Annotated in this window: 99 protein-coding genes (1 of these 99 running past the window's edge); 53 read left to right on the top strand and 46 right to left on the bottom strand. The window is 66.0% G+C overall.

Features of this window, described 5'->3' with window-relative positions; genetic code table 11:
• Positions 1–337: the end of a LuxR family transcriptional regulator gene (locus NLR35_RS09290; RefSeq protein ID WP_257166528.1), read on the top strand. The gene continues 398 nt to the left of window position 1, outside the view; only the last 337 of its 735 coding nucleotides appear in the window; the start codon falls outside the window, past its left edge; the stop codon is at positions 335–337.
• An 82-nt stretch (positions 338–419) separates the two neighbouring features.
• Complete coding sequence (locus tag NLR35_RS09285; RefSeq protein WP_257166527.1) at positions 420–1,103, top strand: acyl-homoserine-lactone synthase; 684 nt, start codon at positions 420–422, stop codon at positions 1,101–1,103.
• Positions 1,104–1,669: 566 nt separating this feature from the next.
• Here NLR35_RS09285 and NLR35_RS09280 read toward each other — a convergent pair.
• From NLR35_RS09280 to NLR35_RS09245, 8 genes are all read right to left on the bottom strand, one after another.
• Entirely contained in the window at positions 1,670–2,317 is a 648-nt protein-coding gene (locus NLR35_RS09280; protein ID WP_257166526.1) for a nitroreductase, read from the bottom strand.
• Between the two features lie 243 nt (positions 2,318–2,560).
• Positions 2,561–3,808, bottom strand: a complete 1,248-nt coding sequence (locus NLR35_RS09275) for an acyl-CoA dehydrogenase (protein WP_257166267.1) — start codon at positions 3,806–3,808, stop codon at positions 2,561–2,563.
• Between the two features lie 118 nt (positions 3,809–3,926).
• Entirely contained in the window at positions 3,927–5,171 is a 1,245-nt protein-coding gene (locus NLR35_RS09270) for an acyl-CoA dehydrogenase (protein WP_257166266.1), read from the bottom strand.
• Between the two features lie 124 nt (positions 5,172–5,295).
• Entirely contained in the window at positions 5,296–6,423 is a 1,128-nt protein-coding gene (locus NLR35_RS09265; protein ID WP_257166265.1) for an acyl-CoA dehydrogenase family protein, read from the bottom strand.
• A gap of 137 nt (positions 6,424–6,560) precedes the next feature.
• Positions 6,561–8,429 (bottom strand): AMP-binding protein, encoded by a 1,869-nt coding sequence (locus NLR35_RS09260; RefSeq protein ID WP_257166264.1) that lies wholly within the window; start codon positions 8,427–8,429, stop codon positions 6,561–6,563.
• 41 nt (positions 8,430–8,470) lie between these two features.
• Positions 8,471–9,277: an enoyl-CoA hydratase/isomerase family protein gene (locus tag NLR35_RS09255; protein ID WP_257166263.1), complete on the bottom strand. Its 807-nt coding sequence runs from the start codon at positions 9,275–9,277 to the stop codon at positions 8,471–8,473.
• 156 nt (positions 9,278–9,433) lie between these two features.
• Positions 9,434–10,192: an SDR family NAD(P)-dependent oxidoreductase gene (locus NLR35_RS09250; protein ID WP_257166262.1), complete on the bottom strand. Its 759-nt coding sequence runs from the start codon at positions 10,190–10,192 to the stop codon at positions 9,434–9,436.
• 86 nt (positions 10,193–10,278) lie between these two features.
• Positions 10,279–10,938 (bottom strand): TetR family transcriptional regulator, encoded by a 660-nt coding sequence (locus NLR35_RS09245; protein ID WP_257166261.1) that lies wholly within the window; start codon positions 10,936–10,938, stop codon positions 10,279–10,281.
• A 138-nt stretch (positions 10,939–11,076) separates the two neighbouring features.
• Here NLR35_RS09245 and NLR35_RS09240 point away from each other — a divergent pair, with 138 nt between their 5' ends.
• The 4 genes from NLR35_RS09240 (at position 11,077) to NLR35_RS09225 (ending at position 15,752) form a co-directional block, all read left to right on the top strand.
• Positions 11,077–12,249 (top strand): acetyl-CoA C-acetyltransferase, encoded by a 1,173-nt coding sequence (locus tag NLR35_RS09240; RefSeq protein WP_257166260.1) that lies wholly within the window; start codon positions 11,077–11,079, stop codon positions 12,247–12,249.
• A gap of 171 nt (positions 12,250–12,420) precedes the next feature.
• The gene (locus NLR35_RS09235; protein WP_257166259.1) at positions 12,421–13,956 is read left to right on the top strand and encodes an acyl-CoA synthetase; all 1,536 of its coding nucleotides are present in this window, start codon (positions 12,421–12,423) and stop codon (positions 13,954–13,956) included.
• Positions 13,957–14,199: 243 nt separating this feature from the next.
• A complete protein-coding gene (locus NLR35_RS09230) occupies positions 14,200–15,270 on the top strand; it encodes an alpha/beta fold hydrolase (RefSeq protein ID WP_257166525.1) in 1,071 nt (356 codons plus the stop codon).
• A 98-nt stretch (positions 15,271–15,368) separates the two neighbouring features.
• Positions 15,369–15,752 carry a hypothetical protein gene (locus NLR35_RS09225; protein ID WP_257166258.1) on the top strand — a complete coding sequence of 128 codons (384 nt, stop codon included), beginning with the start codon at positions 15,369–15,371 and terminating at the stop codon, positions 15,750–15,752.
• Positions 15,753–16,024: 272 nt separating this feature from the next.
• Here NLR35_RS09225 and NLR35_RS09220 read toward each other — a convergent pair whose 3' ends face one another.
• The gene (locus tag NLR35_RS09220) at positions 16,025–16,747 is read right to left on the bottom strand and encodes a hypothetical protein (RefSeq protein ID WP_257166257.1); all 723 of its coding nucleotides are present in this window, start codon (positions 16,745–16,747) and stop codon (positions 16,025–16,027) included.
• A gap of 201 nt (positions 16,748–16,948) precedes the next feature.
• Here NLR35_RS09220 and mbfA point away from each other — a divergent pair, with 201 nt between their 5' ends.
• The 3 genes from mbfA (at position 16,949) to NLR35_RS09205 (ending at position 20,086) form a co-directional block, all read left to right on the top strand.
• Positions 16,949–17,920 (top strand): iron exporter MbfA, encoded by a 972-nt coding sequence (gene mbfA / locus NLR35_RS09215; RefSeq protein WP_006611314.1) that lies wholly within the window; start codon positions 16,949–16,951, stop codon positions 17,918–17,920.
• Positions 17,921–17,993: 73 nt separating this feature from the next.
• Positions 17,994–18,524 carry a cytochrome b gene (locus tag NLR35_RS09210; RefSeq protein ID WP_257166256.1) on the top strand — a complete coding sequence of 177 codons (531 nt, stop codon included), beginning with the start codon at positions 17,994–17,996 and terminating at the stop codon, positions 18,522–18,524.
• A gap of 86 nt (positions 18,525–18,610) precedes the next feature.
• Positions 18,611–20,086, top strand: coding sequence for an amidase (locus NLR35_RS09205; RefSeq protein ID WP_257166255.1), 1,476 nt, complete (start codon positions 18,611–18,613; stop codon positions 20,084–20,086).
• A 312-nt stretch (positions 20,087–20,398) separates the two neighbouring features.
• Here the strand turns inward: NLR35_RS09205 and NLR35_RS09200 are convergent, their stop codons facing one another.
• Positions 20,399–21,487 carry a Zn-dependent alcohol dehydrogenase gene (locus NLR35_RS09200; protein ID WP_257166254.1) on the bottom strand — a complete coding sequence of 363 codons (1,089 nt, stop codon included), beginning with the start codon at positions 21,485–21,487 and terminating at the stop codon, positions 20,399–20,401.
• A gap of 285 nt (positions 21,488–21,772) precedes the next feature.
• Positions 21,773–23,557, bottom strand: a complete 1,785-nt coding sequence (locus NLR35_RS09195) for an acyl-CoA dehydrogenase family protein (RefSeq protein WP_257166253.1) — start codon at positions 23,555–23,557, stop codon at positions 21,773–21,775.
• Positions 23,558–23,662: 105 nt separating this feature from the next.
• Here NLR35_RS09195 and NLR35_RS09190 point away from each other — a divergent pair, with 105 nt between their 5' ends.
• Complete coding sequence (locus NLR35_RS09190) at positions 23,663–24,682, top strand: glutathione S-transferase family protein (RefSeq protein ID WP_257166252.1); 1,020 nt, start codon at positions 23,663–23,665, stop codon at positions 24,680–24,682.
• A gap of 89 nt (positions 24,683–24,771) precedes the next feature.
• On the top strand, positions 24,772–25,473 hold the full coding sequence (locus NLR35_RS09185; RefSeq protein WP_257166251.1) for an SDR family NAD(P)-dependent oxidoreductase: 702 nt from the start codon (positions 24,772–24,774) through the stop codon (positions 25,471–25,473).
• Positions 25,474–25,755: 282 nt separating this feature from the next.
• On the opposite strand, the gene NLR35_RS09180 is transcribed toward NLR35_RS09185, so the two are convergent.
• Positions 25,756–26,337, bottom strand: coding sequence for a GNAT family N-acetyltransferase (locus tag NLR35_RS09180; protein WP_257166250.1), 582 nt, complete (start codon positions 26,335–26,337; stop codon positions 25,756–25,758).
• Between the two features lie 79 nt (positions 26,338–26,416).
• A complete protein-coding gene (locus tag NLR35_RS09175; RefSeq protein WP_257166249.1) occupies positions 26,417–26,620 on the bottom strand; it encodes a DUF1127 domain-containing protein in 204 nt (67 codons plus the stop codon).
• A 113-nt stretch (positions 26,621–26,733) separates the two neighbouring features.
• Here NLR35_RS09175 and NLR35_RS09170 point away from each other — a divergent pair, with 113 nt between their 5' ends.
• The 3 genes from NLR35_RS09170 to NLR35_RS09160 all read left to right on the top strand — a co-directional run bounded on the left by NLR35_RS09170 (position 26,734) and on the right by NLR35_RS09160 (position 29,655).
• Positions 26,734–27,648 (top strand): transcriptional regulator GcvA, encoded by a 915-nt coding sequence (locus NLR35_RS09170; protein ID WP_257166248.1) that lies wholly within the window; start codon positions 26,734–26,736, stop codon positions 27,646–27,648.
• A gap of 126 nt (positions 27,649–27,774) precedes the next feature.
• On the top strand, positions 27,775–29,088 hold the full coding sequence (locus tag NLR35_RS09165; RefSeq protein WP_257166247.1) for an MFS transporter: 1,314 nt from the start codon (positions 27,775–27,777) through the stop codon (positions 29,086–29,088).
• A gap of 84 nt (positions 29,089–29,172) precedes the next feature.
• Positions 29,173–29,655 (top strand): CinA family protein, encoded by a 483-nt coding sequence (locus tag NLR35_RS09160; RefSeq protein WP_257166246.1) that lies wholly within the window; start codon positions 29,173–29,175, stop codon positions 29,653–29,655.
• A 399-nt stretch (positions 29,656–30,054) separates the two neighbouring features.
• Here NLR35_RS09160 and NLR35_RS09155 read toward each other — a convergent pair whose 3' ends face one another.
• The 10 genes from NLR35_RS09155 to NLR35_RS09110 form a co-directional block, all read right to left on the bottom strand.
• The gene (locus NLR35_RS09155) at positions 30,055–31,395 is read right to left on the bottom strand and encodes an HlyD family type I secretion periplasmic adaptor subunit (protein ID WP_257166245.1); all 1,341 of its coding nucleotides are present in this window, start codon (positions 31,393–31,395) and stop codon (positions 30,055–30,057) included.
• On the bottom strand, positions 31,392–33,134 hold the full coding sequence (locus tag NLR35_RS09150) for a type I secretion system permease/ATPase (protein ID WP_257166244.1): 1,743 nt from the start codon (positions 33,132–33,134) through the stop codon (positions 31,392–31,394). Before NLR35_RS09150 ends, NLR35_RS09155 begins: the two co-directional genes overlap by 4 nt.
• A 192-nt stretch (positions 33,135–33,326) precedes the next feature.
• Positions 33,327–33,596: a GlsB/YeaQ/YmgE family stress response membrane protein gene (locus NLR35_RS09145; RefSeq protein WP_257166243.1), complete on the bottom strand. Its 270-nt coding sequence runs from the start codon at positions 33,594–33,596 to the stop codon at positions 33,327–33,329.
• Between the two features lie 124 nt (positions 33,597–33,720).
• Entirely contained in the window at positions 33,721–34,704 is a 984-nt protein-coding gene (locus tag NLR35_RS09140; protein ID WP_257166242.1) for an ABC transporter ATP-binding protein, read from the bottom strand.
• 307 nt (positions 34,705–35,011) lie between these two features.
• Positions 35,012–36,424, bottom strand: coding sequence for an amidase (locus NLR35_RS09135; protein ID WP_257166241.1), 1,413 nt, complete (start codon positions 36,422–36,424; stop codon positions 35,012–35,014).
• Entirely contained in the window at positions 36,421–36,618 is a 198-nt protein-coding gene (locus tag NLR35_RS09130; protein WP_257166240.1) for a hypothetical protein, read from the bottom strand. The genes NLR35_RS09135 and NLR35_RS09130 overlap by 4 nt, the downstream gene beginning before the upstream one ends.
• Positions 36,619–36,643: 25 nt before the next feature.
• Positions 36,644–37,693: an ABC transporter ATP-binding protein gene (locus tag NLR35_RS09125; protein ID WP_257166239.1), complete on the bottom strand. Its 1,050-nt coding sequence runs from the start codon at positions 37,691–37,693 to the stop codon at positions 36,644–36,646.
• Positions 37,694–37,919: 226 nt separating this feature from the next.
• On the bottom strand, positions 37,920–38,822 hold the full coding sequence (locus tag NLR35_RS09120) for an ABC transporter permease (RefSeq protein WP_257166238.1): 903 nt from the start codon (positions 38,820–38,822) through the stop codon (positions 37,920–37,922).
• A 2-nt stretch (positions 38,823–38,824) separates the two neighbouring features.
• A complete protein-coding gene (locus tag NLR35_RS09115; RefSeq protein WP_257166237.1) occupies positions 38,825–39,778 on the bottom strand; it encodes an ABC transporter permease in 954 nt (317 codons plus the stop codon).
• Between the two features lie 207 nt (positions 39,779–39,985).
• Entirely contained in the window at positions 39,986–41,602 is a 1,617-nt protein-coding gene (locus NLR35_RS09110; protein ID WP_257166236.1) for an ABC transporter substrate-binding protein, read from the bottom strand.
• Here NLR35_RS09110 and NLR35_RS09105 point away from each other — a divergent pair.
• Both NLR35_RS09105 and NLR35_RS09100 read left to right on the top strand, forming a co-directional pair.
• Entirely contained in the window at positions 41,583–41,825 is a 243-nt protein-coding gene (locus NLR35_RS09105) for a hypothetical protein (protein WP_257166235.1), read from the top strand. The genes NLR35_RS09110 and NLR35_RS09105 overlap by 20 nt on opposite strands.
• A 26-nt stretch (positions 41,826–41,851) precedes the next feature.
• A complete protein-coding gene (locus NLR35_RS09100) occupies positions 41,852–43,447 on the top strand; it encodes an ABC transporter substrate-binding protein (RefSeq protein WP_257166234.1) in 1,596 nt (531 codons plus the stop codon).
• An 82-nt stretch (positions 43,448–43,529) separates the two neighbouring features.
• On the opposite strand, the gene NLR35_RS09095 is transcribed toward NLR35_RS09100, so the two are convergent.
• The gene (locus NLR35_RS09095; protein WP_257166233.1) at positions 43,530–44,432 is read right to left on the bottom strand and encodes a hypothetical protein; all 903 of its coding nucleotides are present in this window, start codon (positions 44,430–44,432) and stop codon (positions 43,530–43,532) included.
• A gap of 236 nt (positions 44,433–44,668) precedes the next feature.
• Between NLR35_RS09095 and NLR35_RS09090 the strand changes: the two genes are divergently transcribed.
• Positions 44,669–45,025, top strand: coding sequence for a hypothetical protein (locus tag NLR35_RS09090; RefSeq protein ID WP_257166232.1), 357 nt, complete (start codon positions 44,669–44,671; stop codon positions 45,023–45,025).
• 60 nt (positions 45,026–45,085) lie between these two features.
• Here NLR35_RS09090 and NLR35_RS09085 read toward each other — a convergent pair whose 3' ends face one another.
• Positions 45,086–47,317: a CHASE2 domain-containing protein gene (locus tag NLR35_RS09085; protein ID WP_257166231.1), complete on the bottom strand. Its 2,232-nt coding sequence runs from the start codon at positions 47,315–47,317 to the stop codon at positions 45,086–45,088.
• Between the two features lie 107 nt (positions 47,318–47,424).
• A complete protein-coding gene (locus tag NLR35_RS09080; RefSeq protein WP_257166230.1) occupies positions 47,425–53,703 on the bottom strand; it encodes a VCBS domain-containing protein in 6,279 nt (2,092 codons plus the stop codon).
• A gap of 605 nt (positions 53,704–54,308) precedes the next feature.
• Between NLR35_RS09080 and NLR35_RS09075 the strand changes: the two genes are divergently transcribed.
• Positions 54,309–55,073, top strand: coding sequence for a transglutaminase-like cysteine peptidase (locus NLR35_RS09075; RefSeq protein ID WP_257166229.1), 765 nt, complete (start codon positions 54,309–54,311; stop codon positions 55,071–55,073).
• 21 nt (positions 55,074–55,094) lie between these two features.
• Here the strand turns inward: NLR35_RS09075 and NLR35_RS09070 are convergent, their stop codons facing one another.
• On the bottom strand, positions 55,095–56,570 hold the full coding sequence (locus NLR35_RS09070) for an amidase (protein WP_257166228.1): 1,476 nt from the start codon (positions 56,568–56,570) through the stop codon (positions 55,095–55,097).
• 273 nt (positions 56,571–56,843) lie between these two features.
• Between NLR35_RS09070 and NLR35_RS09065 the strand changes: the two genes are divergently transcribed.
• From NLR35_RS09065 to NLR35_RS09045, 5 genes are all read left to right on the top strand, one after another.
• Positions 56,844–57,428, top strand: a complete 585-nt coding sequence (locus NLR35_RS09065) for a LysE family translocator (protein WP_257166227.1) — start codon at positions 56,844–56,846, stop codon at positions 57,426–57,428.
• 153 nt (positions 57,429–57,581) lie between these two features.
• Positions 57,582–57,869: a hypothetical protein gene (locus NLR35_RS09060; RefSeq protein WP_257166226.1), complete on the top strand. Its 288-nt coding sequence runs from the start codon at positions 57,582–57,584 to the stop codon at positions 57,867–57,869.
• 59 nt (positions 57,870–57,928) lie between these two features.
• On the top strand, positions 57,929–59,197 hold the full coding sequence (gene ihpA, locus NLR35_RS09055) for a divalent metal ion exporter subunit IhpA (RefSeq protein WP_257166225.1): 1,269 nt from the start codon (positions 57,929–57,931) through the stop codon (positions 59,195–59,197).
• Positions 59,194–60,198, top strand: coding sequence for a divalent metal ion exporter adaptor subunit IhpB (ihpB, locus tag NLR35_RS09050; protein ID WP_257166224.1), 1,005 nt, complete (start codon positions 59,194–59,196; stop codon positions 60,196–60,198). Before ihpA ends, ihpB begins: the two co-directional genes overlap by 4 nt.
• Positions 60,191–63,358 (top strand): efflux RND transporter permease subunit, encoded by a 3,168-nt coding sequence (locus tag NLR35_RS09045; protein ID WP_257166223.1) that lies wholly within the window; start codon positions 60,191–60,193, stop codon positions 63,356–63,358. The genes ihpB and NLR35_RS09045 overlap by 8 nt, the downstream gene beginning before the upstream one ends.
• 6 nt (positions 63,359–63,364) lie before the next feature.
• Here NLR35_RS09045 and NLR35_RS09040 read toward each other — a convergent pair whose 3' ends face one another.
• Entirely contained in the window at positions 63,365–63,997 is a 633-nt protein-coding gene (locus NLR35_RS09040) for a winged helix DNA-binding protein (protein WP_257166222.1), read from the bottom strand.
• A gap of 155 nt (positions 63,998–64,152) precedes the next feature.
• Here NLR35_RS09040 and NLR35_RS09035 point away from each other — a divergent pair, with 155 nt between their 5' ends.
• From NLR35_RS09035 to NLR35_RS09000, 8 genes are all read left to right on the top strand, one after another.
• The gene (locus NLR35_RS09035) at positions 64,153–65,397 is read left to right on the top strand and encodes a dienelactone hydrolase family protein (protein WP_257166221.1); all 1,245 of its coding nucleotides are present in this window, start codon (positions 64,153–64,155) and stop codon (positions 65,395–65,397) included.
• Positions 65,398–65,468: 71 nt separating this feature from the next.
• The gene (locus NLR35_RS09030; RefSeq protein WP_257166220.1) at positions 65,469–67,010 is read left to right on the top strand and encodes an ABC transporter substrate-binding protein; all 1,542 of its coding nucleotides are present in this window, start codon (positions 65,469–65,471) and stop codon (positions 67,008–67,010) included.
• 15 nt (positions 67,011–67,025) lie between these two features.
• The gene (locus NLR35_RS09025; RefSeq protein WP_257166219.1) at positions 67,026–68,033 is read left to right on the top strand and encodes an ABC transporter permease; all 1,008 of its coding nucleotides are present in this window, start codon (positions 67,026–67,028) and stop codon (positions 68,031–68,033) included.
• A 5-nt stretch (positions 68,034–68,038) separates the two neighbouring features.
• Entirely contained in the window at positions 68,039–68,929 is an 891-nt protein-coding gene (locus tag NLR35_RS09020; protein ID WP_257166218.1) for an ABC transporter permease, read from the top strand.
• Entirely contained in the window at positions 68,926–69,801 is an 876-nt protein-coding gene (locus NLR35_RS09015; RefSeq protein WP_257166217.1) for an ABC transporter ATP-binding protein, read from the top strand. Before NLR35_RS09020 ends, NLR35_RS09015 begins: the two co-directional genes overlap by 4 nt.
• Positions 69,798–70,658 (top strand): ATP-binding cassette domain-containing protein, encoded by an 861-nt coding sequence (locus NLR35_RS09010; protein ID WP_257166216.1) that lies wholly within the window; start codon positions 69,798–69,800, stop codon positions 70,656–70,658. Before NLR35_RS09015 ends, NLR35_RS09010 begins: the two co-directional genes overlap by 4 nt.
• Entirely contained in the window at positions 70,655–71,371 is a 717-nt protein-coding gene (locus tag NLR35_RS09005; protein WP_257166215.1) for an SDR family oxidoreductase, read from the top strand. The genes NLR35_RS09010 and NLR35_RS09005 overlap by 4 nt, the downstream gene beginning before the upstream one ends.
• A gap of 246 nt (positions 71,372–71,617) precedes the next feature.
• Positions 71,618–72,217, top strand: coding sequence for a VOC family protein (locus NLR35_RS09000; protein WP_257166214.1), 600 nt, complete (start codon positions 71,618–71,620; stop codon positions 72,215–72,217).
• 254 nt (positions 72,218–72,471) lie between these two features.
• Here the strand turns inward: NLR35_RS09000 and NLR35_RS08995 are convergent, their stop codons facing one another.
• Together NLR35_RS08995 and NLR35_RS08990 are read right to left on the bottom strand one after the other, a co-directional pair.
• The gene (locus tag NLR35_RS08995; RefSeq protein WP_257166213.1) at positions 72,472–73,065 is read right to left on the bottom strand and encodes a hypothetical protein; all 594 of its coding nucleotides are present in this window, start codon (positions 73,063–73,065) and stop codon (positions 72,472–72,474) included.
• 487 nt (positions 73,066–73,552) lie between these two features.
• A complete protein-coding gene (locus NLR35_RS08990) occupies positions 73,553–73,711 on the bottom strand; it encodes a hypothetical protein (RefSeq protein WP_257166212.1) in 159 nt (52 codons plus the stop codon).
• A 699-nt stretch (positions 73,712–74,410) separates the two neighbouring features.
• Here NLR35_RS08990 and NLR35_RS08985 point away from each other — a divergent pair.
• Both NLR35_RS08985 and NLR35_RS08980 read left to right on the top strand, forming a co-directional pair.
• Positions 74,411–75,667: an aminopeptidase gene (locus NLR35_RS08985; protein WP_257166211.1), complete on the top strand. Its 1,257-nt coding sequence runs from the start codon at positions 74,411–74,413 to the stop codon at positions 75,665–75,667.
• A gap of 209 nt (positions 75,668–75,876) precedes the next feature.
• Positions 75,877–78,663 carry a methyl-accepting chemotaxis protein gene (locus tag NLR35_RS08980; RefSeq protein WP_257166210.1) on the top strand — a complete coding sequence of 929 codons (2,787 nt, stop codon included), beginning with the start codon at positions 75,877–75,879 and terminating at the stop codon, positions 78,661–78,663.
• A 109-nt stretch (positions 78,664–78,772) separates the two neighbouring features.
• On the opposite strand, the gene NLR35_RS08975 is transcribed toward NLR35_RS08980, so the two are convergent.
• A complete protein-coding gene (locus tag NLR35_RS08975) occupies positions 78,773–79,237 on the bottom strand; it encodes a DUF4399 domain-containing protein (protein WP_257166209.1) in 465 nt (154 codons plus the stop codon).
• A 327-nt stretch (positions 79,238–79,564) separates the two neighbouring features.
• On the opposite strand from NLR35_RS08975, the gene NLR35_RS08970 reads away from it, so the two are divergent.
• Positions 79,565–80,017: a cupin domain-containing protein gene (locus NLR35_RS08970; RefSeq protein ID WP_257166208.1), complete on the top strand. Its 453-nt coding sequence runs from the start codon at positions 79,565–79,567 to the stop codon at positions 80,015–80,017.
• 2 nt (positions 80,018–80,019) lie between these two features.
• Here NLR35_RS08970 and NLR35_RS08965 read toward each other — a convergent pair whose 3' ends face one another.
• Complete coding sequence (locus NLR35_RS08965; protein ID WP_257166207.1) at positions 80,020–80,838, bottom strand: MBL fold metallo-hydrolase; 819 nt, start codon at positions 80,836–80,838, stop codon at positions 80,020–80,022.
• 104 nt (positions 80,839–80,942) lie between these two features.
• On the opposite strand from NLR35_RS08965, the gene NLR35_RS08960 reads away from it, so the two are divergent.
• Positions 80,943–81,866 (top strand): alpha/beta fold hydrolase, encoded by a 924-nt coding sequence (locus tag NLR35_RS08960; RefSeq protein WP_257166206.1) that lies wholly within the window; start codon positions 80,943–80,945, stop codon positions 81,864–81,866.
• A 5-nt stretch (positions 81,867–81,871) separates the two neighbouring features.
• Here NLR35_RS08960 and NLR35_RS08955 read toward each other — a convergent pair whose 3' ends face one another.
• Both NLR35_RS08955 and NLR35_RS08950 read right to left on the bottom strand, forming a co-directional pair.
• Entirely contained in the window at positions 81,872–83,398 is a 1,527-nt protein-coding gene (locus tag NLR35_RS08955) for a permease (RefSeq protein WP_257166205.1), read from the bottom strand.
• Positions 83,395–84,144 (bottom strand): ABC transporter ATP-binding protein, encoded by a 750-nt coding sequence (locus tag NLR35_RS08950; RefSeq protein ID WP_257166204.1) that lies wholly within the window; start codon positions 84,142–84,144, stop codon positions 83,395–83,397. The genes NLR35_RS08955 and NLR35_RS08950 overlap by 4 nt, the downstream gene beginning before the upstream one ends.
• 223 nt (positions 84,145–84,367) lie before the next feature.
• Between NLR35_RS08950 and NLR35_RS08945 the strand changes: the two genes are divergently transcribed.
• The 8 genes from NLR35_RS08945 to NLR35_RS08910 all read left to right on the top strand — a co-directional run bounded on the left by NLR35_RS08945 (position 84,368) and on the right by NLR35_RS08910 (position 90,745).
• Positions 84,368–85,135 carry an SDR family NAD(P)-dependent oxidoreductase gene (locus NLR35_RS08945; protein WP_257166203.1) on the top strand — a complete coding sequence of 256 codons (768 nt, stop codon included), beginning with the start codon at positions 84,368–84,370 and terminating at the stop codon, positions 85,133–85,135.
• Between the two features lie 6 nt (positions 85,136–85,141).
• Positions 85,142–85,321 (top strand): DUF2256 domain-containing protein, encoded by a 180-nt coding sequence (locus NLR35_RS08940; RefSeq protein WP_257166202.1) that lies wholly within the window; start codon positions 85,142–85,144, stop codon positions 85,319–85,321.
• 12 nt (positions 85,322–85,333) lie between these two features.
• Complete coding sequence (locus NLR35_RS08935; protein ID WP_257166201.1) at positions 85,334–85,795, top strand: DUF3429 domain-containing protein; 462 nt, start codon at positions 85,334–85,336, stop codon at positions 85,793–85,795.
• 59 nt (positions 85,796–85,854) lie between these two features.
• A complete protein-coding gene (locus NLR35_RS08930) occupies positions 85,855–86,604 on the top strand; it encodes an aspartate/glutamate racemase family protein (protein ID WP_257166200.1) in 750 nt (249 codons plus the stop codon).
• A 287-nt stretch (positions 86,605–86,891) separates the two neighbouring features.
• A complete protein-coding gene (locus NLR35_RS08925) occupies positions 86,892–87,977 on the top strand; it encodes an ABC transporter ATP-binding protein (protein ID WP_257166199.1) in 1,086 nt (361 codons plus the stop codon).
• Positions 87,978–88,000: 23 nt separating this feature from the next.
• A complete protein-coding gene (locus NLR35_RS08920) occupies positions 88,001–89,047 on the top strand; it encodes an ABC transporter substrate-binding protein (RefSeq protein ID WP_257166198.1) in 1,047 nt (348 codons plus the stop codon).
• Positions 89,048–89,051: 4 nt separating this feature from the next.
• Positions 89,052–89,933, top strand: a complete 882-nt coding sequence (locus NLR35_RS08915) for an ABC transporter permease (RefSeq protein ID WP_257166197.1) — start codon at positions 89,052–89,054, stop codon at positions 89,931–89,933.
• Complete coding sequence (locus tag NLR35_RS08910; RefSeq protein WP_257166196.1) at positions 89,930–90,745, top strand: ABC transporter permease; 816 nt, start codon at positions 89,930–89,932, stop codon at positions 90,743–90,745. Before NLR35_RS08915 ends, NLR35_RS08910 begins: the two co-directional genes overlap by 4 nt.
• Positions 90,746–90,962: 217 nt before the next feature.
• Here NLR35_RS08910 and uraH (NLR35_RS08905) read toward each other — a convergent pair whose 3' ends face one another.
• Positions 90,963–91,304 carry a hydroxyisourate hydrolase gene (uraH, locus tag NLR35_RS08905; protein WP_172183678.1) on the bottom strand — a complete coding sequence of 114 codons (342 nt, stop codon included), beginning with the start codon at positions 91,302–91,304 and terminating at the stop codon, positions 90,963–90,965.
• A gap of 29 nt (positions 91,305–91,333) precedes the next feature.
• Between uraH (NLR35_RS08905) and NLR35_RS08900 the strand changes: the two genes are divergently transcribed.
• Together NLR35_RS08900 and NLR35_RS08895 are read left to right on the top strand one after the other, a co-directional pair.
• The gene (locus tag NLR35_RS08900; protein WP_257166195.1) at positions 91,334–92,527 is read left to right on the top strand and encodes an MFS transporter; all 1,194 of its coding nucleotides are present in this window, start codon (positions 91,334–91,336) and stop codon (positions 92,525–92,527) included.
• Positions 92,514–93,869, top strand: a complete 1,356-nt coding sequence (locus tag NLR35_RS08895) for an amidase (protein ID WP_257166194.1) — start codon at positions 92,514–92,516, stop codon at positions 93,867–93,869. Before NLR35_RS08900 ends, NLR35_RS08895 begins: the two co-directional genes overlap by 14 nt.
• Positions 93,870–94,138: 269 nt before the next feature.
• Here NLR35_RS08895 and puuE read toward each other — a convergent pair whose 3' ends face one another.
• The 3 genes from puuE to NLR35_RS08880 all read right to left on the bottom strand — a co-directional run bounded on the left by puuE (position 94,139) and on the right by NLR35_RS08880 (position 96,910).
• On the bottom strand, positions 94,139–95,563 hold the full coding sequence (gene puuE, locus NLR35_RS08890) for an allantoinase PuuE (RefSeq protein WP_257166193.1): 1,425 nt from the start codon (positions 95,561–95,563) through the stop codon (positions 94,139–94,141).
• Positions 95,564–95,568: 5 nt separating this feature from the next.
• Entirely contained in the window at positions 95,569–95,925 is a 357-nt protein-coding gene (gene uraH / locus NLR35_RS08885) for a hydroxyisourate hydrolase (protein WP_257166192.1), read from the bottom strand.
• Positions 95,926–96,016: 91 nt separating this feature from the next.
• Positions 96,017–96,910, bottom strand: a complete 894-nt coding sequence (locus tag NLR35_RS08880; RefSeq protein ID WP_257166191.1) for a LysR family transcriptional regulator — start codon at positions 96,908–96,910, stop codon at positions 96,017–96,019.
• 138 nt (positions 96,911–97,048) lie between these two features.
• On the opposite strand from NLR35_RS08880, the gene NLR35_RS08875 reads away from it, so the two are divergent.
• The 3 genes from NLR35_RS08875 (at position 97,049) to NLR35_RS08865 (ending at position 99,928) form a co-directional block, all read left to right on the top strand.
• The gene (locus tag NLR35_RS08875; RefSeq protein ID WP_257166190.1) at positions 97,049–97,987 is read left to right on the top strand and encodes a ring-cleaving dioxygenase; all 939 of its coding nucleotides are present in this window, start codon (positions 97,049–97,051) and stop codon (positions 97,985–97,987) included.
• The gene (locus NLR35_RS08870; RefSeq protein WP_257166189.1) at positions 97,984–98,616 is read left to right on the top strand and encodes an alpha/beta hydrolase; all 633 of its coding nucleotides are present in this window, start codon (positions 97,984–97,986) and stop codon (positions 98,614–98,616) included. Before NLR35_RS08875 ends, NLR35_RS08870 begins: the two co-directional genes overlap by 4 nt.
• 109 nt (positions 98,617–98,725) lie before the next feature.
• A complete protein-coding gene (locus NLR35_RS08865) occupies positions 98,726–99,928 on the top strand; it encodes an amidohydrolase family protein (protein ID WP_257166188.1) in 1,203 nt (400 codons plus the stop codon).
• Between the two features lie 7 nt (positions 99,929–99,935).
• Here the strand turns inward: NLR35_RS08865 and NLR35_RS08860 are convergent, their stop codons facing one another.
• From NLR35_RS08860 to NLR35_RS08845, 4 genes are all read right to left on the bottom strand, one after another.
• Positions 99,936–101,168 (bottom strand): carboxylate-amine ligase, encoded by a 1,233-nt coding sequence (locus NLR35_RS08860; protein ID WP_257166187.1) that lies wholly within the window; start codon positions 101,166–101,168, stop codon positions 99,936–99,938.
• Between the two features lie 19 nt (positions 101,169–101,187).
• Complete coding sequence (locus tag NLR35_RS08855; RefSeq protein ID WP_257166186.1) at positions 101,188–102,957, bottom strand: N-acetylglutaminylglutamine amidotransferase; 1,770 nt, start codon at positions 102,955–102,957, stop codon at positions 101,188–101,190.
• A 25-nt stretch (positions 102,958–102,982) separates the two neighbouring features.
• Positions 102,983–103,810 carry a class II glutamine amidotransferase gene (locus NLR35_RS08850; RefSeq protein ID WP_257166185.1) on the bottom strand — a complete coding sequence of 276 codons (828 nt, stop codon included), beginning with the start codon at positions 103,808–103,810 and terminating at the stop codon, positions 102,983–102,985.
• A 239-nt stretch (positions 103,811–104,049) separates the two neighbouring features.
• Positions 104,050–104,934 (bottom strand): LysR family transcriptional regulator, encoded by an 885-nt coding sequence (locus NLR35_RS08845; RefSeq protein WP_257166184.1) that lies wholly within the window; start codon positions 104,932–104,934, stop codon positions 104,050–104,052.
• A 97-nt stretch (positions 104,935–105,031) separates the two neighbouring features.
• On the opposite strand from NLR35_RS08845, the gene NLR35_RS08840 reads away from it, so the two are divergent.
• Both NLR35_RS08840 and NLR35_RS08835 read left to right on the top strand, forming a co-directional pair.
• Positions 105,032–105,463: a CidA/LrgA family protein gene (locus NLR35_RS08840; RefSeq protein WP_374940801.1), complete on the top strand. Its 432-nt coding sequence runs from the start codon at positions 105,032–105,034 to the stop codon at positions 105,461–105,463.
• Positions 105,438–106,148, top strand: coding sequence for an LrgB family protein (locus NLR35_RS08835; protein ID WP_257166182.1), 711 nt, complete (start codon positions 105,438–105,440; stop codon positions 106,146–106,148). The genes NLR35_RS08840 and NLR35_RS08835 overlap by 26 nt, the downstream gene beginning before the upstream one ends.
• Before the next feature lie 5 nt (positions 106,149–106,153).
• On the opposite strand, the gene NLR35_RS08830 is transcribed toward NLR35_RS08835, so the two are convergent.
• The gene (locus NLR35_RS08830; RefSeq protein ID WP_257166181.1) at positions 106,154–106,984 is read right to left on the bottom strand and encodes a type 1 glutamine amidotransferase; all 831 of its coding nucleotides are present in this window, start codon (positions 106,982–106,984) and stop codon (positions 106,154–106,156) included.
• A 36-nt stretch (positions 106,985–107,020) separates the two neighbouring features.
• On the bottom strand, positions 107,021–107,851 hold the full coding sequence (locus NLR35_RS08825) for a hypothetical protein (protein WP_257166180.1): 831 nt from the start codon (positions 107,849–107,851) through the stop codon (positions 107,021–107,023).
• 426 nt (positions 107,852–108,277) lie between these two features.
• Between NLR35_RS08825 and NLR35_RS08820 the strand changes: the two genes are divergently transcribed.
• Positions 108,278–108,472, top strand: a complete 195-nt coding sequence (locus tag NLR35_RS08820) for a hypothetical protein (protein ID WP_257166179.1) — start codon at positions 108,278–108,280, stop codon at positions 108,470–108,472.
• Positions 108,473–108,529: 57 nt separating this feature from the next.
• Here the strand turns inward: NLR35_RS08820 and NLR35_RS08815 are convergent, their stop codons facing one another.
• Both NLR35_RS08815 and NLR35_RS08810 read right to left on the bottom strand, forming a co-directional pair.
• Positions 108,530–110,509 (bottom strand): SPFH domain-containing protein, encoded by a 1,980-nt coding sequence (locus tag NLR35_RS08815; RefSeq protein ID WP_257166178.1) that lies wholly within the window; start codon positions 110,507–110,509, stop codon positions 108,530–108,532.
• Positions 110,510–110,687: 178 nt separating this feature from the next.
• Complete coding sequence (locus tag NLR35_RS08810) at positions 110,688–111,377, bottom strand: HAD family phosphatase (RefSeq protein ID WP_257166177.1); 690 nt, start codon at positions 111,375–111,377, stop codon at positions 110,688–110,690.
• A gap of 107 nt (positions 111,378–111,484) precedes the next feature.
• Here NLR35_RS08810 and NLR35_RS08805 point away from each other — a divergent pair, with 107 nt between their 5' ends.
• Positions 111,485–112,195 carry a hypothetical protein gene (locus tag NLR35_RS08805; RefSeq protein WP_257166176.1) on the top strand — a complete coding sequence of 237 codons (711 nt, stop codon included), beginning with the start codon at positions 111,485–111,487 and terminating at the stop codon, positions 112,193–112,195.
• 129 nt (positions 112,196–112,324) lie between these two features.
• On the top strand, positions 112,325–114,364 hold the full coding sequence (locus tag NLR35_RS08800) for a YgiQ family radical SAM protein (protein ID WP_257166175.1): 2,040 nt from the start codon (positions 112,325–112,327) through the stop codon (positions 114,362–114,364).
• Positions 114,365–115,343 lie beyond the last annotated feature (979 nt).

Raw genomic sequence — 115,343 nt, 5'->3', positions numbered from 1 at the left:
CGATGCGGTCGGCGCGGTCAGCCTGGCCGGCGAAGAGCCCAATCTCGCACCCGATGCCCGCGGAGCGCTGCATCTCATCAGCATCTTCACACATTCGAGGCTGCGCGCCTTGGCGCGCGCGGCGGCCAGCGGCCAGGGCCGACGCCTGTCGCGGATGGAGGCCGAGGTGCTGTGCTGGGCGGCACGCGGCAAGACGGCCTGGGAGACGGCGCGCATCCTCGGCGTGTCCGAACGAAACGTGCGTTGGCACCTCGAAGAGGCCCAGCGCAAGCTCGCGACCAAGAACAAGACCGCGACGGTTGCGACCGCTCTTGTCAACGGCGAGATCTCGATCTGATCTGGCTTTTTTGCCACTGGATCAATTCGAGCACATCAGCAATCTGCAAACCCCAAGTTGCTTCAGACGACCGGGGGTTTCGATGCCTGAGATTCATGTCGTTCGAAAAGATAATCGCGCGCTCTACGAGAAATATTTCGATCCTTATTACCGGCTGCGTCACGATATTTACGTCAAGCAGCGCAAGTGGATGGACCTTGACCGCCCGGACGGGCGCGAGATCGATCAGTTCGATACCGAGGATGCGGTCTACCTGTTCTGTATCGATAACGGCCAATTGATCGGCGCGATGCGCGCGGTGCCCACGCTGCTGCCGACGCTGATGAGCGACATCTTTCCCTACCTCAATCTGCGCGGGCCGATTCAGCGGCCGGACGTCTACGAGCTGTCACGCATCTTCGTGATCCCCGAGCGCCGCGGCGAGCATGCGGGTCCGCGCGTCGACCTGCTGCTGCTGACCGCCATCATGGAGTACGGCATCTCGATCGGACTGACCGGCTTCTCGATCGTGCTCGAAACCTGGTGGCTGCCGCGCTTCGAAAAATGCGGCTGGAAGGCCCGGCCGCTGGGAGTCCCGCATATGATGGACGGGATGGCGGTGATGGCGGTCCTGGTCGATTGCGACGAGACGACGTGGAAGTCGCTTTGCACGCAGATCGGCCTGACGCGCCCGACGTTGACCTGGCAGGGACTCGAAGAGGTTAGCCGCCAGGCCCTGCCGGATATCTTTCTTCATCTTCCACCAGCCGTTCAGCCAGCGCAATGAGCTGCTCCCGGTGCCGCGTCAGCCTCAGCTTGTGGAACGCCTTCAAGAGGCGGTGACCAAGGAGCGTCGCCTCGTCCACCTCGAGGGCGTAGAGGTTGGACGGCGTGTTCATGGAATCCATCGCTGACACTTCGGGTTTTGAGCCGTGACTGAACCTTCAATCGAGAAGATCATCGAGCGCCTGCAATTTTGCATCGTAGACGCTCGGGCAATGCAACTCAAAATGTTAGAGAGGATTTTGTCAATATCATTGCTCGAAGCCCACGAGCTCAGGGAAAAGTGCGCGCCCAAGTCGCCCAGCGGCAACCACTAGCGGCGGGGATGACGACCGTCCCGTCACGGCCACCCCTGCATCGGCGGGCTTCACCCCGGCAGCAGATCCAAGGCCTTGATTCTGGAGCAGCTTTGATATCGAGGTCGCAATGACGCGCGCCGCCACCGCTTCCGGCGGCGCCTGATCCCACGTCACGCCCGCGTCACAGGCTGATCGTCCGCGGCAATGTCGATCAACGATCTCGGACTCACAGTTCCGTTATCCGAATGTCGATCGCCGGCGGCGTCCCAACCTACTCGTCCACGAAGCGGACGGTGTCGGCGATGGAGGCGCGAGTGGTGCGATAGGAATTGGCCTTGTGGCCGAGATCGGCATAGCCGAACGAGATGCCGCAGACGACCTTGCGGTCGTCGCCGAGGCCGAAATGCTGCCGCACCACGTCGGCATGAAAGGCCAGCGCGGCCTGCGGCACGGTGGCGACACCCAGCGCCTGCGCCGCCAGCATGAAGCTCGTGACATAGCCGCCGCAGTCGATGGCGCCGTAGGTGCCGAGCGCCTCGTCGCTGTGGATGATCGCCACATGCGGCGCGCCGAACAGATTGTAGTTCTCCAGCGCCTGCCGGGCGTAGCCGACCTTGTCGCCGCGTTCGATCTCAAGCGCGTTGTAGAGCTGGAAGCCGCTCTCGCGGCGCCGGTCGAGATAGACGCCTTTGTATTCGCGCGGAAACGGGAAGTCGCCGGACGCCGGCTTGCCGCCGGAGGCAGCTGCATACATGACCTTGCGGAAGGCCTCCGTCGCCGCTCCGGACGTGATCTCGACGCGCCATGGCTGGCTGTTGCACCAGGACGCGGTCTTTTGCGCTGATGTCAGGATACGCTCGATGGTCGCGCGCGGCACGGGCTCGGCCTTGAAGCTGCGGCAGGAGAAGCGCGCGGCCATGAGGTCTTCGAGGACGGTGATGGCGTCTTGTTCTGGCTTCGGCGCTGCTGATGACATCACAACCTCTGTAGAGTTCGACTGAAGGCACGAGCCTTACGCTCGCCCTCCACACCCCGTCATTCCGGGGCGGTCGCGACGGCGACCGAACCCGGAATCTCGAGCTTGTAAAAAGGAGACGCAAGCCAACATCGGGGTTCCGGTTCAAGGCCTGCCGGCCTTGCCCCGGAACGACCGCACGTGTGGCTAGCTCCGTCCCTTGGTCGGGACCTTGTTGAACGGCACGTCCTTGTCGACGCGGATATCGCCGGGCAGGCCGAGCACGCGCTCGGCGATGATGTTGCGCAGGATCTCGTCGGTGCCGCCGGCGATGCGCATCGAGGGCGAGGTCAGCAGCATCTGCTGGAATTGCCCCTGCGTCACCGTCTCGTCGGCGCCGGTGAGTACGCCTGCGGCGCCCTCGAGGTCCATGGCGTAGGTCGCAATGTCCTGCAGCATAACGCCGGCGACCAGCTTGCCGATCGAGTTCTCAGGCCCCGGACGGTCGCCTTTCGACAGCGCCGAGATCGCGCGGTAGCTCGTATATTTCAACCCGCTGGCCTTGACCGCCCACGACGCCAGCTTCGAGCGCGTCGCGCGATCGTCGATCGCAAGTCCGTCGTCTGTCATCAGGTTGGCGCAGAACTCGAACATCTCCGGAAAGCCGGTGGCGAGCCGCGCGCCGATCGACATGCGCTCGTTCATCAAGGTCGTCAGCGAAACGTTCCAGCCGTCGCCGACCGCGCCGAGCCGCTGCGAGTCCGGGATCACGACATCGGTGAAATAGACCTCGTTGAACTCCTGCATGCCGTTGGCCTGCTTGATCGGGCGGATCTCGACGCCCGGGCTCTTCATGTCCAGGAAGAACATCGTGAGCCCCTTGTGCTTGGGCACATTGGGATCGGTGCGCGTGATCAGCAGACCGTAGTCGGAGTAGTGCGCGCCTGAGGTCCAGATCTTCTGGCCGTTGATGACCCAGTCGTCGCCGCGCTTCTCGGCACGGGTGCGCAGGCCCGCGACATCCGAGCCGCCGGCCGGCTCGGAGAACAGCTGGCACCAGATCTCCTCGCCGGAGGCGAGCTTCGGCAGATAGCGCCGCTTATGCTCCTCGCTGCCATAGGCCATGACGGTCGGGCCGCACATGCCCTCGCCGATCTGGAACGGCTGCGTCAGCTTGCCGTAGACGCCCTCCTCCTGCTGCCAGATCACGCGCTCGATCGGCGTCGCGCCGCGGCCGCCATAGTCCTTCGGCCAATGCAGGCAGGCCCAGCCGCCGTCCGCTTTCTTTTTCTGCCAGGCCTTGCCGACCTCGACGATATCGGCGTGCTTCAGCCGGATGCGCCCGAGCGAGGAACTCGCCAGCTCCTCCTCCAGCTCCTTCGGCGCATTGGCCGCGACCCAGGCGCGCGCGGTCTCGCGAAAGGCGGCTTCCTGCGGGGTATCGTCGAAGTTCATGCCCTAGCCCTCACTTGATCTACGTAGGGCGGGTTAGCCGAAGGCGTAACCCGCCGCTTGATTGATGTCGCGCGATCGACGGCGGGTTACGCTGCGCTAACCCGCCCTACGACAGCAACTAAGCGCGTCCCTTGGTCGGCACCTGGTTGAACGGCAGGTCCTTGTCGACTCTGATATCGCCCGGCAACCCGAGCACGCGCTCGGCGATGATGTTGCGCATGATCTCGTCGGTGCCCCCTTCGACGCGGGTGCCGGGCGCGCGCAGCAGCATCGCCTGGAAGCGTCCGGCAAACTCCGCCTCGGGGCCGCTCAGCACGCCCGCGGCGCCCTGCAGATCGAGCGCGTAGCTTGCAACGTCCTGCACCATCGATCCGGCGACCAGCTTGCCGATCGAGTTCTCCGGTCCCGGACGCTCGCCCTTGGACAGCGCCGAGATGGCGCGCATGCTGGTGTATTTCAGCCCACTCGCCTTCACCGCCCAGTTCGCCAGCTTCGAGCGTACGTTGCGGTCCTCGATCGCGGGACGGTCGTCGAGCATGATATTTGAGCAGAAGTCGAACAGTTCGGGGAAGCCCGTCGCGACGCCGGCGCCGATCGACATGCGCTCGTTCATCAGTGTGGTGAGCGCAACGTTCCAGCCGTCATTCACTGCGCCGAGCCGCTGCGAGTCCGGAATGACAACATCGGTGAAATAGACCTCGTTGAAGTCCGAGTGACCGCTCGCCTGCTTGATCGGACGGACCTCGACACCGGGGCTCTTCATATCCAGGAAGAACATGGTAAGGCCCTTGTGCTTGGGCACGGTCGGATCGGTGCGCGTCAGCAGGATGCCGTAGTCGGAGTAGTGCGCGCCCGACGTCCAGATCTTCTGGCCGTTGATCACCCACGCGTCGCCGCGCTTCTCGGCGCGGGTACGCAGGCCCGCGACATCCGAGCCGCCGGCCGGCTCGGAGAACAGCTGGCACCACACCTTCTCGCCCGAGGCCAGCGGCGGAAGGTACTGCCGCTTGTGCTCCTCGGAGGCGTAGGCCATCACCGTCGGGCCGCACATGCCGTGGCCGATGATGAACATCGCGGAGAGCTTGCCGAACGGCCCCTCCTCCTGCTGCCAGATCACACGCTCGATCGGCGAGGCGCCGCGGCCGCCATACTCCTTCGGCCAGTGCAGGCAGGCCCAGCCGGCATCCGCCTTCTTCTTCTGCCAGGCCTTGGCGACCTCCAGAATATTGGCGTTCTTCAGCGCGGTGCGGCCGAGCGAGGACGCGCGCAGCTCATCCTCATACTGCTTCGGCGCATTGGCGGCGATCCACGCACGCGCCTCGGCGCGGAACGCGGCCTCCTGCGGGGTGTCATCAAAGTTCATGGGTCAAGCCTCTCATCTCGTAGGGTGGGCAAAGGCGCGACGCGCCGTGCCCACCAATCCAAACCGCGACACTTGCGGTGGGCACGCTCCGCTTTGCCCACCCTACGGACCGTCATCCTGAACCTCACGCCGCGTTGCGCTTGCGCATGCGGTCGATCAGCTGGTCTTCCCAATAGGACAGGCTGCCGAGGCCGAGCGCGAGCGCGTTGGCGCGGCGATAGTACATGTGGCAGTCGAACTCCCAGGTGAAGCCCATGCCGCCATGGACCTGGATGTTGTTCTTGCCGCAGTGCTGAAAGGCCTGCGTCGCGCTGATGCGCGCCGAGGCCGCGGCCTCCGGCAATTCCGGCGCATTGGTCGAGAGCGCCCAGGCGCCGTAGTACGCATTCGAGCGCGCCAGCGTCGCCGACACGTACATGTCGGCCAGCATGTGCTTGACCGCCTGGAACGAGCCGATCGGACGGCCGAAGGCGATGCGGTCGAGCGCGTAGTCGCGGCCCATCTCCAGCGCGCGGTCGGAGCCGCCGACCTGCTCGAAGGCAGTCAGCACGGCGGCGCGGTCGAGCACCTGGGTGATGATGCTCCAGCCTTCACCCGGAGCGCCGAGCGGCTCGGCCTTGCAATTCGCAAAGGTGAGCTCGGCCTGGCCGCGGGTCGGATCGAGATTGGTCAGCGCCTTGGCCTCGACGCCGCCGGACTTCGCGTCGACCAGGAACAGCGAGATGTCGCTGTCGCGGCCGGTCGAGGCGGTGCGGGCGGCGACGATGATGAGATCGGCGATGGCGCCATCGGCCACCGGCTTCTTGGTGCCGTTGAGCACGCCGTTAGTTGCTTCGAGTTTGATCGCTTTCGGCGACGGATTGCCCGTGCCCTCGAACAGCGCGAGCGTGCCGATCGCCTCGCCGCTGGCGATCTTCGGCAGCCAGGCCTGCTTCTGCGCATCGCTGCCGGCCAGCATCAGCGCTTCCGCGGCGAGATAGACCGTCGACGAGAACGGCACCGGCGCCAGCGCGCGGCCGACCTCCTCGGCGATCACGCAGAGCTCGAGATGGCCGGCGCCGGCGCCGCCATACTCCTCGGGGATGGCGACGCCGAGGAAGCCCATTTCGGCAAAGCCCTTCCACAACGCGCGGTCATACGGCTCCTTGCCGTCGAGCACGACGCGCACCGCCTTGGGCGGGCACTTCTCGGCGAGGAATTTTCGCGCCTGGTCCCGCAGCTGTTTCTGGTCGTCGGAGAAATCGAAGTTCATGGGGTGTCACTCGCTTCCTGGCGTCATTCCGGGGCGATGTGCAGCATCGAACCCGGAATCTCGATGTGATTAACCTCTGGAGTCCGGGTTCACTCGCTTCGCGAGTGCCCCGGAATGACGGAATCAAAAAACTCTCATCACAACACGATCACGTCGTTGTCTGGTGCAACCGCATAGAGCCGCTCGACCAGCGCGGCGCGGCGCTCGAGGCCGGCGCGCTGGTTGATGTAGCCCTTGTCGGTCAGCTCGTGGCCGTCGATCGACGGCGGCTCGGCCATCAGCATCGCGCGGCCGATGCGCCGGCTGCTGGCGCCTTCGCACTCCCTGTTGTGCGCCTGAAGACCGCGGCGAACGCAGTCGATGACGGCGGGATGCTTCACCACGTCGTCGAAGGTCGCCTCGGGATTGCCGACCAGCTGCCGGCAGGCGTGCAGGTTAGGCCACGCCAGCAGGCCGACATACTCACGATCCTGCCCGGCCACCAGCGCATCATGGATCGCCGGCGTCGCCGCGGCGATGGCATCGGTGCGTAGCGAGCCGACATGCACGAAGGTGCCGGTGGTCAGCTTGAAATCCTCGACGACGCGGCCGGCGAAGATGATGCCCCGCGCAGGGTCGTTTGCGTCGACGAACACGCCGGCGTCGCCGATGCAGTAGAAGCCCTCGTCGTCGAACGCCTTCTTCGTCAGTTCGGGCTGACCAAGATAGCCGGGCATCACGTTCACGCCGCGCAGGCGCAGCTCGTATTTGTCGCCGGTCGGCACCATCTTCAGCTCGACGCCCGGGAATGGCAGGCCGATCAGGCCGACACGCTCGGTGTTCCAATAGGTGCCGGTCGAGGTCGGCGCGGTCTCGGTCGAGCCCCAGCCGGTGTAGAACACGATGCGCTCGCCGGTCGTCTTCACCGCCAGCGCCTGCATGCGCTCGTAGAGATCATCCGGCAGCCGCGCGCCGCCATAGGCCATGATGCCCAAATCCTTGAAGAACGAACGGCAGAGCGCGTCGTCCTTCTCCATCGCCGCCGCGAGCGCGGCATAGCCCGCGGGAACGTTGGCGTAATAGGTCGGCGACACCTCGCGCAGGTTCTTGATCGTCTCGTCGAACATGCCGGGCATCGGCCGGCCGTCGTCGATGTACAGCGTGCCGCCCTCGATCAGGAGCGGATTGAACAGCGCGTTGCCGCCCATGGTGTGATTCCACGGCATCCAGTCCAGCACCGTGGAGATCGGCGCCTCCGGCCCGCGCGGGCGGGTCTGCATCATCATCGCCGCATTGGCGCACATCATGCGCTGGGTGTTGATGACCGCCTTGGGCATGCCGGTCGAGCCGGAGGTGAACAAGAGCTTGCCGACAGTGTCCGGCGTGATCTGCGCGATCGAGGCGTCGACCTCCGCTGTCACCGGCGTCGCGGCGAGATCGGCGAAGCTCACGCTCGGGATGCCCTCGCACGGACGGGCGACATGGATCACCGTGATGCCGTCGAGGTCGATCGCCTTCAGCGCCTTCTCGAAGGTCGGGCCGTCCTGCACCATGACGACGCCGGGCTTCACCAGCCCGAACAGATATTTGAGCTTGAGATGATCGTGGCTCATCAGCGAATAGGCCGGCGACACCGGCGCCGCCGGCAGCCGCGCCTGCATGGCGGCCATCGTCAGCAGCGCATGCTCGATGGAGTTGCCGGAGAGGATCGCGACCGGGCGGCCGTCGAGCTTCAGATTGAGCAGCCCTTGCGTCAGCCCATCGGCGGTGCGCTTGGCCTCCGCATACGACAGCTTGCGCCATTGCCGCTCGGGACCGGCGCGCTGGGCGAGCCAGGTCCGCGCCGGCGCTTCCTTGGCCCAGCGCGCCAGCGGCGCGGCGAGATGCGGCTCGTAGGCCTGCAGCGGAATGCGCGACTTGATGATGACAGTCCCGTCGCCACGCTTGGTGACATCGATGTCGCGCGCCAGCCAGTTGACCTTGCGGAATGCCGGCTTCTCCAAAATCTTCGCTGCCGTCCCGTCCATTTTGCGTCTCCCGAAATATCGTCCTTTACGGATCTTGATATCTAGCGGTTGGTATAGACCGGCTTACGCTTCTCGAGGAAGGCCGCAATGCCTTCCTTGAAATCGTCCGAGCGGCTGCACAGCACCTGGTTGCGATCTTCCATCGCGATCACGGCTTCGATCGACGACGCATCGACGCTCACGTTGAGACATTCCTTCGACAGTCGAAGTCCGACCGGCGAGGCCGTCATCATCGCGTCGACGAACGGCGCGGCCGCGTTGTCGAGCATATCGTCCTCGACGATCTCCGACACCAGGCCGACCATGAGCGCGCGCTCGGCGCCGATGAAGCGGCCGGTGAGGATCAGCTCCGATGCGACGGAGACGCCGACGAGGCGCGGCAGGAAGTAGCTGGTGCCGATGTCGCAGCCCCCCAGGCCAAGCTTGATGAAGGCACAGTTCATCCGCGCCGAGCGGCTGGCGATGCGGATATCGGCCGCGAGCGCCAGCGCGAAGCCGCCGCCGGCGGCTGCGCCCTGCACCAGTGCGATGATCGGCTGCGGACAGCGCCGCATCAGCATCACGATGTCGGCGATGCGACGCTGCGAATCCAGGGACTCGGTCACGCTCGGCGGCTCATTGGCGCCGCCGCGCCGCTGCATCGCGGCCTTCAGATCGAGCCCTGCGCAGAAATTCTTGCCGGCGCCCCTGAGCACGACGACCCGCGTGGTGCGGTTGCGCTGCAGGCTTTCGAAATAGGTGTTGAGCGCGTCGATCAAGGCCGGGTCGAGCGCATTCAGGCTCTCCGGACGATTGAGCGTCACCCGGTCGACACCATTGTCGTGTTCGATCAGCAGCGGTTGGGACATGGCGCGCGCTCCAGCCTCAGTGTCATCCCGGCGAACGCCGGGATCCATAGCCACCGGCCTGATTGGTTAGAGCGCGGCGTCTGCCAGAGTGCCTCTCACAGACGCCGCGGAGTATGGGTCCCGGCTCAGGGCCGGGACGACAGCGGAGAATGCCGCCTAGCGCGGGGCCATGCGGATGGCGCCGTCGAGGCGGATGGTCTCGCCGTTCAGCATCGGATTCTCGACGATGTGGACGGCGAGGTTGCCGTACTCGGAGGCGTCGCCGAGCCGGGCCGGATGCGGCACCTGGGCGCCCAGGCTCTTGCGCGCTTCTTCGTTCAGTCCCATCAGCAGCGGCGTCAGGAACAGGCCGGGCGCGATGGTGTTGACGCGGATCTTCTGGCTGGCGAGATCGCGCGCGGCTGGCAGGGTCAGGCCGACGACACCACCCTTCGAGGCCGAATAGGCGATCTGGCCGATCTGGCCTTCATAGGCCGCGACGCTGGCGGTGTTGATCGCGACGCCGCGCTCCTCGCCAACAGGCTCGGCGGTGACGAGGCGCTCGGCAAACAGCCGCAGCACGTTGAAGGTGCCGATCAGGTTGACGTTGATGATGCGCGCGAACTTCGCCAGCGGATAGACGCCGTCCTTGCCGACGATGCGCTGCGAGCCGCCGATGCCGGCGCAGTTCACCAGCACGCGGGCGATGCCGTGCGCGGCCTCGGCCTTGGCGATGCCGGCCTTGACCTGATCCTCATTGGTGACGTCGGCATGGAGAGCGACGCCGTTGAGCTCGGCGGCGACCTTCTCGGCATTCTCCAGGCTCTGATCGAGCACGGCGATCTTGGCGCCCTTGGCCGCCATCGCGCGCGCTGTGGCGGCGCCGAGACCCGAGCCACCGCCGGTGATGAGAACGGCAACGTTGTTGAGTTGCATGGTGCGTTTCCTCCGTTTGTTGTTGTTGGCGAATGGCGAATAGGGAGTAGCGAATGGCGAAGAACGGGTGCCCACCTCGCTATTCCCTATGCGCCATTCGCCCGTTTCAATATCCCGCCGCAGATCAGCGCCTCCATATGGGCGATGTACTGGCGGCAAACTTCATCGGTGACAGGGCCGACGCCGATCGCACGCGACATCGCATGGCGGCCGAAGAACAGGTGATCGCAGGCGCCGATCAGGCTGGTGTAGAACAGCACGGGATCGACGACCCGAAACTCGCCCTTGGCAATGCCCTCTTCGATCAGCCGCCGATGGAATTCCAGCAGCGGCGCGACGAAGAACTTCGACACCTCGTCGGCGGCCTCGGCGGTGCTCTCGTGCAGGAGATAATGGATCAGCCGGTTCATGTAGGGAAACCGGTGATAGGCGCGGATGATGCCGCTGATGTGCAGCTTCAGCTTGGCCGTCGGCGGCAGCGGCTGCGCCAGCAGATATTCGAGGTTGGCAACCTCGGTCGCCGCGTCGCGCGCGAGCAGCGCCAGCAGCAGGCCATCCTTGTTGCCGAAATGATATTTCACCAGCGCGGCATTCGAGCCGGACTTCTGGGCGATGTCGCTGAGCGAGATCTCGATCGAGGACCTCGCGATCATCAGCTCGCTGGCGGCATCGAGGAGCTTTTCCGCGGTGGCATTCCGCCCCACGGCAAGCTTCTCCGGCGCGCTGTTCTGCAGCTGAGGTCCCAAAGCGTTTCCCATCGGTTGTTGGGGCCAGATAAGCCGAAGCCGAAGTCGATCTCAAGAGTTAATTGATCGATTGACTAAAGCTCAATCGCGCATTTAAATCCCCCTCAATCAACGAACCAAGTCTAGGGAGGAAACCTCATGGCGGAAGCCTATATCGTCGCGGCTGCGCGCACGGCCGGCGGCCGCAAGGGCGGCCGTCTGGCCGGCTGGCATCCGGCGGATCTGGCGGCGAAGGTGCTGGATGCGCTGGTCGAGCGCTCCGGCGCCGCGCCTGATCAGGTCGAGGACGTGATCATGGGCTGCGTCATGCAGACCGGCGAACAGTCCACCAACATCGCGCGAAACGCAGTGCTGGCCTCGAAGCTGCCGGAGAGCGTCCCGGGCACCTCGATCGATCGCCAGTGCGGTTCGTCGCAGCAGGCGCTGCATTTCGCCGCGCAGGCGGTGATGTCCGGTGCGATGGACGTTGTGATCGCCGCGGGCGTGGAGTCGATGACCCGCGTGCCGATGGGTCTCTCCTCCACTTTGCCGGCCAAGAACGGCTTCGGGCACTACAAGAGCCCGAACATGGAGAGCCGCTATCCGAACATCCAGTTCAGCCAGTTCACCGGCGCGGAGATGATGGCGGAGAAGTACGGGCTCTCGAAGGATGAGCTCGACGAATACGCCTATCACAGCCATCAGCGCGCGATCGCCGCGACGCAAGCAGGCCACTTCAAGGACGAGATCATCCCGCTCGAGATCACCCGCGCGGACGGCTCGACCGACGTCCACCATATCGACGAGGGCATCCGCTTCGACGTCAGCCTCGACGGCATCAAGGGCGTCAAGCTGATCGCCGAGAACGGCAAGCTGACGGCGGCTTCCGCCAGCCAGATCTGCGACGGCGCCTCGGGCGTGATGGTCGTGAACGAGCGCGGCCTGAAGTCGCTCGGCGTCAAGCCACTGGCACGCGTGCACCACATGACCATGATGGGCGGCGATCCCGTGATCATGCTGGAAGCGCCGCTGCCGGCGACGCAGCGCGCGCTGCAGAAGTCCGGCATGTCGATCGACGACATCGATCTTTACGAGGTCAACGAGGCCTTCGCCTCGGTACCGACCGCGTGGCTGAAGAGCACCGGCGCCGACCCGAGCAGGCTCAACGTCAATGGCGGCGCGATCGCGCTCGGCCACCCGCTCGGCGGCTCCGGCACCAAGCTGATGACCACGCTGCTGCACGCGCTGAACGCCCGCAACAAGCGCTATGGCCTGCAGACCATGTGCGAAGGCGGCGGCATGGCCAACGTGACGATCCTCGAGAGACTCTAGATCTCGCGCCACCAATGGTGTCGTCCCCGCGAACGCGGGGACCCATAACCACCGAATTAAATGTTGGGCGAGCTGGAGCCACAGCTCGCTCCCACCACAGCCTCCTGTGGTTATGGGTCCCGGCTCAAGGCCGGGACGACACCTCTTTCCCTGATCAGCGGTGAGCCCCTCATGACCCACCCCTCCATTCACGCCCGGAGCCATCCCGATAAGATCGCCTACCAGATGGCGGGGACCGGCAAGGCCATCACCTATCGCGAGCTCGACGAGCTCTCCAACCAGGGCGCCCACCTGTTCCGTGCGCTGGGCCTGAAGGCCGGCGATCACGTTGCCTTCCTGATGGAGAACCGGCTCGCCTTCATGGAGATCGCCTGGGCCGCGCAGCGCTCCGGCCTCTACTATACCGCGATCAGCCGCTATCTGACGAAGGACGAGATCGCCTACATCATCAGGGATTGCGGCGCCAAGGTCTTCATCACCTCGCCGAAATGCGCCGAGCAGGTGCGCGATCTCGTGACCGCCGACGGCCCGCTGTTCTTCATGGTCGACGAGCCCGAGCCCGGCTTCCGCTGCTGGGACAAGGAGGCCGGCGCGCAGCCGACAACGCCGATCGCCGACCAGGTCGCGGGCTACGACATGCTGTATTCATCGGGCACGACCGGACGTCCCAAGGGCATCAAGAAGGATTTCGAAGGCAATCCGATCGACCAGCCCAACCAGTTCCTGCGCGTGCTCTGCGCCGACATGTGCGGCATGAACGCCGAGAGCATCTACCTGTCGCCGGCGCCGCTCTATCATGCAGCGCCATTGCGCTTCAACATGATGGCGATCACGCTCGGCGGCACCTCGATCATCATGGAGCATTTCGACGCCGAGGAGTTCCTGAAGCTCGTCGAAAAATACAAGATCACGCAGTCGCAGCTGGTGCCGACGATGTTCGTGCGCATGCTCAAGCTGCCGGAGGACGTCCGCAAGCAGTACGACGTCTCGACCTTGAAGGGCGCGATCCATGCCGCGGCGCCCTGCCCGGTCGATGTCAAGGCCAGGATGATCGAGTGGTGGGGTCCGATCCTGATCGAGTACTACGCCGGGTCGGAAGGCAACGGCGTCACCGTCTGCACCTCGAAGCAGTGGCTGGAGCATCGCGGCAGCGTCGGCCGCGCCGTGGTCGGCAAGATCAAGATCCTCGGCGAGGATGATCAGGAGATGCCGACCGGCGAGATCGGCACGGTCTATTTCGCCGACGCGCCGGTGTTCTCCTATCACAACGATCCGGAGAAGACGAAGCGCGCCTACAACGACAAGGGCTGGTCGACGCTCGGCGATGTCGGCTATCTCGACGCTGACGGCTTCCTCTACCTCACCGACCGCAAGTCCTACATGATCATCTCCGGCGGCGTGAACATCTACCCGCAGGAGACCGAGGACGTGCTCATCACCCATCCTGACGTCGCCGACGTCGCCGTGTTCGGCGTGCCGAACGAGGAGATGGGCGAGGAGGTCAAGGCCGTCGTTCAGCCGCACGACATGGCGCGCGCCGGGAAGGCACTCGAGGAGCAGCTGATGCTGTTCTGCCGCCAGCATTTGTCGCCGATCAAATGCCCGCGCTCGATCGACTTCGAGCCCGAGCTGCCGCGCACGCCGACGGGGAAGCTGGTCAAGCGTCATTTGCGCGAGCGCTACTGGCCGAAGAAGGGCGCAGCGTAGCACTAACCAAGCTGTCGTCCCGGCCTTGAGCCGGGACCCATAGCCGCCGTCCCGAGTTTTGCGAAGGCTGGAGCTACCAGCAAGCCTTAACACAGCGTCCTGTGGTTATGGGTCCCGGCGTTCGCCGGGACGACACTGATGAGGGCCGCGATGACCTCCTCCTCCCCACTTCCAGCACTTCCCCCTCTCCCCCTTCCGCCCTCGATCCGCTCCCGCCACGTCGACGGTATCAACGGCCTGCGGATGCACGTGCTCGAAGCCGGCTTCGAAACGCCCGACCGGCCGTGCGTGCTGCTGCTGCACGGCTTTCCCGAGCTCGCCTATAGCTGGCGCAAGGTGATGCCGGCGCTGGCGGCGGCCGGCTATCACGTGCTGGCGCCTGACCAGCGCGGCTATGGCCGGACCACCGGCTGGAGCGCCGACTATGATGGCGACCTCGCGCCGTTCCGCTTCACCAATCTGGTGCGCGACGCGCTCGGTGTCGTCTACGCCTTCGGCCATCGCCATGTCGCTGCTGTCATCGGCCACGATTTCGGCAGCCCGGTCGCGGCGTGGTGCGCGCTGATCCGCCCCGATGTCTTTCGATCCGTGGTGATGATGAGCGCGCCGTTCCCGGGTCCACCGGCGGCACCGTTCGGCATCGCGGATCAACCGCTCGTTCCGACCGATGATCCCGTGCATCGCGAGCTCGCGGCGCTGCCGCGGCCGCGCAAGCACTATCAGCCCTACTACTCCACGCGCGAGGCCAACGCCGACATGCATCGCGCATCGCAGGGCCTGCGTGACTTCCTGCGCGCCTACTATCACCACAAGAGCGCCGACTGGCCGGGCAACCAGCCATATCCGTTTCAAGCATGGACCGCAGACGAACTGGCCAAGCTGCCGACCTACTACGTGATGGATCTCGACAAGACCATGGCCGAGACCGTCGCCGAGGAGATGCCTGGCGCCGCGGCGATCGCGGCCAATCGCTGGCTGCCCGACAGCGAGCTCGCGGTCTACGCCGCCGAATATGAACGAACCGGCTTCCAAGGCGGCCTGCAATGGTATCGCTGCGGCACGTCAGGTCTGTTCGACGCGGAATTGCAGACCTGGTCGGATCGCACCATCGACGTTCCGTCTGCATTCATCTCCGGCCTGCAAGACTGGGGCATCTACCAACGGCCCGGTGTGCTTGAAGCGATGCAGTCCCGAGTGTGCACCAACATGATCCTGTGCGAGCTGATCGATCGTGCCGGGCATTGGGTGCAGCAGGAGCAACATGACCATGTCAACGAGCTCCTGTTCACGTTCCTGAATAAATCGACAGCCTGATTTCGGACGCCGTTGCGACCTAATCAGGCGAATCGAGGAACGAATATTCGGGGTGCGACGTTTTGGCATCCGGGCGATGCCCATCAGGAGAAAGCTTTATGGATAAGAAGATCGCAGGCTTGCTTGGCGCGGTCGCCGCTGTCGGCGCGCTCGGCTCGGGGCAGGCGTCAGCGGCTCCGGCGCCGACCGACGTGCTGAAGGCCAATTCCTACGCCGACCTGCTCGAGCCGATCCCGAATGCAGCCGCAGTGCTGCAGGCCCTCGACGAGCAGGCGCCTCAGGCGGCCGAGCCGAAGGTGCAGCTGGCGCAGTGGTACCATCACCACCATCATCATCACCACCATCACCATGGCTACTGGCGCGGCTATGGCTATGGCCCCGGCTATGGGTACGGCTACGGCCCGCGGGTGTATGTGGTGCCGCGCCGGTACTATCACCACCACCATCATCACCATCACCACTGGTATTACGATCGCTATTGATCGTCATGAGGTGACAGTTCGAGGGGCGCCGGCCGCGAGGTCGGTGCCCTTTTTTCTATGCGGCTAGGGCGGCAGCTCATCATTATGGGGACACGGGGCTGTCGCGACGAGCGGGCCTGTCAGTTTGCTTCTCCGTCATGGCCGGGCTCGTCCCGGCCATCCACGTCTTTCAGCACGCTAGGGACTACGTGGATGGCCGGGACAAGCCCGGCCATGACGACGGAGAGAACGTTGAGTGAAAGTCCGACATCAAATTCGATGCCTGAGCTTGCTCAGGATTTGCGCGCTTTCTCCTTCGCGGCGCGATGCAGATGGCGGTAGGTGCCGTCGAACACCGTGTCGGTGCTCGACACCCATTCGGTCTCCTTGGCGAGCACGGGACGGCTGGCATGGATGCGGCGGGACTGCAACTCGCGCTCGGCGGCCTCGTCGGGACTCATCGGCTCGACCGTGAAGTTCGCCTCCTCGGGGATGACGATCACCTGCGCGAACGGCTCGCCGGAGCGGAAGATGTGCGTGCGGCCCTCCGCCGGCGCCTTGAACACGGTGAAGAACAGCATCGGCCAGAAGCCGCGCACCAGGGCCGGCACGGCGATCGGGCAGGTATCGGTACGGTCGGTGTAGAAGCGCGGATGCGGCTCGGTGCGAATCGCAAAGCCCGGGGGCACCTTGAGATCGAGCAGGATCTGATAGGTGTAGAATGCATCGCCGAAATTGCGGAACGGCGGCCATTGCAGGCTCGGGCTCGGCGGCTCGCCCCAATCGCCCGACAATTCCAGCTTGCCGTCGCGCGTCGTGACCTGCAGCTCGAAATCATACGGATAGAACAGCTCGATGCCGTATTGCGCGCCCTCGGAGAACGGCACGCAGTGCCAGACCTGCTCGTGCGAGCCATTCGCGCGCGGCTGCCGCTCGCCTGCCCAGCCCGGAATGTCCATCCTGGTCCGGCGCGGCGCCAGTCCGGGATCATTCAGCCTGTATTTGACGCTGGTCATTGGAACTCCTTAGGTAGCCAAGCGGAAACGCGAACGGTGAATTTGCTCAGGGGTTCCCTGACTGGGGCCTGAATGCGACCTCACGAAATGTTTCGCGGCCACGGCGCGGCGGTAGTTTGACCGCGCTGCGGCAAATCCATATAGACTTTAGAAACGTTCTAAACAGTCGAATGTTGAGAACGTCAAATCCGGGGACTTGGAATGAAGAATTTCGCCGACCTCACCGAGCGCGAGATCCTGGCGATCGCGATCTCGGCCGAAGAGGAAGACGGCCGCATCTACATGAGCTTCGCGGAAGACCTGGCGGAGCGGTATCCGGATTCGGCGAAACTGTTCGAGCAGATGGCCGAGGAGGAGAAGGGCCATCGCCACATGCTGCTCGAGCTCTATGAGGAGCGCTTCGGCAAGAACCTGCCGCCGATCCGGCGCGAGAACGTCAAGGGCTTCATGCAGCGCCGCCCGATCTGGCTGACCAAGAACCTGTCGCTCGATGCCATCCGCAAGGAGGTCGGCACGATGGAGTTCGAGGCCGAGCGCTTCTATGCCAAGGCCGCCGAGCAGGCCAAGGACGTCGGCGTGCGCCGTCTGCTCGGCGATCTCGCGCTCGCTGAGAAGGGCCACGAGCAGGTCGCGGCCAAGCTGACCGACGAAATCCTCAGCCCTGACGTGCGTCATAAGGAAGACGAGACGCGGCGGCGCGTGTTCGTGCTGCAATATGTCCAGCCCGGACTCGCCGGCCTGATGGACGGCTCAGTGTCGACGCTCGCGCCATTGTTTGCCGCGGCCTTCGCCACGCATCAGAACTTCCAGACTTTCCTGGTCGGCCTCGCCGCTTCGATCGGCGCCGGCATCAGCATGGGCTTTGCCGAGGCGCTGTCCGACGATGGCTCGCTGACCGGCCGCGGCTCGCCCTGGCTGCGCGGCGCCGTCTGCGGCGCGATGACGACGCTCGGCGGCCTCGGCCATACGATGCCTTATCTCGTCCCGGACTCCTGGACCAACGCGTTCTGGATCGCGACCGCGATCGCCGGCCTCGTCGTGTTCTTCGAGCTGTGGGCGATCGCCTATATCCGCGCGCGCTACATGGACACGCCGTTCATGCAGGCGGTGTTCCAGATCGTGCTCGGCGGCATCATCGTGCTCGGCGTGGGGATCTTGATAGGCGCGGCCTAGCATCGGTCGCGGCGGGCGGAACTTCCTGCCGGACACCTGATTGCGCCAGACCGAACACAATGGAAGGCTCGTCATGACACCACGCCTGCACTACGGCACGCCCGCGAAGATCCTGCACTGGCTGGTGGTGGCGCTGCTCGCCATCCAATATCCGATCGGCTGGCTGATGCCCGACCTGCACGCCAACACGCCGCCGGGCACGCCGATGATCCTGCACATCTCGTTCGGCCTCACCATCCTGGCCCTGATCGTCGTGCGCTTCGTCTGGCGTCTCACCCACCCCGTGGCGCCGGAGAGCTCGCTGCCGCCGTGGCAGCGGCTGAGCTCGGAGGCGGTGCACTGGGCGCTCTATGTGATGGTGCTGGCGACCACCATCACCGGCTGGCTGTTCGCGTCGTTCCGCGGCTGGAGCGTGTCCTACTTCTACCTGTTTCAGCTGCCGATGCTGGCGGCGCGCAACCCGGCCGGCAATCGCGCCATCGACGGCCTGCACCAGGCATCCGAGTGGCTGCTGCTGATCCTGATCGTGGTTCATGTCGGCGCGGCGCTGGCGCACATCTTCGTCTATCGCGACCGCGTCATGCAGCGCATGCTGCCGGGCTGATTGCGCGCGCCCAGCGCAATTTCGGTCAAGCCGCGGCCTTCGGCATCAGCTACTGTCTGGCTTCCTCAAGCACGGGAGCAGGACCCTTGGCCTCATCGCAATGGACGTTCGCAACCGCCAGCGAAACGGCGAAAGCCCTCGCGCATCGCGAGGTCTCGTCGGTCGAGCTGACACAGCTCGCCATCGACCGCATTCAGCGCCACGACGACAAGATCAACGCCATCTGCGTGCGCGATTTCGACCGCGCGCTGGACGCCGCACGTAGCGCGGACGCGGCGCTTGCGCGCGGCGAGCGCCGGCCGCTGCTCGGCCTGCCGCTGACGGTGAAGGAATCCTTCAACGTCGGCGGGCTGCCGACGACCTGGGGCTTTCCGCAACAGAAGAACTTCATCGCAGCCGAAGACGCGCTCACCGTCACGCGGGTGAAGGACGCCGGCGGCATCGTGCTCGGCAAGACCAACGTGCCGATCGCGCTCGGCGACTGGCAGAGCACCAACGACATCTACGGCACCACCAACAACCCTTACGATCTCGCACGGACGCCGGGCGGCTCCTCCGGCGGCTCGGCGGCGGCGCTGGCGGCCGGCTACGGCGCGCTGTCGCTCGGCTCCGACATCGGCGGCTCGCTGCGCGTGCCGGCCTTTCATTGCGGCGTCACCGCGCACAAGCCGACCTATGGCCTGGTGCCCACGCGCGGCCACACGCCGCCGCCGTTCCCGCCGCTGCCGAACGAGGCGGACCTCGCCGTCGTTGGCCCAATGGCGCGCTCGGCGGCTGATCTATCGTTGTTGCTCGAGGTGATGGCGGGACCCGACCCGCTCGAAGCGGGCAAGGCGTATCGGCTGGAGCTGCCGACGGCGCGGCACACGCGCCTGCAGGATTTCCGCGTGCTGGTGGTGGCGAGCGATCCGCTGCTGCCGACCGACAGCGCCGTGCGCGGCGCCATCGAGCGGCTCGCGGGTGATCTGGCGAAGGTCGGCGTGCGCGTTGCGGGCGAGAGCCCGCTCCTGCCGGACTTCGCCGCCTCCAGCCGACTCTATATGCGCATGCTCCATGCGTTCCTCGGCGCCACCATGCCGCCGGAGGCCTATGCCCGCGTCAGAGAGAAGGCCGCGGGCCTTCCAGTTGGCGCCGCGAGCCTTGCTGCGGAAACGCTGCGCGGCCTCGCCTTCAGCCATCGCGACTGGGTGCATGCCAGCGGCGCCCGCGCCGGGCTGCGCGCGCAATGGCGCCTTCTGTTCGAGAGCTTCGATGCCGTGATCTGTCCGATCATGCCAACGCCCGCTTTTCCGCACGATCATTCCGACGACATGGGAGCGCGCCGCATCACCATCGACGGTGTCGACCACGACTATGGCGATCAGCTCGCCTGGCCCGGGATCGCCACGTTGCCCGGCCTGCCCGCGACGCAGATCCCGCTCGGGCTCGCCGAAGGCTTGCCCGTCGGGGCGCAGATCGTCGGCCCCTTCCTCGAAGACCGCACGGCGCTCAAGCTCGCCGAACTGATCGAGCGCGAATTCGGCGGCTTCACGCCGCCACCGATGTTTTCGGGTCAATCGTAAGAGGCACAAGCGCCTCCTGGTCCACCGCCGTCGTCCCGGCCTTGAGCCGGGACCCATAGCGCGGAATCTATCAAGGTGGCGCAACTGTCAGTCATCGTCCCATGACCGCCGGTGGCTATGGGTCCCGGCTCAAGGCCGGGACGACGACCGTGTGTGCGGAGCGCCATATTGCCCCACATCGTCATGGCCGGGCTTGACCCGGCCATCCATCGACGTGAGAGGATGGATGCCCGGGTCAAGCCCGGGCATGACGAGCAACTGATAAGAAGGCGCGCCTGGCATCACCACCCGCACTCCATGCGGTGCCTCACCTCACGCATCGAACATGATCACGCTACGCAGCGTCTTCCCCGCCTTCATGTTGGCGAAGCCCTCGTTGATCTCCGACAGCTTCAGCTTGGCGGAGATCCAGTCCTCCAGATGCAGCTTGCCGCGCAGATAGAACTCGACGAGGCGGGGCATGTCGACGCGGAAGTGGTTGGAGCCCATCGACGAGCCCTGGATGCGGCGCTCGCGCAGGAAGTCGAAGCCGTGCAGCTCGATCTTCTGGCCGAACGGGATCATGCCGACGATGGTCGCGGTGCCGCCGGGCGCCAGCATCGCGAACGCCTGCTCGGCGGTCTCCTTGCGGCCCAGCACCTCGAAAGCATGATGCACGCCGCCCTTGGTCAGCTCGCGCACCTGCGCGACGGCGTCGCCGTCCAAGGGATTGATGATGTCGGTAGCGCCGAGCTTGGTCGCAAGCTGCAGCTTGGCCGGGTTGGTGTCGATCGCGATGATGCGCCCCGCGCCCGCGATCTCGGCGCCATTGATCGCGGCCATGCCGACGCCGCCGCAGCCGATCACGGCGACAGTCTCACCGGCCGTCACGCGCGCCGTGTTCACCACCGCGCCATAGCCGGTGATGACGCCGCAGCCGATCAACGCGGCGAACTCGAGCGGCATGTCCTGGCGGATCTTCACGATCGCGTTCTCGTGCACCAGCATCTGCTCGGCGAATGACGAGAGATTGAGGAACTGATGCAGCTTCTCACTCCGCCCCCATGACAGCCGGTTGGAGGCGCCAGGCGGCATTTTCACCGTGGTGTCGGTGCACAGCACCGGCCGGCCCGTGGTGCAGTTGTCGCAGGTGCCGCAGAACACCGAGAGACAGGTGACGACGTGATCGCCCGGCTTCACATAGCTGACGTCTGAGCCGACCTGCTCGACGATGCCAGCGGACTCATGGCCGAGCACCGCCGGCAGTGGATGCGGATAGAGTCCCTCAATGAAGTGCAGGTCGGAATGGCAGAGACCGGCGACGCTCGTGCGGATCAGCACCTCGCGCGGCCCCGGCTTGGGCACGCTGATCTCCTCGATCACCAGCGGCTTGTTGACCTCCATCAGCACGGCGGCTTTCATTGGCGTTCTCTCCCTGTTTTGTTATGATTTGGTTTAGCAACTTACCACGTCGTCTTCCGGAGCTGGTGACTGCGCCCTCTCCCCTTGTGGGAGAGGGCTACGCAGCTGCCAGCAACAAACTCACCCGGGTGAGGGGTTCGTGCCACGAATTCAGCTCCGCGCCCGTAGCGACCCCTCACCCGGTTTTCATGCTGCGCATGGAAACCACCCTCTCCCACAAGGGGAGAGGGTGCATCGAGCTTGCGGCGCCAGCTTCAGACTACAACGCATTTTCTCACCGGAAGACTACGCCGCCGACATCAGTTCGCCAACCTCATCCATGTTCGCGTCGCGCTCACCCAGCAGCAGCGTTGCGATCGCGTCGTCCGTCTTGTTTTCCGCCAGCCGGAACGGATCGGCCGGTGTCAGCCGATGATCCACCACCAGCTTCGCCAGCAATAAGCGTCGCGCATCGCCGCGCATCGCATGGATGCGCGCGCTCTCCCAGGTGAGCGAGACGGCACTGGCGGTGTGATACAGCAGGCTGGTCGCCCGGCGAGACTCCGCTTCATTGTCGGCGCGCCCCGCGACCTCACGCGCAAAACCGGTCGCGCGATCGACCAGGCGATGCAGCTGATCGCGCCAGGCCTGCGGCACATCAGCGCTGTCGTCGAGACGCGCATGCAGGTCGGCTGACAGCGCGGACTCCGCGCCGTGACGGCCGACGGCGCGCTTGAGCGCATCGAGCGCGACGATGTTGCCGGTGCCTTCCCAGATCGAGCCGAGATGCGCATCGCGCAGCAGCCTGGAGGTGGCGAACTCCTCGACATAGCCGATGCCGCCGCGCATCTCCAACGCATCGCCGCAGACCTTGCGCGCGTCGCGCGTGGCGCGGAATTTCAAGACAGGGGTCAGGATACGCAGCAGCGCAGCCGCGTCCTGGCTGCCGCCCTCGGCACGGTCCAGGGCATCGGCGGTGAGGAAACTCATCGACAGCGCCTGCTCGGTCGGCAGCAGGATCTTCAGCAGCTGACGGCGTCCCAAGGGCAGGTCGACGATGCGCTGCCCGAACACGACGCGATTGCGCGCGACCGTGATCGCGTCGTGCCAGGCGCGCCGCATCAGCGCCGTCGACTTGACACCGTTCGAGAGCCGCGAGGAGTTCACCATCTCGGCCATCTGCACGAAGCCGCGATCGAGCCGGCCGACGGCATAGGCGATCGCGCCTTCCAGCTTGATCTCGCCCGAGGCCATCGAGCGGGTGCCGAGCTTATCCTTCAGGCGCACGATCCGATAATGGTTCTGCGTGCCGTCTTCGAGGAAGCGCGGCATCAGGAACAGGCCGACGCCGCGCGTGCCGGGCTCGGCGCCTTCGGGCCGCGCCAGCAGCATCACCACCTTGGCATCGGCATTGGAGCAGAACCATTTCTCCCCGTGCAGCCGCCAGTGATTGCCCTCGGGCACGGCGACCGTCGTGAGCGTGCCGACGTCGGAGCCGCCCTCCTTCTCGGTCATGAACTGACCGCCCTGGGTCAGCTTGCGCATGTCGGTCTGCGTCAGGCCGTCGAGATACTTCGCCTTCAGCGCGTCGCTGCCGAAGCTCGAAAGCAGCTTGGCGCAGCCGTCGGTGACGTTGATCGGGCAGCCCAGCCCGAACTCCGCCTGGTTGAACAGGAAGGTGAAGGCGTGCTTGGCCGTGACGGGATATCTGGTCGGCCAGCCGAGAATGCCCTTGCGGATCGACATCGCATGGATACCGAACTCGCCGAAGGCCGCGCGCTCCAGCTCACGATAGGCGGGGTGATATTCGATCCACTGCACGTCGCGGCCGAAGCGGTCGCGCTGGTGCAGCACCGGGCCATGGCGGTCCGCGAGCCGGGCGCACTCGTCGAGATAGGAGCCGGCCAGTTCGCCGAGCCGGTCGAGATGCGGCACCAGGTGGCGGAACAGCGTGTCGGGCAGATGGATGCGCAGGAGGTCGGCGAGCGCCGGATCTGCGCGATAGAAGTTGAGCCCGGTGGTATCGGGCGCCAGCAAATCCGGCCGCTTCCCGCCCGTCATGACGTCGTCGCGTTTCAGGAACTGGTGCATGAGCGTTAAGCCCTCGTTCGTTTCAACAAGTCTCTGATGGACTCTTCAGGTTGCATCTGATCGGGTACACGACGTCGCACGTCCGCAGGTTCTGGGAGCCGCGCAATGACCAATCAGCCGACGGAGGTTTATCGCATCTTCGGGGCGGAGATGTCGCCCTATTCGGTCAAGGTGCGATCGTATCTGCGTTACAAGGGCATTCCGCATCAGTGGATATTGCGCAGCGCGGAAACCGAGGGCGAGTTCACCCGGCACGCCAAGCTGCCGATCATTCCGCTGGTGGTCGCGCCCGACGAGGTGCCGATGCAGGATTCGACGCCGATCATCGATGCGCTCGAGCTCGATTTTCCGGAGCCGTCGGTTCATCCCGGCGACGTGCTGATGAGCTTCATCTCCGCTCTGATCGAGGAGTTCGGCGATGAGTGGGGCAACAAATGGATGTTCCATTATCGCTGGGCCGGCGAGCTCGATCAGCGCGCCTCGGCCGGGCGCATCGCCCGCATGGTCGCGCCGAAGGCCACCGATGCCGATGTCGCCAGGCTGTCGGAGAAGATTCGCGCGCGCATGGTCGATCGCCTCTCCTATGTCGGTTCGAACGAGGCCAACGCACCGCAGATCGAGCAGGGATTTGTCGAGATGCTCGATCTGCTGGAGCGGCACCTCGCGCTCAGGCCGTATCTGTTCGGCGGCCGTCCGGCCTATGGCGATTTCGGCCTGTGGGGTCAGCTCTACGAGTTGTGGACCGATCCGACCGCCGGCGCGCTGATCGAGGGCCGCGCCCCGCATGTGCTGGCCTGGATCCAGCGCATGATGTGGCCACGCGCGGAAGGCGAGTTCGAGCTGTGGCCGGAACTGTCGCTCACATTGATGCCGATCCTGACGCGCCAGGTCGGCGCGCTGTTCATGCCGTGGTCGCTCGCCAATGAGCAGGCGATCAAGGACAACCGCGACGCTTTCAGCGTCCAGCTCGGCGACATCGTGTGGACCCAGAAGCCGCAGAAATATCATGCGCGGTCGCTGGCGATGCTGCGCTCGAAATACGCCTTCCTGCACGACCGCAGCCGGCTCGACATCGTGCTGGAAGAGATCGGCTGCCTCGCCGGCCTGCAGCCGCGCCCGGCCTGATCTCAGGCAGAATTGTGGGGATGGATGGTGGGAAGTTGGCCTTGGCTGCACTAGCTTGAGCGGAGCGGACGCATGTCGAGGACACCCAGATGGATATCCCTGCCTACAAGATCGCCCTGATCGTCGGCGCCGGCGAAGGGCTTTCCGCCTCGCTCGCGCGGCTGTTCGCGCGCGAGAAGATCCGCGTGGCGCTCGCCGCGCGCAAGACCGAGAAGCTCGGTGCGCTTTGCAGCGAGACCGGCGCGCGGGCCTATCCCTGCGACGCCACCAATCCGGAGGAGGTCGAGCGGCTGTTCGGCCTCGTCACGCGCGAGATCGGAGAGCCCGATCTCGTGGTCTACAATGCCAGCGCACGCGCGCGCGGGCCGCTCACCGATCTCGTGCCGGCCGACGTGCAGAATTCCATTGCCGTCAGCGCCTTCGGTGGCTTCCTGGTGGCCCAGCAGGCGGCTCAGCGCATGCTGCCCAACAAGCATGGCGCGATCCTGTTCACCGGCGCCTCGGCGAGCGTGAAGGGCTATGCGCAGTCGTCCGCGTTCGCGATGGGCAAGTTCGCGCTGCGCGGCCTCGCCCAGAGCATGGCGCGGGAGCTGTCGCCGCAGGGCATCCACGTCGCTCATTTCGTCATCGACGGCGGCATCAAGAGCGCCGAACGGCAGGAGCCGGCGGAGCGGCCGGATTCGATGCTCGATCCGGATGCGATCGCGGCGAGCTATTGGAGCGTGCTGCAGCAGCCGCGCAGCGCCTGGAGCTGGGAGATGGAGCTGCGGCCCTGGGTGGAGACGTTTTGAGTACGCTTGAACATCGGACAACAAAGCAGACTGCGCGTGAATGCGCCCTCTCCCCTTGTGGGAGAGGGCGAGTTTGGCCTCTCCACGTACGCGGTTGGGTGAGGGGTCTCTCTCTGCGAACAACACTCGTGGAGAGAGACCCCTCACCCAGCCGAGTATGTTGAGCTTTCCTACATGCCCTCTCCCACAAGGGGAGAGGGCGCAGTCATTGGCACCGCGATCGGTTCCCATCCGTCACGCGGCTCTTGTGAGTTCACGGCAACGCCAATTAGATGATGATGGTCATTTCACCAAGCCAAAGTCGGCCCGCCGCACGTCGTCAGCCCTCACGCCCTTCTCGAAACGCACCAACGTCCAATCATCCGCATGCGGCCGGATCGTGAAGCCGGCCTTCCTGGCCAGCGCGATCATCACGTCGTTGGTGCGCAGCGCGTCGCCTGACAGCCTGGCTCCACCGAGGGCGGCTGCGCGACGCTCCAGATCCGCGATCAGCGCCGGGCCGATGCCGTGGCCATGCCAGCGGTCATGCACCGACAGACCGAACTCCACGCGGCCGGTATCGCGCTCGAATGCGTAGCGTGCCTCGGCTACGATGCTTTTGGCACCGTCCTGCTCCATCGTTGCGAGAAGGCTGTAGCGGTCGTTACGGCCGAGCGCGACGAAATCGTCCAGCACAGCCTTCGGCAGTTCGCTGAGAGCGCCCAGGAAGCGTCTATGGCGCGAGCGCTGGCTCAAAGATCGGACATAAGCCTGCAGCGCCTCGGCGTCCTTCGATGTCGCAAAATGCAAGCTGACGAGCTCGCCACGCCTGGTGTGGATGACGTCGGGCACCGCAAGTCGGTCGGCAACAGCAGGCGTCGGCATGGCGGGCGTCCTCGAGACGAGATCTGCCGGCGCCCTCTTTTGCGGAGCGGCGCCGGCGCGGCAGGGATGAGTGAGGGGCTCACCCCCGCCAGAACGGCTTGTCGATCTCGGCGGCGATGTCGCTGCGGGACAGGCCGAGGTCGTGCAGATCGCGTTCCGACCATTGCGCCAGCTCATGCCGGGTGCGGTAGCGGAAGCGCCAGGCGGCGAGCAGCGCGGTCAGGTCGGACCAGAAGCCAGGTGCATGATGTTTCGTCATTGACGAGGAGACGTAAAGGGACATGGAAGCCTCCTGGAAAGCAGTGAGGCTGCACTATCGAAGGCTTGCTCTTCATCGACAAACGACATTTACTACCGTTTCGGATGAAATAAGCTCATGACAAGGGAGACCCCTGGATGACCCGGCTGCCGTCGCTGAATGGATTGCGGGCGTTCGAGGCCGCCGCGCGGCATCTCAGCTTCACCCGCGCGGCCTCCGAGCTGAACGTGACGCAGACCGCAATCAGCCATCAGATCAAGCGCTTGGAGGACGAGCTCGGCCTCCGCCTGTTCGTCCGGCAGAACCGCAGCCTCGCGCTGACGCCGCAGGCCCGCGACTACCTGCCGCTGGTCCGCGCCGCGTTCGACGACCTCCGGCTGGCGACGGAACGGCTGGTGCGCAAGGACAACGCCAAGGTGCTGACGGTCTCCACGATCGCCTCGCTGGCCGCCAAATGGCTGCTGCCGCGGCTGACCGCGTTCCAGGAGGCGCATCCCGCCATCGACGTCCGCATCACCACTTCGACCGCGCTGGTCGACTTCCGCAAGGACGATGTCGACGCCGCGATCCGCTACGGGCGCGGCCACTGGCCGGGCGTGCGGGCGGAGTGGCTGATGGCCGACGAACTGTTTCCGGTGTGCAGCCCGGCGCTGCTGCAGGGCGCCAAGCCGCTACGCTGCCCGGAGGATCTCGCGCATCACACGCTGCTGCAGGCGAGCGGCGGCTATGACGAGGATTGGCGGCTGTGGCTGACGGCGGCGGGGTTGCCTGTGGAGATGTCCCGACAGAGCCGGCTGAGCTTCGACCTGTCGTTGATGACCGTCCAGGCCGCGATCGACGGGCTCGGCGTCGCCATCGGCCGCACGGCCTATGTCCAGGACGACATCGCCAAGGGCCGGCTGGTGGTGCCGTTCAAGATGGCCCTGCCGAGCGACGCCGGCTTTTATCTGGTGACGCCGGAGGGACGTACCGATCCGCCGAAGCTCAAGGCGTTTCGCCAGTGGCTCAAGACCGCAGTGCAGCATAAGACCACGGCGGCCCAACCGGCCTAGCGTTAAGGAATCGCTAGTAAATCTATTGGCCTGGGCGATCCGGCGTGGCAGATTGCCGCACGTTTTCAACTCGGCCGGCGCAGAATTTCTTCCGCACGAGCCACTCGACGGTAGGAGTTTCTTCGCGTGTCATCGACCTCAGCCGCCCAGCCCGCCACCATCCAATCGCGCATCGGCGCGATCCTGCGCGCCACCAGCGGCAATTTCCTCGAGCAGTTCGATTTCTTCCTGTTCGGGTTCTACGCGGCCGCGATCGGCAAGGCTTTCTTCCCCTCGACCGACGAGACCGCTTCGCTGCTCAACACCTTCGGCGTGTTCTGGCTGGGCGCCCTGATGCGTCCCGTCGGCGCGATCGTGCTCGGCGCCTATATCGATAAGATCGGCCGCCGCCAGGGTCTGATCGTGACGCTCGCCATCATGGCCGCCGGCACCGTCGTGATCGCCTTCTGCCCGACCTACGAGACTATCGGCGTCGCCGCGCCGATCATCGTGCTGCTCGGCCGCCTGCTGCAGGGCTTCTCGGCCGGCGTCGAGCTCGGCGGAGTTTCGGTCTATTTGTCGGAGATCGCAACGCCCGGCAATCGCGGCTTCTACACCTCGTTCCAATCGTCGAGCCAGCAGGTCGCGATCTTCGTCGCCTCGATCCTGGGCTTTCTCCTGAGCGAGACCATGCCGGCGGCCACCGTGACCGCGTGGGGCTGGCGCATTCCGTTCTTCGTCGGCTGCCTGATCATTCCGCTGATCTTCTTCCTGCGCCGCACGCTGGAGGAGACGCCGGCCTTCCTCGCCATGAAGAAGCACCCGACCACCAGCGAAGTGTTCGCCTCGGCGCTCGCCAACTGGCGCATCGTGCTGCTCGGCATGATGATCGCGATCCTCACCACGACGACGTTCTACTTCGTCACCGTGTACACGCCGACCTTCGGCAAGACCGTGCTGAAGCTGTCGACGGCGGATGCGCTGCTGGTGACGCTGCTGGTCGCGGTCACCAACTTCATCTGGAACCCGGTCGGCGGCGCGCTCTCCGACAAGATCGGCCGCAAGCCGGTGCTGATCGGGATCGCGACGCTGTCGCTGCTGACCGCCTATCCCGCGCTGAGCTGGCTGGTGTCGGCGCCGACCTTCGGCAAGATGCTGGCGGTGGAGATGATGTTCTCTTTCTATTTCGGCATGTACAGCGGCACCATGCTCGGCGCCCTGGTCGAGATCGTGCCGGCGCATGTCCGCACCACCTGCTTCTCGCTGGCCTTCGCGCTCGCCGCGGCGCTGTTCGGCACCTTCACGCCGTTCGCGGCGACTTGGCTGATCGAGAAGACCGGCGACAAGGCCTCCCCCGGCTTCTGGCTGATGTTCGCCGCCGTGCTCGGCATCATCGCCGCGCTGACCGTCTATCGCGGCGGCCGGCAGGCCGTTGCGGCGCGCGAGCCGGCCGCGGCCTAAGCGGGTTGTCTGTTCACGCGACGGGCGGCATCATTCGATGCCGCCCGTTTTTTATTGCCGGCCGGAATGGAAGCGAGGATTGCCATGGATGAACTGATCGCCGTCGCCGGCAAGGTTGCCGAGCGGCTCATCGCGCGCAAGCAGACCATCGCGGTCGCGGAATCCTCGGCCGGCGGACTGATCGCGGCGGCGCTGCTCGCGGTGCCCGGCGCATCGGCCTATTTCCTCGGCGGCGCCGTGGTCTACACCCGCGACGCACGGCGCGTGCTGATGGACATTCCCGACGAGGCGATGAAGGGCATCCGCTCGGCCTCGGAGCCGTATGCCGAACTACTGGCGCGGCAGATCAAGTCGCGTTTTGCCACCGATTGGGGATTGTCGGAGACCGGCGCTGCCGGCCCCACCGGCAACCGCTATGGCGACGCCGCGGGGCATGCGTGTTTTGCGGTAGCTGGTCCGGCGTCCGCCGTAGTCACACTGGAAAGCGGCAGCAGCGACCGGGCAGCCAACATGCAGTTGTTCGCGAAAAGCGCGCTGGAGCTGTTGCTCAAGACACTCGCCGCATAACCCGGTGTCGTCCCGGACAAGCCTGGCGACGCGTAGCGGCGGCAGGCGCTGACCCGGGACCCATACCGCGTGATCTATCTTGGGGCAGTCTGGATGTTGAAACTGTCGCGCAAACCAACGACCGCCTGTGGCTATGGATCCCCGCGTGCGCGGGGATGACAGCGGAGTGTGCCGCCCCCGTCTCCGCTCCATCTACGGTGTCGTCCCGGACGAGCCCGCTGACGCGAAGCGGCAGCGGGCGCCGATCCGGGATCCATACCGCGTGATCTGTCTTGAGGCAGGCTGCGCGTTGAGCCTTTCGCGCAAGCCAACACCCGCCTGTGGTTATGGGTCCCTGCGTTCGCAGGGACGACAGCGGAGTTTGTAGCGCCACAAGTGCCCCACGAGCAGCCGCAGCCCTCACTTCTCCCTAAAGGCGCGCATCAGCTGGTCGTGCAGCGGCTTCATCAGGTAGGAGATCACGGTACGGTCGCCGGTCTGGACGAAGGCTTCGGCCGGCATGCCCGGGATCAGCTTGACGTCGCCCAAGCGCGCGATCTCCTCCGGCGACATCGAGACGCGGATGGTGTAGTAGCTCTGTCCCGTGCGCTGGTCGGTGGTGACGTCAGGCGAGACGCGGCTGACGACGCCGTTCAATTCCGGCGTGGTGCGCTGGTTGAAGGCGGACAGCCGCAGCAGCGTCTTCTGGCCCACCTGCAGCTTGTCGATGTCCTGCGGATTGACCTTGGCCTCGACCTGCAGGTCATCGCTCTGCGGCACGATCAGCATGATGGTGTCGCCCGCAGTGATGACGCCGCCGACGGTGTGCACCGAGGACTGCAGCACCATGCCGTCCTGCGGCGCGCGGATGTCGACGCGGCGCAGCTGGTCCTCCGCGGTGACCTTGCGCTCGACGAACTCGCCGATCTTGTCGGTGGTCTCGCGCAGATCCTTGGACACCTCGCTGACCATGTCCTTGTCGACTTGGATGATCTGCAGCTCGGTCTCGCTGATCTTGCCCTTGGCCTGGGCGCGCGCGGCGATGAATTGCGCGCGCTCGCCATTGAGGCGGGCGGCGTCGCGCTCCAGTGTGGTCAGGCGCGACAGCTGCACCAGGTGCTGCTCGTAGAGCTGGCGTACGCCGTCGAGCTCCTTCTGCACCAGCGCGATCTCCTGGTCCTTGGCGGCGACCTGTGCCGAGAGGCCCTCGATCTCCTCACCCAGCTGGGCCACGCGCTCGCGCAGCTGCGCCTTCTGGCCGATGCGGCCATTGACGCGGACCTCGAACAGCTTGGTCTCGCTCGCCGTCAGGCTCTTGACGTCGGGATCACTCATCCGCTCCAACAACTGCTGCGGAAACAGGATCTTGGCCCAGCCGCGCTGCTCCGCCTCGAGCCGGGCCGCGCGCGCCTGCAGCGCATCGAGGTTCTTGGTGACGATGGCAAGCGACGCCTTGGTCACGGTGTCGTCGAGCCTCACGACGATGTCGCCGGACTTGACGACGTCGCCGTCGCGCGCGCGCAGCTCGCCGACCACGCCGCCGGTCGGATGCTGCACCTTCTTGACGTTGGATTCGACCACGATCTGGCCGGGCGCGATCAGCGCGCCGGAAATCTGCTGCGTCGCGGCCCAGCCGCCCATCCCGCCGGCCACGGCGATGACGACACCCATGCCGACCAGGAGATGGCGGCGGATCGATTCGCGCACGCTCTCCGGCTTGCGCAAACCAGGAACGGGACCGGTGATGACCTGGCTGCTCATGGCTTCGTCACTCCGGCCTCCGAGACGATCTTGATCGGCGCCGGCGGGCGCGGCTGCAGCACCTGCGCCAGCACCGTCTCCTTCGGACCGAACGCCTGCGCGCGCCCGTCCTTCATCACCAGCACCTGATCCACCGCCTCGATGCCGATCGGCCGGTGCGCGACGACGACGACGATCGCACCACGCGCCCGCGCCGAGCGCACCGCGCGCGACAGTGCCTCGTCGCCTTCGGTGTCGAGGTTGGAGTTGGGCTCGTCGAGCACGATCAGGAACGGGTCGCCATAGAGTGCGCGCGCCAGCGCCACGCGCTGCGCCTGCCCCGCCGACAGCGCCGCGCCCTGCTCGCCGATCTGCGTGTCGTAGCCGTCCCGCATCTTGATGATGATGTCGTGCACGCCGGCTTCCTTCGCGGCGGCGATGATGCCGTCTGCCGTGGCGTTCGGATCGAAGCGGCAGATGTTCTGGGCCACGGTGCCGGCGAACAGCTCGACGTCCTGCGGCAGATAGCCGATGTGCCGGCCGAGCTCGTCGGACGACCACTGGTCGAGCGCCGCGCCGTCGAGCCGGACATGACCGCGCACCGGACGCCAGACGCCGACCAGAGCGCGCACCAAGGAGGACTTCCCCGACGCGCTCGGACCGATGATGCCCAATCCGTTTCCGGCCGACAGTGCGAACGTCACGTCCTGGACGATCGCCTTGTTGTCGCCGGGCGCGACGATCGAGATGCCCTCGACCGAGAGCTTGCCGACCGGCGGCTGCAGCTGGGTCGGCGCCGTTCGCGGCGGCATGGTTTCGAGCAGCTGGTTGAGCCGGCGCCAGCTCTGGCGCGCGGCCACAAAACTCTTCCAATGCGCGATCGCGAGATCGACCGGCGCCAAAGCCCGCGCGCTCAGGATCGAGCCGGCGATGATGATGCCGGCCGTGGCCTCCTGATGAATCACCAGATACGCACCGACCGCGAGCACGGCCGATTGCAGCATCATCCGCAGCACCTTTGCGATCGCCCCAAGACCGCCGGCAACGTCGCTGGCGCGCTGGTTGCCGGCGAGATACTTCTCATTGGTCTCGCTCCAGCGCGACAGCATGCGCCCGCTCATGCCCATCGCGACCAGCACCTCGGCATTGCGGCGGCTGGCGGTTGCGAGATCGTTACGGCGTGCGGCGAGGCCCATGGCTTCCTTCGCCGGCGTGCGGGTCAGGAATTCGGTGATCAAGGTCAGGGTCACCAGAATGATCGCGCCCACCAGCGCTGTCGCGCCGAGCAGAACGTGAAAGGCGAAGCAGATCGCCAGATACAGCGGCAGCCATGGCAGGTCGAAGAACGCGCCGGGCCCCTGGCTGCCGAGAAAGCTCCTGATGTTGTCGAGATCGCGCAGCGGTTGCAGGCCCTCGTTGCGGCCGCCGACCGACAGCGGCAGCCGCACCACGGTGTCGAACACCCGCGCATTCAGGCTCTCGTCGAGCGCGGTGCCAATGCGGCCGAGGATGCGGCTGCGGATCATGTCCAGCGCGCCCTGGGCGATGTAGAGGCCGCCCGCGATGATGATGAGGCCGATCAGGGTCGGCACCGAGCGGCTCGGCAGCACGCGGTCATAGACCTCGAGCATGAAGATCGAGCCGGTCAGGTACAGCAGGTTGATGATGCAGCTCATCACCCCGACGCCGATGAAGGCGCTGCGGCAACCGCGCAAGGCATCGCTGAGCTCGGATTGCCTCACGTGAGGTGCGGCCGCCATCACCACCATCTCTTCAATTCATCGAATGAGCTGCACGGCCGCCGATCAAAACCACAAACTGGCGGCGAACAAGGCAAAATATACTGATTCCTGCGGCAAGCGTCCAACGACACCCGTCTTAGCGTGAATCAGCCGTTGTGCTTGGTGTGTCTGACGCGGCTGCGAAAACGTTCAGCCGCGGTATCGGCAGCGCTAGAGCCGTCCGCCCGTCCGGACCAGCCGGGCCACGAGCAGCAGGATGATCGCGCCGAGCGCGGAATAGACGATTTCGGACACCAGCCCAGTTCCGAGCCGGATGCCCAGCCGCGGAAAGATCAGGCTGGCGACGAGGGCGCCGAGCACGCCGATCACGATATCCCCGATCAGGCCGAAGCCGGTGCCGCGCACGATCTTGCCGGCCAGCCAGCCCGCGATCAGGCCGACAAACAGGATGACCAGAATACCTTCGTTCGATACGTGCATGGCGTGTCCTCAACGTGGCGCCGGACGAGCGGTCCGGCGCCACGGCACCTTAGCGAGGCGACTGCGACGCTTCGACACGCGATGCTCGGCTCCGGCGCGGCGGCGGCGGGTTTCGCGCGAACCGTTACGTCGCCGCCACACTCACGGGCGGCTCGGCAAGCACGCAACGCGCCAGCCGCTGCGGCCCAAGATGAACGGCCGGCGGCAACGCCTCCGAGCAGCGCGTCTGGGCGAGGCTGCAGCGCGGCGCGAACGAGCAGCTGTGCGGCGCCTGATCGAGTGACGGCGGCGTGCCCGGGATCGTCTGCAATCGCTCGCCGCGCTTGGCGCCATGAATGGTCGAAGCCAGCAGGCCGCGCGCATAGGGATGCACGGGCTGGCGGACGATGTCGCGCAAGGAGCCCTGCTCCACGATCTCTCCGGCATACATCACGGCGACACGGTCGCAGATCTCGATGGCCACACCAATGTCGTGGGTGACGAAGATGACTGACATGCCGAACTCGCGCTGCAGCTCGCGCAGCAGCAAGAGGATCTGGATCTGCACGGTGGCATCGAGCGCGGTGGTTGGCTCGTCGGCGAGCAGCACCTTCGGACGGCAGGCGAGAGCGAGCGCGATCATCGCGCGCTGGCGCATGCCGCCGGACATCTCGTGCGGATAGGACTCCAGCCGCCGCTTGGCCGAGGGAATGCGGACGACGTCGAGCATCTCCAGCGCCCGCGCGGTGCCTTCCGCGTAGCTCTTGCCCTCGTGGCGCATCACCGTCTCGGCGATCTGCCGGCCGATCGTATAGACCGGATCGAGCGCAAGCCCCGGCTCCTGGAAGATCATCGACACCGTGCGGCCGCGGAACTGCGACAGCTCCTCGTCGCTCATCGCGAGCACGTCGCGCCCCATCACCTTGACGTGACCTGAAATCTGCGTCCGCTTCTTCGGCAGCAGCCGCATCAGCGCCCGCATGGTGACGCTCTTGCCCGAGCCGGACTCGCCGAGCAGCCCGAGCACCTCGCCATCGGCGAGCGACAGGCTGACATCGTTCACCGCATGCACCGTGCGCTCGCCGGTGAAGCGGATGGTGAGATTGTCGATCTCGACGAGGTTGGTCATACGAATTTGGTCCTCACAAACTCGGTGTCGTCCCGGGCAAGCACGTCGGCGCATCGCGCCGTCGTGCGCCGACCCGGGACCCATAATCCCGGGAGGCGTTTGCGGCACGATCGCCACTCCGAGTCATCGCAACACAAAGGCCGGTGGCTATGGGTCCCGGCTCGGCGCCTGCCATCGCTACGCGACGTCAGGCTTGGCGGGGACGACACCGAATGTGAGGAGACAGCTCCGATCAGGGCGTCTCCAGGCCATGCTCTCGCATCACCTTGATCGCTATGAGGCGGGAGCCGCTCGCCAACACTCCACTTCATGGCAGCGTCGGCACCCTCGCGTGGAAGTCGGTCGCGCGCTGGAATGCGGCTCCGATCGTAAGAATCGTGGCCTCGTCGAAGGAGCGGCCGATCAGCTGCATGCCCACGGGGAGCCCGGTCGCCGTGAAGCCCGTGGGGATCGCGAGCGACGGCAGGCCGAGATAGTTCACCGGGCGCGTGAAGCGGGTGATGCGCTGGATCACGGCCTCGGCGCCGGGCGCGCCGCCGACATCGCTGTCGGCGATCGACGGCGTCACCAGCGGCGATACCGGCGCGATCACGGCGTCCACACCGGACGTCGCCGCGACATGCGCGGCCAGCGCCGCACCGCGCCAGCGCAGCGCTTCGAGATAGGCGACGCCGGAGACGGCGAGCGCGTTCTGCAATCGCATCAGGACCTGCGGGCCGTAGTCCTGTGGCCGTTCGATCATCCAGCGCTTGTGGAAGGCGGCGGCTTCGACCGCGAGCACGAGCTGACAGGCTGCGGTGAGCTGGCGCTGGTCGGGCAGCTCAACCTGCACGACGTCGGCGCCCTCGGTCTTCAGCACGGCGATCGCCGCATCGAGACAGCCCGCCACCTCGGGATCGAGGTCATCAACATAGAACGCCTTGGGCACGCCGATCCTGAGGCCCTTGATCGAGGCCTGGGCGGCCGCGACATAGTCCTGCACCGGAGCATGGCTGGCGGTGGGATCCTCGGGATCGGGGCCGGCCATCAGGCCGAGCAGCAGCCCGCAATCCTCGGCGGTTTGCGCCAATGGCCCGACCGTGTCGAGCGACTGCGACAGCGGCATCGCGCCGGCGCGGCTGACGCGGCCCCAGGTGACCTTCAGGCCGGTGACGCCGCAGAAATTCGCGGGCATGCGGATCGAGCCGCCGGTGTCGGAGCCGAGCGCCGCAAAGGTCAGGCGCGCGCCGACCGCCGAGCCCGAGCCGGACGACGAGCCGCCGGTGACGTAGCCGAGCTTCCACGGATTGTGCACGGCGCCGTAATGCGCGTTGTGCCCGGTCGGGCCATAGGCAAACTCGGCCATCTGCAAGGTGCCGAGCCGGATCGAGCCGGCATCCTTCAGCCGCTGCAGCGCGGTCGAGGTCGTCGTCGCGACGAAGTCGCGGCGGATCAGCGAGCCGCAGGTCGAGATATGGCCGGCCTCGTAGTACATGTCCTTGTGCGCCAGCGGCACGCCGTGCAGCGCGCCCTTGGGGCCGTCCTTGGCCAATGTTGCGTCCGCCTCCGCGGCCGCCTTCAGCGCCGGCTCGGACTCGATCGCCATGAAGGCGTTCAGCTTCGGCTGCCACTGCGCGATGCGGTGCAGGCAGGAGCGCGTCACCTCGACGGAGGAGAGCTTCTTCTCGGCGATCGCCTTGGCGACCTCCGAAAGCGTCATCAGAGCGGGTTCGGTGCTCATCGGCCCACCTTCAGCGTCTGCGCCAGGACGTAGCTCGCCGGCTCGAGGTCGAATGGCAGCGTGCCCGCGACGGCGGCGAAATTGTCGAACGCCGGTCCGATCGAATCGGCGATGCGGGTCGCCACCTCCTTGTCGACCGGCAGGCCGGAGGCCTCCGCAATGGCGTGGACTTGCTGGGGCGTGGGTCTGGTCATCTGCGCTTCTCGCTGCTGGTGTCCGTCAGGCCGCCGGTGCACGGCTGTGTCCCGAGCCTGGGATCGCCATGTGGCAGGCGGCCTGATGGCCCATTGTATCCAGCTCCGTCAACTTTGGCGCGACATTCGAACAGGGCGCCTCGGCGAACGGACAGCGGGTGTGGAAACGGCAGCCCGCCGGCGGATCGATCGGATTGGGCGGATCGCCGGACAGCGGCGGCGTCTCGGTGCGCCGGTCCGGATCGGACGACGGCATCGCCGCGAGCAGCGCGCGCGTATAGGGATGCGCCGGCTTGGCCCAGACCTGCTCGACCGGGCCGAGCTCAACGACCTCGCCGAGATACATCACCAGCACGCGATCGGAGATGTAGTTGATGACGTTGAGGTCGTGGCTGATGAACAGATAGGTCAGCCCGAACTCGCGCTTGAGGTCCATCAGCAGGTTCAGCACCTGCGCCTCGACCGATTTGTCGAGCGCGGAGACGGCTTCGTCGAGAATGACCAGCCGGGGCGACAGCGCCAGCGCGCGGGCGATGTTGACGCGCTGACGCTGGCCGCCGGAGATCTCGTGCGGATAGCGGTTGGCGAAGGTCTCGGGCCGCAGTCCGACCTTGCCGAGCAGCTCGCGCGCCAGCGCCCGAGCCGCGTTGTCCGCCATGCCGTGCACCTTCGGCCCGAACGCGATCGATTCCTCGATCGTCAGCCGCGGGTTGAGCGAGGCATAGGAGTCCTGGAACACCATCTGCATGCCGCGGCGCAGCTCGCGCAACGACATCTCATGGCCGACCTGCCGACCGTCGAAGATGATCTCGCCGGCATCGCGGTCCATCAGATGCATCAAGAGCCGCGCCGTCGTCGACTTGCCGCAGCCGGACTCGCCGACGATGCCGACGGTCTCGCCCTTGCCGATATTGAACGAGACGTCATCCACCGCGCGCACGGTCTTGCGCGCGCCGAACAGCCCGCCGCGCACGGGGAAATGCTTGGTGAGACCATCGACACGCAACAGCGGCTGCGCCTTGCCGCCGAGGTCTTCGATGGGGGCGAGGCCAGTGACGGATGTTGCTTCAGTCATAGCGATAGACTCGAGTAGGAGCGGCAGATGCCGCTACCCTCCCTCTCCCCGTTCTTACGGGGAGAGGGCCGGGGTGAGGGGCTGCCGCACGGGAAGTGTTCGCCGAGAGACTTGTACCCCCTCACCCGGATTGCATCTGGCGATGCAATCCGACCTCTCCCCGCAGGCGGGGCGAGGTGCACTGCCGACGACGATCGAGCTTCATTGAAAATCGCCATGGCAACCATCAGCTCCGTATATCCATCGCGCTGCGCAAGCCATCGCTGAGCAGGTTGAAGCAGATCGACACCGCAAAGATCATCACGCCCGGGAGCGCCGCCACCCACGGATTGACGTAGATCGCGGTACGCAGGGTGTTCAGCATCAGGCCCCATTCCGGCTCCGGCGGCTTGGTGCCGAGGCCGAGGAAGGAGAGACCGGCCGCCAGGATCATCGACACGGAGATGAGACCCGTCGCATAGACGAAGATCGGCCCGAGCACATTGCCGAGCATGTGCGCGCGCATGATGGTAAAGGCATTCGCGCCCGACGCCCGTGCCGCTTCGACGAAATCGCGGTTACGCACGCCGGTGGTGACGCTCTCGGCCACGCGGGTGATCTGCGGCACGAACACGATGGTCAGCGACACGATCGAGTTGGTGATCCCCGCTCCGAGCGCACCTGAGATCGCGATCGCCAGCAGCACCGAGGGGAAAGCGTAGAACACGTCGATGGTGCGCATGATCATGGTGTTGACCCAGCCGCCGACATAGCCGGCGACGAGGCCGAGCATGGTGCCGATGCCGAAGGCGAGGATGACCGGCGAAATTCCGATCAGCAGCGACAATCGCCCGCCATAGATCAGCCGCGCCAGCATGTCGCGGCCGAGCTCGTCGGTGCCGAGCGGATAGTTCGGCGTGCCGATGTGGCGGAGGCGGCGGATCATCGAGCCCTGGTAGGGATCGGCAAGATGCAGATAGGGCGCCAGCAAGGCAGACAGGACAATCAGCAGCAGGACGGCGACGCAGACCATGCTGACCTTGTCTCTGACGATTCGGCGGCCGACGGTGGCCCAATAGCCGCGCGCGTTGGTGGCTGGCGCCGCCTGGAGGGATTGCTCGTTGATCGCGCTCGGGGACGTCATGCTCATCGCTAGCCCCGCTTGATGCGCGGATCGATCGCGGCCTGCGCGATGTCGACCACGAGGTTGAGGATGACGAAGAACATCGCCAGCACCAGGATCGTGCCCTGCAGCAGCGGCAGGTCGCGCTGGAAGATCGCCGAGTTCAAGAGCAGGCCCGAGCCGGGCCATGAGAACACCGTCTCGATCAGGATGGAGCCGCCGAGCATATAGCCGAGCTGCAGGCCCATCACGGCGAGCGCAGTCGGCGCGGCGTTCTTCAGGACGTGGCGGAACACCTGCGTCTCGCGCAGCCCCTTCGCGCGCAGCGCTTCGACGAAGTCCTGGCTCAGGATATCGCCGGTCAGCGCGCGCACGGTGCGGGTGATGATGCCCATCGGAATGACGGATGTCGTGATCGCCGGCAGGATCAGGAAACGCAGATGCGCCCAGTCCCACGCCCACGCGCCGGAGCCGGACGGGCCTGCGCCGACGGCCGGCAGCCAGTTCAGCTCGACCGAGAAGATGATGACCAAGACCATGCCGAGCCAGTAATGCGGCAGCGACACGCCGGCGATCGCGATGGAGGTCGCGACCTTGTCGATCCAGGTGTCGCGGAAATAGCCGGCGACGAGACCGAAGAACAGGCCGAGCGAGAAGCCGATGATGGCGGCTGCGATCGCCAGCGTCACGGTGTTGGAGACGGCGCGCAGCACCTCGGCCAGCACGGGGCGGCCGGTAGCGATCGAATTGCCGAGATCGCCATTGACCGCGCGCCACAGCCATAGCCCGAACTGCACCGGCAGCGGTTTGTCGAAGCCATAGGCCACGCGCAGCTGCTGCGCGAGCTCCTGCGACGCATCGGCCGGAAGCACGGCGACGAGCGGGTCACCCGGCGTGATGTGAACCAGCATGAAGCAGACGAGCGCGACGCCGATGATGATCGGGATCGCGTAGACCATCCGCCTGGCAGCATAAGAAAGCACGAGTCACCTTCGGTTGACTCTCCATTCTTTGCAGAGAGTCGCGAGAAACTAGCGGCATCAAGAACACGCCCCTCCCCCTTGCGGGAGGGGTCGGGGGTGGGGGTCCCCAAAAAGATTGCCGCCGGGGCTACCCCCCACCCCGCCCCTCCCTCGCAAGGGGGGAGGGAGCGCAGCGGAGCAAACGGGGAGCTAACGTTTCACCAACAACTATTCCACCGAGATCGGCGAGAAGTCGATGAACCAGCTCTTGGGCTGCACCACGCCCTTGACCTTCGGGCTCATCGCGCGCGGGCCGACGTCGTGGGCAACGTAGAGGAACGCGGCGTCGTCGACGGATGCCGCGTGCAGCTCGGCCAGCGCCTTGTCGCGCTCGGCCGGATCGAAGGTCTGCCGCGCCTTCTTGACCAGTTCATCGAACTTCGGGTTGTTGATGAAGCCCCAATTGTTGGAGACCGGGGGCGCCATCGACGACTGCAGGAAGCGCACCAGCGCGAAGAACGGGTCCATCGCCGCGTAGGTGACGTTGGTGGCGTTGGCGCCGTTCGCGGACGGGTCCTTGGCGCCGCGGCGCCAATTGGTGAACAGCGTGTTCCACTCGATCACATCGAGCTTGACGTCGAAATAGCACTCGGCCAGCGCCTGCTGCAGGTACTCGTTCATCGGCAGCGGCTGCATCTGCCCCGAGCCGGAGGCCGAGGTCTGCGTCTTCACCTCGAGCTTCTTGTTCGGGCCGTAGCCGGCCTCCTGCATCAGCTTCTGCGCGGCGGCCTTGTCGTACTTGATTTCGAACGTCACGTTGCCGCGCCAGGGATGGCCCTTCTCGAAAGTGCCGGTCGCCGGCACCATCAGCCCTGCGAGCAGACCATCCTTCAGCCCTTCGCGATCGATGCAGAGATTGGCGGCCTTGCGCACCCGGATATCATTCCAGGGCGACCCCTCGATGCGCGAGAACTGCCAAGGCCAGACATGCGGCTGCTCATTGGCATAGAGCTTGAAGCCGCGCTGCTTGATCTCCGGCAGCGCGTCCGGCGCCGGCGCCTCGACCCAGTCGACCTGCCCGGACAACAGCGCCGCGGTGCGCGCGTTCGCTTCCGGCATCGGCAGCAGGATCATCTTGTCGGACTTCGGCACGCGCGCCTTGTCCCAATAGGCTTCGTTCTTGACGAGCTCCAGCCGCTCGCGCGGCGTGAACTTCGCCATCTTCCACGGGCCGGTGCCCGAGGCGTCCTTGGCGAAGGCAGCCCACGCGGCTTGCGACTTCGCCTTGTCGTCGGCGCCGGTGGCGGCCTCATAGAGCTTCTGCCACTGGGTGGGGCTCGCCATGAACAGATTGGTGAGGTTGATCGGCAGGAAGCTGTCCGGCTCCTTGGTCGTCAGCTCGACGGTGAGGTCGTCGATCTTGCGCGCCGAGGCCAGCGTCGGCATGCGCGAGGCGGTCACGCCGACCTGGCTCGGATCGAACTGCGGCGCGTCCTGCTTCAGCACCTTCTCGACGTTCCACACCACGGCGTCGGCGTTGAACGGCGAGCCATCGTGAAACGTGACGCCGGGACGCAGCTTGAACGTCCACTTGGTTTTGTCGGCATCGTCGACCTTCCACTCGGTGGCGAGGCCGGGATTGACGACGCTGGGCTTGTCGGCCGACGACAGATCCCAGCCGGTCAGCGCGTCATACATGGTGAGACCGGTGAAGCGGTTGCCCTCGAAGCCCTGGTCGGGCTGGCCGAGCGTGCGCGGAATGTCCGCCGCGGTCATGCCGATGCGCAGCACGCTCTCCGCGCCGGCCGTCGCCGGCAGCATGAGGATGGCAGCGCTCGTCATCATCGCGGTCGCAACGGCCGCGTGCTTCGTCATTGAGGTGGCAATACGCAAAAGCACGATGGAGATCTCCGATCAGCTGGCTAAATTCTGTGCAGCATTATGCAACGCCTATGCCAGTGGAGCTCCGGAGCAAGCGCCTGCGACGCGTGGTCACAACCGTTTGTGCTCAAATGATCTTCGTCAGCGGCTTGGCACCCGGATTGCAGGTTTGGCGCATCGAATTTGACCCGGTTTCCACGGAGCTTCATCTTCATGCGTATTCGACTCTCATTGCTCGCAACGGCGATCGCCCTCAGTCTCTCCGCTGTTGGAGCGCGTGCCGAAACGGTTCTGCGCTACGGCATCTCGATGGCGGACATTCCGCTGACGACGGGCCAGCCCGATCGCGGCGCCGGCGCCTATCAGTTTACCGGCTACACGATCTATGATCCGCTGGTGGCCTGGGACATGAGCGTCGCCGACAAGCCCGGCAAGCTGATCCCGGGCCTGGCCACCGAGTGGAAGGTCGACGAGTCCGACAAGACCAAGTGGCGCTTTTCGCTGCGCAAGGGCGTCAAGTTCCATGACGGCAGCGACTTCAATGCCGACGCGGTGATCTGGAATCTGGACAAGGTGCTCAACGATAAGGCACCGCAGTTCGACAAGCGGCAGAGCGCGCAGGTCAAGACACGGCTGCCGTCGGTGGCGAGCTACGCCAAGATCGACGACTCCACGGTGGAGATCACCACCAAGACCGTCGACTCGTTCTTCCCCTATCAGATGCTGTGGTTCCTGATTTCGAGCCCCGCCCAGTACGAGAAGCTCGGCAAGGATTGGGACAAGTTCGCCAGCCAGCCCTCGGGCACCGGTCCGTTCAAGCTGACCAAGCTGGTCCCGCGCGAACTCGCGGAGCTATCAAAGAATTCCGAATATTGGAACAAGGACCGGCTGCCGAAGACCGACAAGCTGGTGCTGGTGCCGATGCCGGAAGCGCTGACGCGCACCAACGCGCTGCTCGCCGGCCAGGTCGACCTGATCGAGACGCCGGCGCCGGACGCGGTGCCGCAGCTCAAGGCCGCCGGCATGAAGCTCGTCGACAACGTCACGCCGCACGTCTGGAACTATCATCTCAGCGTGCTGCCGGGCTCGCCCTGGACCGACATCCGCCTGCGCAAGGCGCTGAACCTCGCGATCAACCGCGACGAGGTCGTAGGCCTGATGAACGGCCTCGCCAAGCCGGCCAAGGGCCAGGTCGATCCGTCGAGCCCGTGGTTCGGCAAGCCGACGTTCGAACTGAAATATGACCTTGCCGCCGCCAAGAAGCTGGTCGAGGAAGCCGGCTACTCCAAGGCCAAGCCGCTGAAGACGACCTTCATCATCGCGCAGGGCGGCACCGGCCAGATGCTGTCGCTGCCGATGAACGAATATCTGCAGCAGAGCTTCAAGGAGATCGGCATCGACATCGACTTCAAGGTCGTCGAGCTCGAGACGCTGTACACGCATTGGCGCAAGGGCGCGGCCGACGAGATGAACGCCGGAATCACCGCCAACAACATCGCCTATGTCACGTCGGATCCGCTCTACGCGATCGTCCGCTTCTTCGCCTCCGACCAGATCGCGCCTGTCGGCGTCAACTGGGGCGGCTACAAGAACCCGAAGGTGGACGCGCTGATCGCCGAGGCCAAGCAGACCTTCGATCCGGCCAAGCAGGACGAGCTGATCGCGCAGGCCCATGCGCAGGTCGTCGATGATGCCGTGCTGGTCTGGGTCGTGCACGACACCAACCCGCACGCGCTGTCGCCGAAGGTGAAGACGTTCGTCCAGGCCCAGCACTGGTTCCAGGACCTGACGACGATCGGCGCGCAGTAGCGGTTCGGCGCCAGTTGCCGTCACACTCGCAAAGAAGCCCGGCCGCCTGCCGGGCTTCTTCTTCAGCACAACAACCGATATTTCATTTGCCGACGACGAACGCGCTCGAGTCAAATTTGTAGGATGCTTGGAGAAAGCCGCCGTACCGCTCGTAGCTGAATGTCGTGGGCGATCCCGGGACTCCCGGGAATTGCGTGGTCCCGGATGTCGTCCGAGCGTACCAATAGCGCCCCCCGAGGCCGACGCTGAAGTTTCTCGTCACGTCGTAAGACACGATACCTTCGAGCTGATAGCCCCAGCCGTTTCCGGACTGCGGAAGCGGATTGATGTCGGGCCGCAGCCAATGATTATCGAACCCGCTCAGCCGGACGTAGGGCAGGACGGCGCCATCGAGGGTGACGTTCCAGTTTTGCCCCAGATGGAAGACGCCGTTCAACCCCACACGAAGCGAGTCCCAGTTCTCGGTCTTGCTGAGCACCAGCACGCCTCCGGCAACCGGAGCGAGACCACAGATAAACGGGTTGGTCGCGATCTGATTACATCCGTACGCGTTGACGGTCTCATAGAAATGGTTGTAGCCGATGAAGCCGCCGACCTTGAACGCAGGCCCTCTCCAGAAATTGTAGCCGGCGTCGATGGTGCCGTACCACAGCCTGCCGCTGTTCAAGTCGCTGACCGTGTTGGAGTACGGAATGACCGCCGGCGGATAGTCTTCGTCGTTGAGCGTGCCGCTGAAGATGTTTCCGCCGCCAGCAAAGCCTTTGGCGAAGAAGCCGACATTGTGATCGACCCTGGCGAAGCCTTCGCCGGCATGGCTGTTGAGATTCTTGTAGGTCAGCTGGGAATTGATCTGGCCTGCAACGAAAGGATCCCCCAGCGTGTAACGGGTACGGCCCGAACTGTAGAAATAGCGAGCGCCGACCTCGAACTCCCACAGCGAAACCGGCGCCGGCGGCGCCTTGACGGGAAGGTCCGCGGCGGACACCCCGCTGGCCCCAAGCACACACACGGCCGCCGCGATGAGGCTGCCCCTGCGTGGCCGAGTGTAACGATATGGCGGAGCGAAACGCTTGACTGGCCCCCATGCCGGCCGCTGCTTCGTCGGAGCAGCCGCACTTGCATCCTCAGAAGACTGCATCGATGCCCCCATCTGCAGCATCTTACCACCTTAAGTGGATTAGCATCGTATTGCACCTCCATAGCGAGTACAATCCGACGCACATGCTCCCAACTCTTTCCTATCCCGCTGTTGCAGCCTCGCAACAAATGCCAACCGCTCGACATCTGCTGGATCGCGCCGTCGCCGTGCCGATCCTGCAGCGCCGGACGCGCTTTGGTTCGGTCAAACTCGTTGTCGTCACGCTCGCGCTTGCCGGCAACATCGCGGTGGCGGACGCGCAGACATCCTCCACCAAGCCTGGCAACGTCGCGGCGCGATCGCCGCCGGCGCAGGATGGAGGCAAGCCGCCGCGTATCAGACGGAGCCTTCCGCCGCCGCGTCCCGCCCGCCACACTCCCGACACGGAAAAACGCAGCACGCGTTGCCCGCCTTATTCGGCCTACGTGATCTGCAATTGATGACCATCATCGCCGCGCGATGGCCCGTCAGAACGGCCGGGTCCGTTCTTCGGCGGATTGCTACTTCGTCAGCAGCGCGTAGGCGCCGTTCCAGTCGTCCGGCGGCGGGTTCTGCTGATAGACGCGGATGCGCGCCTCGTAGAGATCGTACAGCTTCGCCAGATCGTGCGCTTCGTCCTTCTTCCGGCCGCGCGCGATGGCCGCCAGCGCCTCGTCCCAGTCGCGACCGCGATAGGCGGCCAGCATCTCGATGGTGAGGTTGCGCAGCATCTGGAAGCGCTCGGAATGCATCACGTCCTCGCGGCCGGTGATGGCATAGATCACCTCCGGCTCGGTCTTGCCCTTGACCATGATGAAGTCGAGTTCGAGGATGGCGAGCCTGTCCTTGACCGCCATCGCGGTCGCCGAGCCGACGATGATGGGAAAGCCGTATTCCTTGGTCTGGCCTTCGAGGCGCGAGGCGAGATTGACGCTGTCGCCGAGCACCGAATAGTTCTTCTTCAGCTCAGAGCCCATGTTGCCGACGACGCCGATGCCGGTATTGAGGCCGATGCCGACGTTGAGCCGAATATAGACATGCCCGCCATGGGCGGCCTCCTGCTCACGCTCGCGATTGACCTCGTCGATCCTGTCCAGCATGTCGAGCGCAGCCGTGCAGGCATTGAGATGGTGCTCCCGATCGTCGAGCGGCGCGTTCCAGAACGCCATGATGGCGTCGCCCATGTACTTATCGACATAGCCCTTGCGCGCGATGATCGCGTCCGTCAACGGTGTCAGGAAGCGGTTCATCAACGCCGTCAAGCCTTGCGGATCGTGCTTGTAGCTTTCCGAGATCGAGGTGAAGCCGCGGACGTCCGAGAACATGATGGTCATCTCGCGCTCCTCGCCGCCGAGCACGAGCTTCTCCGGCGATTGCGCGAGCTGCTCCACCAGCACCGGCGACATGTATTGCGCGAACCAGCCGCGGATTTCCCTGCGCTGCTGCTGCTCGCGGATGAAGCTGGCGAAGATCAGCGTCAGATAGATCGCCGTCGTCGACAGCATCGGATAGGTGAAGTCGATCAGGATCCGGTGCTGCTTGTAAAAATACCAGGAGACGCCCAGCAGCGCGCTCGCGAACACGGCTCCGACGAGCACTAGCGTGACGGCGCCGAGCCGTGGCGCGAACACGATGACGAGCAGGCCGAGCAGCACGGCGCCGAAGAATTCAACGGTGATGCCCCAATAGGGCCTGGTGAGGATCGAGCTCGTGAGCACCGACTCCAGTACCTGGGCATGCACCTCGACGCCCGGCATGGCTGCGTAGACCGGGGTGGTCTTGATGTCGCTCAGGCCGATCGCGGATGGTCCGATCAGGATCAGTTTTCTTGCGATCTTCTCCGGCGGCACACGCCCCTCGAGCACGTCGATCGCGGAGACATAGATCGACGGATCGTGATTGGCGTAATGCACCCAGATCTTGGCGTTGCCATCGGTCGGGATCTGAAGCGGGCCGAAGCCGATGCTGGTAATGCCACCTGTATCGGCCTTGACACGAACAGTATCCGCGCCGGCCAGGACCCGCAGCGTCTCGAAGCTTAGCGCCAGCATCTTGACGTCCTGCGCCCGCATCACCATGGGCACCCGACGGACGATGCCGTCGCGCTCCGGCTCGATGGTGAAGAGGCCGCGTCCCGCCGCGGCACGCTCGATCACCGGCACGTTGCGTAACAGCCCCGGGAACGGCTCCATGAACGGGACCGGATCTCCCACTTCCGCAAAGCCGGTCTCCGGCAGCGTCTTGTCGGGTTCGGCCCGGACGTCGCGGCTCGCCGTCTCACCGAGAACGACGCGCGACCGCCGCACGGCATCGGCCAGGACCTCATCGTTGGACGGCAGCGCCTTCAGCTTGTCCCGCGTCGCCTCGTCGAGATTGGGAAACGTCTCGGCCGCAATCGCCGGATTGAGCCGGTCGGGCTCGGCGAATACGACGTCGAATGCGATGACGAGCGCGCCGAGCTGCGTGAGCCTGTCGACGATCTCAGCTATGCGCGTCCGCGGCCACGGCCACTGCCCGAGCTTGGGATCGGCAACGCTCTTCTCGTCGATGTCCACGATCGTAACCGGGCGAATGGTCTTGACCCGCGGACTCAGTGCCTGGAAGTTGTCAAACGTTCGCAGGCGCAGTTCCTGCACCAGGGCGGGATCGGCGACGCGTAGCGCCGCAAAGGCCATCATCAGCAGCAGGCAGATCGCGCGCGCATAGCCGAACTTGCGCGCGAACCATCGTGGGACTGCTCTCAACCGCTTCATGCAGCATCCGATATCACGCCGAGGCCGGCGATCCGAGGCATCTGATCATCCCGAAGGGCAAAATGCCTGACAACGCCGCCGTCCGCACCTTCCGCGGACAGCGCGGCTCAGACGAGGTGGAAGCCGTCGTGATGCGCCCTGAACTGGTCGAGCGTCACGCCCTTGAGCGTGAGTGTATCATGCGCCGCATCGGTGATGACAGTGTCGTGGCCACTATTGGCGGACTGCGCCGAAGCAACCAGCGCGTCCATGTTGGCAAACAGCGCATGATCGATCTCGACGATATCCTTGCTGAGATCGAGATCGCCGATCGTGGCGCTGCCGAAATGCGGGTTGAAGACGAAGGTGTCGTTGCCGTCCTTGCCGAAGATCGTGACGCCGCCGCCGACATTGACGAAGTTGTCGTCCTGCGCGGTCCCGTTGATCGTCGACGCGCCGTTGCCGGCCAGCGTGACCGTGAGCGGCTTGCTCGCGGTTCCGCCGTGGCCGTCGCTGACCGCGGCCTGATAGGTGACGGTCAGCGTGTCACCGGGGTTGAGGAAATCCAGGTTCACGGCGCCGGGATGATAGGTCCAGTGCAGGACGTGCGGGCCACCGTCGGATGTCGCGCTATCGAAGGTGATGGCGTGGGCATCGGCCAGCGCCTGGACGTTGGCATTGGCCGGAAGGCTCGGAGCGCCATTGTATTTGATGACGCCATTGTCGGTCACGGCCGCCGTCAGCGTGTCGCCGACATCCTTGTCGAGCACGGTCAGGGTGCCCGTCATCTTGCTCGCGAGCTTGACCGGCTGATCGGCGATGGTGCCGGCCGAGATGTTGTCGATCTCGAACGCATTCTGGCTGCTGGCGAGCACGACCTTGTTGAACGGCGACAGGCCGAGGAACTCGACATAGCCGTTCGAGTTCAGCGATGCCTGGCCGCCATTGGCCAGCAGCGGCGCGACGTCGCTGCCCGTGTAGGACGCGACCAGCTTGTTCCCGTTGTAGAAGGAGATGCTGTTGTAGCTGTCGACCGAGCCCCAATACAGTCCAAAACTGTTCTTGGCGCTGTCGAAGGTGATGGTCTCCTGCGCGTGGTTGCCGATGCTGAGATAATTGGTCTTGTCGGCACCGTCGGCCATGTAGGGCGCAGCAGACACCGGCGAGGAGCCGTGCACGATCCCCGCATTGCCGCTGGCCGTGAAGGTCGCGTGCAGCGCCTCGCTGTAGAAGCTGCCGTGACCGCGCCCGTTGTCGGAGATGTTGCCCGCCGACACGTGATCGAACGTCTCGGTCGGCATCCCCTCGGCATTGGTGCTTGCGGTGCTCGCCAGCACTCTGGCCTGCTCGGCCAGGACGACGGTCTGGACCGTCGGGTTGGTTTCAGCGGTGATGACGGGCGCATCCTCTGCGCCATTGACCGTGATGGTGACGGGCACCTCGACCACGCCGCCGTGACCGTCATCGATCGACACCGTGTAGGTCAACGTCACGTGCTGATCGGCGCCGAGATAGTCGAACACCTTGTCCTGGGCGGAGAAGGTCCAGACCTGCGATCCCGTGCCGGTGCCGGACTCGGTGAGCGCACCGAGCGACAGCCAGCCCTTGAGCACGGACGGATCCGTCGGCAGCCCGCTATCATTGCCCGAGGCCACGACACCGGTCACCTTCAGCACATGCGCATCGGTAATGTCGGCATCCGCGAAGGTGATCGTGCCGCTCGCGGTGTCGAGCAGATCCGAACCGGACAGGGCCGTACGCTCGGCGAGCTCGGCCGACTGCACCTTGCCCGTCAAAACCGGCTGGTCGTTGCTGCCGGTGATGGTGACGACGACGGTCGAGGCCGTGGTGCCACCCTGGTGATCATCGAGCACGACCGTGCTGGTCACCGTCACGGTCTGGCCGGCGCCGAGGAAATCGAGCTTGCCGTCGGCAATGGCATAGGTCCAGTCGATCTTGCCATTGTTGGCGTTGCCGCTCTGGCTCAGCTGCAGCGCCTGTTCGAGCGCGGCAATCTGGTCTTGCGTCAGATGAGCGGACAAATCGGTCTGCGGATCGGCCGCGGTCCAGGTCACGCTCTGCGCGCCGATCGACGCTGAGGGCCGGTCGGTCAGGTCGACGTCGGTGAACTGAATGCTGCCGGTGACGCTGTGCGGATCGGATGATCCGGTCTTCGCCGCGGTCTCGGTGATCGCGCCGACCTGGTTGGGCTCGGCAATCACCGGCGCCGCGTCATCCGCCATCAGCGTGATCAGCGTCCCGCCATGGCCGTCATCGCTTCCCGCGAAATGCGCATCGCTGTAGTTGCCGATGAGCGTCAGAGCGATGCTGTGACCCTGGCCATCGACGACCGTGAGCACGCCCGTTTCAGCATCGTAGGACGCTGTCGTCGTCGGCGTCCATTTGATCGTCTGCAGGTCGATCTTGTCGGAGACGCCGAGGCCGGCGATCTTGGCGGAGAAGCTCGTGTCGTCGATGACGAGCTCGCTGCTGCCCTTGCTGCTGAGATCGACGATCTGATCGAGGTGGCCATCGACCGTCAGGGTCGCGCCGTCATCGACCTTGATCGTCCCCGAACCTGTCACGTCACCGGTGATCTCGAACGTACCGGCCGTGATCTCGATCGTGCCGTAGTTGAAGATCGTCCCGCTGAGGCCGCTCAGGCCGCTCGCCGTGATCGTGCCGTAGACATAAAGCGTGCCGTCGCCGCTCACCTTGGTGCCGGCGAGATCGACGATCGCGCCGAGATCGACGGTGAAGACACCGAGATTCTCGACATCCACGCCGGACAAGGTCACGTCGTGGCCGGCGATCTCCAGCGTGCCGGCGATCCGCACCTCCAACGTGCCACCGGTGATCGTCGTGCCTCCATCCAGCACCAGCGTCGCCGGCACCGGGACCTCACCATCCTCGTCGATGATGATCTGACCGTCCGTGTTGTCGATCGTGACGTTGTCGAAGGTGGTCGCCGCCGCGGTCTCGACATGCACGATGCCGTGGTTGACGAGATCGCCGCCGCTGATCGTGCTGTCCTCGATCAACAGCAGCGCGTCGTGATCGACCTTGACGGTGCCGGAGTTGTCGACGGTCACGCTCACCAGGGTCGCGCCCGCCTGTGACGCAACCTCGAGGGTCGATTCATTGCCGATTGTGACGTGGACATCGTTCAGCGCCGCGCCGCCTTCGACGGTCAGGGTGGCCGTGCCTTCCGCAAACGGACCAACCTCGCCGATCAGCAGAGTGCCGCCCGAGACGGCGCTGCCGCCGATCGTGCTGTCACCGTCGACCGAGATCTGCCCTTCGCTGCTGATGGCGCCGCCGGCGATGCTGGTCCCGCTCAGCGACAGCGCACCGCCGACTGCGATGGCAATGGCGGCCGCGTTCGCGTTGATTATGGTCTCGTCGTCGAACGCATTGCCGCTGCCGGACACGGCGACGGTGCCGAAATTGTCGAGCGTGCCGCTGATCAGCGCGGCGTGGCCTGTGAGCGCCACGGTACCGCCGGCCACGTTGGTCAGCGTGCCGCCGGTGATATCGGCGCGCGCCAGCGTCAGCGTCGCGGACTGTTCGACCGTGACGATGCCGTCCTCATTGTCGATGCTGGTATAGCCGTCCAGCTTGAGCTGGCCGTTGACGTCGATCCCGCCGGCATTCGTGACGGTCTCGTCGGTCAGCACATTGCCGCTGCCCGACACCTCGATCATGCCGAAATTGATCAGCTCACCATGGCTGATCGCTGCCCCGCCCTGTAGCACGAGCAGGCCAGGAGCTGGCTGGAACGTATCACCGCCTTCGCCCGACGTGCCGTACATCTGAATGACGAGCGCGCCCTGGATCAGGATGGCGCCGCCGTCGATGCTGCCGCCGTCGAGGGTCAAGGTCGCGCCCGGGTCGACCTGGATCAAGCCGGAGCCGTCCTCATCGGCATTCGCGACATCGCCCTGCACGGTCAACGTGCCGCCGGACAGCTCGATCGTCCCGGTGTTGACGATACCGGCCGCAGCCCCGAACACGCCGCCGCCGGCGAGCACCGCCGTGCCCGAATTGTGCAGCTCGCTGTGGTCAAGGATCTGAGCCGAGCCGGTCACAGTGATCGTGGCGCCGGAGAAATTGGAGATGCGCGAGTCGGCCTTGGCGGTCAGCGCGCCGCTGATCGTCAGCGTGCCGTGATTGTCGAGCTCGGGGACGGCTCCGCCGCCAAAATCGTTCAGCGTGACCGATTTGGCGAAGGCGGCCGTATCGATGGTGACCGGGAAGGCCGGCGTCAGGCCATGCAGCTGATCGGTGATGATGATGACGTCGTCGGTCGCGGCCGGAGCCAGACCGGTCGCCCAATTCGCGCCGTCGCTCCACAAATGAACCTGCGCGCCGCTGCTGTCGCCCGGCTGGGTCGTCGCGATCCAGACCACGGCGGGATCATCCGTCCCGGTGATCGTGACCGTGATCGTCTGCGTCGACGTCGCGCCCTGGGAGTCCGTCACGGTCACCGTGTAGGTGAGCGTCACCTTCTGGCCTGCGGGAATGAAATCCGCGACATAGACCGGCAGGTTGGCAAAACTCCAATTGATCTTGCCGGTGCCGCTGCCGGTGCTGTCGGCGGCCAGCTGTGCCGTCAGCGCCTGCTGGAACAGCGCCAGCGGCGCCGGCGGGATGCTGCCGCCGCCCTCCAGAACCGCGCTGCTCAGCTTCGCCGAGACGGTATGCGTGTCGGTGAGATCGACATCCCCGAACGTCAGCGTGCCCGAGGTCGGATCGTCCGACGTCAGCGGCCCGCCGGGCACGCTGGTGCCGCCCTCGAACGCGATGCTCTGGACGACTGCCGTGATCACGGGCTTGTCGTTGGTGCCCGTCACCGTGATCGTGATCGGCACCACGGTGAATTCGTTGGACGGCGCGAAATTGTTGTCGACCCGCACGAGGTAGGTCAGCGTCAGCGTCTCGCCCGCCCCGAGAAAGTCGAAATAGTTGTCGGGAACGCTGTAGGTCAGCGTGGCCGTCCCGTAATTCTTGTTGTTCGGATCGGCCGCGACCGTGATCTTCACCGCGGTCGCCATGACGTCCTGCAATTGCAGGGCGTTCAACGAGCCCGTGACATCCGTCTGCTGCGCGCTCTTGTAGGTATAGGACTTGAAGCTCACCGACACCGTCGGCCGATCGATGCCGTTGACGTCGACGAAATTGACGCGACTGAGCACGGTGTCGAGATCGGTGCCGTTCCCGGTCTGACCGGCGCGCTCGATCAAGCCGAAGGCTGACGTCAGCCGGCCGTCGGCGTCGAGGATCCTGACCTCCGGCGCACCGGGAATGTGCGTCAGCGGATCCCCGGTCTGGCTCGTCCCGGTCGTCGGGCCGCTCGCGTCGACCACGCGGACGATCGGCGTTGCGCTGGTGCCGTTGGGCAGGGTCAGCGGCGCCAGCGGCTGCGGCACCCCGATGTCGGTGAAATGGGTCGTCGATTTCGGATTGGTGTTGTCGGTGAATTTGAGCGTGAAGACGTCGTTGATGAGCTTCTGGATGTCCGGCGTCAGCGGCACCGCGCTCTGGTTCACCACGCCGTTGCTGATCTGGATCTGCTGGCCGGCCTGGTTGACCACCGCGATCGGCTGCAGCGTCGTCTTGTCGAACAGCACGTAGGAGCCGGTGCGGCCGTCGGGCTCGACCAGCACCTGGAATTTCGCATCGGGCAGACCGCCCTGCCCGGGCACCGCGAAATCGATCTCGACCAGCACGGCCGTGCCGCGAATGCCCATGGTCGCCACGGGCGTGTCGACCTTCATGTCGCCATGCTTGGCGGTCTCGCCGGCCACGAACGAGATCGTGCCGGCGACGAGGCTGATCAGCGAGGAGTTGTTCGACCCGTTGGGGTCGTACACCATCTCGTTCAGCACCATCCGCGCATTCGAGGACAGGCCGAACACGGTGCCATCGATGAAGGTGATGCCGAGTGTCGAATTCGAGCCGGATTGGACGACGTCGCCCTTTTCGACATTGTCGCCGTTGTGAAGCAGGATCGAGACGCCGTTGCGGATGACGGTCGCGGTGCCCTGCAGCTTGGTGACGTGACCGATCACCTTGTTGACGCTGGCGGCGCCGCCGGCCTGACTGACCTGGACCGCACCGGAGAGCGCGTTGACGATGTCACCGGTCAGGTGCGCGCCGTCGGGCGAGGCCAGGGCCGCCCGCTTCTCGCCCCTGAAATAATCCGGCAGCACGAGCTCGCGGCCGTCCGACGACAGCACGAGGTCGAGGCCCGACCGCTTGAAATCGGCATTGAACAGGAAATGCGCGTCGGGAACGACGATCGCATCCGCCGGCGCATGGGCGGGGGGCGCATCCAGCTTCAAATGGGCCGGTGCGGACGTGCCGTTGAAGAAAAGCGCGGCGTCAGATTTGCCAGCGTAATTCACGGGGCCACCGACTATGGTTAATTATTACATAACAATTGGTGTTGAACCCGTGCATATCACTGGCAAGTGTCTGGCGGAACCATCTTCAGCTTGTGCCTTCAGGGCCCGGAAACCGCTGCTCCCACCGGTTTGCTTCGATCTCGTCAAGTTCCGGCCGTCTTCATGGCAAGGAAGATGTAAGTAAAAATAAGTATTCATCGACAATGATTGACCTTTTTCCAGAAGATCGGCGTATTCGCCCGACAACAATTACATAGCCTGATCATCCCATCCGCACCCGCATACTCCTGCGGAGAAATTTCGAGCGGCGGATGGCGACCGGATCGGCAGAAATCTACAAATTGCATCAATTGATGCCGGGGCTGCGGACGACGCACCGCCACAACCTGAACGGGATTTCACGTCCTGGCTCGCGACCTCAACTCAGCTTTCGCTAAGATTTGTCTCATCAGGGCAACACAACGTTCAGCCTGACTGCCGCGATTTCTCAGGCGGGACCGCCGCTTTAAGCAGCGGCAAAGCTCCCGCTCTCATGCTGGCCCCAACAAGCACCGGATCCACCTGCACGGCAGCGCGCAGGGCGAGCTCCGGGCACGGGGCGTCTAATGAACATTTTCGCGCTGATCCGCGCATCGTTTGCGGCTGCCGCCGTCGGCGCCGTGCTGATCGGCCATCCGGTGAAGGCCGCGCCGGCCGCGCTGCCCGTGGGGCTCGGGGCCGTCATGGGCGATGCGGAGCCGTTCGGCCTGCTACGAGCCGAGCTCGGAGCCGGCCCGCTGCTGGCCAAGTGGCGGACGCTGGCGGCCAAGCTCGACGACGAGCGCGTGCAACTCGCACTCTGCGACGGCGACCGCGAGCATTGCGTCTCGCCGGCCGCGCTGCGCCTTCTCGCCATTGTCGATCAGGCGCGCGCCAAGGCGGGCCGCGCCCGGCTCGGCGAGATCAATCGCGCGATCAATCTGGCCGTCCGGCCGATGAGCGACCCCGCCCAATATGGCGAGATCGACGTCTGGGCCTCTCCGCTCGCCACCTTCGCCAGCCTCGCGGGCGATTGCGAAGACTATGCGATCGCCAAATTCGCTGCGCTCCGTCTGGCCGGGATAGCGCCGCAGGATTTGCGTATCGTCATCCTGCGCGACACCGCGCGCGACGAGGATCATGCCGTCGCCGCAGCGCGGCTCGACGGACGCTGGCTGCTGCTCGACAACCAGCGGATGGCGATGATCTGGGATAGCGATGCGCGACAGATACAGCCGCGCTTCGTCATCGACGAGAGCGGCATGTCGATCCTGCAAGCCGCGCACACGATGGCGGCGATGAGCAGCGCGGCTGATGCGCAAGCACCGGCCTCGGTGCCCGCGACCAACTAACCGCCGCGCGGCCGCATAGCGTCAGCCCTTGGTGACGTGCACCGCCGGCGTCGCGCCACCGTTCCATTGGCCATCGATGGCGCGCTCGATCTGCGCAGCCAATTGCAGCAGCAGGCCGTCATTGGCCTGCTTGCCGATCGCCTGGATGCCGAGCGGCAAGCCGTGCTCGTTGGTCGCGAGCGGCAGCGAGACCGCCGGGATGCCGCAGAGATTGGCGAGCGGCGTGAACGCGAAGTTGCGCCAGAGATTGCCGAACCAGTCGAGCACGTCGGGATTGTCGCTGATCGTCAGATATTCCGTGGTGCCGATCTTCGGCGTCGGCAGTGCGGTGATCGGGGTCAGGATGATGTCCCACTCCTCGAAGAACGCGCCGAAGGCGCGCGAGGTGGTGTTGAACACCGCCTGCATCGCCGCGCGCTCGGCGAAGCTGGTGCCGCGGCCGGCCTCCCAGATGCGGATGTTGATCGGCTCGATCAGATCGGCCGGCGGGCGGTCGAGCTTGCGCTGCGCCAGCAGGTTGTTGATGACGATGGCGAAGTTCGAGATGTAGCAGGTGGTCTGCGCCGCGAAGGCCTGGCGGTAATCCACATCCGGCAGCGCGTAGCCGATTTGATGGCCGAGGCCCTCGAGGAATTTGCCGACACGCTCCAGCTCGGCCGCAATGTGCGGCGTTGCGCGATAGTCGCCCCACTGATGCGACAGCGCGATCCTGAGCCTGCCGGGATCGCGCTTGATCAGCTCGACATACGGCTCCGGCGTGGTCCAGTACGGCATGAACTCGCCCGGCGCGCCGCCGCGGCAATGATCGACGAAGGCCGCGGTATCACGCACGCTGCGCGACTGGCAGCCCTGGATCGACACGAGGCCGGAAAGATCCGAAAGATGCGGCGCGATCGAGAACACGCCCCGCGAGACCTTCAAGCCGATATTGCCGTTGACCCCTGCGGGAATGCGGATCGAGCCGCCGCCATCGGTCGCATGCGCGATCGGCACGACGCCGGCGGCGACCATCGCGGCGCTTCCGGCGGACGAGCCGCAGGTCGTGTAGTCGGTATTCCACGGATTACGGGTGACATAGACGGCCGGGTTCTCCGCCGAGCTGCAGACGCCGAACTCCGGCGTCGTGGTGCGCCCCATCAAATTGAGGCCGGCCTCGCGCATCTTGCCGGTGAGATGCGTATCCGCGGCAGGACGGTTGCCGCGCATATAGAGCGAGCCCTGCTCCTGCAGGCGCCCGGCCATGGTCGGCCCGAGATCCTTCATCAGGAACGGCAGGCCGGCGAACGGACCATCGGCATTGGCGCCGGCCTTGATCGGATCTTCGACCGCGTCGGCGAACACTTCCACAACGCCTGATAGTTTCGGATCGACCTTGGCGATGCCTTCGGCCGCCTGCCGCGCCAGCTCTGCCGCGGTCAGCTCACCGCTCCGAACGCGCGCTGCGAGCGCCATGCCGTCATGCCGGGCCCATTCGTCCCAGCTCATCGCCAAAGTCATCTGATGTCCGATCTGTCGCGCCGATCATCGACCGATGCGATGAGTCTGCGCCTGCATTGTCCTGCGGCGGGACCTTAGTTTGCGAAGGCCGCCTGTCAATCAAGCCCGCTGCATGCCGCCAATACGACGTGCTCATGCGCCACGGCTTACCGCTGCGCGAACGCTCCGTTCCGGAAATCGGGACTCATGCGCGCCCCCTTCCGTGCGGGAATCGCGAGACACGCGCTTGACCCGCATCAAGGCAAGCGTGCGGTGCACGTGCTCGATACGGGCATGGACATCCCGACCTTCCTCGCCGCGACCATCGCCCTGCTCGCCACGCCCGGACCGACCAACACGCTGCTCGCCACGGCCGGCGCGAGCCGCGGCGTGCGTGCCTCCGTGCTTCTGTTGCTCGCCGAACTTGCCGGCTACCTGCTCGCGATCCTGACGTTGCGCATCGTGCTCGGCCCGGTGCTCGCTGCCGTGCCGTTCGTCGGGCACGCCTTGCGTGTCGCGGTCGTGCTCTATCTGCTGCATCTCGCCGTCGCGCTGTGGCGCCATGGCGGAGGGCGCGCGGGCGATGCCGTGCCGGTGACGCTGCGCCGGGTGTTCGTCACCACGCTCTTGAATCCCAAGGCCATCATCTTCGCCTTCACCCTGCTGCCGGCGGAGGGCGATGCCGCGCGCCTGCTGCCGTTCATCGCCACGCTCGGGCTGTCGATCGCGACCATCGGCGGATGCTGGATCGCGCTCGGCGCCACCTTGCGCCGCGGCCTCGGCGGCGTCGTGCCGGCCAGGCTCGGCTATCGCTGCAGCGCTGCGGCGCTGGCGCTGCTCGCCGGCGTCATCCTCGCGCCGGCGCTGGCCGCGCTGTAGACGGTTCCGCTTGTTACATTGTTGCTGATCGACAACGCCCGACGCCGCGTGCTATCCGCTGGCCGAACAGGGGGCGCGGTGCGCATCATCGGTCGACGATACCAGACGAGCTGTTCCGGCCTGCTGCGCCGGATCGCTGCGTTGTGTTTGGTCGTGACCTACCTGCTCGCCGGCGCGCTGCACGGCGCCTGTGATCTCGACGTCGCGCATCCCCAGGCCGGCAAGCCGGAGATCGCATCGCTGCTCGACAAGGCCGGCCATTCCGATCAGCGCGGCATCGCCGATCATCATTGCCACGGCTGCTTCTCGATCGCCGTGCCGCAGCTGCAGCTTGCAGCGCTCCCGACGGACATCGTCGCCGCAACGGACTGGCCCATTCCCGAGCTCCGCTCCGGCATTCTCTCCGACTCCGAGTCGCCGCCGCCCAAACACCTGATCTGACGCCACGCACCGGACGGCGACCGCCGTCCATCCTTGCTCGTCACGACAGGTTCATCGTCATGCCATTCCCCGGGATGGCTGCGCGCGCTGCATGCGCCGCAGCCCTGCTCGCGCTGTCCGTTCACGCCACGGCCGCACAGACCCTGACCCTACGCGAGGCGCTGTCGCGCGCGCTCGCCGCCAATCCGCGCCTGTCCGCCGCCGATCGCGACATCGGCATCGCCTCCGGCCAACGCCTGCAGGCCGGTGCGCTGCTCAATCCGGAGCTGTCCTACGAGCAGGACAATTCATTCGGCTCCGGCCAATATCGCGGCACGCGCTCGGCCGAAACGACCTTGCAGATCAGCCAGGCGTTCGAGTGGTTCGGCAAGCGCGATGCGCGCATCGCCGCGGGACAGGCCGGCCTGCGCGCGGCCGAGATCCAGCGGCAGGCCGTACGGCTGGAAGTGCTGTCGGAGACGGCGATCGCCTTCGTCACGGTGCTCGCGACGCAACGCCGCATCCAGATCCTGGACGACCAGGTCGCGGCGCTCGACCGCCTGACGCCGCTGCTGCGGCGGCGCGTCGAGGCCGGCGCCTCGTCGCCGGCGGAAACCGGCCGCGCCGAGGTCGCCTCGGCGCTGGTGCGCGCCGATCGCGAGCGCGTCAAGGCGACCCTGGCCAGCGCGCGGCGCGAGCTCGCGGTGCTCACCGGCGACAGCTCGGCAAAACTCCCAACCGCGGCCGGGCGCTTCGACACAACCAGCCAGCCGCCATCGTTCCAAACCGTCATCGCCGCCATCGACGCCAATCCGCAGCTGGTGCGCTGGACCGCCGTCTACGCCCAGCGCAATGCCGAGCTGCTGCTCGCACGGCTGAAGCCCTATCCCGATGTTCGCGTCAGTGCCGGCTGGCGCCACTTCAACGACACGCAGGACGATGCCGTCCGGCTCAGCGTCTCCGTGCCCATCCCGGTGTTCGACCAGAACCAGGGCAATATTCTTTCGGCGCAGGAGAGCGTCGCCAAGACCGAAGCCGAGCGCAAGGCCAACCGCAACGCGCTGCTGGTGATCGCCGGCCGCGCCTACGACTCGCTACAAGGCTCGCTGCGCGAATTGTCCGTGCTGCGCGAGATCGCGATCCCCAAGGCGCAGGAGGCCGCGGACGAGATCGCGCAGGGCTACAGCGCCGGCCGCTTCTCGCTGCTCGAAGTGTTGGACGCGCAGGCGAGCGTCGCGCAGGCGCGGCTGCGCGAGCAGGAAGCGCTGCAGAACATCCACGTCGCCGTGGCGACCATCGAAGGCCTGGTCGGCCGTCCCTTCACTCTGGCCCGGGAGACCGCGCGATGAGAGCGTCCACTGTCATTGTCATTGCGATCCTCGCGGCCGCGGCCGGTGCGGGCGCATCGCGCTTCCTGGCGGAGGCGGCGCCGCACACCGAAGCAGCCGCCGGTCATGCCGAAAAGAATAAAGCCGAGAAGGATCATGCCGAGAAGGCGCCCAAGGATCACGTCGAGCAGGACGAACACGGCGCCGACCGCATCCGCATCAGCGACGTCAAGCTTGCCGCGGCCGGCGTGACGCTCGCCGAAGCCGGGCCCGCGACATTGTCGGATACGCTCGCATTCAACGGCGTGCTGCGCGCCAACCAGGAAGCGCTGGTGCAGGTGACGCCGCGCTTTCCCGGCATCGTGCGCGCCATCAAGAAGCGCATCGGCGACACCGTCGCCAAGGACGAGTTGCTTGCGTCGATCGAAAGCAACCAGAGCCTGACCGCCTATGATCTGAAGGCGCCGATCGGCGGCACCATCATCGACCGCCAGATCTCGCTCGGCGAATACGCCTCCGAGCAGAAGCCGGCCTTCGTGGTCGCCGATCTCTCGACCATCTGGGTCGACCTCTCGATCTACCGCCAGGATCTCCGCCGCGTCCGGCTCGACGACGAGGTGCTGATCGATCCCGATGACGGACGCGGTCCGATCAAAGGGAGTATCTCCTACATCGCCCCCATCGGTGCGAGCGAAACCCAGACGGCGCTGGCGCGCGTCGTGCTGCCGAATTCCGATGGTCGCCTCCGCCCCGGCCTGTTCGTCACCGCGCGCCTCGTGCTCGCCAAGCGCAGCGTCGCCGTCGCGGTCCGCGCCAGCGCCATCCAGACGTTGGAGAACAAGACCGTCGTGTTCGTCCGCGAGGAGGGCGACAAGATCGAGGCACGCCCGGTTGCAACAGGGGAGTCCGATCCGACCTATGTCGAGATCCGCGACGGTCTTGCGCCCGGCGAGCACTACGTCGCCGACAACAGCTTTGTCGTGAAGGCGGAGATGGGCAAGGGGGAGGCCGAGCATGATTGACGCGATCCTCGCCTTTGCCGTGCGGCAGCGCTGGCTGGTGCTGCTGGCCGCGCTGGCCACAGCGGCGTTCGGCGCCTGGAATTTCACGAGGCTGCCGATCGACGCCGTGCCCGACATCACCAACGTGCAGGTGCAGATCAACACCAAGGCGCCCGGCTACTCGCCGCTCGAGACCGAGCAGCGCATCACCTTTCCGGTCGAGACCGCAATGGGCGGCCTGCCCCGCCTCGACACTACCCGCTCGCTGTCGCGCTACGGTCTGAGCCAGGTCACCGTCGTATTCCAGGACGGCACCGACATCTACTTCGCGCGCCAGCAGGTCAACGAGCGCATCCAAGAGATCAAGGATCAGCTGCCGCCCGGAGTCGAGGTCGCGATGGGCCCGCTGTCGACGGGCCTGGGCGAGATTTTCATGTATGCCGTCGAAGCCAAGGCCGGCGCCAAGACGCCGGAAGGCAACGACTACTCACCGACCGATCTGCGCACCGTCCAGGACTGGATCATCCGGCCGCAGCTGCGCGGCGTGCCCGGAGTGATCGAGGTCAACACCATCGGCGGCTTCGAGCGCCAGTTCCACGTGCTGCCGGATCCCGGCCGCCTGATGGCCTACAAGATCAGCTTCCGCGACGTCATCGCCGCGCTCGCCTCCAACAACGCCAATGTCGGCGCCGGCTATATCGAGCGCAATGGCGAGCAATATCTGGTGCGCGCGCCGGGCCAGGTCGGCAGCGCCGCCGAGCTGAAGGACATCGTGATCGGCGCCCGCGGCGGCACGCCGGTGCGCATCGGCGACGTCGCCGAGGTCATGGAAGGACGCGACCTGCGCACCGGCGCCGCGACGCTCAACGGCGAGGAGACGATCCTGGGCACTGCGATGCTGCTGATCGGCGAGAACAGCCGCAGCGTGGCGCGGCGTGTCGCGGCCCGGCTCGACGAGATCGCGAAGTCGCTCCCCGAGGGCGTCATCACGCGCACGCTCTACGACCGCACGCACCTGGTCGAGGCGACGATCCGCACCGTCGAGAAGAACCTGCTCGAAGGCGCCGCACTCGTCGTCGTCGTGCTGTTCCTGCTGCTCGGCAATATCAGAGCCGCACTGGTCACCGCCTGCATCATCCCGCTGTCGATGGCGATGACCATCACCGGCATGGTCGAGAGCCGGGTCAGCGCCAATCTGATGAGCCTCGGCGCGATCGATTTCGGCATCATCATCGACGGCGCCGTCATCATCGTCGAGAACTGCCTCCGCCTGCTCGCTCAGGCGCAGCACCGCAAGGGCGGCCTGCTGACGCTCTCCGAGCGCCTGGAGACCATCGTCGCCGGCGCGCGCGAGGTGATCGGGCCGAGCCTGTTCGGCACGCTGATCATCGCCGTGGTGTATCTCCCGGTGCTGACCCTGACCGGCGTCGAGGGCAAGATGTTCACGCCGATGGCGCTGACGGTGCTGATGGCGCTCGGCGCCGCCGTGCTGTTCTCCATCACCTTCGTGCCCGCGGCGGTCGCGATCTTCGTCACCGGCAAGGTCTCCGAGCAGGAGAACATCGTGATGCGCGGGGCCCGGCGGATCTACGCGCCGCTGCTGCGTGCCGCCATCTCCTATCGCATGACGGTTGCCGCCGTGGCGGTCGTGATCGTCGCCGTGAGCGGCGTCGCGGCGACCCGCATGGGCGGCGAATTCATTCCGAGCCTCGACGAGGGCGATGTCGCGCTGGCTTCGCTGCGCATTCCCGGTACCAGCCTGACGCTGTCCGTCGACCTGCAGAAGGCGCTTGAGGCCCGGCTGCGGCAGATTCCTGAAGTGAAGGATGTCTTCACCCGCATCGGCACCGCCGAGGTCGCGACCGATCCGATGGCGCCCTCGCAGGGCGACGGCTACATCATGTTGAAACCGCGCGGCGAGTGGCCCGATCCGGCCAAGCCGAAAGCCGAACTCGTCGCCGAGATCGAGCAGGCCGCCGACGAGATCCCCGGCAGCAACTACGAGATCTCGCAACCCATTCAGCTGCGCTTCAACGAGCTGATCTCAGGCGTGCGCAGCGATGTCGGCGTCAAGATCTTCGGCGACGATCTCGACATCCTGCAGGGCGCCGCGCGCCAGGTGGAAGCCGCGATCCGCGGCGTCAATGGCGCCACCGACGTCAAGACCGAGCAGGTCGCGGGCCTGCCGATCCTCACCGTCAAGATCGACCGCCAGGCGCTGTCGCGCTACGGACTCAGCGTCGCCGAGGTGCAGAGCGTGGTCGAGATCGCGATCGGCGGCAAGGCGAGCGGAAAGCTGTTCGACGGCGACCGCCGCTTCGACATCGTCGTCCGCCTGCCCGAGCGCCTGCGCGGCAATCTCGATGCCATCCGCGCCATTCCGATCCCGCTGCCGGCCGGCGAAGACGCGGGTACGACGCCGCTGCGGACCGCCTTCAACGCCGCAAGCCAGCCGCGCTATGTGCCGCTGTCCTCGGTCGCCGCCGTCACTTCGGCGCCGGGACCGAACCAAGTCAGCCGCGAGAACGGCAAGCGACGCATCGTCGTCACGGCCAATGTCCGCGCCCGCGACCTCGGCTCGTTCGTCGCCGAGGCGCAAGCCGCTGTCGCTGAGAAGGTGAAGCTGCCGCCGGGCTACTGGATCGGCTGGGGCGGCCAGTTCGAACAGTTGCTCTCCGCTACCAAGCGCCTCACCATCGTCGTGCCGATCGCGCTGGCGCTGGTGTTCCTGCTGCTGTTCATGAGCATGGGCTCGCTCGCCGATGCCGCGCTGGTGTTCTCCGGCGTGCCGCTGGCGCTGACCGGCGGCATCGCCGCGCTGCTGTTGCGCGGCCTGCCCTTGTCGATCTCCGCCGGCGTCGGCTTCATCGCGCTGTCGGGCGTCGCCGTCCTCAACGGCCTCGTCATCATCGCCTTCATCGAACGGCTGCGCCACGAGGGCCGTAGCATCCTCGTCGCGGTCGAGGAAGGCGCGCTGGCGCGGCTGCGGCCGGTGTTGATGACGGCGCTGGTCGCCTCGCTCGGCTTCGTGCCGATGGCGCTCGCCACCGGCGCCGGCGCCGAGGTGCAGCGCCCGCTTGCCACCGTCGTGATCGGCGGCATCATCTCGTCGACGGTGCTGACCTTGCTGGTGCTGCCGGCGCTCTACGTCCTGTTCAGGCGGGAGACCCGCCCCGCCTGAACTGTCTCACGACTGGTGCCGCTTGGTGATCGCGACCCGCGTCGCCTGGCTGTAGAGGCCCGACATCTGGTCGAGCTGCGCGGTGGTCGCGGCGCAGCTGTCGATCCAACCGGGCATTGATTCGAACATCGACGGCAGCGTCGCCGCACGCAAGGCGGCATAGTCCTCGGTGACTTCGCGGCCCCGCGCCGTGGCACGGTAACGTGTCTCCTTGCGCGAACTACGCCCCTCCGTCTCGATCAGCCCGGCGCGTACCAGCTTGCGCGTGGCATATTGCAGATTGGGCACGTCGACGCGGTTGAGCAGTTGGCCGACCTCGGCGAGCCGCTTCGGCTCGTCGCCCATGCGCACGACGTTGAGGACGGCGACATCGTCGCCGGTCAGCGGCACCTCGCAGACGGCCGCGAGACACGACGCCTTCCAGCGATAATAGGATTGCGCCAGCCGCTCCAGCGCGAACTCGAAGTCGGACAGCCGCCGCTCGGCGTCGCTACGCGCGAGATGCCAGGAGCCTTTGGTGTCGTGACTGTCGCTTCGATCGGCAGCTTTGTCGCCGCGCGAGCCGGCCCTGCCGACCGTCGATTTTGCCTTCAGCGTCACGGTCTTGCGCTTAGCTGCGGCGCTCGTCGCCCTTTTCAAAGTTCCGTCTCCCGATGCCGCTCCGCACAACGCTTGTGCAGCGCATGCTCAATCTCTGCTGTTTACATCCGATATTTTTACATTAAAAATTCAATGAAGAAAACACATCAGGTGCGGCGTCACTGTCGACGCTGGCAGGACCGGGGAGCATGACGATGGCTGGCAAGAGCGCTGGACAGTGGATCGACATCGCCGCCGCCGATGGCGGCACGTTCAAGGGCTATCTGGCGGTGCCCGCGTCAGGCTCCGGTCCCGGCATCGTGCTCCTGCAGGAGATCTTCGGCGTCAACGCCTCGATGCGCGACGTCGCCGACTACTATGCCGAGGAAGGCTATGTGGTGCTGGCGCCGGACCTCTTCTGGCGCTTCGAGCCGGGCATCGAGCTCGGCTATGACGAGGCCGATTTCGGCAAGGCCTTCGGCTACTACCAGCGCTTCGACGTCAATCTCGCGATCAAGGATACGGCCGATGCGCTGAAGGTGCTGCGCGCGCGCCCCGAGTGCAAGGGCAAGGTCGGCGCGCTCGGCTTCTGCCTCGGCGGCAAGCTCGCTTATCTCACCGCGGCCCGCACTGACGTCGATTGCGCCGTCTCCTATTACGGCGTCGGCATCGAGGCCGATATCGCCGAGGCCAAGAACATCAAGGGTCCGATCGTCTTCCACTTTGCCGAGCTCGACAAATTCGCGCCGGCCGAGGCGCGCGAGGCCGTCAAGGCCGGTTTTGCCGGCCGCGACGATGCCGAATTCTATCTCTATCCCGGCTGCGACCACGCCTTCGCCGCGCCGGAGCGCGCCAGCTTCGACAAGCCGGCGACCCTGATGGCGCATTCGCGCTCGATCGCGCTGTTCCGCAAGGTGCTGGGCCCACACTACGATCTGTCGTCGCTGTGGGATAAGCACACCGAGCTCGAATTCGCCACCCGCTCGGCCGAGGCGACGATGGGCACGATGGTCGCCGAGCCCTATGTCAACCACATCCCGACCATGACCGGCGGCGTCGGCTACAAGGACCTGCTGCGCTTCTACGCCAACCACTTCATCCCGAAGACCCCTCAGGATACCAAGCTGGTGCCGATCTCGCGCACCATCGGCGCCGACCGCGTCGTCGACGAGATGCTGTTCTGCTTCACCCACGACATCGAGATCGACTGGATGCTGCCCGGCATCCCGCCAACCGGCAAATATGTCGAGATCCCCCTGGTCGCGATCGTGCGCTTCCGCGGCGACAAGCTCTACAACGAGCACATCTACTGGGACCAGGCCTCGGTGCTGGTGCAGATCGGCCTGCTCGATCCGGCCAAGCTGCCGGTCGCGGGTATCGAGACCGCCAAGAAGCTGGTCGATGAGTCCTTGCCATCGAACACGCTGATGAAGCGCTGGGCCGAGAGCGCGCCACGCTGATCAATTCGCCTCGGCGGCGTCGGCAGGACGCCGCTTCCCTCCCTCATTCCGCCTTCCGGAGTTGCATCACCATGCGTGACCATCAGATCTCTCGTCGTACGATGTTGCAGCTCGCGGGCGCGGCTGCTCTGCCACTGGCCGCCGGCCTGCCGCTTTCATCAGCGCGTGCCGCCGCCGGCACCTTGACGATCGCCTACAACGTCAACCTGCCGTCATTCGATCCGACCGTCGGCGTCTCCGCGGTCAATCCGACGATCCAGTCGATCTACCAGGCGATCTTCGATCCCTTCATCGGCCAGGCCGCCGATCTCTCCTTCACGCCCGGCCTGCTGACCAAGTGGGGCTGGAACGAGGACCGCACCAAGGTCACGATGGAGCTGCGCTCGGACGCCACCTGGCACGACGGCTCCAAGGTGACGCCGGAGGACGTGGTGTGGTCGCTGACCCGCGCCGCCGATCCGAAGGGCGGCAATCCGATCCAGTTCGTGTGGGCGAAGATCAACAACTACAAGATCGACGGCCAGACCATCACCGCCGATGTCGTCGAGTTCGAGCCGGCGCTGTTCAAGTGGATGGCGTTCCTCACCGGCTACGTGCTGCCGAAAGCCTACTACGAGAAGGTCGGCGCCGAAGGCTTCGAGAAGGCGCCGATCGGCTCGGGCCCGTACAAGGTCGATGCGTTCGAGCGCAACGCGTTCCTGCGGCTGAAGGCGCATCCGGGCTATTGGGGGCCGAAGCCGGCGTTCGAGACCGTGGTCTTCAAGTTCGTCACCGATCCGACCAGCCGCGTCGCCGAGATCGAGTCCGGCGGCTCCGACATCACCTTCGAGATTCCCTATGAGGAGTTCGACCGCCTCAAGGCCAAGCCGAACCTCGCCGGTCTGACGCAGCCGATCTCCGACATCGGCATGATCTTCCTCACCGACATCGATCCGATGCTCGACCGCAATGTGCGGCTCGCCGCCAACCACGCCATCGACAAGAAGGCGATCGTGGAGAAGCTCTTGCGCGGCTATGGCGTGCCGATCGACACGCTGGAAGCGCCAGGCTACGCCGCGTTCGATCCCTCGATCAAGACAGCCTATGATCCGGAGCTCGCCAAGAGCCTGCTCGCGAAGAGCGGCTACTCGACGCCCAAGCCGGTGAAGTTCACGATCCAGACCACGCGCGGCTTCAAGCCGAAGGACTACGAGATGGTGCAGGCCATCGCCGGCATGTGGCGCAAGGTCGGTATCGAGGCCAATATCGAGGTCTACGAGATCGCGCAGCATTTCGAGCTGCGCGCCCGCCACGCGCTCGCGCCGGCCGCGTTCTACAATTGGGGCAACGCGATCGGCGACCCCACGACCTCCACCGGCTTTGCGATGTTCGGCCCGTCGCCGCATTCGGCCTGGAAGGGCAAGGACCTGATCGAGCGCATCGGGCCGCTGTGGGGCGAGAAGGACGAGGCCAAGCGCATCGCCGGCTGGAAGGCGGTCGACAAATACATCGCCGAAGAAGGCGAGGTCATTCCGCTGCTGCAATACGTCCAGCCGATCGTGCACAAGAAGGGCCTCAAGGTGGTGCCCCAGGCCAACGGCATGATCCTGCCGCAGCTCGTGACTCAGGGCTGAGACGGAGCGACGGCGATGCGCTGGAGCGCCATTCTCAAGCGCCTCGCTCTGATCCCGCCGACCTTGCTCGGCGTCGGCGCCATCGTCTTCGTGCTGCTGCGCGTCGTTCCCGGCGATCCCATCGCGATGATGATCCCGCCCGGCGCCTCGCCGGCCGACATCACGCGGCTGCGCGCGCTGTACGGCCTCGACCAGCCGCTGCTCTCGCAGTTCATCACCTGGCTCGGCCAGGTCGCCTCAGGCGATTTCGGCCGCTCGATCAGCCTGCGCCAGCAGGTGTTCGAGCTGGTCGGCGCGCGGCTGCCGGCGACGCTTGAGCTCGCAGCTCTCGCCGTCGCCATGGCTCTGCTGATGGGCATCACTGTCGCGCTGGTCGGCAGCCTGCTGCGCGGCACCCGCGCGGAGTGGCTGCTCGACACTGCCAACGGCTTCTTTCTCGCGATTCCCGATTTCCTCTGGGCCCTGATCCTGCTGCTCGGCTTCGGCGTGCTGCTGCCGCTGCTGCCGATCTCCGGCCGGCTCGATCCGCAGCTTGCCGTGGCCTTCCGCACCCACTTCTATCTGATCGAGAGCCTGCTCACCCTGCGCCTCGACGTCGCCGCCGATCTCTTGCGCCATATGTTGCTGCCGTCGCTGGCGCTCGCGCTGCCCTTCGCCGCGCTGGTCGCGCGTCTGCTCAAGGCGCAGCTCGCCGAGGCCGAGGACCAGGACTACGCGCAGATCGCCCGCACCCGCGGCTTTTCGCGCACCACCATCCTGCAGCGCGAGGTGTTCCCCAACGCGCTGATCCCGACGGTCGCGCTCTCGGGCGTGCAGGTCACCCTGCTGCTCGGCGGCACGGTGCTGGTCGAGCGCATCTTCTCCTACGAGGGCATCGGCAACATGGCGATCGATGCCGTCATCAACCGCGACTTCCCGCTGATCCAGGGGCTGATCCTGACCTTCGCCGTCCTGTTCATCGCTCTCAATCTCGCCGTCGACCTGCTGGTGGCGCTGCTCGATCCGAGGCTGCGCCATGGATAATTGCAATGGCTGATCTCGTTCTCTCAGGGCCCATCACGGCAACGCCATCGCGTTGGCGCAGCGCGCTCGCGCGCGGCGGCGCGCGGCTGTGGATCGGGGGCGGCCTCGTCGCGCTGCTGCTGCTCATCGCCCTGTTCGCCCCGGTCATCGCACCGCATGATCCGGCCGAGCAGGACCTGATGTCGGCGCAGCTGCCGCCGGCCTTCATACGCGGCGGCGAAGCCGCGTTTCCGCTGGGCACCGACAGCCTCGGCCGCTGCGTGCTGTCGCGCCTGATATATTCCGCGCGCACCGCGGTCTCCGTCGCGCTGATAGCTTCGCTGCTCGCGGCGGTCATCGGCATCGCACTCGGCCTGATCGCCGGCGCCTTCGGCGGCTGGATCGATCAGTCGGTGTCGCGGCTGATCGACGTCTGGATGGCGTTCCCGCCGGTGCTGCTGTCGATCGTGCTCGCCGCCGTCATCGGCGCCGGCCTCACCTCGGTCATTGCCGCGATCGTGGTCGTCGACTGGACCCGCTTCGCCCGCATCACCAGAGCCGAAACGCAGGCGCAGCTCGCGCGCGACTACGCCGCCGCGGCCCGCGTGCTCGGCCTCACCCGCGCGCAGGCGCTGCGGCTGGAGATCCTGCCCAACCTCGTGCCGCTGATCGTGACCTTGCTCGCGGTCGAGATGGGCATCGCGATCCTGGTCGAGGTGATCCTGTCCTTCGTCGGCATCTCCGTCACCGGCGACACCGCGAGCTGGGGCGGCATGATCACCGAGGGACGGCAGATCGTCTACCAGGCGCCGTGGATCATGGCGCTGCCGATCGCCGCCGTCATCATCAGCGTCATCGGCTTCAATCTGTTCGGCGACGGCCTGCGCGCAGCGCTCGATCCGGTCCAGCGCCGATGAGTACCGTGCTCGACATCGACAATCTCCACGTCGCGATCGGCACCGCCAACGTGCTGCGCGGCGTCTCCTTGCGCGTCGAGGCCGGCGAGGTGCGCGGCCTGGTCGGCGAATCCGGCGCCGGCAAATCGATGGTCGGCCGCACCATCTTCGGCCTGCTGCCGGCGAAGGCCGCCATCACGGCCGGCCGCGTCAGCTTCGAAGGCCGCGACCTCCTGGCGATGCCGGACAAGCAGCGCCGCGAGCTGCTGGGACGGCGCATCGCGCTGATTCCGCAGGATCCGATGACGTCGCTCAACCCGGTCCGGCGTATCGGCGCGCAGATATGCGCGGTGTTGCAGCTGCATCTGAAGCTGTCGAACCGCGCCGCACGCGATCGCGCCGCCGAGCTGCTGAGCGAGGTCGCGATCCGCGATCCCGCCGGCGTCCTCGCACTCTATCCGCACGAGCTCTCCGGCGGCATGCGCCAGCGCGTGCTGATCGCGATGGCCTTCGCCTGCGATCCGTCGCTGGTGATCGCCGACGAGCCGACCACCGCGCTCGACGTCACCGTGCAGCGCCAGGTGCTGCAGCTGGTCGAGCGGATGCGGCAGCGCCACGGCGCCGCGATCCTGTTCGTCACCCATGATCTCGGCGTCGTCGCAAAGATCTGCCGCAGCATGACCGTGCTGCATGCCGGCCGCGTGCTCGAGGACGGCTTGACGTTGGACGTGCTGGTGAAGCCGCATCATGCCTACACGCGCGCGCTGCTGGCCGCGACGCCGCGCGCCGATCGTCCGGCGGACAGCCTGAGGCCGGTGCCGCCGGCGCTGATCGAGAGCCTGTGGGCCGAGGCGCACCGGCTAGATCAGCTCGCAGCGAGGAGGCCGGCATGAGCGAGATGCTGCTGCGCACCGGCCAGCTCGGCTTCGCCTATCCGGCGCGGTCGACTTCGTTGTTCGGCAAGCCCGTGATGCGCGACGTCATCAAGTCGGTCGATCTCACAGTGCCGCGCGGCGCGGTGCTCGGCCTCGTCGGCGAATCCGGTTCGGGCAAGACCACACTCGGCCGGCTGCTGGTGCGGCTGTTGGAGCCGACGTCGGGCGGCATCCAGTTCGACGGCATCGAGATCAGCCATCTGTCGGAAGCCGCGCTGCGCCCCTTACGCGCGCGCATCCAGATGATCTTTCAGGATCCGCAATCGTCGCTCAATCCGCGCCTGCCGCTCGCGGTTACCTTGACGCGCCAGCTCGAGGTCTACGGTCAGCTGAAAGGGCGGCGCGATCGCCGCGACCGCGCCGCCGCGTTGCTCGACCTCGTCGGCCTGCCGACATCGTTCGTCGACCGCTACCCGCATGAGCTGTCCGGCGGCCAGCGCCAGCGCGCCGGCATCGCGCGTGCGCTCGCGCTGCAGCCGGATTTCATCGTGGCCGACGAGATCGTCTCCGGCCTCGATGTCTCGACCCAGGCGCACATCCTGATGCTGCTGAAGGATCTCAGGGCGAAGCTCGGCCTGACCGTGGTCTTCATCAGCCACGACCTTTCGGTGATCCGCGTGCTCTGCGACGAGGTCGCGATCCTCCGGAGTGGCGAGGTGGTCGAGCACGGCCCGGTCGGCCGCATTTTCTCCCACCCGCAGCACGCCTATACGCGGCAGTTATTGGCCGCCATTCCGCTCCCCGATGTCGAGCCGGGCTGGCTCGACGACACCCCGTCCCGTCAGCAACCCCAGCAGCAGGGATCAGCCGCATGAGCGCACCGATCAAGGACTCCGTCGTCGTCATCACCGGCGCCACCGGCGCCATCGCCACCGCGCTGATCGCCGAGCTGCTCGCCCGCGGCGCGGCCAAGATCTACGCCGCCGCGCGCGACATCTCGGGGCTCACGGCCACCGACAAGGTCGTGCCGCTGAAGCTCGACGTCACCAGCGATGCCGACGCGGCGTCCGCCGCCGCGCAGGCCTCCGACGCGACGCTGCTGATCAACAATGCCGGTATCAACCACAACACCGCGTTCATGCTCGCACCCGATCTCGCCATCGCCACCGAGGAGATCGAGATCAACTACCTCGCGCCGCTGCGGCTGACGCGCGCCTTCGCAGCCGTCCTGATCAAGAACCAGGGCGCCGTGCTCAACATCCTGACCATCCTGGCGCGGGTGAACCTGCCGCTGATGGGCTCCTATTGCGCCTCCAAGGCCGCCGCGCTGAGCCTGACGCAAGGCCTGCGCGGTGAGCTCGCGCCGAAGGGCGTCCGCGTCGCCGGCGCGCTGCCCGGCGCGGTTGACACCCGCATGACCGCGGGGCTCCCGATTCCGAAGATGACTCCCGCCGAGGCCGCAAAGGAGATCCTCGACGGCTATGAGGCCGGCGAGGAGGACATCTATGTCGGCGACATGGCCCGCGGCCTCGCCGCGGGTCTGGCGCAGGATCACAAGGCGGTGGAGAAGCAACTGGGGTCGGGGTGACGCGTGTGGCGGAAAGCTCGCGCGCGGCCGTCCTTCGAGACGCCCGCCTGCGGCGGGCTCCTCAGGACGAGGTCGGAGCGAGCGGCCGCATCCAAAACAGTCTCTCGCGGACGCTGCGCGCGGTCGATATGCAGCTCCGAGCTCAAAGCTCGCCCCTCATGGTGAGGAGCGCCGCCTCGCGGCGCGTCTCGAACCGTGAGGCCCCAAATGGTTCTCGATGTCTGTTTGATGAGTGGGAGTCTCTCAATGACGATTGCCAAACTTGCCTGCACGACCCTGGCCGCCCTCGCTCTGTCCACCCCCCTCGCCTCAGCCGACTCCATTCCCGGCCTGCGCGGCCACGACCACACCGGCATCACCGTGCCGGACGTCAAGGCGGCCATCACCTTCTTCACCGATGTGATCGGCTGCAAGCAGGCGATGTCGTTCGGGCCGTTCTCGGACGACAAGGGCACGTTCATGCAGGATGTGGTCAACGTGCATCCGCGCGCCGTCATCCACGAGATCAGCATGGTCCGCTGCGGCTATGGCTCGAACATCGAGCTGTTCCAGTACGACGCGCCCGACCAGGCCAAAACGCAGCCGAAGAACAGCGATTTCGGCGGCCACCACATCGCGCTCTATGTCGACGACATCGACAAGGCCGCCGCCTATCTGAAATCCAAGGGCGTCCGCACCATGCAGGGCCCGATCCCGATCACTGAAGGCCCGGCCGGCGGCCAGTCGATCCTGTACTTCCTGACGCCATGGGACCTCCAGATGGAGCTGATCAGCTACCCCAAGGGCATGGCCTACGAGAAGAACGCCACGACCTTGCTGTGGTCGACGACAGAACCACAAAAGTAGAAACTGCGAGCATTCGCGCCAAGTCCACGCTGCCTCTGCTCCCTCTCCCCGTTCTTACGGGGAGAGGGTTGGGGTGAGGGGCAGCGCGCGGGAAGTGCTCGCGGTGAGACCTGTACCCCCTCACCCGGATTGCATCTGACGATGCAATCCGACCTCTCCCCGCAGGCGGGGAGAGGTGAGGACGAAGCAAGCCACGACCGCACCGTCCGAACACGGCAGCTGCGAACTCCATCAGCTCAGATCAGACCCAAACCTTAGTTGAACGCCATCGGCGCCGCGCTCGCCATCCAGCCGTCCGAGCGGGTGTTGCGTGCGACCCGCTGATAACGCGAAGCACGGGCCTCGCGCGTGGCACCAGAAGCCGCGCCGAACATGGTCGAGCCGCCGCGCGGATTCACGATGGTGTAGCCGGCGATCGAGCGCGGATGCTCGCGGGTGACGTGGCCGCCGGAGTTGCCGTCATGCACGAGCCAGACATTGCCGGCGACCTGCTGCTGCAGGATCATGACGTGGCCGGAGCGCACCGCGGCCATGCCCGGGGCCGGCATGGCGCGCGGAAAGCGGCGCCAATTGGACGCGAGGTTCAGCTCGGGAATGATCCGGCCAAACGTGTAGAGCGATGCTTCGCAGCCGCAGAAGGCGTGCGGACATCCCGACGGGCGACCGGCCACGACACGGGCTTCGCCGGAAATCGAGGCCATCGCGTTCATCGAGCTGTGGTGGTGACGATAGGAATAATGATGAGATGAGTGATGACGATAGGAGGAGTGATGATGATGCCGAGGACGCGCCTCAGCCTGAACGGACAGAGCGAGCAATGCGGCGACGACAACAATAACGCGGTACATTCGGAGGACTCCTGTACACTGTGAAATCCCCCTGCCGCGCGCCAATCACCCGGCAAACGTGTCCTCAACGTGACCGAATCGCCTGTGAGCCATGCATTTCCGGGATGCGCCTGCCCGCTGCGGCGGTTCCGAATTAACGTATTTGCTTGACTCAATGTCGAAGGGGCGTTCGGCGTTTCGGCTCTATCGGCCGGTCATCACAGAGGAAAATACGGCCGCGTTCGCGAACAACTGTCATGCCGGTCAGATCAAGCGCCAAACTCCGCTGTCGTCCCTGCGAACAGGGACCCATAACCACCGGCTTCCATGGGACGATGGCTAGCAGTCATGGCTCACTGAGAGATTCCGCGGTATGGGTCCCTGCGTTCGCAGGGACGACAGCTGAGAGCGGCGATGCAGCGCTGGCTCGAAGACCTGCTTATTGAAGTCGTGGGCTCATTCGAGACATGTCGGAGATCAACGAGGAAAATCTCGCCCGTCGGGCGACTCACAGCACGTCACGCGTGATGCGAATGGCGGGTTCGGACACTAGCAGCTCGTCAAACACCGCGCGCGCAGAACCTGATTTCGTGAACCCGCTCAAGCTGGTTTGGCCTGTCCAGTCCTCGCGCCGAAAATATTCCGCTTCGCCATTTCGGAATTTCATGATCTCATCCCGTCATCCCGCCTCATCGACGAGGGGCGCTGCGCGGTCGTCACGAAGCGTGGAGTGCGGGATGTGGTGGGCGGGCCGGTTTGCAGCGTGAGCGATTGCGCCGACGAACAACACCGGCCCGTACGGTCAAGTCGCGTGGTCCTGGCCTCCCGAAGCTGAGGTCAAGTCTGCGGTGATGCGTGGAAGCGCATCCTGCGGATGACGGTGGCCAACAAGCCCGGCGCACCGGGGAGATCGCGAAGCAGCCGTTAAAGCCATCGCGCAGGGAGGGCCGGGTCGTTCCGGCTGGACCTGTGGTACCTGCCGCCTGCATTTTTTTCGCAGGCGGGCCACGGGCCTCAGTCGAGGCCCGGCCTTCCCTGCACCCTCGGTTTTTGACGGAGGGTGAGATCGATGCATCACTCGGCCGCATGGGCGTCGCGAGGACGAATGTCCATGCCGCAAATTCCGCTGTCATCCCGGACAAGCCGTGACGCGCGACGCGCGTCGCGGCGCCGATCCGGGATCCATACTCCGCAGCAGTCGTATGAGGCACCCTGGAGCACACATCTCGCGCCTCGATTCCCGCCGGTGGCTATGGGTCCCGGCGTTCGCGGACGACAGCGGGGAATGCGGCGCCGTCTTCGCCATTGACCGCCCCATCCATTGGCCTATCTCTGACATATCCCAAAGCAACGGAACTGGATCCCCATGACAGCACATGTCAGTCGCTTCGATACCGCCATCGATCCCGTGAAGCTCGACCGCCTTGCCGAGGTGGCGGTGAAGGTCGGGCTGCAATTGCGGCCGGGTCAGGATCTGCTGCTGACCGCGCCGTCGGTGGCGCTGCCGCTGGTGCGCAAGGTCGCGGAGCACGCCTACAAGGCGGGCGCGGGGATCGTGACCTCGTTCTTCTCCGACGAGGAGCTGACCTTGGCGCGCTATCGCTATGGTCACGACGACAGCTTCGATCGCGCCGCCGACTGGCTCTATCAAGGCATGGCCAAGGCGTTCTCGGAAAACACGGCGCGACTGGCCATCGTCGGTGACAATCCGATGCTGCTGTCCGGCCAGGACCCGGCCAAGGTCGCGCGGGCCAGCAAGGCCAACTCCAAGGCCTATCAGCCGGCGCTGGAGAAGATCACCAATTTCGAGACCAACTGGAACATCATCGCCTATCCGAGCCCGGCCTGGGCCAGGTTGGTCTTTCCCGACGTCCCCGAGGAAGTTGCGGTCGGCAAGCTTGCCGACGCGATCTTCGCGGCCTCGCGCGTCGACCGCGAGGATGCGGTGTCCGCCTGGGAGCGTCACAACGCGGTGCTGCGCGAGCGCACCGAGTGGCTCAACGACCAGCGCTTCAGCGCGCTGCACTACACGGGTCCCGGCATGGACCTCACGATCGGTCTTGCCGACGGCCACGAGTGGGAAGGCGGCGCCTCGACGGCGAAGAACGGCATCACCTGCAACGCCAACATCCCGACCGAAGAGGTGTTCACGACGCCGCACTGCCGTCGCGTCTCCGGCTACGTCAAGAGCTCGAAGCCGCTGTCCTATCAGGGCACGCTGATCAACAACATCCAGGTGAAGTTCGAAGAAGGCCGCATCGTCGAGGCCAAGGCCTCGAAGGGCGAGGAGGTGTTGAACAAGGTGCTGGATACCGACGAGGGCGCGCGCCGGCTCGGCGAGGTGGCTCTGGTGCCGCACTCCTCGCCGATCTCCAAGAGCGGCTTGCTGTTCTACAACACGCTGTTCGACGAGAACGCCGCCTCGCATATCGCGCTCGGCCAGTGCTACTCGAAATGCTTCGTCAACGGCACCTCGCTGTCGCCGCAACAGATCGCCGCTCAAGGCGGTAACCAGAGCCTGATCCATATCGACTGGATGATCGGTGCTGCGGAGACCGACATCGATGGCGTTCATGCCGATGGCCGTCGCGTGCCGGTGTTCCGCAAGGGCGAGTGGGCCTGATCTGATTCCTGGGTCGGCGGCCCGTCGCCCGGCGGCGCCGCCGACTGCGCGAAGGCGTACGTCATGCTGTTTGTTGTTGCACGGAGGCCCCGTATTTCTACTGCACTCACTGGTTGAATAATTTCAAACTACGTACTTTAATTAGTTCGTCCTTAAGCACGCTCGTTAAAAACTGACCCTGTTGCTCAATTGATTCACAGGGAACAAGAATGGATGCCTCGCTTGCCGCCTCGGCGCAGAGTCGGATTCGTTTTGGGCTCAAGAGCCAAATTCTTTGTCTTGGAGTCGCCGGCGTCGCGGTCATCGGCTGCCTTTATCTGGCGGGACTCTCGATCGAGCGACGCAGCCAGCAGATGGCCGATCGGGTGGCAACCTTGGCCGGCTTGAGCGGCGGCATCTGGGAGAGGCTGCTGCAGGCCCGCGGGACCGCGACGGAATTCCTGCAAAAGCCGTCAGACGCCAAGGTCGCGACGCATGAGCAGATCGTCACGTCGATCCGGTCGCAGCTGGACCGGGCCGACGCCATTCTCGCGGCCGCCCCCGATGACGAGACCGCGCGCCAGGCGGCCTCGTCGCGCGAGGCCATCACCGGCTATGCGACACGCTTCGCCAACGTGGTCGCCGCGCAGAAGACCATCGGCTTCGACGAGAATGACGGGCTGCAAGGCAAGCTGCGCAGCGCCGTCCGCTCGATCGAAACTCAATTGACGAAGTACGACCAGCCGCGGCTCGCGGTGCTGATGCTGATGATGCGCCGGCATGAGAAGGACTTCATGCTGCGCGGCGATCCGAAATACGGCGACGATTTGCGCAAGCGCGTCGACGAATTCGGCGCGGAGCTCGCAAAGTCCGACCTGCCGGACGCCATCAAGGCCGAGATCGTCAAGCTGATGGATGTCTATCGCGCGAGCTTTCTCGCCTTCATGGCCGGACAGACCAGGCTGCTCGGCGAAGCGGCGGAGCTGACCCGGCACTACGAGAGCATCAGTCCGACGCTGCAGGGAATCCGGTCCGCGGCCGACCAGCGGCTCGGTCTCGTCAAGGCCGAGCTCGCCAGCGTCAGGGACATGGTCTTCTGGTCGATCTGCATCACCGTGCTGATCACGGCGGCGGCGGCCTTCCTGTTCGGACGCTGGCTCGCCTCGCCGCTGCTGCAGATGGCCCGCGCCATGGAGCGGCTGGCGCAGAATGATCTGGACGTTGACCTGGAGCCGGTGAAACGTCGCGATGAAGTCGGCCAGATCTCGCGGGCGCTCGGCGTGTTCCACGGCAAGCTGCTGGAGAACCGCCGGCTGACGGAGGAGCAGGCCAAGGCAAAGGAAGCGGCCGAACGCGAGCGCCGCAAGATGTTCGCCGAGATGTGGGAGCTGCTCGAGACCGATCTCGACATCGCCGTTGCCGAAGTCATGGCCATCAGCAGCGACGCCTCGACGCGGAGCGCGCAGGCGGTGGCGGAAGCAAAGACCATTGCGAGCGAGGCGGGCATGGTGGCGCAGGCCTCTGCCGGCGCGAGCAGCAACGTCACGACCGTGTCGAGCTCGGCGGAGGAGCTGTCGGCGACGGGACGGGAAATCGCGCAGCGGGCGGCCGAGACGGCGGAGCTCGCCAGCCGGGCTGCACGCGAAGCACAGCAGGCCGGGTCGACCGTGGCGGAGCTCAGCGATGCGGCCGAGCAGATCTCCTCGGTCGTCAGCACCATCGCCGAGGTGGCCGCGCAGACGAACCTGCTGGCGCTCAACGCCACCATCGAGGCGGCACGGGCCGGAGAAGCCGGCGCCGGATTTGCGATCGTGGCGCACGAGGTCAAGGCACTGGCGCGCAAGACCTCGGAGGCGGCCGACGACATCGCCCAGCGCATCGATCGCATCTCGACCGCCACCTCGGATTCGACCGCGGTCATCAGCAAGATCGGCGCGGCGATCGGCAGCATCGACGGCGCCAGCGCCGCCATGGCCGCCGCCGCCGAACAGCAGGAGGCCACCTTGCGCGAGGTCGCGCGCAGCCTCACCGAGGCGTCGGCGGGCGTCGCCTCCGTCGCCGAAAACGTCACCCGCATCTCCGGACGCTCCGCCGCGATCGAGCAGCAGACCCAGAGCGTGTCCGAACTCGTCAACGGCACCAATGGCCGGGTCTCGGAGCTGCGCGCCAACCTGATGGTGTCGCTGCGCTCATCGAGCGTCGGAGATCGCAGATCGTCCACTCAACGCCGGCCGACGAGTGTCCGCGGGCGCCTGCATGGCAGGGGCGGCCAGATCGACGGCACCGTGCTGGATCTGTCGGAAGGTGGCCTGCGATTCCGCGCCGCCATGGATGTGGCCGGGTTGTCCGAGCAACAGCAGGTGAAGCTGGAATCGCCCTCCTTCGGCGTCCTTGATGGCGACATCGTCGCGATCGGCAATCGCGACGTCCATATCAGCTTCGGCGAGCAGGCGGTGTCCCAGCGCGATGCCGTGGCGAGATTCCTCGCGACCATCGATCGCGCCGACCAGGCCCAGGTCGACGTCGCCCTGGCGGTGGCGGGCAAGATCACGGCAGCGATCGAGCAGTCGATCGCATCGGGCGAAACCACGGTCGCCACATGGTTCGACTTCAACTATCAGCGCATGGCAGGCACGGACCCCGAGCAGTTCGAGGCGCCGTTTACAGCGGTCTGCGACCGGCTGCTGCCGCCGATCCAGGAGGCCGTGCTGGCTGATCCGAATGTCGTGTTCTGCGTGGCGATCGACCGGAACGCCTATATTCCGACCCACAACCGCAAGGTCTCACAGCCGCAGCGGTCGGGTGATCGGTTGTGGAATATCGCCAACTGCCGCAACCGGCGCTTCTACAAGGATCGCGCCGGCATGGCCGCTTCGCGAACGCTTCACGGCCATCAGGCGCAACGCTACGAGCGCGACATGGGCGGCGGCGTCACCGTGCCGCTGAAGGAGATCGACGTGCCGATCAGGATCGAGGGCCGTCACTGGGGCGGGCTGCGGCTGGCATTCAAGGTGTAGATGGACGGGAAGCCGAACGATCGACACAGGAGGCAAGGCGCAGCCCGCGATGTCGCGGGCCGCGCAGATCGCGTGCCGGGGCGGCTTCGATGCCAAGGCGACTTCGATGCTAGGGCGACTTGGCCTGCGTCGCAGGCTCGACCGTGATGCTGATCCGCTCCGACATCACCGGCTTGTTGTGCGGGATGTGGCTCCAGTCGCCGAGCACGAGCTGCAGGGTGTGCTTGCCGGGAGAGAGATTGACCGAGGCTTCGGTCTGGCCCTTGCCGAAATGGACGTGCTCGGCATCGACTGGGATCGCCTCATTGAGCGCATCGCCTTCGAGCGCGGGCGCGTCGATCAGGAGGTGATGATGGCCGGTGTTCGGAGCCTCGGTGCCGGACGGCGCGACGCCCATCCCCGAGAGACCGAACCGGATGAGGACGGGCGAGGAGACCTTGTCGCCGTCCTTGAGGTTGATGAAGTAGGCCTTGGCGTTGTCCGGGGCGGGCGTCTCGCCGGCCATGACATATGTGGTCGTGGCAAGGCTGGCGGCGGACAGCGTGAGGGCGATGGCGAGGCTCAGTCGGCGCATCCTGGGAAATCCTTATCTCTGCGGCGGCGGAAAATCTTTAATGGTGACGGCACGTTGCAGGATGGGCCAAGCGTCCCGCGGGAGGCATGGCCGCATCTTGCAGTGCGGCTAAACAGTAGATCATCAGGTTTGGCGAGGCCGCGAACAAATTGCGGCGTTCGCGTGATGTTTATAGCGCTGGCGTGGTTGTGATGCGACGGCAGGTCGCGGCGATCGGTTCAAATCTTAACGACCGCGGAAAGCGGCCATTAGGTGCAACCGGCTATGGTTGCAGGCCCATGACGGCTCGCGTCCGGTCATTTCAGTCCCAGATATTTGAGGTTCATGATGTCGCCCTCCTTGATCGAAACCGCCAATCTCGCCGTCGACCTGTCGCCGGCGCCGATCGAGCCGTCCTGGATCATCGAGGGCAATCCGACCGCGACCTCCTGCACCGTCGCCCGCAGCAGCGACGGCCTGGGCTCGACCATCGTCTGGCACTGCACCGAGGGCAAGTTCAACTGGTACTACGATTTCGACGAGACCATCCTGATCCTCGAAGGCGCAATCGTGCTGGAGAGCGATGGGCTGCCGGCGAAGCGCTATGGGCCGGGCGACGTGATCTTCTTCCGCGACGGCGCGCATGCGAAGTGGCACGTCGAGGGTCACGTCAAGAAGCTCGCCTTCTGCCTGAAGACCCAGCCTTATCTGCTCGGACTCGCGGTGCGCGTGATCAACAAGCTCAAGCGCATGTTCCTGACGCCGGAAGGCCGCCGCGGTGCCAGCCTGGCCGGTGCGTAGAGCTACACGCCGTCGAGGATGATCACGGTCGGACTCGACGGCAGCAGCTCGCGCGACATCTTCAGGCTGCGCTCGGTGCGGCGGTCGATCTCGAACTGCTGCCCGACCTTGCGCATGAACTCGTCGAGCGGCGTCGCGAAGCGGTGCATCGGCAGCACCACCGAGGCGCGCAGCCGCTTGGTGATCTCGGAGATCCCGTCGAGCGACATCGTGTAGGTGCCGTCGATCGGCACCATCACCACGTCGAGCCGGCCGATCGCGGCGAAATGCGTTTCGTCGAGCTTGACGTGCAGATGGCCGAGATGGCCGATGCACAGGCCCGCGACCTCGAAGATGAAGATCGAATTGCCGTCCCGGATCATGTCGCCGCCGAGCGAGTCGCTGAAGTAGCGGCGGATGTCGGTGGTGATGTTGCGGATCAGCACGTCGCCGACGCGCTCGAAGATCTGCGCCGGCTTGCCGTCGTCGCCCCAGCCGCGCAAGACATGCGGAATGCGCGGATCGGGCGCCAGCGTGTAGTGCGTCGAATGCGCGCGGTTCATGGTGATGACATCGGGCAGCCGACCAACCTGATAGGCGCCGCTATAGTCGGTCGCGATGCGGATGCCCATCGGCGTATCGATGAAGTACGTCGAATGGCCGGCATAGGTGATCGTCACCTCGTTGCCGGCGGCCGCTGTCCGCCGCAGGCTGACCGGCGTGGCGCGCGGCGTCTCGCCGGCCATGGCCAGGCACTCGCTGGTGCGCGGTCCCGACTGCGCCGATACAGGCGATGCGAACGAGACCAGGACGGCAAGCAGCGGGAGCAGCGAACGCAGCATGGCGGTTCCTCTTCAACAGCGCGTGTGAGTGTAGCGAGGAATTGCGATCAGAACTATCCTCATCGCAGCGCCCATGGGACAGGGCTGGTAAGCGGGAGGATGGCATGAGTGAGCGGGACGGATCGCCGCAGGCGAAGGAGATGCAACCGATCAAGGCGATCGATGCCGGAGTCCTGAGCATCGCCTATGTCGAGAGCGGGCCCTCGGATGGCCCGGTCGTCATCCTGCTGCACGGCTATCCCTACGACATCCACTCCTATGTCGACGTCACGCCGCGCCTCGCGGCCCAGGGCTGTCGCGTCATCGTGCCTTATCTGCGCGGCTACGGGCCGACCCGCTTCCGCGACGCATCGACGCCGCGCTCCGGCCAGCAGGCGGCCATCGGCGCCGACCTGATCGCGCTGATGGATGCGCTGGCGATTCCGCGCGCGGTGTTCGCCGGCTATGATTGGGGCGGCCGCGGCGCCGGCATCGGTGCGGCGCTGTGGCCCGAGCGTTGCGTGGGCCTCGTCTCGGTCAACGGCTATCCGATCCAGGATATTGCAAAGTCGCTCGAGCCGGCGCCGGTGCCGCGCGAATTCGCGTTCTGGTACCAATGGTACTTTCAGACCGAGCGCGGCCGCGCCGGCCTCGCGGCCCATCGCGCCGAGATCGCCCGCCTGCTGTGGCGGCGATGGTCGCCGCACTGGGCGTTCGACGATGCGACCTTCGCGCGCGCGGCCGCGGCGTTCGACAATCCGGACCACGTCGATGTCGTGATCAACAGCTATCGCCACCGCTACGGACTGGCCGAGGGCGACCCCCGCTATGACGAGCTCGAACGGCGACTGGCGGCGCTGCCCGTCATCACCGTGCCGACCATCACGCTCGATGGCGACAGCGATGGCGTGATCCCGGCGACCGACGGGCGTGCGCATGCCGCGAAGTTCAGCAACCGGATCGCCCATCGCGTGATCCGCGCCGGTCACAACCTGCCGCAGGAGGAGCCCGAGGCGTTCGCCGCCGCCGTGATGGAGGTGCTACGCTGACGCGATCAGGACCTTGCGGGGCTGAGCTTCCAGGCGGCAAACAGCAGGCCCGCGGTCATCAGGCCGCAGATCACGGCGGCCTCCGGCAACGCGATCGCGAGCGCCGCGGTTGCCGCCCAGCCGATCGAGGAGAAGGCTTCGGCGAAGGTTGCGAGCCGCGACGAGGTCTGGCGGCGCCGGAACTGGCTGCGCCGCGCCTGGATGCGGAACCAGAGCTGGATCGCCGTCGAGGAGATCGTCGCGATCAGCACGGCCGCCGTCGTCGCCAGGGCCTGCCACGGCGCGACCCAGGCAAGCGCGAGCACCAACGGCGCGAAGATCACCGCGATGGTGATCAGCACGACCTCGATCTTGGCGCGCACGATGCGCGCCGCCGGCAGCGGCGCGGTGGCGACCAGCTCGGGCGCGTCCTCGCCGGAGATCGTGAGCCAAGCCAGGCCACCGGCAAGCTGGCCCGCCGCCATCACGATCACCGGCGTGATCAGGATGACGGCTTGCGACGTATCGGAATAGCTGCGCCACAGCAGCAGCGCCGGCGGCACCAGGTAGAGCAGCTGCATCAGCGTCTGCGAGATCAGCCAGGGATCGCGCCGCAGCAGCATGAACTCCTTCCGCCGCAACGCCTGCTGTCGCGAGCCGCCGCGGAAGCTGCGGATCTGCGCGCCGGCGCGGCTGGAGACGCCTTGCGCGGCGGCGCTGATCGCGGTGTCGGCGAAGCGCGGCGAGAACACCATCATGACGATTCCGAGCAACAGCAACCCTGCCGCGAGCAGAATCAGCAGCGCCTGGGGGTCGCCGAGCGCGGCGCGGGCCGGCAGCCAGACGAGGCTGTCCGGATCGGGCGCGATGGCGGCTGCGGCATCGGAGGTGAGCACCGCGAAGCGCGACAGCGTGCCGTAGGAAACGATCGCCGCGATCTGCAGCATGATGACGAAGCCGGCGCCGATCACGGCGGCCAGGATCTGCGCGACCAGCCGCGTGCGCGCCGGACCGATCAGGCGGAACAAGACGATCGTGATCGCGATGGCGGTCGCGGCAGCCGAAAGGCCGACGGCCGCGACCACGACAAAGGCGGCGAGCCAACGCGCCCCGCCCTCGATCAGCAGCACGTCGACGAAGGGCGTCGCCAGCAGCAGCGCCATGCTGGTCACGGACAGCGCGATGGCGGCGATGCGGACCGAGAAGATCTCGGCGAGCCGCACCGGCGACGACATGATCAGGTCGAGATCGGCGCGGGCATAGAACACGCGCGTGACCGACTCGATCGCCTGCGACAGCATCAAGGCCCAGGACAGCATGATGGTCGCGGTGATCACGATCAGCGCGGTCTTATCGAGTGGCGGCTGCAGGTCGGCATAGCGGCCGACCACGGCCCAGGCCGGCAGATGCATGATGGCGCCGAACAGCGCGAGGCCGATGATCGCCGCACGGGTGCGGCGGCGCCGGCCGGCGGTGATCATGCTGAGCCACTCCCGCCAGGCGAGCCTGAGCTCGTGCCGGGCGAACCAGGCCAGCGTGGCTGCCCGTGTCATGCCGCGGACTCGACGTCGACGAGCGCGATGAACAGCTCCTCGAGGCTGGTATCGGTGCGACCGTTCTGTTGGCGCAGCTCGGCCAGCGTGCCCTCGGCGACGATGCGGCCGGCGGCGATGACACCGATCCGGTCGGCCATGCGCTCGGCCACTTCGAGGATATGCGTCGTCATGATCACGGTGCCGCCGCGGCGGACGCGCTCGGCCAGGAGACCCTTGACGTGACGCGCCGAGACCGCATCGAGGCCGGTGAGCGGCTCGTCGAGGATGATCAGCTGCGGGTCGTGCACCAGCGCGCCGGCCAGCGCCACCTTCTGCCGCATGCCCTTGGAGAACCCTTCGCAGCGCTCGTGCAGATGCGGCTCGAGCCCGAGCGAGACCAGAAGCTCGCGCGCCGTGTGGCCCGAGCTCGCGGGATCGACGCCCCAGAGCCCGGAGACGAATTCGAGATATTCGAGCGGCGTGAGCTTGTCGTAGATCATCGGCTCGTCCGACACCCACGCCATGACCTGCTTCGCTGCGATCGGATCATCAAGCGCGTCGATGCCGAAGATCGCGATGTCGCCGGCATCGGGCTTCAGCAGGCCGGCGACCATGCGCAAGGTCGTGGTCTTGCCGGCCCCGTTGGGGCCGACCAGCGCATAGAATTCACCGGCGCGCACGACGAGGTCGAGCCCGTCGACGGCCGGCCGTTCGAAACATTTGGTTAACCCTCGCACAGCAAGGGCGGAGCTCTCTGGTGTCATGGCCGCTCATTCGGTTCGCATCGACAACTTGGACGCAACTCGTTGCGGCGCGGTGAACGCCCACCCTATCGTGATCGCGACGCGCCATTCCCGACCAGCCGGTTCCGAGCGTCAGAACCGGATCGCCTCCGTCCACTCTAGCGCAATGATCCGAGTGCGGAACGACTTCGTTAACACTGCGAGCAGCCCTCCCCGCGGCTGCACGGCGCCAATGAGGATCGACGTGACGGACCAGCTGATCGCGAACCAGACGCGTGACGCCGCTTCGGACGCGCTGCCCGGGCTCACCGTCCGTCTGGATTCCTTTCCGCGCGGCGGAGTCGCCGCGGTATTCGGCGCCAGCGGCGGCATCGGCAGCGCTCTCAGCGTCGCGCTGACTGACAGCGGCCGGTTCGATACCGTCCTCGGCTTCAGCCGCGGCATGGCGCCTGCGTTCGATCTCACCGATGAAGACAGCCTTGCGCGAGCCGCCGAGCAGATTGCGGAAGCAGGCGAGGTCCGGCTCGTCATCATCGCCACCGGGATGCTGCACGAGGGCGAGGCGCTGCCGGAGAAGAGCTGGCGCGAGCTCGATGCCGAGCGTCTTGCCCGCGCCTTCGCCATCAACGCGACCGGACCAGTCTTGCTGATGAAGCATCTGCTGCCACGTCTGCCGCGCACGGGGAAGGCGATGCTCGCGGCGCTGTCGGCGCGGGTCGGCTCGATCGGCGATAACCGGCTCGGCGGCTGGTACGGCTACCGCGCCTCGAAAGCAGCTTTGAACCAGCTCGTGCATTGCGCAGCCATCGAGCTGGCCCGCCGCTCGCCTGACGCGATCTGCATCGCGCTGCATCCGGGCACGGTGGCGACGAAACTGTCGGCGCCGTTCGCCTCGGCCAGCGGCGTCGCTCCGGTCGAAGCCGCGCGTCACCTGCTCGCTGTCGTCGATCGGCTCGAGGCCAAGAACTCCGGCGGCTTCTACGACTGGGGCGGCACACCGGTGCCGTGGTGAAGCGCCATGCCGAAGATGCGCCGCAAGTCCGACCTGCCGACCAAGATCTGCGCCGCCTGCGGCCGGCCATTCGCATGGCGTCGCAAATGGGCCCGCGACTGGGACGAGGTGAAGTTCTGCTCCGATCGCTGCCGCGGGGAGCGGGGGCGGGCAGCCGCCGCTCCTTCGACGCGGCGCAGAAACTAGGGGAGATCACGCATGCTCACCGGCATTCCCACCTCCATGCGGATCCTCGGCCTGAGCGGACTGATCCCGTTCATCGGTCTGGCGGCTTTGGTGATCGCCGGGCGAGAGCCCGCGCGGCTGATGGCGCTACAGGCTCAGATCGCCTACGGCGCCGTCATCCTGAGCTTCCTTGGCGCCGTGCATTGGGGGCTCGCGGTGCAGACGCCGGCGCTCGCGGATTGGTGGCGCATGGCCTGGGGCGTCACGCCGGCGCTGCTCGGCTGGGCGGCCCTCCTGCTGCCGGCCGCGCCGGCGCTGGTGCTGCTGACAGCGGCGCTCCTGGCGGCACTCATCGTCGATGAGCTCTGCTTCAGCGGTGACGACCGGCGATCCTGGTTTCTGAAACTGCGGCGATTGCTGAGCGTCGGCGCGACGGCCGCGATGCTCGCCACTTTCATCGCCGTCGTCATCGGCGGAATTCCTAGCGCGGCTTGAGACGCTGTAGACAGAGCCGCGCCGCCTCGGGCAAGCTTGAGTCTCCTTCGCGAGGCGCCATGAACATCCTGCTGCTCAATCCCAACATCCGCTCCGACATCACCGACCTCATGCTGCAGGTCGGCCGAGACGCCGCCGCGCCCGGCACGACGCTGATCCCCTGCACAGCGCCGCGCGGCGTGCCCTATATCGCCACGCGCGCTGAAGCGCAGATCGGCGGCGCGGTCGCGCTGGAAATGCTGGCGGAGCGCAATGGCACGTTCGATGCCGCGATCATCGCCGCGTTCGGCGATCCCGGCCTGTTCGCCGCGCGGGAGCTGTTCGACGTGCCGGTGATCGGGCTCGCGGAAGCCGCGATGCTGACGGCCTGCATGGCCGGCCGCCGCTTTGCCATCGTCACCTTCGCGCAGGCTCTCGGGCCCTGGTACGAGGAGTGCGTGCGCATGCACGGGCTGATGGAGCGCTGCGCCGGCATCCGCATGCTCGACGGCAGCTTCAAGCAGATCTCCGACGTGCAGCACGAGAAGGAGGAGCTGCTGGTCGAGCTGGCGCTGCGCGCCGTCGAGGAGAACGAGGCCGACGTGCTGATCTTCGCCGGCGCGCCACTATCGGGATTGGCGGCGCGTGTCGCGCATCGCATTCCCGTTCCGGTGGTCGATCAGGTGATCGCGGCGGTGAAGCAGGCCGAGGCGCTGCACGCGCTGAAGATGCGCAAGGCCACGGCGGGCACGTTCCGCAGGCCAGCGGCGAAGCCGACAACGGGATTGGCGGAAGCGCTCGCGGCACGGCTGGAGCATCGGGACGCGTAGTTAAGCGGCACGGCTGAAGGGCTTGTTCGGTCCTTGCCTCTCCCCGCATGCGGGTGAGGGGGACTCTCCGCACGGTCGGTGGGTGTGGCTGCCCCTCACCCCAACCCTCTCCCCGTGAAGAACGGGGAGAGGGAGCGCGCTGCCTTCCGCGCACCTCCGTGCTTTCTCACTAAGAGTGAAACGCATACTGACGTACCGCTCACCCGCTCACTTGTACACAAACGGCCACCACTGCCTGAAAAGGCGGCACGCTTCTTGCTTTTTCAACTCAGTTGAGCAGGAAGCCCATGGCCAGCGTATCGGAAGCCAAGTCGCTCGTTCTCGATCGGATCACGCACCGCTTCTCCAGCGGCACGATGGCCGTGTCCGACATCAATCTCGATGTGAAGGGCGGCGAGATCATCGCCCTGCTCGGTCCGTCCGGCTGCGGCAAGACCACGCTGCTGCGCATCATCGCCGGCTTCATCGGCCAGAGCGAGGGACGCGTCATCATCGGCAATGACGTCGTCGATGCGCTGCCGCCCAACCGCCGCGCGGTCGGCATCGTATTCCAGAACTACGCATTGTTTCCGCATCTCTCGATCTCCGAGAATGTCGGCTACGGCTTGGCCGCGCGTGGCGTCGACAAGGCGACGCGCAGCAAGGAGGCGCAGCGGCTGCTCGACATGGTGCAGCTCGGAAAATTCGGCGAGCGCCTGCCGCGGCAATTGTCCGGCGGCCAGCAGCAGCGCGTGGCGCTGGCGCGCGCGCTCGCGATCAGGCCGTCGATCCTGCTGCTCGACGAGCCGTTCGCCGCACTCGACAAGAATCTGCGGCTGGACATGCAGATCGAGGTCAAGCGGCTGCAGCGCATGGCCGGGACCACCACCCTGATCGTGACTCACGACCAGGAAGAGGCGCTGTCGATGGCCGATCGTGTCGCGGTGCTCAGCCACGGCCACCTCGAGCAGTTCGGGACGCCCAGCGAGATCTACGACCAACCGCAGACGCTGTTCGTGAACACCTTCGTCGGTACGGCGAACAGGCTGAAGGGTACGGTGCTGGCGACCGATGCCGGCAGCGTGAAGGTCGGCCTGGAGGCCGGCGGCGAGATCATCGCGCGGGCGCCTCATCCGGTCCGTGCCTCAGACAAGGTCACCGTCTGCCTGCGTCCCGAGCATCTCGCCTTCGTCGCTGACAAGTCCGGCTTTGCCGGCGAGATCGGCATGGCGCTGCCGCTCGGCGCCACGGTCGTCCACGAGATCAAGGCCAAGGACGGCTCCAGCATCAAGATCTCGCAGGCGCGCACCGGCGGCACGCCGCTGCGCGAGGCCGGCACGCCAGTGCGCGTCGCGCCGCTTGCGCCCGGACTCGCCACTGTCTTCCCGGAATGACAACCACCACATCGGAGTGAAACATGATGCTTGATCGCCGCCGGCTCCTGACCAGCGCCCTGACGCTGGGAGCCATGCACGCCTTCCCCGGCTTGAGCCTCGCGCAGGCGCGGCCGCTGGTGTTCGCGACCTTCACCGGCAGCTGGGAAGAAGCGCACAAGGCGGTGCTGGTGCCGGCGTTCCGCAAGGCGAACGGCGATGCGCCCATCGTGCTCGATCCGATGCTGTCGGTCGACCAGATCGCCAAGGTCAACGCCGCCAAGGCCAATCCGCCGATCGACGTCATGCTGCACGATCCCGGTCCGGCGCTGGTCGCGATCGGCCAGGATCTGGTCGAGCCCTACCCGGTCGACAAGAGCACCTATTTCAAGGACCTGATTCCCGAGGCGCAGGACGCGATGGGTCCGGCGCCGTTCTTCCAGGTCGTCGGCCTGACCTATAATCCGGAGACGGTGAAGACACCGCCGACGTCGTGGGCGGATCTTTGGAAGCCCGAGTTCAAGGGCAAGGTCGGCATCACCAACCTCAACTCCACGCTCGGCACCGGCTGGCTGGTCGAAATCGCGCGCATGCGCGGCGGCTCGGAAGCCAATGTCGACGAGGGCTTCAAGGCACTCGAGGAACTGAAGCCGAACCTCGCGGCCGTCGCCGCCAATCCCGGCGCGCTGGCCACCCTATTCCAGCAAGGCCAGATCGACATCTCGCCCGGCAATTTCAACGCCATCCAGATTCTCAAGGCGCGCGGCGTACCGGTCGAGTTCGTGGCGCCGAAGGAAGGCGCGATCGCCTTCAAGACCACGATCCACATCGTCAAGAACTCGCCGAACAGGGAACTCGCCTTCAAGCTGATCGAGGCGGCGCTGTCGCCCGAGGTGCAGACCACCTTGATGAACTCGCCCTATCTGATCGTGCCGACCAACACCAAGGTCGCGATGTCCGGCGAGATCGCCAAGGTGCTGGCCAAGGACACCGCGGAGCTGAAGAAGAAGTTCGTGTTCCAGGACTGGAAGAAGATCAACGAGCAGCGCGCGTCGTGGATCGAGAAGTTCAACCGCGACATCAAGATCTGACGCGATGAAGAGCGCCGCGACAGCACGTATGACAGCACCTGGAGACGTGACCAGCTTCAGCCTGGGGCTTGCGCTGCCCCTGGGCCTGGTGTTCGCGATCTTCTTCGTGCTGCCGCTGGCGCAGTTGCTCTATCTCTCGCTCCATAACGACACCGCGGCGACGGTGTGGGGGCTCGGTCAGTACATCAAGTTCCTGACCGACCCCTTCAGCCTCGCCGTGCTCGGCTCGACCCTGCTGCTTGGCGCCGAGGTGACGCTCGCCTGTCTCGTGCTCGGCTATCCCATCGCCTGGCTGTATCAGCGGTCAGGCAGCCGGCTGCAGACCCTGATCATCATGATCGTATTGCTGCCGCTGCTCACCAGCGTCGTGGTCCGTACCTTCGCTTGGATCGTGATCCTGGGACGGCAGGGCATCATCAACTCCGTATTGCAATCCATGGGGCTGATCGGCACGCCGTTGCGCATGATCTACACGCAAGGCGGTTTGATCGCCGCACTGGCGCAGGTGCAGATGCCGCTGATGGTGCTGCCCCTGATCACAGCGATCGGCCGCATCGATCCCAATCTCTCCGACGCCTCGGCCTCACTCGGCGCCGGCAGCTGGCGTACCTTTTTCAAGGTGATGCTGCCGCTGTCGATGCCCGGCATCATCGCCGGCTGCACGCTGACTTACGCCGCGGCGATCACCGCCTTCATCACGCAGTCGCTGGTCGGCGGCGGGCAGATGCTGTTCATGCCGATGTATCTGTATCAGCAGGCCTCGACGTTGCAGAACTGGCCGTTCGCAGCCGCAATCTCGATCATCTTCCTGTTCGCGGTGCTCGCGATCGTCGCGCTGTTCTCTATGCTCGGCCGACGCGCGCGCGGCTATGGAGACGCGCGATGAGCGGGCGGCAGCGCAACTGGGAGGCGCTGAGTTTCCAGATCGTGATGACGGTCATTGCCATCCTGGCGCTGATCCTGATCGTGTCGCCGTCTCTGGTGGTGGTGATCGTCTCGTTCACATCAGGCTTCTCGCTGAAATTTCCGCCGCCCGGCTATTCGACGCGCTGGTACGTCGAATTATGGAACGCCTGGCAGCTGCAATTCGCCGCGCGCAACAGCGTCGTCGTCGCGTTGTGGTCGACCGGGCTGTCGATCGTGCTCGGCGTTGCCGCGGCGCTGGCGATCTCGCGTTCGAAGGCGCTCACGGCGAAGCTGCTGGACTCCCTGTTCATGTCGCCGCTGGTGCTGCCCGCGCTCGCCTTCGGGCTTGCAGCGCTGATGTTCTTCTCGCTGATCGGCCTGCCGGTGTCATTGCTCACGCTGGTGATCGGCCACACCATCGTCTGCGTGCCCTATGTCGTGCGCAATACCGTGGCCGCGCTGGCACAACTCGAGCCAACCTTGCTGGAAAGCTCGGCCATCCTCGGCGCCTCCAGGCTCTACACATTCCGCCGCATCGTGCTGCCGCTGATCCGGCCCGGCATCATCTCCGGTGCGTTCATCGCGTTCATGTCGTCGTTCGACAACGTGCCGGTGTCGCTGTTCCTGCGCGATGCCGCCACCGACATGCTGCCGATCCGGATGTGGCAGGACCTCGAAGGCAAGCTCGACGTCACCATCGCCGCGCTGTCCAGCGTGCTGATCATCGCGACGATTGCGCTGATGGCGATCATGGAGCGCACCACCGGTCTGTCGAAGCGGCTGACGGGTTGATCAAGGTTGCCGCAGCGGGGCCTCATGGTTCGAGACGCGCCGCGAGCGGCGCTCCTCACCATGAGGGGTTGGCGCCCAAAGGGGGTCCTGCACACGGACCATCAACACGCCGAGAGGCGTGTTCATGGAGGGGGTGGATATCCCGCCAAGAAATCAGCCCTCGTCCTGAGGAGCCCGCCGCAGGCGGGCGTCTCGAAGGACGGCCACGGGTGACTCACTAAGCGCCGCGGAAAATCGAATAGCCCCACGGGGTGAATTTCAGCGGCAGGTGAAAATGCTCCTCGACCTTGTCGATGGCGAAGCGAAACGGCACTGTGGTCAGGAATTTCGTTTGTGCGTTTGCCCCGAAGAACTCACCGATATGGAACAGCACCTCATACTCGCCGGCGGTGACGCCATCGCCCTTGACGACCGGCGCCTGCAAGGTGCCGTCGGCGCCGAGCTGTCCCTCGGCGAGCAGGGTGCGGTCAGGCGCCACGCGCCAGATCGCGACGCGCAAGCCCAGCGCCGGGCGCCCGTTCGCCACATCGACCGCATGAACCGAGATACCTCCGGCCATCGATTGCTCCGCTCCCAGGTTGCCGCGGCATGATAGACGCGAAACCTCCCGCGGCGCCAGCGCCGCCGCTGTGGCCTGCGCTGGCGGCAATGACGGCGCTGCAGGCGCTCGTGTCGCTGGCGCTGTTCGCGCCGGGCACGGTGGCGCCGCGCGCCGGGCTCAGTATCGAGGAATTGTCGCTGTTCTCGACCGCGGCGTTTGCGATCAGTCTGGTGTCCTCGTTCTGGGGCGGCACCCTGGTGCAAAAGATCGGCTCGCTGCGCGTCGCGGCGCTGTGCGCGGTGGTCGTCTGCACCGGCATGTCGCTGGCGACGCTCGGCAACGGCTGGGCGTTGCTCGGCGCGGGGCTCGTGCTCGGGCTGGCGGCGGGACCGGAAACACCGGCGAGCGCGGCCCTGCTCGGACGTCTCGTGCCGCCGGAGCAGCGCGCGATGGTGTTCTCGATCCGGCAGACCGGCAGCCAGATCGGCGCTGTCGTGGGATCGCTGCTGCTGCCGCCGCTCGCGGTCGGGCTTGCGCCAAGCTCCGCCTATGCCGCGGTGATCGTCTGCGCCATCATCGGCTTCATCAGCTTCGAGCGACTGCGCCCGGCCTACGCCGTCAAGCTAGCGCCCATGCCGTATCTCGGCCTGCGGCAGCGGCTGCAGCTCGTGAGCTCCGACCGCCGCATGGCCGCGCTCGCGATCGCGTCAATCCCGTTCAGCGGCATGCAGGTCATCCTCAACACTTGCTACATCAGCTTCGGCACATCGGAGCTCGCGCTGAGCCATGTCGAAGCGGGCTGGCTGCTGGCTTCGGCGCAAGGCGCGGGCCTGATCGGGCGGCTCGGCTGGGGCGCGGTGGCGACGCGGCTGCGCTCAGCGCGCACGGTGCTGGTGATGGCGGGCGCGGGCATGGCGGTCTGCGCGCTGCTGCTCGGGCTTTGGGGACAATCGCTGAGCGGATCGATCCTGGTTCTGCTCACTTTTATGTTCGGACTGACGGCCAGCGGCTGGAACGGCGTGTTCATCGCCGAGATCGCGAATCTCGCCAAGCCCGGGCGCGTCGCGGAGGCCACCGGCGCGGTGCTCACCACGTCGTTCCTCGGCCTCGTCGCGGCGCCGCTGCTGGTTGCCGTGCTGACGCCGCGCATCGGCCTCGGCGGCAGCTTCGTCATTCTTGGCTTGATGGCGGCCGCAGGCGCGGCCGTGCTGCTGATGGAGCGATCCGATGCGCGCGACTGAGATCGCAAACGCCGTGATGGCGCGACACACCACGGCAAGGGAGATGGCCGAGCAGGTGCTGACACGCATCGCCAAGGCCCGCGACTTGAACGCCGTGGTGACGATCGATCCGGAGCGAACGCGTGCGGACGCGGATGACGTGGACCGCCGCGTTGTGTCCGGAGAGACATTGCCGCTCGCCGGCGTGCCGATCGTGGTCAAGGACAACATCTGGGTCGCGGGCTGGCGCATTACGCAAGGCTCGCGGCTATTCGCTGACTTCGTTGCTTCCGAGGATGCAATCGCGATCGCGCGGCTGCGCCGTGCCGGCGCTGTCATCGTCGGCATCGGCGCGACCTCGGAGTTCGCCTGCAAGGGCGTGACGACATCGCTGCTGTACGGACCGACCCACCACCCGCTTGATCCACGGCTCACGCCGGGCGGCTCCTCGGGCGGACCGGCGTCCGCGGTCGCGGCCGGCCTCGTGCCGCTTGCGATCGGCACCGATGCCGGTGGCTCGAGCCGGCGGCCACCGGCGCATGTCGGCGTGGTCGGCTTCAAGCCGTCCCATGGCGCGATCCCTTATGGACCGGGCTTCGCCGAGCCGTTCTGGCGCATCTCGGTGATCGCGCCGATTGCTGCCGATGCCGCCGATGCGAGGCTCGCGTTCGAGGCGATGGCTGGCGCGGATCCGCGCGACCCGGACTCATTTGATTTGCCATCGGCTGCCGTGGGAGCGCCGTTGCGGCTGGCGTTCTCGCCGCGGCTCGGGCTCGACGTCGCCGTGGATGACGATGTGAGCGCCGGCTTGCAGCGGGCGGTCGATCGGCTCCGCGCCAGGGGGTTCGCCATCACCGACAAGGACCCTGCCTGGCCAGTCGGGCTTGCCGAGGACGCGGTGATGCCGCTGCAACATGCCGGCCTCGCCGCGCTCCATGGCGAGGCCTTTCGGAGTGATCCGACGCAGTTCGATCCTGATATCGCCAAGCAGATCGAGCGCGGCCTCGCTCTCAGCGGCGCCGATGTCGGCCGCGCGCTGGAGGCGAGCACACAGATCGCCCGCGCTTTCGCGGCGTTCTTCACGGAATTTGACGTGCTGTTGGCGCCGACGGTGCCGTGTGTCGCCTGGCCGTTCACGCAGCTCGGCCCGTCCAAGATCGGCGGCAAGCCTGCGAGCCCGCGCGCGCATGCGGTGTTCACGCCGCTCGCCAACCACGCGGGCGTGCCGGCAATCTCGATTCCTTGCGGCTTGAATTCGCAGGGACTGCCGTTCGGTCTGCAACTGATCGCAGCGCGGGGACACGATCGCCTGCTGCTCGATGTGGCTGCAAACGCAGAGCGCGTGTTGGCTGGCTGGCTTTGAGCAATCTGTCGCGCCTCGCGCGAGGCCTACCTCGCCCCGCCAGGGCGAAGCGAAGCTTCGCTAGGGCGGGGAGAGGTCGGATTGCATCGTCAAATGCAATCCGGGTGAGGGGGGTCTCCGCGAGTCTGGTGCTCGTGGCTGCCCCTCACCCCAACCCTCTCAGCGCGAGCGAAGCTCGTCGCGCCCCCGTGAAGAACGGGGAGAGGGAGCGCGCTATCCGTGACGAATGAGCCTGGGTCCAACTCACAGGTGGTGACGTCACCCTCCGCTCAGCCCTGCTCGAATTTCTTCGCCAGTCTGGCCCGCGTGATATGGCCGATCTGGTCGACCGCGTTGGCGATCTCGGCATCCATGTCGTTGCCGATGCGGCGCTCCATTTCGGCGATGACCGAAGCGCGGTCGGCATGGAGCGCGAGGGCGACGATCAGCGGCATGCCGAACTTGTCGCGGTAGCGGCGGTTGATGTCGGCGACGCGCTCGAACTCGGCGCGAGAGAGCGAGGTGAAGCCGAGGCGGCCCTGCTCACCGATCGAGTCGCTGGTCATCTCGCCCGCCAGCGCCTCGCGGCCGGCGAGCTCCGGATGGGCGCGGATCAGCTTCAGCTTCTCGTCGCGGCTCATCGCCCGGACGACGTTCATGAGCGTCGTATGCAACGCATCTGCGGAGTCATCGAATGCGGACAGCCCCGCGCGATAGGCGCGGTCGGCGACCTCAGGAGAGTGCTCGAAGATGTCGCCATAGCGCTCGACGAACAGCACGCGCGACATCTGCGACGGACGCCAACGGCCTGCCGGCGGATGCGTCCGGATCCAGTGCCGGGCGATGTCGAGCCGGGTCGCGACCCAGACTTTCTCGTGGCCCATGATGTAGTCGAGAAAGCGCGCCAGCGCCGCAGCCCGGCCCGGACGGCCGACGAGGCGGCAATGCAGCCCGACTGACATCATCTTCGGGCTCTCGGCGCCTTCGGCATAGAGCGTGTCGAAACTATCCTTCAGATAGGCGAAGAACTGGTCGCCGGCATTGAACCCCTGCGGCGTGGCGAAGCGCATGTCGTTGGCGTCGAGCGTGTACGGTACGATCAGCTGCGGGCCGTGCGGTCCCTGGATCCAGTAGGGCAATTCGTCGGCATAGGAGTCAGCGCTGTAGACGAAGCCCTGCTCCTGCAGCACGATGTCGAGCGTATGCTCCGACGTGCGGCCCTGGTAGAAGCCGAGCGGACGCTCGCCGGTCAGCTCGGTGTGCAGGCGGATCGCCTGCTCGATGTGATCGCGCTCGTCTGCTTCCGAGAAGTCGCGGTAGTCGATCCATTTCAGGCCGTGCGAGGCGATCTCCCAGCCGGCCTCTTTCATCGCCGCCACCGCGTCCGGGTTGCGCGCCATGGCGGTGGCGATCGCGAACACCGTCACCGGCAGCTTGCGCGCGGTGAACATCCGCCAAAGACGCCAGAAACCGGCGCGCGAGCCGAACTCGTAGATCGACTCCATGTTCATGTGGCGCTGGCCCGGCCAGGCCGCCGCACCGACGATCTCGGACAAAAACGCCTCCGAGGCGGCGTCGCCGTGCAGAATGTTGTTCTCGCCGCCCTCTTCGTAATTGATCACGAATTGTACGGCGACCCGGGCATCGCCCGGCCAGCGCGGATGCGGCGGCGTGCGGCCGTAGCCGACCATGTCGCGCGGATAATCGGCAGTCATTCGTCTCAGCTCCCGCGATAGGTCTGGTAGCTCCAGGGCGTCGCGAGCAGCGGCACGTGATAGTGCGCGTCGGCATCGGCGACCGCGAAGCGGAGCGGGATCAGGTCGAGGAACAACGGATCGCCGGAGGCGAGGCCATGGGTCTTGAAATAGGCGCCCATGTGGAACGTCAGCATGTAGGTGCCGACCGCGAACTCCTCACCCGCCAGCACCGGCGCATCGGTGCGCCCGTCGGCGTTGGTCCGGACCTGCTTGATGCGCCGCCAGGCGCCGCCCGGCCCGAGGACATCGAGGTCGACAGTGACATCGGCGGCCGGCTTGCCCCTCACCGTGTCCAGGATATGCGTGCTCAGACGGCCCATCCGTGCTCCCTTGCTGCTGCCGTCCCAACCCTAGCAGCGCCCGGTTAAAGCTTCGAGGCGTTTTGCCGGTCACCGCCAGCTCAATGCGTGGTCACGGCTCCCTCCGCCCGAAACGCTCCACCAGGAAATCGATGAACAGCCGCACCTTCACCGAGAGGTGCCGCGTTGGGGGATAAATCGCGTAGAGCGCGAGCGGGGGCGCGGTGTAGTCGGCGAGGATCGCGGTCAGCGCGCCGCTGGCCAGCGCATCCGCCGCGATGAAATGCGGGATCAGTGCGATGCCCTGCCCTTTCACCGCGACGTCGCGCAACACCTCGGCATTGTTGACGCACAGGCTCCAGGCCGGCTGGATCCAGTGATCGCCGTCGCGGCCGGTGAGCTTCCACTGATTGCCGGTCAGCAGGAAGCCATAGGTCAGCGAGGTATGCCGGCGCAGGTCCTCCGGGCTCTCGGGCATGCCGTGCCGGGCGAGATAGGCGGGCGCGGCGCAGATGACGCGCTCCACCGGCATGATCCGCCGCGCCACCAGGCTGGATGATTCCAGCTCGGCGATCCGGAGCGTCACATCGAAGCCGTCCTGGACGGGATCGAGCAGATCATCGCTCAGCACGATCTGCAGCTGGAGCTCGGGATAGCGGACCATGAAATCGGCCACGACCGGCCCGAGCCGCATCGTGCCGAACGACATCGGCGCGTTGACGCGCAATAGCCCGCGCGGCGCGGCCTGCGATTGGCTGACAGCTTGATCCGCGGCATCGAGGTCCGCGAGAATCGCGACGGCGCGTTCGAAATAGCGCTGCCCCGTCTCGGTCGGGCTGGCGTGGCGGGTGGTGCGGACGATCAGCTGCACGCCGAGGCTTTGCTCGAGCTCGCCGATATATTTCGAGATCGCCGAGCGCGACAGCCGCAACTGCCGGCCGGCCTCGGCGAAGCTGCCGCTTTCGATCACCTTCACGAACGCCCGGAGGCTGCTGAGCTTGTCCATGGTCCCTGGGCCGCCATTGTCGCCAAATTATAGACAGAGACGTCACAAGAGCACGGATTGTCTCCAAATCAAAGCCGACCAATATTGCGCCCAGACATTCAACGGCCCATTCGAGGGCCTGGCAGACAGGAGACCCACATGGCTGGACTTCACCACGTCACCGCGATCGCCGGCGACCCGATCCGCAATTACGGCTTCTACACCCGCGATCTCGGCCTGCGTTTCGTCAAGAAGACGGTCAATTTCGACGATCCCGGCACCTACCATTTTTACTATGGCGACGAGACCGGTCGTCCCGGCACCATCCTGACCTTCTTTCCCTGGGCCGGCGTGCGGCAGGGCCGCCGCGGCGTCGGCGAAACGCACCAGACCGCCTTCCGGGTGCCGCAGCGCTCCCTTAGCTACTGGACCCAGCGCCTCACCGAGAAGGGCATCGCCTATGAGGCACTGGAGAAGCGCTTCGGCGAGTCGGTGCTCCCGTTCACCGATCCCGACGGCATGGCGCTGGCGCTGGTCGGTGTCCCCGGCGCGGAGAACGAGCCTGGCTATAGCAATGGCGACATCCCGGCCGAGCACGCCATCCGCGGTTTTCATGGGGTCACGCTGCTGCTCGACTCCGCCGAGAAGACCGCCGCCGTGCTGACAGACGTGTTCGGCTTCGCGGAAGCTGGTCGAGAAGGCTCGGTGATCCGCTTCAAGGCGCCGGGCGATGCGGAAGGCAGCGTGGTCGACATCTACGAGGCCAGGGGCTTTTTGCGAGGAGCACAGGGGGCCGGCTCCGTACATCACATCGCCTTCCGCGCGGCCGATGATGCCGAGCAGGGCGTGATGGCGCAAAAGCTCGTCGATCGCCACGGCCTGCATCCGACCGAGCAGAAGGACCGCAACTACTTCCGCTCGATCTACTTCCGCGAGCCCGGCGGCGTGCTGTTCGAGATCGCGACCGACATCCCGGGCTTCGCGGTCGACGAACCCGTCGCCGAACTCGGACGAAACCTGAAGCTGCCCGCCTTCCTCGAGACGCACCGCAAGCAGATCGAGGGCGTGCTGCCCAACCTCGAGGAGGCCGCATCATGACCGGCACATTGTCCTTCACCCATCGCTTCCAACCTGGAAGCGCGACGGGAGCAGCCCCGCTGCTGCTCCTGCACGGCACCGGCGGCGACGAGAACGATCTCCTGCCGCTCGGCGCCACGCTGTCGCCCGGCGCGGCGCTGCTGTCGCCGCGCGGGCAGGTTCTCGAACACGGCATGCCGCGGTTCTTCCGCCGTCTGGCGGAGGGCGTGTTCGACGAGGACGACGTGCGACGGCGCGCGCTGGAGCTCGGCGCGTTCATCGGCGAAGCCCGCCAGCATTACGGCATCGGCGCGCCGGTCGCGGTCGGCTATTCCAACGGCGCCAACATTGCCGCTGCCTTGCTGCTGCTGCAGCCGGAGGCGCTGGCCGGCGCGGTGCTGTTCCGCGCCATGGTGCCGCTGGCGCAGCCACCGGCCGTCGATCTCGCGCGCAGGCCGGTGCTGATCCTGTCGGGTCTCTCCGATCCGATCGTACCTGCCAGCAATTCGGCGAAGCTTTGCAGCCAGCTGATCGAGGCCGGCGCGGACGTGACCCACACGACCCTGCCGACAGGGCATCAACTGTCGCAGGCCGACGTCGCGCTGTCGCGCGACTGGCTGGCCGGACTGCCGCAGGCCAAGGCGGCATGACCGGCATCTGCGCTTGCGGCCCGCGTCCATCCTGATCGAGAATGCTCCCGATGGCATCGGACCGCATCACGCGGCCCGATGCCGAGATGAGGATGGGAGCAATCTGAGCATGGCCGTCGACAAGCTGTTCATCAATGCGCGGCTCGACCGTGGCGCGCGCCACGCAATCACCGTCGACAACGGTCGCATCAGCGGTCTGCTCGCGGAGACCGACCGGCCGGAGGCGCGCGAGGTGATCGATCTCGGCGGAGCGCTCGTCGTGCCTGGCTTCGTCGAGGGGCATATCCATCTCGACACCAGCTTCTATGGCGACGCCTGGAAGCCGCACAAGCCCTGCACGAACGGCTTCGACGTGCATGAGCGCGTCGCCTTCCAGGCTCAGAACATGGCCGCGGCGGCGCCGATGGACGTGCGCGCCCGCAACCAGCTCGACCTCTGCATCAGCCACGGCACCACGCGGATGCGCAGCCATGTGATGGTCGACGGCTCGGTCGGCCTGAAATCGCTGGAAACGATCCTGCGCGTGCGGGAGGAGTATCGCGAGCTGATCGAAATTCAGCTCGTCGCCTTCCCCCAGAGCGGCATTCTCAAGAGCCCCGACACGCCCGAGCTGCTCGACGAAGCCATCAAGCTCGGCGCGAACCTGGTCGGCGGGCTCGATCCGGCGAGCTTCGACCGCGACGTCGAGAAGCATCTCGATGTCGTCTTTGGGGTCGCGCAGAAGCACGGCGTCGACGTCGACATTCACCTGCATGACGCAGGCATGCTCGGACTGTTCGAGCTGGAGCAGATCGCCGCGCGCACGCGCGCGCTCGGCATGCAAGGGCATGTCGCGGTCAGCCATGCCTATGGGCTGGGCGATCTCCCGATGGATGCCCTCAAGAAGATCGCCGACGTGCTGGCCACCTCGGGAGTGGCCATCATGACCAACGCGCCGGGTGCACGGCCCTTCCCACCGGTGGCGCTATTGCGCGCGGCAGGCGTGACCGTGTTCAGCGGCAACGACAACATCCGCGATTCCTGGTGGCCCTATGGCGACGGCGACCTGCTGAATCGCGCCATGATGGTCGGCTACCGCTCCGGCTTCTATGTCGACGACGAGTTGCGGGTCGCCTTCGACCTCGTCACGGAGGCCGGCGCAAAGGCGCTCCGGCTGGAGGATTACGGCCTGCGCGTCGGCGCGCGCGCTGATTTCGTCACCTTGAACGCGGAGCACGTTCCGGAGGCGGTGGTGGCGGTCCCCAAGGGGCGCTCCGTGTACAAGGGCGGCCGCCTCGTCGCGCGCGACGGCCAAGTCGTCAGGTCAAGCTAGACCGGCGCTACTGCGCCGGCTCGACCGGTGCCTGCGAGCGCGGCGGCTCGGCACGCGACACCGTCGCAGCGGCGATCCACTGGACCACGGCAGACAACTGCCCGCCGGACTCGCGATAGGCCTGCAGCTGATAATCCGCCGAGCTGCCGAACTGCATGATGGTGCGGCAGCGCTCGACCTCGGCAAGGCACCCGAGCGCCTCGGCATGTTCAGCGATATCGGCGATCATCCGGTTCAGGATTTCCTGGCCGGTCACCGGGCCGTCCTCGGTGACGAACAGGCAGTCGGAGCCATAGCGCTGCGCCCGCCATTTGTTCTCCACGGCGATCGCACGCTCGACATTGCCGACATCTTCTGCGCGTTCGGGATTGAGATCGAGATAGCGCGCGAGCGCGCGATACAGCGAGGCGACAGCGACGGCGTCGTCCACTGACGTGCAGACGTCAGGCGCCCGCAGCTCCAAGGTCGGATGGCGCAATGACGGCCGCATCGCCCACCAGACGTGGCTCTCATCAGGCATCACGCCGGACCTCGTGAGCGCTGAGACGTAGCGATCATAATCGCGCTTGCTGGTGAACAGCTCCGGCAAGCCGGTGCGCGGGAGCTCGTCATAGGCGGCGAGACGGTAGCCCTTCAGCCCGGTTTCACGCGAATTCCAGAACGGTGACGACGCCGACAGCGCGATGAACACGGGGATGTAGGGGATCATCGCGCGCATCACCGCGAAGCGGCGCTCCGGGTCCGGCAATTGAACGTGCACATGCATGCCGCACAGCATGTTGCGCTGGCCGACGATGCGCAGGTCCTCCATCATCTCGGCGTAGCGCGGCTTGGGACTCGGCTGCGAGCTGCGCCACGTCGCGGTCGGATGGGTCGAGCACGCCAGGATCGTCAAGCCATATTGAGCGGCGACATTGGCGACCTCACGCCTGAGAAACTTCAGCTCCTCGCGCGCATCGCCGACGTCGACATGAACGTTGGTGGCGACCTCGAGCTGCGACTGCAGCATTTCGCGCATCGCCTGCCCGCCGGTCGACCAGTTCGCCGCCTCGAACAGATCATCGGGCGTGCGAATGGTGACATCGAGCGTCCGCGCGTCGACTAGGAAGTATTCCTCCTCGATGCCGAACGAATATTCGGTAACGTCTTCGCTCCCGGTGGCCGAGCGAATGACCAGCCGGCGCTCGTCGTCGCTCAAGCCAAGCCTGAGCCGTTCAAGAATTTTCGGATCCAATCCCATGTGATCAATCCTGTTGAAATCAAATGCCGTGCGTCTGCAGCCAGGCTTCCAGCAGAGCCGCCTGCCAAAGCCGCGAGTGCCCCTTGGGGCTCATCTCGGCTTCGGGGTTCTGCAGCATGTGGTCGATGAAGTCGCGTTGGTAGAGTCCGCGCGTCCGCGCCTTCTCATCGCCGAGCACGTCGCGGACGTAGTCGAGAAACGGTCCGCGCAGATAGCGCAGCGACGGCACCGGGAAATATCCCTTGGGACGATCGATCACTTCCGCCGGCACGCAGCGGCGGGCTGCCTCCTTCAGGATGTGCTTGCCGCCGTTCTTCACCTTCAGCTCGGCCGGGATGCGCGCGGCGAGCTCGACCACCTCGTGATCGAGGAACGGCACGCGGGCTTCGAGGCCGAACGCCATGGTCATGTTGTCGACCCGCTTCACGGGATCGTCGACCATCATGATCTCGGTGTCGATCTGCAGCACCTTGTCCACGGCAGCGCCGCCGTGATCGGCGAAGAAGCGCTCGACGAGATCGATGCTCGAATCCTCGCCGAGGAGATCCGGAGCCAGCAGACGCTGGAGATCCGAATGCTTCCAGTCGAAATAGGCGTTCTGATATTGCTGGACAGGATCGTTGGCAGAGAGGAAGCCTGGATACCAGCTATAGCCGCCGAACACCTCGTCGGCGCCCTGCCCGCTCTGCACCACCTTGACGCGCTTGGCGACCTCCGAGGACAGCAGATAGAACGCGACCGTGTCGTGACTGACCATCGGCTCCGACATCGCCGCAATTGCCTTCGGCAAGGCCTCGAGCGCGCGATCGCCACCGATCCGGATCTGCTCGTGATTGGTGCCGAAGGTGCGCGCGATGATGTCCGAGTAGCGGAACTCGTCGCCGCTGTGCTCGCCGACCGCGTCGAAGCCGATCGAGAAGGTGCGGATGTCCTCATGTCCCAGCTTTGACAGCAGCGCCACCAGCAAGGACGAGTCGAGACCGCCCGACAGCAACACACCCACAGGTACGTCGGCGACGCGGCGACGATCGACCGCCGCCGTCATCGCGTCCAGCACGGCGTCCGACCATTCCTCGTGGCTCATGGCGCGATCGGTCGGACGCTGCTCGCCAACATGGAACCGCCAGTAGCGCTCAGTGCGCCTGGTGCCGTCGGGCTCGATCGTCAGCAGCGTCGCTGGCTCGAGCTTCTTGACGCCATTCAGAATCGTCCGCGGCGCCGGCACCGCGGCGTGGAAGCTGAAGTAGTGATGCAGCGCCGTTCGATCCAGCGAGGTGTCGACGTCGCCGCCAGCCAGCAACGCCGGCAGCGATGACGCGAAGCGGAAGAAGCCCGGGCCTTCCGTGTAGTAGAGTGGCTTGATGCCGAGCCGATCGCGAGCAAGCACGACGCGACCGCTATCGCGCTCCCACAGCGCGAACGCAAACATGCCCTTGAAGCGCTGCACGCACGATCTGCCCCAGGCGTGGTAGGCCTTGAGAATCACCTCGGTATCGCCATCGGAGAAGAAGCGATAGCCCTTCGCCTGCAACTCGGCACGCAGCTCGCGAAAATTATAGATGCAGCCATTGAATGCGATGCCGAGCCCGAGCGCCGCATCGATCATCGGCTGCTGCGCGGCCGAGGAGAGATCCAGAATGCTGAGCCGACGATGGCCGAGCGCGATGCCGCCCTGCACATAGAGGCCGGCGGCATCGGGACCACGCGCCTGCATGGCATCGTTGACCCGGCCGAGCGCCGCGAGCGCGGGCTGGCCGGAATGTCTGATTTCACCACAAATGCCGCACATCGCGGTTCCACACGCTCCCGTTCTTCTATGTACCTCCGACAACCCTCTGTGATCGCTTACGTTCCGGCTCAAACGCCGCAGCACCTGCGGCAAAAAGCGGAACGATTTCGGCCGGTCGCGACGCACGCGCGACCAGGACGTGATCGGGCGGCACCTCGATCCAGTCCGGCTCTTTGTCGTAAGGCTCGGAGACGGCAATCACTTGATCACCGTCCTCGCGGTAGTAGAGCGAGTTGGCGCGGTCATTGGCGGCGAAGCGAAACGCATAGAGGTCGTGACCGTTCGACAGCGCCGATGTGAAACGCAGATGCTCGCGCAGACCGTCTTCATTGACGAGTTCACAGAGTGAGCGAAGCACCCTGCGCGTCGCTCCGATGGGATCCTGATCGATTCCGGCGCCGACAATCGCCAGGAACACGGCTTCCGAGTCGGTGGTGCCGAGCCGCGACGGATACAGCGTATCGGGGATCAGCGCTTCGACCTTGCGCCGCAGCCTGTTCCAACTGCCGACGAACCCGTTATGCATGAACAGCCAGCGGCCGCAGGCGAACGGATGGCAGTTCTGCCGCGTCACGGCCGTGCCGGTCGCAGCACGCACATGGGCGAAGAACAGATGCGAGTGTAGGTGTCTGCAGAGATAGCGCAGATTTTCATCCGACCATGCCGGCCGCGTCTCGCGATACAGGCCCGGCTCGGGATGGTCGCCGTACCAGCCGAGGCCGAAGCCGTCGCCATTGGTACCGGCGGTCGATTCGAGCGCACGAATACTTTGAGTCACCAGCGAATGCTCGGGCTCCGTGACATAGTGCTCGAAAGCGGTCGTCTCTCCGCGATAGGCGATCCAGCGGCACATGCTTGCCCCTCCGGTCGGATGAATGATTGAGCGCGTGCGCAGCTTCGCATTGGTGAGGCAGGCAAGAACGCGCGACCGCCAACCAAGTTCCGCGCGCTGCGAGTCGTCGACGGTTGTGTGAACCGCGCGATGCGATGCGCGCCATGTGGCGACTGATCAGTCCGTGTCCGACCCGGCAGATACGACACCCGCGCGACGTGACGCTCAACGACGTCAGGGTCGTAACGACGTGCGGCGTCTCAACTGGCCACGTCCCGCTCGCGCACCAGCCTCAGCCATGCGGCCGCGGCCGGAGAGAGATAAGCCCCGCGCCGCCACGCCATCGCCAAGGTCCATTCGGTCTCGGGCTCATCGAGCAGCACGAGGCTGATCGGCACCTGCGTGCGCTGGGTGGCGATCATGCGCGGCAGGAAGGCGACGCCCAGGCCGGCACCGGCGAGCTCGGCAATGAAGTCGATCTGCGTGCTGCGCGCCGCCACCACCGGCTCGAAGCCATTGCGGCGGCAGGCCTCGCGGAGGATGCGGTTCAACGCAAAGCCGGCCTCGAACAGCACGAAGGGCGTGTCGCGTAACTCGGCGAGCGAGATGGTCTCGCGCTGGGCCAGCGGATGATCCACGGCAATCAGCGCCATCAGCGGCTCACGACGCACGATCTGGGCGGCGAACTCCTCCGCGATCGGCGGCAGCAGCCCGGCAAAATCGATATCGCCGGCAGCGAGCATCTCGCTGAGCCGGTCGCTGCCATGCTCGACCAGCCGAATCTCGATCTCCGGATAGAGCTGGCGATAGAACGCGAACAAGGGGGCGAACAGGGTGCTCGACCCGATCGGCGGCAGGCCAAGACGCAGCACGCCGCGTTTGAGCCCGCGCAGCTCTGCGAGCTCCGCCTGCAGGTCGTCGCGTTCGGCCAGCAGCCGGATGGCCCGGCGATAGACGATCTCGCCGGCGGCGGTCATGCGGCTCTTGTGGCCGAGCCGGTCCAGCAGCGGCAGGCCGAGCTCGTCCTCCAGCTGCTTGATCGCCTTGCTGACGGTCGATTGCGTGGCGAACACCACCTTGGCGGCCTGGGAAAATCCACCTTGGCGGACGACTTCGACGAAGGTTTTGAGGGCTTTGAGTTCCATAACGAGACACGCTATTCCGATTTGGACTTAAATTCATTCATTCAATTCATTTTGTACATGCTGCATCGCGGCATATCTTCTGCTGCAGCAAGATCCGTTGGATTTCACCATGACGCACCGCAGCATCACCATTCTTCTTCAACGCCTCATCCGCCGTAACCGGCTGGCGCAGATCGGCCTGCTGGGCCTGTTCTGGGCAGCGGGCGAGGCCCTGGCCCGGGCCACCGGCCTGCCGCTGCCGGGCGGCATCATCGGCATGGCGCTGGCGCTCGTGCTGTTCCTGGCCGGCGGGCTGAAGGTGGCCAACATGAAGCGGGGCGCCAATTGGATGTTGGCCGAGATGCTGCTGTTCTTCGTGCCGGCCGTGCTGGCGCTGCTCGACCATCGCGAGCTGTTCGGCCTGCTGGGCCTGAAGATCTTTGCCGTCATCATCGTCAGCACGACCGCCGTGATGTGCGTGACCGCGCTGACCGTCGACCTCTGCTATCGCTGGACCGAACGTCATGACGCTGGCAACGCTGTGGCGTGAGCCGCTGGTCCAGGCTGCGGTCTGGTCACTGGCGACGATCCTGCTTTATTTGCTGGCCAAGCGCGTGCACCGGCGCTGGCCGCGCTGGTGGCTGATGCCGCTTGCAGTCGCGCCTGCGCTGTTGATGATTGCGGCGCTCGCGCTCAACGTCTCCTATCGCGACTATATCCGCGGCACGCATTGGCTGGTGGCGCTGCTCGGCCCCGCCACCGTCGCCTTCGCGGTGCCGATCTATGAGCAGCGTGCACTGATCCGCCGGCGCTGGCCGCTGCTGCTCGCCGGCATGATCGCAGGCAGCCTCACAGCGGTCGCCACCAGCTGGGCCCTCGCCTATGTGCTCGGCATCGACGGCCAGTTGCGGCTGAGCCTGCTGCCGCGCTCGATGAGCACGCCGTTCGCGATGGAGGTATCCGGCGAGATCGGCGGCAGTCCCGACCTCACGGCGGTGTTTGTCGTGCTCACCGGCATCATCGGCGCGGCCGTCGGCGATATCGTGCTGGCGCGGCTGCCGCTGCGCTCGGCGCTGGCCAAGGGCGCGCTGTTCGGCGTCGGCGCGCATGGCGCCGGCACCGCGCGGGCCCACCAGATCGGGCGCGAGGAAGGCGCGATCGCCGGCCTCGTCATGGTGCTGGTCGGGCTGATGAACGTCGCGCTGGCGCCGCTCATCATCCAGCTCATGAAGTAGTCGTCTCAGCGCCGCGCGAGCGAGCCGATCCAGTTGCTGATCTCCGCCTGGCGCAGCCCATCATCCGCGACATCCTGATCGAGCCCGAGCCGCCAGAGCAGATCGCGCCGGGCGCGATCATGATGCAGCGCTGCCAGCTCGGCCGCGTAGCGTTCGAGCTCGGCCATGTCAGCGAAGAAGCCCTCTTCGACCAGCGGTTCGCCGATGCGGAGGATCACCCAGGCGACGTCCTGCAGGCTGAATTCCGGGTGATATTGCACGCCCCAGAAGCGGCCTCGACCGCTGCGGATCTCCGCCGCCTGCACCTCGCTGAAGGCATTGCGCGCCGTGACCGTGGCGTCCGGCGGCAGCGTGGTCACGATATCGCTGTGGATCGCCGGCGCATCGAACACCTCGCCTCGCCCCGCATGCAGCGGATGAGCGCGGCCCGCCTCGGTCAGCGCGATCTTGCGGGCGAAGCCGACCTCGCGTCCGGCCGGATTGAGCGACACCTCGCCGCCCGCCGCCACCGTCGCGAGCTGCAGGCCCCAACACGAGCCGAACATCGGCACGCCCTGCGTGAAGATCGCGCGCACCAGCTCGATCTGTCGTAGCGACTCCGGCTCACGCTGATAGATGTTGAGCGCAGAGCCGGTGATGACGATACCCTGATAGCTGTCAATGGGCTGCGGCAGCTGCGCATCCGCGTCGGCGGGCGTGGCGATATCGACCACCGCCCCCGGCGCGAGCGCACGGAGCACGTCGGCATAGCTTTCCGACGGCGTATGTCCCGCGACCTCTGCCCAGCGGCGGCGGCCGGCGAGCGAGTTGCCTTCCAGGACGAGCAGCTTCAACACGTCGCCATTCTCCGCATCTTCATGGACCTCGCAGCCCTACGGATCGAGAACGCCGCGCAGGAACTGCGCGCTGCGCTCCCGCACCTCGGGACGGTTGAGGATCGTGTGCACATCGGCATCGATCACCATCACCTCGGCCTTCGGATCATCCTTCAAGGCGGCCGCGCAGGAGCCGGTCACGGCGCGGTCCTTATTCCAGGGATTGGCCGCCGAGAAGTATGGATCCCGCGCCGAGATCACGTTGAGCACCGGCTCCTTCGGACCGATGCCGAGCCGCGGCGCGGTGACGAAATAATTGTCCTCGCAGGACCAGGAATAGATCAGCCGCGCGACCGCGTCCTTCCCCGCGTAACGGCCGACCGCGACCGACCCCTCGCTGGTGCCGGCGATCACGACACGCTGGCGGTCGACCCAGCTCCAGTCGCGCGACGCCTTCAGCGCGTTTTCCAACTCGGCCAGTCGCAAGGCATGGACGCGCTCATAGGTCGCCACGTCGACCGGCGAGGTATAGGTCAGCCGGTCAGGGATCGCGAGGCTATCGGGCGCGACCGACGCCACGCCGAGTTCGTCGGCCAGCCAAACCTGAAATTCCTTGATCGCCGGGGCCACGCCGCTCGAGCCGTGCATCACGACCACCAGTGGGGCGATGCCGATCACGTCGGGCGCGTCCTCGGCGTGTCCCTCCCAGCGCTTCCCGCCCACGAGCACCGCGGGCAGCACGAGGTTGGCCTTCGTCCACGTCAGGCTGAGGTTCTCGGGCGTGGGCTCCAGCACCGAGCCCTTGGTCTCACCGGGCTTGTCGGCGGCGAGGGCGGCGGTGGCGAACAGCAGGGCAAGACAGGCCAGCGTAATTCGGAATGAGACCATTACCAATACGAACCTCGACAGCTCACGCAATGCTCCGCTCAACCCGGACCGATGCATGGCGCGCGAGCCGTCGTGAGACCGCCTCCAGCATAGGTGCGATGGACGCGAGAATCCATCGCGATCGGAGCGTGCACGCGTCGCTGGTCATGGGCGCCGGCGTCTCCCGCGCATCTGGCGCAGGTGATGACGTGGGGTGACCGCCTCGTACGCGAAGGTCCCTGGGACGTGTGTCGCTGGATTCGCCACATCGAGGGCGCGGCCGCAATCGCGAATGAGATAGAGCCCCGGCAGAGCCGCGGCCGACGGCAGGAGCTCCCCACGGGGCTCGTTCGCAGGACGGCGAAGATCCCCAGGCATCAGGGCCAGCAGCGTCGCCCTGAGGCCTTTCAGGATAGCCTTCATTGCGCGAGACGGCCGTGCCGGCCGATGACGACCCAGCGCCCACGCGCGGCGCCCGCGCTGATCGCCCGCCGATGCGCAATCATCGGCGGGCAGCATCACGCGCAGCGGCTGTTCCGACGGGCCGGCATTAATCAACATCTTGCGCATCACTCTCACCTTCAACTCAGAGCGGCCGACGCATCGGCCGCGTTCGTCGTGACCATCGCGCAGACGCGGTGACGGCGAGCTGTCGCCGCATGTCAGCCAAATGTCAGCTCGCCGTCCCATTCGCTTCTCCTACTGCCGCGCGGCTCGCGGAGCTTCGCGCTTCAGCTGCTCCAGCGCCTCCGGCATCATGCGACCGAACATCGAGCTCAGCATCGCCGTCGGGATCAGGCCCGAATTGCCACTCTCCGGCCCCGGTCCGCCGGACATCAGGAATTGAGGCACCAGCGGCTGGTTGATCCGGGTCAGCGCTTCCGCGAATTTTGCGAAGTTCTGCTCGGCCAGCCTGAACTCCGGCCCGCCATAGGCATCGACCGCGAGCTTGGTCGCCTGCGCGTTCGCAGCGCCGACCGCGAGCGCGCGATCGGCCTCGCCCTGGCCTTCGAGCCGCGACTGCTCGCCGACGGCGGCCGCCGTCACCTTGCGGGTCTCGGCATCCTTCTGCGCGCGGGCGAGCGCGGCGGCGCCTTCGTTCTCGTTGACGCGGATCTGGATCAGCGACTGCGTCAGCGCGGCCTGCGCCGCCGCGGTCGCCTTGGCCTCGTTGAGCGTGCGCTCCTGGATCGCGGCCTTCTCCTGCTCCTGGAAGGTCTCGACCTGCTCACGCGCGACCTGGCGCATGCGCAGCTGGATCAGGATGTTCTCGATGGTCTGATCGCCGGGTGCCGCGCGCGGCGTGCCGATCAAGACCTCCTGCAGCTCGAGCGAATAGCCCTCGAACTTCACCTTCATCTCGGCCGCGGATTCCTCCTGGATCGCGGCGCGGTTCTGTAACAGCTCGATCAGCGTCATCTTCTGCGCGACGTTCTTGAAGAACGCCGACACCATCGGGTCGAGCGTCTGCTCGACCAGCTTCTTCACGTCGCCGAAGCGCTGGATGATCATCGGCGCCTTCTTGTAGTCGATGTGCATCACCACCGAGAGCGGCAGGGTCGGCTCGAACGCGTCCTTGGTGATCAGCGAGATCTCCGACAGGTTCTCGTCGAGCTTCATCGCGCCGACCTCGCCACGCACCCATTTGAGGATGAAGTTGACGGTCGGGATGATCTCGATCTTGCCGGCATAGGTGTTGAATGCGTATTTGCCGGGCAGCAGCGGATCCTTCCAGACGCCGCGGCCGCCATTGCTGACGAGCTCGCCGTGGCGATAGGTCTCGCCGGACACGTCCGCCATGTGCGGACCGGTATAGAAGATGACGACGCCGACATTGCCGACGGGGATGATGGTCTTCGGCACGTTCTCGACGGTCGCGAACAGGCGGTTGATGTACCAGGTGCCCTCGACGATGACCTGGAGCTGGCGGCCGCGATGGCCGCCGGCGGCGAGGAATTTCTCGGGCTCCTGGAAGTTGTTGTGAAAGGTCGCGGCGTCCCGCAGCTCGGTGCCGACCTCGGGCGCGATGATCTCGCCGGGAGGCAGCGACGGGCCGTCATGCACGGTGACGATGCCGACGAGATCATGATCGGCCGCCAGGATGACGGGCGTGAAGCCCCAGCGCTCGGCGATCGTCAATTGCATCGCGTCGAGCACGATGCGCTCCTGATCGCTCAGCGCATGGCCGTAGACGCGCTCGTCGGTGATGATGGCGAACTGCGTGGTGTTGATCGCGTAGGTACCCTCGCGCAGGAGCTTGCGCTGCGGACCCTTCTGGCCGCCGGCCAAAAGAAAGCGGCGCGCGTCCTGGAAGTCGCTCCTGTCGTCGCTGTCGTTGGCGCCCAGCACCTGCGAGGCGCCGAGCGGCGCGCCGTCGCGGGCAAAGACATAGGCGATCTTGCCCTGGCCGACCGTCACCAGGTCGGAGGTGTGGATGCGGTACATGAAGGGAAAGAACAGGTGCAGGCCGCCGCGCAGCACCTCCGGCTCGAAGCCGGCTTCGCCGTTCAGCGCGATGAAGCCGTCGGCGACTGAGCCTCTGACGCTCCAGAGTTTCTCGACGATGCCGACCTGGTTGTTGGGGATGTAGCGGATGATGTTGGAAAGCTTCAGCAGTGCAAGCAACGCAATGATCGCCCCGGCCGCGAGGGCCGGCTGGATCACAGTGGTGATGTCCATGAGGGGTCTCCAAGTCGCGCATGGCCGGGGCGGCTGCTGCCGCCGCGCTGTCACCGCGCGCGATCATGCCGATCGATGTCGGCGCGCGAGAACCTAGACCTCTTGCGGATTTTTCAAAGACCACCGTCGCCGAAATATTTCGTCTCCTCGGTTTGAACCCGGCTCGCGCTGCGACGACTCAATCGCCTCCCAGACGCTTCTGCACCAGCGCCAGCACGTCGGGTTCGTCGAACGCAGCCGCGGTCAGCGCAGCTCCAGCGGCGATCAGATCGTCATGACCGAGATTGGTGCGCATTCCCACTGTGACGATCCCCGCGGCCGTTGCAGCCGTGATGCCGGCGCGTGAATCCTCGAACGCCACCGCGCGGTCCGGCAACGCATCGGCCGCACGCAGCCCTTCCAGATAAGGCAACGGGTGCGGCTTGCCGTGCGGCAGCTCGTCACCGATGATCACCGCACGAAAGCGATCGATGATGCCGAGCCCGTGCAGGATCAGTTCGGCATTGGCGCGCGGCGCGTTGGTCACCGCCACCACCGGGATCGCCGCGGCCTCCGCATGATCGAGCAGCGCCATCAGGCCGGGCAGCGGCTGCACCTTGCCGGCGGCGAGGCTGCGGAACACGTCCTCTTTCTCCGCCATGATTTCGGCGCGCCGCTCGGGCCGCTCATCCGGCAGAAATTGGGCGCCGATCGAGGCATTGGAGCGTCCGAGCAGTTCGCGTGCCGCCCGCGCGCGGTCGAACACGTGACCGTAAGGACCGAACACCGCGTTGAACGCCTCCAGATGCAGCGCATCCGTATCCGCCAGGGTGCCGTCGATGTCGAACAGCAGCACCGGCTGCCTGTTAAGAACGCCTCGCATCAGCAAATTGACCTCAAACTCATCCGGATGTTGACGCGATCTGATCCAACTCTCGACCACAGGGGCTGTCGTTATCTCCGAAACGGCGTGAAACCGCGACGGGGGAAATTGCGATGATCGACCATTTTCAAGCGACGTCCCACTCGAGATCCATCGTGAAGCTCGGCGCCGCCGCGGCGCTGCTGTCCACCATGCTGCTGGCGGCCCCCGGTGCGGCGCAGGCGAGCGAGGACATGGTCAACGGCCAATACTGCAACTCGATGTGCAAGGCCTACATGTCCTGGTCCAATCGCATGCTGGCGATCACCCAGCCGAATTATGCCCGGCCTCAGGTTCGCGTGGCGGTCCCGCACAACCCGATGCCGGAAAAGATGGCCAAGGCGGACTCGAAGGCCGAATCCAAGGCGGACAAGGCCGAGCCGCGCATGACGCAGCATCCGGCCAAGCCGCATCGCCCGGCCAACATGAACTCCTTCGCGCAGCTGCCCGCCGGCAGCCATGCCGGACAGGCCGCCATGGACCCGCCGCAGGGCGACGACGGCTCGGTCGCGTCCGCCGGCGCGGAGATGGGGCGCATGCTGTCGACCGATCCGCAGCCCGCATTGGCCGGCCTGCGCGGCAGCACCGCCGACGGCGCCGACATGCGGCTGGTTTCGATGCGCGACACCGGCATGGCGCAGGGCCCGATGACGGTCGGCGAGGCCGGCAGCACCCGCTCCAGGACGCCGTCGATCTGGATCATGCTCGCCGCCGCGGCGCTGCTGGCGTTCTTCGGCCATGGCTGGCTGAAGCGGCGCAGCGAGGCGACCCACGGGCTGAACTGACGCCCAAGCCGCGGCCAGGGTTGTCCCGCGATACCCCGCGGGAACCATTCCGGACAATTTGATCGCTCCCCGCGGGCTGCGACAGGCGGCTCGGTTGAACTGACAGCCCCGTTTCTCTATGCGTGGGCGATGAACATCGCCCTCACCGCTCCCCCGTTGAGTTCTCCTGCCTTGAGTTCCTGGCCGCGCCACCGCGCCGACCTCAAGCCCGCGCCGTTCCTGCCGATGAGCCGGAAGGAAATGGACGCGCTCGGCTGGGATGTCTGCGACATCGTGCTGGTGACCGGCGACGCTTATGTCGACCATCCCTCCTTCGGCATGGCCATCATCGGCCGGCTGCTCGAGGCCCAGGGCTTTCGCGTCGGCATCATCTCCCAGCCCGACTGGCATTCGGCCGAGCCGTTCAAGGCGCTGGGACGCCCACGCGTGTTCTTCGGCGTCACCGGCGGCAACATGGACTCCATGGTCAACCGCTACACCGCCGACCGCCGCATCCGCAGCGACGACGCCTATACGCCGAACGGCGAAGGCGGCAAGCGGCCGGACCGCTGCACGCTGGTCTATGCGCAGCGCTGCCGCGAGGCGTTCAAGGACGTGCCGGTCGTGCTCGGCGGCATCGAGGCCTCGCTGCGCCGGATCGCGCATTATGATTACTGGTCGGACAAGGTGCGCCGCTCGGTGCTGGCCGACGCCAAGGCCGACATCCTGATCTACGGCAATGCCGAGCGCGCCGTGATCGAGGTCGCGCATCGCATCGCCGGCGGCGAGCCGCCGAAGACCATCGAAGCGGTGCGCGGCACCGCGCTGTTCCGGAAAGTCCCCGAAGGCTACGTCGAACTGCACGCCGACGATCTCGACTCCGCGGACGAAGGCGCGGCGCGCGAGAAGGGCGACGTCGTCATCCGCCTGCCGTCCTGCGAGCAGGTCGAGGCCGACAAGGAGGCCTATGCGCGCGCCTCCCGCGTGCTCCATCGCGAGAGCAATCCCGGCAATGCGCGCCCCCTGGTGCAGCGCCACGGCGATCGCGACCTCTGGCTCAACCCGCCGCCGATCCCGCTGACCATGGCGGAGATGGATAGCGTCTACGACCTGCCCTACGCCCGCGCGCCGCATCCCTCTTACGGCGATGCCAAGATCCCGGCCTGGGACATGATCAAGTTCTCGGTCACGATCATGCGCGGCTGCTTCGGCGGCTGCACCTTCTGCTCGATCACCGAGCATGAGGGCCGCATCATCCAGAGCCGCTCGGAAGGCTCGATCCTGCAGGAGATCGAGCGCATCAGGGACAAGACACCGGGCTTCACCGGCGTGATCTCCGACATCGGCGGCCCGACCGCCAACATGTACCGCATGGCGTGCAAGGACCCCAAGGTCGAGGCCGCGTGCCGCAGGCCGTCCTGCGTGTTCCCGGAGATCTGCCCGAACCTCAACACCTCGCATGACGATCTGATCCGGCTCTATCGCAAGGTGCGCGAGGTCAAGGGCGTCAAGCGCGTGATGGTCGCCTCCGGCGTGCGCTACGACCTCGCGGTCGAGAGCCCGGCCTACATCAAGGAGCTCGTGACGCATCACGTCGGCGGCTACCTGAAGATCGCGCCGGAACATACCGAGCGCGGCCCGCTCGACAAGATGATGAAGCCGGGCATCGGCACCTATCACCGCTTCAAGCAGATGTTCGATGCCGCCGCCGCGCAGGCGGGGAAGAAGTACTATCTGATCCCCTATTTCATCGCGGCTCATCCGGGCACCAGTGACGAGGACATGATGAACCTCGCGCTGTGGCTGAAGAAGAACCGCTACCGCGCCGATCAAGTCCAGACCTTCCTGCCGTCGCCGATGGCGACCGCGACAGCGATGTACCATACCGGCGTCAATCCCTTGCGCGGCGTCCGTCACGGCGCCAGCGACAAGGTCGAAGCGATCAAGGGCCTGAAGCAGCGCCGGCTGCACAAGGCGTTCCTGCGCTATCACGACCCGGACAACTGGCCGGTCCTGCGCGATGCGCTCCGCGCCATGGGCCGCGCCGATCTGATCGGCTCGCGTCCGGACCAGCTCGTGCCCGCGCATCAACCGCCCGGCACCGGCAAGGCCGCCGTGACGCGGCGGCCTGTGCGGCCCGAGCCGCGCGCGCAGCGGTTCACGACCAAGGGCGTGAAGATCAGGAAGTAGTTGGTGAGCGTTGGCACGCAATCGCCTCGTTCTCCGCTGTCGTCCCGGGCTTGACCCGGGACCCATAACCACAGGGAGATGTGTTGGGCACACTCTGAGCCACCTGCGTGCCTCACACATCCGACGGTGGTTATGGGTCCCGGCTCGAGGCCGGGACGACACCGAGTTTGTTGCACGGCCATCCCACCTCACCCTCCGCTGTCATCCCGGACGAGCGCGCGTCGCGCGCGAAGATCCGGGATCCATACCCACAGGCTGAACTGTTAGGCACATCCTGAGCCACCTGCCTGCCCCACATAGCCGCCGGTGGTTATTGGTCCCGGCTCGAGGCCAGGACGACACCGAGTTTGTTGCACGGCCATCCCACCTCACCCTCCGCTGTCGTCCCGGACGAGCGCGCATCGCGCGCGAAGATCCGGGATCCATAACCACAGGCAGAACCGCTAGGCACATCCTGGGCCGCCTTCCTGCCTCACACACCCGCCGGTGGCTTTGGGTCCCGGCTCAAGGCCGGGACGACACTGAGTTTGTTGCACGGCCATCCCACCTCACCCTCCGCTGTCATCCCGGACGAGCGCGCGTCGCGCGCGAAGATCCGGGATCCATACCCACAGGCAGAACTGTTAGGCACATCCTGAGCCACCTGCCTGCCCCACATAGCCGCCGGTGGTTATGGGTCCCGGCTCGAGGCCGGGACGACACCGCGTTTGTTGTGACGCCGTTCCAACTCACAAGCACGACGAGCACCATGCACACGCGCCCCCGCTTCGCATCCTCTCCACGATGTCCTCAAACAGCCCACCGCAGCCCCGCGGCGCAATCGCGCCCAGGTCATGCTGCCGACATCGCCCTCGACAATGAGAGGGCGCGGGGAAGACCGGACCTCGACTGAGGCCCGTGGCCCGCCTGCGAAAAAAATGCAGGCGGCAGGTACCACGAGTCCAGCCGGACGACCCGGCCTTCCCCGCGCGCTGGTTTT

The organism is Bradyrhizobium sp. SRS-191, from assembly GCF_024586915.1.
GTDB lineage: Bacteria > Pseudomonadota > Alphaproteobacteria > Rhizobiales > Xanthobacteraceae > Bradyrhizobium.
Note: the sequence above shows the minus strand (reverse complement) of the source record. Positions and strands in the feature narration are given on the sequence as shown.

Coding starts and splice junctions, on each gene's coding strand:
- NLR35_RS09285 (WP_257166527.1), top strand. CDS start 420: ATGCCTGAGATTCATGTCGTTCGAAAAGATAATCGCGCGCTCTACGAG.
- NLR35_RS09280 (WP_257166526.1), bottom strand. CDS start 2,317: ATGGCCGCGCGCTTCTCCTGCCGCAGCTTCAAGGCCGAGCCCGTGCCG.
- NLR35_RS09275 (WP_257166267.1), bottom strand. CDS start 3,808: ATGAACTTCGACGATACCCCGCAGGAAGCCGCCTTTCGCGAGACCGCG.
- NLR35_RS09270 (WP_257166266.1), bottom strand. CDS start 5,171: ATGAACTTTGATGACACCCCGCAGGAGGCCGCGTTCCGCGCCGAGGCG.
- NLR35_RS09265 (WP_257166265.1), bottom strand. CDS start 6,423: ATGAACTTCGATTTCTCCGACGACCAGAAACAGCTGCGGGACCAGGCG.
- NLR35_RS09260 (WP_257166264.1), bottom strand. CDS start 8,429: ATGGACGGGACGGCAGCGAAGATTTTGGAGAAGCCGGCATTCCGCAAG.
- NLR35_RS09255 (WP_257166263.1), bottom strand. CDS start 9,277: ATGTCCCAACCGCTGCTGATCGAACACGACAATGGTGTCGACCGGGTG.
- NLR35_RS09250 (WP_257166262.1), bottom strand. CDS start 10,192: ATGCAACTCAACAACGTTGCCGTTCTCATCACCGGCGGTGGCTCGGGT.
- NLR35_RS09240 (WP_257166260.1), top strand. CDS start 11,077: ATGGCGGAAGCCTATATCGTCGCGGCTGCGCGCACGGCCGGCGGCCGC.
- NLR35_RS09235 (WP_257166259.1), top strand. CDS start 12,421: ATGACCCACCCCTCCATTCACGCCCGGAGCCATCCCGATAAGATCGCC.
- NLR35_RS09230 (WP_257166525.1), top strand. CDS start 14,200: ATGCACGTGCTCGAAGCCGGCTTCGAAACGCCCGACCGGCCGTGCGTG.
- NLR35_RS09225 (WP_257166258.1), top strand. CDS start 15,369: ATGGATAAGAAGATCGCAGGCTTGCTTGGCGCGGTCGCCGCTGTCGGC.
- NLR35_RS09220 (WP_257166257.1), bottom strand. CDS start 16,747: ATGACCAGCGTCAAATACAGGCTGAATGATCCCGGACTGGCGCCGCGC.
- mbfA (WP_006611314.1), top strand. CDS start 16,949: ATGAAGAATTTCGCCGACCTCACCGAGCGCGAGATCCTGGCGATCGCG.
- NLR35_RS09210 (WP_257166256.1), top strand. CDS start 17,994: ATGACACCACGCCTGCACTACGGCACGCCCGCGAAGATCCTGCACTGG.
- NLR35_RS09200 (WP_257166254.1), bottom strand. CDS start 21,487: ATGAAAGCCGCCGTGCTGATGGAGGTCAACAAGCCGCTGGTGATCGAG.
- NLR35_RS09195 (WP_257166253.1), bottom strand. CDS start 23,557: ATGCACCAGTTCCTGAAACGCGACGACGTCATGACGGGCGGGAAGCGG.
- NLR35_RS09190 (WP_257166252.1), top strand. CDS start 23,663: ATGACCAATCAGCCGACGGAGGTTTATCGCATCTTCGGGGCGGAGATG.
- NLR35_RS09185 (WP_257166251.1), top strand. CDS start 24,772: ATGGATATCCCTGCCTACAAGATCGCCCTGATCGTCGGCGCCGGCGAA.
- NLR35_RS09180 (WP_257166250.1), bottom strand. CDS start 26,337: ATGCCGACGCCTGCTGTTGCCGACCGACTTGCGGTGCCCGACGTCATC.
- NLR35_RS09175 (WP_257166249.1), bottom strand. CDS start 26,620: ATGTCCCTTTACGTCTCCTCGTCAATGACGAAACATCATGCACCTGGC.
- NLR35_RS09170 (WP_257166248.1), top strand. CDS start 26,734: ATGACCCGGCTGCCGTCGCTGAATGGATTGCGGGCGTTCGAGGCCGCC.
- NLR35_RS09160 (WP_257166246.1), top strand. CDS start 29,173: ATGGATGAACTGATCGCCGTCGCCGGCAAGGTTGCCGAGCGGCTCATC.
- NLR35_RS09155 (WP_257166245.1), bottom strand. CDS start 31,395: ATGAGCAGCCAGGTCATCACCGGTCCCGTTCCTGGTTTGCGCAAGCCG.
- NLR35_RS09150 (WP_257166244.1), bottom strand. CDS start 33,134: ATGGCGGCCGCACCTCACGTGAGGCAATCCGAGCTCAGCGATGCCTTG.
- NLR35_RS09145 (WP_257166243.1), bottom strand. CDS start 33,596: ATGCACGTATCGAACGAAGGTATTCTGGTCATCCTGTTTGTCGGCCTG.
- NLR35_RS09140 (WP_257166242.1), bottom strand. CDS start 34,704: ATGACCAACCTCGTCGAGATCGACAATCTCACCATCCGCTTCACCGGC.
- NLR35_RS09135 (WP_257166241.1), bottom strand. CDS start 36,424: ATGAGCACCGAACCCGCTCTGATGACGCTTTCGGAGGTCGCCAAGGCG.
- NLR35_RS09130 (WP_257166240.1), bottom strand. CDS start 36,618: ATGACCAGACCCACGCCCCAGCAAGTCCACGCCATTGCGGAGGCCTCC.
- NLR35_RS09125 (WP_257166239.1), bottom strand. CDS start 37,693: ATGACTGAAGCAACATCCGTCACTGGCCTCGCCCCCATCGAAGACCTC.
- NLR35_RS09120 (WP_257166238.1), bottom strand. CDS start 38,822: ATGAGCATGACGTCCCCGAGCGCGATCAACGAGCAATCCCTCCAGGCG.
- NLR35_RS09105 (WP_257166235.1), top strand. CDS start 41,583: ATGGCAGCGCTCGTCATCATCGCGGTCGCAACGGCCGCGTGCTTCGTC.
- NLR35_RS09110 (WP_257166236.1), bottom strand. CDS start 41,602: ATGATGACGAGCGCTGCCATCCTCATGCTGCCGGCGACGGCCGGCGCG.
- NLR35_RS09100 (WP_257166234.1), top strand. CDS start 41,852: ATGCGTATTCGACTCTCATTGCTCGCAACGGCGATCGCCCTCAGTCTC.
- NLR35_RS09090 (WP_257166232.1), top strand. CDS start 44,669: ATGCTCCCAACTCTTTCCTATCCCGCTGTTGCAGCCTCGCAACAAATG.
- NLR35_RS09085 (WP_257166231.1), bottom strand. CDS start 47,317: ATGAAGCGGTTGAGAGCAGTCCCACGATGGTTCGCGCGCAAGTTCGGC.
- NLR35_RS09075 (WP_257166229.1), top strand. CDS start 54,309: ATGAACATTTTCGCGCTGATCCGCGCATCGTTTGCGGCTGCCGCCGTC.
- NLR35_RS09070 (WP_257166228.1), bottom strand. CDS start 56,570: ATGACTTTGGCGATGAGCTGGGACGAATGGGCCCGGCATGACGGCATG.
- NLR35_RS09065 (WP_257166227.1), top strand. CDS start 56,844: ATGGACATCCCGACCTTCCTCGCCGCGACCATCGCCCTGCTCGCCACG.
- ihpA (WP_257166225.1), top strand. CDS start 57,929: ATGCCATTCCCCGGGATGGCTGCGCGCGCTGCATGCGCCGCAGCCCTG.
- ihpB (WP_257166224.1), top strand. CDS start 59,194: ATGAGAGCGTCCACTGTCATTGTCATTGCGATCCTCGCGGCCGCGGCC.
- NLR35_RS09045 (WP_257166223.1), top strand. CDS start 60,191: ATGATTGACGCGATCCTCGCCTTTGCCGTGCGGCAGCGCTGGCTGGTG.
- NLR35_RS09035 (WP_257166221.1), top strand. CDS start 64,153: ATGGCTGGCAAGAGCGCTGGACAGTGGATCGACATCGCCGCCGCCGAT.
- NLR35_RS09030 (WP_257166220.1), top strand. CDS start 65,469: ATGCGTGACCATCAGATCTCTCGTCGTACGATGTTGCAGCTCGCGGGC.
- NLR35_RS09025 (WP_257166219.1), top strand. CDS start 67,026: ATGCGCTGGAGCGCCATTCTCAAGCGCCTCGCTCTGATCCCGCCGACC.
- NLR35_RS09020 (WP_257166218.1), top strand. CDS start 68,039: ATGGCTGATCTCGTTCTCTCAGGGCCCATCACGGCAACGCCATCGCGT.
- NLR35_RS09015 (WP_257166217.1), top strand. CDS start 68,926: ATGAGTACCGTGCTCGACATCGACAATCTCCACGTCGCGATCGGCACC.
- NLR35_RS09010 (WP_257166216.1), top strand. CDS start 69,798: ATGAGCGAGATGCTGCTGCGCACCGGCCAGCTCGGCTTCGCCTATCCG.
- NLR35_RS09005 (WP_257166215.1), top strand. CDS start 70,655: ATGAGCGCACCGATCAAGGACTCCGTCGTCGTCATCACCGGCGCCACC.
- NLR35_RS09000 (WP_257166214.1), top strand. CDS start 71,618: ATGACGATTGCCAAACTTGCCTGCACGACCCTGGCCGCCCTCGCTCTG.
- NLR35_RS08995 (WP_257166213.1), bottom strand. CDS start 73,065: ATGTACCGCGTTATTGTTGTCGTCGCCGCATTGCTCGCTCTGTCCGTT.
- NLR35_RS08990 (WP_257166212.1), bottom strand. CDS start 73,711: ATGAAATTCCGAAATGGCGAAGCGGAATATTTTCGGCGCGAGGACTGG.
- NLR35_RS08985 (WP_257166211.1), top strand. CDS start 74,411: ATGACAGCACATGTCAGTCGCTTCGATACCGCCATCGATCCCGTGAAG.
- NLR35_RS08980 (WP_257166210.1), top strand. CDS start 75,877: ATGGATGCCTCGCTTGCCGCCTCGGCGCAGAGTCGGATTCGTTTTGGG.
- NLR35_RS08975 (WP_257166209.1), bottom strand. CDS start 79,237: ATGCGCCGACTGAGCCTCGCCATCGCCCTCACGCTGTCCGCCGCCAGC.
- NLR35_RS08970 (WP_257166208.1), top strand. CDS start 79,565: ATGTCGCCCTCCTTGATCGAAACCGCCAATCTCGCCGTCGACCTGTCG.
- NLR35_RS08965 (WP_257166207.1), bottom strand. CDS start 80,838: ATGCTGCGTTCGCTGCTCCCGCTGCTTGCCGTCCTGGTCTCGTTCGCA.
- NLR35_RS08960 (WP_257166206.1), top strand. CDS start 80,943: ATGAGTGAGCGGGACGGATCGCCGCAGGCGAAGGAGATGCAACCGATC.
- NLR35_RS08955 (WP_257166205.1), bottom strand. CDS start 83,398: ATGACACGGGCAGCCACGCTGGCCTGGTTCGCCCGGCACGAGCTCAGG.
- NLR35_RS08950 (WP_257166204.1), bottom strand. CDS start 84,144: ATGACACCAGAGAGCTCCGCCCTTGCTGTGCGAGGGTTAACCAAATGT.
- NLR35_RS08940 (WP_257166202.1), top strand. CDS start 85,142: ATGCCGAAGATGCGCCGCAAGTCCGACCTGCCGACCAAGATCTGCGCC.
- NLR35_RS08935 (WP_257166201.1), top strand. CDS start 85,334: ATGCTCACCGGCATTCCCACCTCCATGCGGATCCTCGGCCTGAGCGGA.
- NLR35_RS08930 (WP_257166200.1), top strand. CDS start 85,855: ATGAACATCCTGCTGCTCAATCCCAACATCCGCTCCGACATCACCGAC.
- NLR35_RS08925 (WP_257166199.1), top strand. CDS start 86,892: ATGGCCAGCGTATCGGAAGCCAAGTCGCTCGTTCTCGATCGGATCACG.
- NLR35_RS08920 (WP_257166198.1), top strand. CDS start 88,001: ATGATGCTTGATCGCCGCCGGCTCCTGACCAGCGCCCTGACGCTGGGA.
- NLR35_RS08915 (WP_257166197.1), top strand. CDS start 89,052: ATGAAGAGCGCCGCGACAGCACGTATGACAGCACCTGGAGACGTGACC.
- NLR35_RS08910 (WP_257166196.1), top strand. CDS start 89,930: ATGAGCGGGCGGCAGCGCAACTGGGAGGCGCTGAGTTTCCAGATCGTG.
- uraH (WP_172183678.1), bottom strand. CDS start 91,304: ATGGCCGGAGGTATCTCGGTTCATGCGGTCGATGTGGCGAACGGGCGC.
- NLR35_RS08900 (WP_257166195.1), top strand. CDS start 91,334: ATGATAGACGCGAAACCTCCCGCGGCGCCAGCGCCGCCGCTGTGGCCT.
- NLR35_RS08895 (WP_257166194.1), top strand. CDS start 92,514: ATGCGCGCGACTGAGATCGCAAACGCCGTGATGGCGCGACACACCACG.
- puuE (WP_257166193.1), bottom strand. CDS start 95,563: ATGACTGCCGATTATCCGCGCGACATGGTCGGCTACGGCCGCACGCCG.
- uraH (WP_257166192.1), bottom strand. CDS start 95,925: ATGGGCCGTCTGAGCACGCATATCCTGGACACGGTGAGGGGCAAGCCG.
- NLR35_RS08880 (WP_257166191.1), bottom strand. CDS start 96,910: ATGGACAAGCTCAGCAGCCTCCGGGCGTTCGTGAAGGTGATCGAAAGC.
- NLR35_RS08875 (WP_257166190.1), top strand. CDS start 97,049: ATGGCTGGACTTCACCACGTCACCGCGATCGCCGGCGACCCGATCCGC.
- NLR35_RS08870 (WP_257166189.1), top strand. CDS start 97,984: ATGACCGGCACATTGTCCTTCACCCATCGCTTCCAACCTGGAAGCGCG.
- NLR35_RS08865 (WP_257166188.1), top strand. CDS start 98,726: ATGGCCGTCGACAAGCTGTTCATCAATGCGCGGCTCGACCGTGGCGCG.
- NLR35_RS08860 (WP_257166187.1), bottom strand. CDS start 101,168: ATGGGATTGGATCCGAAAATTCTTGAACGGCTCAGGCTTGGCTTGAGC.
- NLR35_RS08855 (WP_257166186.1), bottom strand. CDS start 102,957: ATGTGCGGCATTTGTGGTGAAATCAGACATTCCGGCCAGCCCGCGCTC.
- NLR35_RS08850 (WP_257166185.1), bottom strand. CDS start 103,810: ATGTGCCGCTGGATCGCCTATCGCGGAGAGACGACCGCTTTCGAGCAC.
- NLR35_RS08845 (WP_257166184.1), bottom strand. CDS start 104,934: ATGGAACTCAAAGCCCTCAAAACCTTCGTCGAAGTCGTCCGCCAAGGT.
- NLR35_RS08835 (WP_257166182.1), top strand. CDS start 105,438: ATGACGCTGGCAACGCTGTGGCGTGAGCCGCTGGTCCAGGCTGCGGTC.
- NLR35_RS08825 (WP_257166180.1), bottom strand. CDS start 107,851: ATGGTCTCATTCCGAATTACGCTGGCCTGTCTTGCCCTGCTGTTCGCC.
- NLR35_RS08820 (WP_257166179.1), top strand. CDS start 108,278: ATGACGACCCAGCGCCCACGCGCGGCGCCCGCGCTGATCGCCCGCCGA.
- NLR35_RS08815 (WP_257166178.1), bottom strand. CDS start 110,509: ATGGACATCACCACTGTGATCCAGCCGGCCCTCGCGGCCGGGGCGATC.
- NLR35_RS08805 (WP_257166176.1), top strand. CDS start 111,485: ATGATCGACCATTTTCAAGCGACGTCCCACTCGAGATCCATCGTGAAG.
- NLR35_RS08800 (WP_257166175.1), top strand. CDS start 112,325: ATGAACATCGCCCTCACCGCTCCCCCGTTGAGTTCTCCTGCCTTGAGT.